General features: G+C 63.1%; 95 protein-coding genes and 1 other RNA gene (2 of these 96 cut by a window edge). 61 read left to right on the forward strand and 35 right to left on the reverse strand.

The window, feature by feature from the left end; genetic code table 11:
* From HBH1_RS07540 to HBH1_RS07565, 6 genes are all read left to right on the forward strand, one after another.
* Positions 1-340 carry the 3' end of a rhodanese homology domain-containing protein gene (locus HBH1_RS07540; RefSeq protein ID WP_102662223.1) on the forward strand. It extends 1,280 nt beyond the left edge of the window, so the window shows 340 of its 1,620 coding nt (coding positions 1,281-1,620); the start codon falls outside the window, past its left edge; it ends in the stop codon at positions 338-340.
* Positions 341-512: 172 nt separating this feature from the next.
* Entirely contained in the window at positions 513-1,196 is a 684-nt protein-coding gene (locus tag HBH1_RS07545; protein ID WP_102662224.1) for a hypothetical protein, read from the forward strand.
* 164 nt (positions 1,197-1,360) lie between these two features.
* The gene (locus HBH1_RS07550) at positions 1,361-2,641 is read left to right on the forward strand and encodes a SpoIIE family protein phosphatase (RefSeq protein WP_102662225.1); all 1,281 of its coding nucleotides are present in this window, start codon (positions 1,361-1,363) and stop codon (positions 2,639-2,641) included.
* On the forward strand, positions 2,638-3,201 hold the full coding sequence (locus HBH1_RS07555) for a SiaB family protein kinase (protein ID WP_006462073.1): 564 nt from the start codon (positions 2,638-2,640) through the stop codon (positions 3,199-3,201). The genes HBH1_RS07550 and HBH1_RS07555 overlap by 4 nt, the downstream gene beginning before the upstream one ends.
* Before the next feature lie 44 nt (positions 3,202-3,245).
* On the forward strand, positions 3,246-3,635 hold the full coding sequence (locus HBH1_RS07560; RefSeq protein WP_006462074.1) for a DUF1987 domain-containing protein: 390 nt from the start codon (positions 3,246-3,248) through the stop codon (positions 3,633-3,635).
* Positions 3,635-4,357, forward strand: a complete 723-nt coding sequence (locus tag HBH1_RS07565; RefSeq protein WP_102662226.1) for a GGDEF domain-containing protein — start codon at positions 3,635-3,637, stop codon at positions 4,355-4,357. Before HBH1_RS07560 ends, HBH1_RS07565 begins: the two co-directional genes overlap by 1 nt.
* Positions 4,358-4,389: 32 nt before the next feature.
* Here the strand turns inward: HBH1_RS07565 and HBH1_RS07570 are convergent, their stop codons facing one another.
* From HBH1_RS07570 to HBH1_RS07650, 17 genes are all read right to left on the reverse strand, one after another.
* Positions 4,390-5,019, reverse strand: coding sequence for a response regulator transcription factor (locus HBH1_RS07570; RefSeq protein WP_102662227.1), 630 nt, complete (start codon positions 5,017-5,019; stop codon positions 4,390-4,392).
* Positions 5,020-5,283: 264 nt separating this feature from the next.
* Entirely contained in the window at positions 5,284-6,246 is a 963-nt protein-coding gene (locus HBH1_RS07575; RefSeq protein WP_102662228.1) for a diguanylate cyclase domain-containing protein, read from the reverse strand.
* Complete coding sequence (locus HBH1_RS07580) at positions 6,243-10,754, reverse strand: CHASE domain-containing protein (RefSeq protein ID WP_233207555.1); 4,512 nt, start codon at positions 10,752-10,754, stop codon at positions 6,243-6,245. Before HBH1_RS07580 ends, HBH1_RS07575 begins: the two co-directional genes overlap by 4 nt.
* Positions 10,755-10,945: 191 nt before the next feature.
* Positions 10,946-12,292 carry a response regulator c-di-GMP phosphodiesterase, NosR family gene (locus HBH1_RS07585; protein ID WP_102662230.1) on the reverse strand — a complete coding sequence of 449 codons (1,347 nt, stop codon included), beginning with the start codon at positions 12,290-12,292 and terminating at the stop codon, positions 10,946-10,948.
* Positions 12,289-13,641 carry an ATP-binding protein gene (locus HBH1_RS07590; RefSeq protein WP_102662345.1) on the reverse strand — a complete coding sequence of 451 codons (1,353 nt, stop codon included), beginning with the start codon at positions 13,639-13,641 and terminating at the stop codon, positions 12,289-12,291. Before HBH1_RS07590 ends, HBH1_RS07585 begins: the two co-directional genes overlap by 4 nt.
* A 104-nt stretch (positions 13,642-13,745) precedes the next feature.
* On the reverse strand, positions 13,746-15,413 hold the full coding sequence (locus HBH1_RS07595) for a methyl-accepting chemotaxis protein (RefSeq protein WP_102662231.1): 1,668 nt from the start codon (positions 15,411-15,413) through the stop codon (positions 13,746-13,748).
* 455 nt (positions 15,414-15,868) lie between these two features.
* Complete coding sequence (locus HBH1_RS07600) at positions 15,869-16,306, reverse strand: bacteriohemerythrin (RefSeq protein ID WP_102662232.1); 438 nt, start codon at positions 16,304-16,306, stop codon at positions 15,869-15,871.
* Positions 16,307-16,619: 313 nt separating this feature from the next.
* Complete coding sequence (locus HBH1_RS07605) at positions 16,620-17,582, reverse strand: chemotaxis protein (protein ID WP_102662233.1); 963 nt, start codon at positions 17,580-17,582, stop codon at positions 16,620-16,622.
* 15 nt (positions 17,583-17,597) lie between these two features.
* Entirely contained in the window at positions 17,598-19,334 is a 1,737-nt protein-coding gene (locus HBH1_RS07610; protein ID WP_102662234.1) for a methyl-accepting chemotaxis protein, read from the reverse strand.
* Between the two features lie 131 nt (positions 19,335-19,465).
* Positions 19,466-21,781 carry a hybrid sensor histidine kinase/response regulator gene (locus tag HBH1_RS07615; protein ID WP_102662235.1) on the reverse strand — a complete coding sequence of 772 codons (2,316 nt, stop codon included), beginning with the start codon at positions 21,779-21,781 and terminating at the stop codon, positions 19,466-19,468.
* 49 nt (positions 21,782-21,830) lie between these two features.
* Complete coding sequence (locus HBH1_RS07620; protein WP_102662236.1) at positions 21,831-22,226, reverse strand: Hpt domain-containing protein; 396 nt, start codon at positions 22,224-22,226, stop codon at positions 21,831-21,833.
* Between the two features lie 15 nt (positions 22,227-22,241).
* The gene (locus tag HBH1_RS07625) at positions 22,242-23,912 is read right to left on the reverse strand and encodes a sensor histidine kinase (protein ID WP_199181542.1); all 1,671 of its coding nucleotides are present in this window, start codon (positions 23,910-23,912) and stop codon (positions 22,242-22,244) included.
* Between the two features lie 30 nt (positions 23,913-23,942).
* On the reverse strand, positions 23,943-24,578 hold the full coding sequence (locus tag HBH1_RS07630) for a response regulator (protein ID WP_102662237.1): 636 nt from the start codon (positions 24,576-24,578) through the stop codon (positions 23,943-23,945).
* A 238-nt stretch (positions 24,579-24,816) separates the two neighbouring features.
* Complete coding sequence (locus HBH1_RS07635; protein WP_102662238.1) at positions 24,817-26,379, reverse strand: cryptochrome/photolyase family protein; 1,563 nt, start codon at positions 26,377-26,379, stop codon at positions 24,817-24,819.
* A 9-nt stretch (positions 26,380-26,388) separates the two neighbouring features.
* A complete protein-coding gene (locus tag HBH1_RS07640) occupies positions 26,389-27,579 on the reverse strand; it encodes an MFS transporter (RefSeq protein WP_102662347.1) in 1,191 nt (396 codons plus the stop codon).
* A 50-nt stretch (positions 27,580-27,629) separates the two neighbouring features.
* Complete coding sequence (locus tag HBH1_RS07645) at positions 27,630-28,232, reverse strand: chalcone isomerase family protein (protein ID WP_102662239.1); 603 nt, start codon at positions 28,230-28,232, stop codon at positions 27,630-27,632.
* Positions 28,233-28,376: 144 nt separating this feature from the next.
* Entirely contained in the window at positions 28,377-29,294 is a 918-nt protein-coding gene (locus HBH1_RS07650) for a LysR family transcriptional regulator (RefSeq protein WP_102662240.1), read from the reverse strand.
* A gap of 128 nt (positions 29,295-29,422) precedes the next feature.
* Here HBH1_RS07650 and HBH1_RS07655 point away from each other — a divergent pair, with 128 nt between their 5' ends.
* The 3 genes from HBH1_RS07655 to HBH1_RS07665 are packed head-to-tail and all read left to right on the forward strand — an operon-like array spanning position 29,423 to position 31,679.
* Positions 29,423-30,289, forward strand: coding sequence for an intradiol ring-cleavage dioxygenase (locus HBH1_RS07655; protein ID WP_006462093.1), 867 nt, complete (start codon positions 29,423-29,425; stop codon positions 30,287-30,289).
* A 12-nt stretch (positions 30,290-30,301) separates the two neighbouring features.
* Positions 30,302-31,369 carry a maleylacetate reductase gene (locus HBH1_RS07660; RefSeq protein ID WP_102662241.1) on the forward strand — a complete coding sequence of 356 codons (1,068 nt, stop codon included), beginning with the start codon at positions 30,302-30,304 and terminating at the stop codon, positions 31,367-31,369.
* Position 31,370: 1 nt separating this feature from the next.
* Positions 31,371-31,679, forward strand: a complete 309-nt coding sequence (locus HBH1_RS07665) for a Dabb family protein (protein ID WP_039874383.1) — start codon at positions 31,371-31,373, stop codon at positions 31,677-31,679.
* 8 nt (positions 31,680-31,687) lie between these two features.
* On the opposite strand, the gene HBH1_RS07670 is transcribed toward HBH1_RS07665, so the two are convergent.
* Positions 31,688-32,461 carry an SDR family oxidoreductase gene (locus tag HBH1_RS07670; protein WP_077235486.1) on the reverse strand — a complete coding sequence of 258 codons (774 nt, stop codon included), beginning with the start codon at positions 32,459-32,461 and terminating at the stop codon, positions 31,688-31,690.
* A gap of 118 nt (positions 32,462-32,579) precedes the next feature.
* On the opposite strand from HBH1_RS07670, the gene HBH1_RS07675 reads away from it, so the two are divergent.
* Positions 32,580-33,494, forward strand: a complete 915-nt coding sequence (locus tag HBH1_RS07675) for a LysR family transcriptional regulator (protein ID WP_199181543.1) — start codon at positions 32,580-32,582, stop codon at positions 33,492-33,494.
* 46 nt (positions 33,495-33,540) lie between these two features.
* Here the strand turns inward: HBH1_RS07675 and HBH1_RS07680 are convergent, their stop codons facing one another.
* Complete coding sequence (locus HBH1_RS07680) at positions 33,541-33,849, reverse strand: YciI family protein (protein WP_102662243.1); 309 nt, start codon at positions 33,847-33,849, stop codon at positions 33,541-33,543.
* Between the two features lie 2 nt (positions 33,850-33,851).
* Positions 33,852-34,487: an FMN-dependent NADH-azoreductase gene (locus tag HBH1_RS07685; RefSeq protein WP_102662244.1), complete on the reverse strand. Its 636-nt coding sequence runs from the start codon at positions 34,485-34,487 to the stop codon at positions 33,852-33,854.
* A 154-nt stretch (positions 34,488-34,641) separates the two neighbouring features.
* Here HBH1_RS07685 and HBH1_RS07690 point away from each other — a divergent pair, with 154 nt between their 5' ends.
* From HBH1_RS07690 to HBH1_RS25605, 3 genes are all read left to right on the forward strand, one after another.
* A complete protein-coding gene (locus HBH1_RS07690) occupies positions 34,642-35,598 on the forward strand; it encodes a LysR substrate-binding domain-containing protein (protein WP_102662245.1) in 957 nt (318 codons plus the stop codon).
* 195 nt (positions 35,599-35,793) lie between these two features.
* Entirely contained in the window at positions 35,794-36,717 is a 924-nt protein-coding gene (locus HBH1_RS07695; protein ID WP_233207556.1) for a LysR family transcriptional regulator, read from the forward strand.
* A gap of 332 nt (positions 36,718-37,049) precedes the next feature.
* Positions 37,050-38,618, forward strand: coding sequence for a methyl-accepting chemotaxis protein (locus HBH1_RS25605; protein WP_102662246.1), 1,569 nt, complete (start codon positions 37,050-37,052; stop codon positions 38,616-38,618).
* A gap of 265 nt (positions 38,619-38,883) precedes the next feature.
* Here the strand turns inward: HBH1_RS25605 and ssrA are convergent.
* The 5 genes from ssrA to ompA all read right to left on the reverse strand — a co-directional run bounded on the left by ssrA (position 38,884) and on the right by ompA (position 45,319).
* Positions 38,884-39,264: a transfer-messenger RNA gene (ssrA, locus tag HBH1_RS07705) on the reverse strand.
* Positions 39,265-39,445: 181 nt separating this feature from the next.
* Entirely contained in the window at positions 39,446-42,898 is a 3,453-nt protein-coding gene (locus tag HBH1_RS07710; protein ID WP_102662247.1) for a DUF748 domain-containing protein, read from the reverse strand.
* A gap of 212 nt (positions 42,899-43,110) precedes the next feature.
* A complete protein-coding gene (locus HBH1_RS07715) occupies positions 43,111-43,767 on the reverse strand; it encodes an HAD family hydrolase (protein ID WP_102662248.1) in 657 nt (218 codons plus the stop codon).
* A 66-nt stretch (positions 43,768-43,833) separates the two neighbouring features.
* Complete coding sequence (gene ubiG, locus HBH1_RS07720) at positions 43,834-44,559, reverse strand: bifunctional 2-polyprenyl-6-hydroxyphenol methylase/3-demethylubiquinol 3-O-methyltransferase UbiG (RefSeq protein ID WP_006462110.1); 726 nt, start codon at positions 44,557-44,559, stop codon at positions 43,834-43,836.
* Positions 44,560-44,704: 145 nt separating this feature from the next.
* Positions 44,705-45,319: an outer membrane protein OmpA gene (ompA, locus tag HBH1_RS07725; protein WP_006462111.1), complete on the reverse strand. Its 615-nt coding sequence runs from the start codon at positions 45,317-45,319 to the stop codon at positions 44,705-44,707.
* Positions 45,320-46,094: 775 nt separating this feature from the next.
* Between ompA and gyrA the strand changes: the two genes are divergently transcribed.
* From gyrA to HBH1_RS07850, 26 genes are all read left to right on the forward strand, one after another.
* On the forward strand, positions 46,095-48,740 hold the full coding sequence (gyrA, locus tag HBH1_RS07730; RefSeq protein WP_077235494.1) for a DNA gyrase subunit A: 2,646 nt from the start codon (positions 46,095-46,097) through the stop codon (positions 48,738-48,740).
* Positions 48,741-48,798: 58 nt separating this feature from the next.
* Positions 48,799-49,911, forward strand: a complete 1,113-nt coding sequence (gene serC / locus HBH1_RS07735) for a 3-phosphoserine/phosphohydroxythreonine transaminase (RefSeq protein WP_006462113.1) — start codon at positions 48,799-48,801, stop codon at positions 49,909-49,911.
* A 129-nt stretch (positions 49,912-50,040) separates the two neighbouring features.
* Positions 50,041-51,114 carry a prephenate dehydratase gene (gene pheA / locus HBH1_RS07740; protein WP_102662249.1) on the forward strand — a complete coding sequence of 358 codons (1,074 nt, stop codon included), beginning with the start codon at positions 50,041-50,043 and terminating at the stop codon, positions 51,112-51,114.
* 39 nt (positions 51,115-51,153) lie between these two features.
* Positions 51,154-52,041 (forward strand): prephenate dehydrogenase, encoded by an 888-nt coding sequence (locus HBH1_RS07745; protein ID WP_102662250.1) that lies wholly within the window; start codon positions 51,154-51,156, stop codon positions 52,039-52,041.
* A 77-nt stretch (positions 52,042-52,118) separates the two neighbouring features.
* Positions 52,119-53,450 (forward strand): 3-phosphoshikimate 1-carboxyvinyltransferase, encoded by a 1,332-nt coding sequence (gene aroA, locus HBH1_RS07750; protein ID WP_102662251.1) that lies wholly within the window; start codon positions 52,119-52,121, stop codon positions 53,448-53,450.
* Between the two features lie 58 nt (positions 53,451-53,508).
* Entirely contained in the window at positions 53,509-54,177 is a 669-nt protein-coding gene (cmk, locus tag HBH1_RS07755; protein WP_102662252.1) for a (d)CMP kinase, read from the forward strand.
* Between the two features lie 215 nt (positions 54,178-54,392).
* A complete protein-coding gene (rpsA, locus tag HBH1_RS07760) occupies positions 54,393-56,108 on the forward strand; it encodes a 30S ribosomal protein S1 (protein ID WP_077235498.1) in 1,716 nt (571 codons plus the stop codon).
* A 13-nt stretch (positions 56,109-56,121) separates the two neighbouring features.
* Complete coding sequence (locus HBH1_RS07765; protein WP_006462119.1) at positions 56,122-56,427, forward strand: integration host factor subunit beta; 306 nt, start codon at positions 56,122-56,124, stop codon at positions 56,425-56,427.
* 318 nt (positions 56,428-56,745) lie between these two features.
* Positions 56,746-57,072 carry a LapA family protein gene (locus tag HBH1_RS07770; RefSeq protein ID WP_039874393.1) on the forward strand — a complete coding sequence of 109 codons (327 nt, stop codon included), beginning with the start codon at positions 56,746-56,748 and terminating at the stop codon, positions 57,070-57,072.
* 16 nt (positions 57,073-57,088) lie between these two features.
* Positions 57,089-58,264: a lipopolysaccharide assembly protein LapB gene (gene lapB, locus HBH1_RS07775; RefSeq protein WP_039874394.1), complete on the forward strand. Its 1,176-nt coding sequence runs from the start codon at positions 57,089-57,091 to the stop codon at positions 58,262-58,264.
* A 49-nt stretch (positions 58,265-58,313) separates the two neighbouring features.
* The gene (locus HBH1_RS07780; protein ID WP_102662253.1) at positions 58,314-59,693 is read left to right on the forward strand and encodes a UDP-glucose dehydrogenase family protein; all 1,380 of its coding nucleotides are present in this window, start codon (positions 58,314-58,316) and stop codon (positions 59,691-59,693) included.
* A gap of 1 nt (position 59,694) precedes the next feature.
* Positions 59,695-60,630 carry a D-glycero-beta-D-manno-heptose-7-phosphate kinase gene (gene rfaE1 / locus HBH1_RS07785; protein ID WP_077235501.1) on the forward strand — a complete coding sequence of 312 codons (936 nt, stop codon included), beginning with the start codon at positions 59,695-59,697 and terminating at the stop codon, positions 60,628-60,630.
* Positions 60,631-60,760: 130 nt separating this feature from the next.
* Positions 60,761-61,162, forward strand: coding sequence for a ComEA family DNA-binding protein (locus HBH1_RS07790; RefSeq protein ID WP_102662254.1), 402 nt, complete (start codon positions 60,761-60,763; stop codon positions 61,160-61,162).
* 263 nt (positions 61,163-61,425) lie between these two features.
* Entirely contained in the window at positions 61,426-62,397 is a 972-nt protein-coding gene (locus HBH1_RS07795; RefSeq protein ID WP_102662255.1) for a GGDEF domain-containing protein, read from the forward strand.
* A gap of 108 nt (positions 62,398-62,505) precedes the next feature.
* Positions 62,506-64,644: a DNA polymerase III subunit gamma/tau gene (locus tag HBH1_RS07800; RefSeq protein WP_102662256.1), complete on the forward strand. Its 2,139-nt coding sequence runs from the start codon at positions 62,506-62,508 to the stop codon at positions 64,642-64,644.
* 85 nt (positions 64,645-64,729) lie between these two features.
* On the forward strand, positions 64,730-65,056 hold the full coding sequence (locus HBH1_RS07805; protein WP_006465014.1) for a YbaB/EbfC family nucleoid-associated protein: 327 nt from the start codon (positions 64,730-64,732) through the stop codon (positions 65,054-65,056).
* Positions 65,057-65,159: 103 nt separating this feature from the next.
* Positions 65,160-65,462 (forward strand): YciI family protein, encoded by a 303-nt coding sequence (locus tag HBH1_RS07810; RefSeq protein ID WP_102662257.1) that lies wholly within the window; start codon positions 65,160-65,162, stop codon positions 65,460-65,462.
* Positions 65,459-66,055, forward strand: a complete 597-nt coding sequence (gene recR, locus HBH1_RS07815; RefSeq protein WP_006465016.1) for a recombination mediator RecR — start codon at positions 65,459-65,461, stop codon at positions 66,053-66,055. Before HBH1_RS07810 ends, recR begins: the two co-directional genes overlap by 4 nt.
* Before the next feature lie 90 nt (positions 66,056-66,145).
* Positions 66,146-66,349: a hypothetical protein gene (locus HBH1_RS24865; protein ID WP_146012828.1), complete on the forward strand. Its 204-nt coding sequence runs from the start codon at positions 66,146-66,148 to the stop codon at positions 66,347-66,349.
* Positions 66,346-67,593, forward strand: coding sequence for a CaiB/BaiF CoA transferase family protein (locus HBH1_RS07820; RefSeq protein WP_102662258.1), 1,248 nt, complete (start codon positions 66,346-66,348; stop codon positions 67,591-67,593). The genes HBH1_RS24865 and HBH1_RS07820 overlap by 4 nt, the downstream gene beginning before the upstream one ends.
* Positions 67,594-67,706: 113 nt before the next feature.
* Positions 67,707-68,744: an ABC transporter substrate-binding protein gene (locus HBH1_RS07825; protein WP_006465019.1), complete on the forward strand. Its 1,038-nt coding sequence runs from the start codon at positions 67,707-67,709 to the stop codon at positions 68,742-68,744.
* A gap of 192 nt (positions 68,745-68,936) precedes the next feature.
* Positions 68,937-69,746 (forward strand): ABC transporter ATP-binding protein, encoded by an 810-nt coding sequence (locus HBH1_RS07830; protein ID WP_006465020.1) that lies wholly within the window; start codon positions 68,937-68,939, stop codon positions 69,744-69,746.
* A gap of 38 nt (positions 69,747-69,784) precedes the next feature.
* A complete protein-coding gene (locus HBH1_RS07835; protein ID WP_102662259.1) occupies positions 69,785-70,636 on the forward strand; it encodes an ABC transporter permease in 852 nt (283 codons plus the stop codon).
* Between the two features lie 286 nt (positions 70,637-70,922).
* A complete protein-coding gene (locus HBH1_RS07840; RefSeq protein ID WP_102662260.1) occupies positions 70,923-72,485 on the forward strand; it encodes a methyl-accepting chemotaxis protein in 1,563 nt (520 codons plus the stop codon).
* 123 nt (positions 72,486-72,608) lie between these two features.
* Positions 72,609-74,321, forward strand: a complete 1,713-nt coding sequence (locus HBH1_RS07845) for a putative bifunctional diguanylate cyclase/phosphodiesterase (protein WP_102662261.1) — start codon at positions 72,609-72,611, stop codon at positions 74,319-74,321.
* A gap of 84 nt (positions 74,322-74,405) precedes the next feature.
* Positions 74,406-75,320: an NAD-dependent protein deacetylase gene (locus HBH1_RS07850; protein WP_233207557.1), complete on the forward strand. Its 915-nt coding sequence runs from the start codon at positions 74,406-74,408 to the stop codon at positions 75,318-75,320.
* On the opposite strand, the gene HBH1_RS07855 is transcribed toward HBH1_RS07850, so the two are convergent.
* Together HBH1_RS07855 and HBH1_RS07860 are read right to left on the reverse strand one after the other, a co-directional pair.
* On the reverse strand, positions 75,247-76,821 hold the full coding sequence (locus HBH1_RS07855; protein WP_102662262.1) for an MFS transporter: 1,575 nt from the start codon (positions 76,819-76,821) through the stop codon (positions 75,247-75,249). The genes HBH1_RS07850 and HBH1_RS07855 overlap by 74 nt on opposite strands.
* Before the next feature lie 29 nt (positions 76,822-76,850).
* Entirely contained in the window at positions 76,851-77,330 is a 480-nt protein-coding gene (locus tag HBH1_RS07860; protein WP_006465026.1) for a GlcG/HbpS family heme-binding protein, read from the reverse strand.
* 143 nt (positions 77,331-77,473) lie between these two features.
* On the opposite strand from HBH1_RS07860, the gene HBH1_RS07865 reads away from it, so the two are divergent.
* The gene (locus HBH1_RS07865; RefSeq protein WP_102662263.1) at positions 77,474-78,388 is read left to right on the forward strand and encodes a LysR substrate-binding domain-containing protein; all 915 of its coding nucleotides are present in this window, start codon (positions 77,474-77,476) and stop codon (positions 78,386-78,388) included.
* Positions 78,389-78,592: 204 nt separating this feature from the next.
* Positions 78,593-79,447 (forward strand): MetQ/NlpA family ABC transporter substrate-binding protein, encoded by an 855-nt coding sequence (locus HBH1_RS07870; RefSeq protein WP_102662264.1) that lies wholly within the window; start codon positions 78,593-78,595, stop codon positions 79,445-79,447.
* Between the two features lie 106 nt (positions 79,448-79,553).
* Here HBH1_RS07870 and HBH1_RS07875 read toward each other — a convergent pair whose 3' ends face one another.
* On the reverse strand, positions 79,554-80,894 hold the full coding sequence (locus tag HBH1_RS07875) for an LLM class flavin-dependent oxidoreductase (RefSeq protein ID WP_102662265.1): 1,341 nt from the start codon (positions 80,892-80,894) through the stop codon (positions 79,554-79,556).
* 248 nt (positions 80,895-81,142) lie between these two features.
* Here HBH1_RS07875 and HBH1_RS07880 point away from each other — a divergent pair, with 248 nt between their 5' ends.
* From HBH1_RS07880 to HBH1_RS07900, 5 genes are all read left to right on the forward strand, one after another.
* Entirely contained in the window at positions 81,143-82,171 is a 1,029-nt protein-coding gene (locus HBH1_RS07880) for an Lnb N-terminal periplasmic domain-containing protein (RefSeq protein ID WP_166758290.1), read from the forward strand.
* Between the two features lie 141 nt (positions 82,172-82,312).
* Positions 82,313-83,176, forward strand: a complete 864-nt coding sequence (locus HBH1_RS07885) for an ABC transporter permease subunit (protein WP_199181544.1) — start codon at positions 82,313-82,315, stop codon at positions 83,174-83,176.
* Positions 83,176-83,925 carry an ABC transporter ATP-binding protein gene (locus HBH1_RS07890; protein ID WP_102662266.1) on the forward strand — a complete coding sequence of 250 codons (750 nt, stop codon included), beginning with the start codon at positions 83,176-83,178 and terminating at the stop codon, positions 83,923-83,925. The genes HBH1_RS07885 and HBH1_RS07890 overlap by 1 nt, the downstream gene beginning before the upstream one ends.
* Before the next feature lie 48 nt (positions 83,926-83,973).
* Positions 83,974-84,990, forward strand: a complete 1,017-nt coding sequence (locus HBH1_RS07895) for an NrtA/SsuA/CpmA family ABC transporter substrate-binding protein (RefSeq protein ID WP_102662267.1) — start codon at positions 83,974-83,976, stop codon at positions 84,988-84,990.
* A 20-nt stretch (positions 84,991-85,010) separates the two neighbouring features.
* On the forward strand, positions 85,011-86,141 hold the full coding sequence (locus HBH1_RS07900) for an LLM class flavin-dependent oxidoreductase (RefSeq protein WP_102662268.1): 1,131 nt from the start codon (positions 85,011-85,013) through the stop codon (positions 86,139-86,141).
* A 73-nt stretch (positions 86,142-86,214) separates the two neighbouring features.
* On the opposite strand, the gene HBH1_RS07905 is transcribed toward HBH1_RS07900, so the two are convergent.
* Entirely contained in the window at positions 86,215-87,504 is a 1,290-nt protein-coding gene (locus HBH1_RS07905; RefSeq protein WP_102662269.1) for an O-acetylhomoserine aminocarboxypropyltransferase/cysteine synthase family protein, read from the reverse strand.
* Positions 87,505-87,772: 268 nt separating this feature from the next.
* Between HBH1_RS07905 and HBH1_RS07910 the strand changes: the two genes are divergently transcribed.
* Both HBH1_RS07910 and HBH1_RS07915 read left to right on the forward strand, forming a co-directional pair.
* A complete protein-coding gene (locus tag HBH1_RS07910; RefSeq protein ID WP_166758289.1) occupies positions 87,773-88,648 on the forward strand; it encodes a CmcJ/NvfI family oxidoreductase in 876 nt (291 codons plus the stop codon).
* On the forward strand, positions 88,645-89,265 hold the full coding sequence (locus HBH1_RS07915; RefSeq protein WP_102662270.1) for a 2-hydroxychromene-2-carboxylate isomerase: 621 nt from the start codon (positions 88,645-88,647) through the stop codon (positions 89,263-89,265). Before HBH1_RS07910 ends, HBH1_RS07915 begins: the two co-directional genes overlap by 4 nt.
* Here HBH1_RS07915 and HBH1_RS07920 read toward each other — a convergent pair.
* The gene (locus tag HBH1_RS07920) at positions 89,255-90,148 is read right to left on the reverse strand and encodes a LysR substrate-binding domain-containing protein (RefSeq protein WP_077235522.1); all 894 of its coding nucleotides are present in this window, start codon (positions 90,146-90,148) and stop codon (positions 89,255-89,257) included. The genes HBH1_RS07915 and HBH1_RS07920 overlap by 11 nt on opposite strands.
* 183 nt (positions 90,149-90,331) lie before the next feature.
* Between HBH1_RS07920 and HBH1_RS07925 the strand changes: the two genes are divergently transcribed.
* A complete protein-coding gene (locus HBH1_RS07925; protein ID WP_102662271.1) occupies positions 90,332-91,543 on the forward strand; it encodes an MFS transporter in 1,212 nt (403 codons plus the stop codon).
* Positions 91,544-91,554: 11 nt separating this feature from the next.
* Here HBH1_RS07925 and HBH1_RS07930 read toward each other — a convergent pair whose 3' ends face one another.
* Positions 91,555-92,913: a fimbrial protein gene (locus HBH1_RS07930; protein WP_233207558.1), complete on the reverse strand. Its 1,359-nt coding sequence runs from the start codon at positions 92,911-92,913 to the stop codon at positions 91,555-91,557.
* Between the two features lie 329 nt (positions 92,914-93,242).
* Here HBH1_RS07930 and HBH1_RS07935 point away from each other — a divergent pair, with 329 nt between their 5' ends.
* From HBH1_RS07935 to HBH1_RS07965, 7 genes are read left to right on the forward strand one after another with little or no spacing between them, the layout of a single operon-like run.
* Positions 93,243-93,770, forward strand: a complete 528-nt coding sequence (locus tag HBH1_RS07935) for a fimbrial protein (RefSeq protein ID WP_039876786.1) — start codon at positions 93,243-93,245, stop codon at positions 93,768-93,770.
* A 49-nt stretch (positions 93,771-93,819) separates the two neighbouring features.
* Positions 93,820-94,695, forward strand: a complete 876-nt coding sequence (locus tag HBH1_RS07940; protein ID WP_233207559.1) for a fimbrial biogenesis chaperone — start codon at positions 93,820-93,822, stop codon at positions 94,693-94,695.
* Between the two features lie 11 nt (positions 94,696-94,706).
* Positions 94,707-97,322, forward strand: coding sequence for a fimbria/pilus outer membrane usher protein (locus tag HBH1_RS07945; protein ID WP_166758288.1), 2,616 nt, complete (start codon positions 94,707-94,709; stop codon positions 97,320-97,322).
* Positions 97,319-98,110, forward strand: coding sequence for a fimbrial biogenesis chaperone (locus tag HBH1_RS07950; RefSeq protein ID WP_102662274.1), 792 nt, complete (start codon positions 97,319-97,321; stop codon positions 98,108-98,110). Before HBH1_RS07945 ends, HBH1_RS07950 begins: the two co-directional genes overlap by 4 nt.
* A 59-nt stretch (positions 98,111-98,169) precedes the next feature.
* Positions 98,170-99,003, forward strand: coding sequence for an EAL domain-containing protein (locus HBH1_RS07955; protein WP_233207560.1), 834 nt, complete (start codon positions 98,170-98,172; stop codon positions 99,001-99,003).
* A complete protein-coding gene (locus HBH1_RS07960; protein WP_051110952.1) occupies positions 98,993-99,652 on the forward strand; it encodes a response regulator in 660 nt (219 codons plus the stop codon). The genes HBH1_RS07955 and HBH1_RS07960 overlap by 11 nt, the downstream gene beginning before the upstream one ends.
* A 21-nt stretch (positions 99,653-99,673) precedes the next feature.
* On the forward strand, positions 99,674-102,940 hold the full coding sequence (locus HBH1_RS07965) for a hybrid sensor histidine kinase/response regulator (protein WP_102662275.1): 3,267 nt from the start codon (positions 99,674-99,676) through the stop codon (positions 102,938-102,940).
* A 10-nt stretch (positions 102,941-102,950) separates the two neighbouring features.
* Here the strand turns inward: HBH1_RS07965 and HBH1_RS07970 are convergent, their stop codons facing one another.
* A complete protein-coding gene (locus HBH1_RS07970) occupies positions 102,951-104,042 on the reverse strand; it encodes a porin (RefSeq protein ID WP_102662356.1) in 1,092 nt (363 codons plus the stop codon).
* Between the two features lie 678 nt (positions 104,043-104,720).
* On the opposite strand from HBH1_RS07970, the gene HBH1_RS25555 reads away from it, so the two are divergent.
* The 4 genes from HBH1_RS25555 to HBH1_RS07985 are packed head-to-tail and all read left to right on the forward strand — an operon-like array spanning position 104,721 to position 111,068.
* The gene (locus tag HBH1_RS25555) at positions 104,721-105,563 is read left to right on the forward strand and encodes a type VI secretion system Vgr family protein (protein ID WP_255411872.1); all 843 of its coding nucleotides are present in this window, start codon (positions 104,721-104,723) and stop codon (positions 105,561-105,563) included.
* Entirely contained in the window at positions 105,518-107,428 is a 1,911-nt protein-coding gene (locus HBH1_RS25560; RefSeq protein ID WP_255411873.1) for a type VI secretion system Vgr family protein, read from the forward strand. Before HBH1_RS25555 ends, HBH1_RS25560 begins: the two co-directional genes overlap by 46 nt.
* 45 nt (positions 107,429-107,473) lie before the next feature.
* On the forward strand, positions 107,474-109,432 hold the full coding sequence (locus HBH1_RS07980) for a phospholipase D-like domain-containing protein (RefSeq protein ID WP_102662276.1): 1,959 nt from the start codon (positions 107,474-107,476) through the stop codon (positions 109,430-109,432).
* A complete protein-coding gene (locus HBH1_RS07985) occupies positions 109,365-111,068 on the forward strand; it encodes an SEL1-like repeat protein (RefSeq protein WP_146012829.1) in 1,704 nt (567 codons plus the stop codon). The genes HBH1_RS07980 and HBH1_RS07985 overlap by 68 nt, the downstream gene beginning before the upstream one ends.
* Before the next feature lie 60 nt (positions 111,069-111,128).
* Here the strand turns inward: HBH1_RS07985 and HBH1_RS07990 are convergent, their stop codons facing one another.
* The gene (locus tag HBH1_RS07990) at positions 111,129-112,148 is read right to left on the reverse strand and encodes an AraC family transcriptional regulator (protein WP_102662277.1); all 1,020 of its coding nucleotides are present in this window, start codon (positions 112,146-112,148) and stop codon (positions 111,129-111,131) included.
* 443 nt (positions 112,149-112,591) lie between these two features.
* Between HBH1_RS07990 and HBH1_RS07995 the strand changes: the two genes are divergently transcribed.
* Positions 112,592-113,494: a LysR family transcriptional regulator gene (locus HBH1_RS07995; RefSeq protein ID WP_102662278.1), complete on the forward strand. Its 903-nt coding sequence runs from the start codon at positions 112,592-112,594 to the stop codon at positions 113,492-113,494.
* Positions 113,495-113,560: 66 nt separating this feature from the next.
* On the opposite strand, the gene catA is transcribed toward HBH1_RS07995, so the two are convergent.
* Entirely contained in the window at positions 113,561-114,472 is a 912-nt protein-coding gene (gene catA / locus HBH1_RS08000) for a catechol 1,2-dioxygenase (RefSeq protein ID WP_006464258.1), read from the reverse strand.
* Between the two features lie 63 nt (positions 114,473-114,535).
* Positions 114,536-115,343 carry the 3' portion of a muconate/chloromuconate family cycloisomerase gene (locus tag HBH1_RS08005; RefSeq protein WP_102662358.1) on the reverse strand. The gene runs 353 nt beyond the window's last position, so only the last 808 of its 1,161 coding nucleotides appear in the window; its start codon lies off the right edge, out of view — the gene reads right to left on this strand; the stop codon is at positions 114,536-114,538.

Here is a 115,343-nt window from a genome sequence, read left to right on the forward strand (position 1 = left end):
CTCGGAGATCGCTGCCGTGGCGCGTCGCTTCCCGGCGGCCACACGCTTCGTGCTCACCTGCGGTAGCGCCTTGCTGGCGCAGTTCGCCGTTGCCGATCTGCAGGCGCTGGTGTCGCAGCCGGTCTATCTGCTGGAGGGGGGCAACGCCGCCTGGACGCAGGCCGGCCTGCCTCTGGAGAGTGGCGAGCAGCATCTGCTGTCGCCCCGCATCGATCGCTATCGCCGTCCCTATGAGGGTACCGACAATGCCGCCACCGCCATGCAGGCCTACCTCGATTGGGAGTTCGGGCTGGTGGAGCAGTTGGGCAGGGATGGGACGCACGGGTTCTTTGTGATCTGATCCCGGAGTCCAGTGCAAAATAAATTTGATTGCTGACGCTGGAAATGAAAAACGGCCCACCGAGGTGGGCCGTGTTCCATATCATCTGTCCTGTGGGGGAGGCTGACGCCCGCGTGTCCACAAGCTCACCGAAAAATGGTAGCACACGCGCCAAAGGATAGGTAAGTGGAATATGAACAAAGGCCTGACGCTATCGCAGATCGACAACATCACCAGCGCGTTGTCGGCAGCACGCCTGATGACTTTTCAAACAGTTCCAGGATTTTCCCCCGACGCTCACCTTCTTGACAGATACAGCTGGCACGCTTTGATGTCGGCCGCGTTCTTCGCTTCACTGCATGTCTGCGAAGTCAGTGTGAGAAATGCCGTGGACAGTGCACTGGCGGCCACTTATGGTGGCGACTGGCCGTGGAATAGGAACTTCGAACGCAGCTTGCCCAATCCTCGCGGTTCTCATTTCCAACCTCAAGCCGAGTTGCTGCGCGCTCGTGACAAGATGCGGGTTGGTGCCACTGGTAAAGTCATCGCCGAACTCAAGTTTGCGTTCTGGTGCCACATGTTCACTGCCCGTTATCAGGAGCGTCTATGGCGCGGACAGATGCACCGATGCTTTCCCAATTTCCCCAATTCCGGTTTTCCTTCGGGACCCGCACAGGCGCGTCAGATCATTCATGCCGAGCTGGAGACCTTGCGACGGTTTCGCAACCGCATTGCGCATCATGAACCCGTCCTGACTGATCCACTGGCGCAGCTTCAGCAGAGCATCCAGTCGCTGATCCGTTGGTGCAGCCTGGATGTCGCAGACTGGCATGCGACCTGGGAAACGGTGACCTCCTGCCTACAGCGCAAGCCGTAAGGGCCAGTATTCGCCACTTATTCATCTGAGATCGCAATTCAAGTGAGACAAAGCGTCTCGCTTGGTCGGCTAGATGTCGCCCATAGGCGACGCAGTCACATTGTTGTCACAGGAATGAAATATGATCCGCGGTCAATCCAGAAATCACTACGCGGGCGTGTACGGTGGAAAGCCATTTCAGTCTGACTCCGGCCATGGGGAGCAAGTTGTTCCAACCGACAGCGGGAGCGCTGGCGGTACAGGTGCCGGTCGTCCAGTTCGATGAGAACAATGCAGCCGTGCTGGACATCTTCGGCCAGCACAAGGAGCTGGTGAGCCTGCCGGTGGTGGAGCAGCAGCGGCCGATCGGGCTCATCAGCCGTCATATCTTCATGTCCCAGATGTCCAAGCCGTATCACCGCGAGCTGTACGAGCGCAAGAGCTGCATCGCGTTCATGGACAAGGACCCCCTCATCGTCGAAGCCGATACGCCCATCGAAACCCTGGGCGCGCTGGCCGTGGCTTCGGGCGACAAGACCCTGGCCGATGGCTTCCTGATCGTCGATCAGGGCCGGCTGGCGGGGCTGGGTGCCGGTCTGGCGCTGATGCGCGAACTGGTGACCATGCAGGAAGAAAAGAACCGCCAGGTGATGCAGAGCATCGACTACGCCAGCGTGATCCAGCGTGCCATGCTCAGCGCCTCGCGTGCGGCCATGACCCAGGCACTGGACGACGCCTGCCTGGTGTGGGAACCACGCGATGTGGTCGGAGGTGACTTCTACCATTTCGAAAGCCATGCGGATGGCTGGTTTGCCGCCGTGGCCGATTGCACCGGGCATGGCGTGCCGGGCGCCTTCCTGACCCTGATCGCGTCCTCTTCGCTGAAACAGGCGCTGGAGCTGCATGGCCCGCACGACCCGGCGCGCCTGATGCGCGAGGTCAACCGCAGCATGAAACGCGTGCTGGGCCAGCATGGCGACTCCGGCAAGGCCTCGGAATCCGATGATGGCATGGATGCCTGCTTCTTCTGGTTCGACCGCGCCAGCCATACTCTCACCAGTGCCCACGCCAAGATGGCGCTGTTCGTGCTGTCCGCCGATGGCACCGACGTGGCCACGGTGGAGGGCAAGCGCGTCGGCCTGGGCTATGTCGATACCCCCGATGACATGCAGTGGGACAACCATAGTCTGCAGCTCGAACCGGGGGCGATGGTCTTCGTCTGCACCGACGGCGTGATCGACCAGATCGGTGGACCCAAACACATCGCCTTCGGCAAGCAGCGCCTGCGCCGCACGTTGCTGGAGCATGGCAGCGGTAGCCGGCGCATGCCGGAACTGGCGCGGGTGGTGATGGACATCCACGCCCATTACCAGGGAACGCAGCGCCGCCGCGACGATATCTGTTTCTTCGGCGCTCGCCTGGGCGCCTCCTTCACGCAAGACAGTCAACACGGAACACACGCATGAACGGTATCCAGCAGGAGTGGGCGGAGTTCCACAGCTATGTCGCGCGACGCGACATCGTCTTCTACTACGTCGGCTATTTTTCCCAGACCATCATCGCCGCCATGGCCGAGGCCGTGAAGCTGCGCGCCGAGCATACCGGCGCGCTGGCGCAGACACGCCGCAAGCTGTTCTCCTCCTTCATCGAGATGGCACAGAACATCGTGCACTACTCGGCTGATCTGCATGAAAAGGAAGGCAAGGTCACCGAGCCGCCGATGCGCCACGGCGCGGTCTTCATCACCCAGACCGATGGCCGCTATTTCCTGCATTGCGCCAATCCGGTCGATGCCGACATGGCAGGCAAGCTGCGCACGAAACTGGAGCATCTGCGCTCGCTGACCAATGACGAGATCAAGCTGGCCTACAAGGAAATGCTGCGTTCTGAAACACCGCCCGACAGCAAGGGTGCGGGTCTGGGTTTCCTGACGGTGGCGCGCGATGCCAGCGCGCCGCTGGACTTCGAATTCTCCGCGCCCGAAGAAAATGGCGACCAGACCTTCTACCTGAGGGCCACCATCTGAGGCGTGCCTGATCCAGGCCCGCCGGTATCCGGACACACGACATCATGGACAATCTATTCATTGCCGCCAGCGCCAGTTCTCCCGAAGTGGACTTCCGTTTCGACCAGCGCATGCTTTCGCTGAAGGGCGAATCCTATCCCGAGAATGCCGCCCAGTTCTGGGGCGAGATCATCACCACGCTGCGCCGCTTCCTCGCCGACGACCAGGACGGCGGCACCATCACCGTCAACGTGGCCCTGGCCTACTTCAACAGTTCCAGCACCAAGATGTTGTTTTCCCTGTTCGATGCCTTGAACGAGAAGGCCGAGGCCGGCACCGAGGTGGTCCTGAACTGGTACCACGATGAGGAAGACGACACCATCTTCGAGTTCGGCCAGGAATTGCAGGAAGACTTTTCTGCGCTGGTCTTCCACGATCACGCGGTTCAGAGCTGATGGACGAGGTCGATCTTTTTGAAGCGGAAGCGCTGGCCCTGCGCCGTGCCAATGCCGTGCTGGCCGATGCCGGCACCGAGCCGGCCGCCCATCGGGCGGCGCTGGAAGAGCTGGTGCAGCACTACGGTCAGCTGATGCGCCAGAGCCGTCGCCTGATCTCGCGCAGCGACCGCACCGAGCGCGAGCTCAACCAGCTCAATGCGCGCCTGAAGCAACTGAGCGATGAGCTCGACTACAAGGCCAGGCACGATAACCTGACCGGTGCGCTCAACCGGGGTGCGGTGTTCGAGCGGGCTCACCAGATCCTGGAGAAATCGGCGATGTCGCTGGTGGTGCTGGATATCGATTTCTTCAAGCGCATCAACGATGAATTCGGGCATCCGGCCGGCGATGCCGTGATCCGGGAGCTGGTCGGCCGCTTGCGCAGCACGCTGGCGGGCACCGGTGTGGTCGGACGGGTAGGCGGGGAGGAATTCACCATCCTGCTGGCCGGGATGGCGCTGGAGCAGGCGGTGATATTGGCCGGAAAGATCCGGCAGGCGATTGCGGGGGAACGCTTTCAGTGTCTGCCGGAACGGGCGGTGACGTCCAGTTTCGGTGTGGCCTGGGCTGCGGCCGGCAGCGATTTCGAGGAGGCCTATGCACGCGCCGATCAGGCCTTGTATCAAGCCAAGCGCGGCGGCCGCAACCGGGTGGAATCCGAGGATACCGTCACCGGCTGACGCTGCCGCCGTGCCAGGCGGCGCCAGGTAAATCAGTAGCGGGTCATCGCCGTCACCAGTTCGGCCAGCGAGCCGGCGTGCATCTTGCGCATCACCTGCTGCCGATGGGCCTTCACCGTCCGTTCCGAGGTGCCTAGTTCGGCGGCGATCTGCTTGTTCAGGCGACCCTTGACCAGGCGCTCCAGCACCTCGCGCTCGCGACGGGTGAGCGTCTTCAGGCGCTGGTGGTGTTCCTGCCGCTGCTGCATCTGCGGACCGGATTCATCGAAGGGCATCAGCGCACCGCGGAAGGCGGCTACCAGCTGCTGGTGCAGCATCGGCTGGCTGCGGTTATCCTCCTTTTGCAGCGTGCCTCGGGTGTCGCGAATCGCGGTGGGCCGCGGTTCATTTCCTTCTGTCGGACGCTGGGCCTGCGAGGTGATCACGATCAGCGGCATGCCAAGTTGCCGTTCACCCAGCAGCGAACGCAATTGCGGTGCGTCGACATCCTGCATGTGGACTTCCAGCACCGTGCCGCCAGGGGGCGCCGTCGGCTCCTGCAGGAATTCGTCTGCAGAGGGATGGTGGGCCACGTGGAAGCCGGCGGCCTCCAGCATGCGACCCAGCGGGCCACCGAGGGAATCGTCACCACCAACGATATGAGCGAGATTTGTATTTGCCATGTTTTTCTTCCTTGACCGATATGGACGCATCAAACGGGATAAAGGGCTTCACCGACTTCCTCGCCGCGGCACCGTTTGCGCCACTGAACGAGGACATGCGGGAAGAAAAACTGCAGTTTCACCGTGCCGTCGAATTTAGTCGATAGGATGGAAAATTTCTGGCGTAATACTTCGAATTTCTTCGAGAAGAATCTCAATTTTTTTCGACAAGAGACCACATAGCGTGGCATATAAGAGACTTGCCGGCGTGGCTAATTGACACTTTCAGGCGCTTGTCCCTTGTGCGATTTCGACCTCTGCGTAAACCTGTGCCCGCCCGTGCGCCTTGGCCTGGTAAAGGTTCTGGTCAGCCAGCGCAATCAGCCCCGCCGGCGAGCTGCCGGGATCGGGTGCCGTGATCGAGGCCACGCCGATACTGAGCGTGACATGCGGCCCCACCTCCGAACGCGCATGCGGCAACTTCAAGCGTGCCACCGCCTGGCAGACATTCTCGGCCAGCTTGATGGCCTGTTCGCTCCCCGCCATCGGCAGGATGCAGGCAAACTCTTCACCCCCATAGCGCGCCACGCAGTCATAGCTGCGATGGAAGTTGCTGCGGATGGCGTGCGCCACTTCGGCCAGGCATTGATCGCCGGCCTGGTGGCCGTAATGATCGTTGTAGCGCTTGAAGTAATCGATGTCGATCATCAGCAGAGAGATCGCCTGGCCGGAGCGTTTGCAGAGTTCCCATTTCTCGGCCAGTTCGCTATCGAACTTGCGACGATTGAACAAGCCCGTGAGCGAATCGGTCACCGCAATGTTGCGATAGAAATCGGATTGCAGCTTCAGGGTCAGATGCGTCAGAACACGTGCTTTCAATACCGTGCCGTGGATCGGCTTGCTGATGAAATCGACGCCACCGACATCGAAGCCACGGGCCTCGTCCTCCTCGCTGTTGAGGCCGGTCAGGAAGATCACCGGAATACCCAGCGTAGCGGTGTTCTGCTTGAGCCGTTCGCAGGTTTCGTAACCATTCAGGCCGGGCATGTTGACGTCCATCAGGATCAGGTCCGGCTGCACCTTTTCGCACTGTTCGATGGCCTGCACGCCGCTGGTGGCCATGTAGATGTCGTAGTCACCCTTGAGCAGCGCATTGGCCAGGCGGATGTTGATCGGCTGGTCGTCGCAGAGCAGCACGCGCGCCCGACTGCCACGCAGCGACGAGAGTTCTTCCAGGATGCGTTTCAACTTGCTTCTCCAAAATGTTGATCCAGATGGCTCAGCGCCGAGGCAAAGTCGAGTCGTTCGATCAGCTCCCACAACTGCTGATACTGAATATGCTGTGTCATTCCATGCCGCTTGCTGATGGACTCGGCCAGGTCGAGTGCCTCCAGGTTGCTCGACGATAACAAGTCCCGCAGGCGCTGCCTATCAGGAAAATCGGAAGGCTGTGGCGCCGGTGTCACCGCCGGCGCGGCTTGCGTGTCGCCCACGGGAGTTCCTTGTATTCCTTGCATGGCCTGCATGAGCAATTGCTGCAGGACCAGTTGGGCATCGCGCTGGCTGGGGGCGAACTCCTGGCGCCAGCGTTCCAGCAGCGCATCGGTCTCGACGGACGCCGCTTGTGCGCTGTGTGCTTCAACGGTGCCGAAATAGGCCGCCAGACCGCAGGCACCGATGGTGGCGCTCAGGCCCTTCATGGCGTGACTGGCAGCACCGATGGCGGGCAGCGCGCCTTCTTCCAGCGCCTCCCCGTATTGCGCCAGGAGACGCTCCAGCTCCGCTCCTGCGGCATCCAGCGTGAAGCGGTAGACGTCACTGGCCTGACGGAATCGCCGCATCACCGTCTGGTAGCTGTCCACACTCTGGCGCGAACAGGGGACATCGGTGATGGCATCGGTCGCCGTCACCGTCACCGTCATCGTCTCCGTTTCCGGGGGCGATCGCTCATGACCCAGGTGTGACAGCAGGGTCGGGATCAGCGTGGTGACGTCGATGGGCTTGGCGATATGCCCGGCCATGCCCGCCTGGATGCAGCGACGCTTGTCCTCCGGCGATGCATTGGCCGTCATGGCCAGGATGGGAATGCCGCGCAGCTCGTGCTGACGTCGGATGCGACGGGTGGCCTCCATGCCGTCGATGCCCGGCATCTGCAGGTCCATCAGGATCAGGTCGAAGTGGCGCGCCGGGTCGCTGGCGATGGCCACGCCCGTGCTGCCGTTGTCGGCGCAGGTGACCTGCGCGCCGGAGAGCGCCAACAAGCCGCTGGCGACCTGGCGATTGACGGCATTGTCTTCTACCAGCAGGATCTGCACGCCTTCCAGTTCGCGCGACGTGGCCGGTGCCGTGTCGCCGCTTTGCATCGTCGCGTCCGCACTGCGCAAGCGCGCCTCCGACAGCGGTGTTGCATCTTCCACCGGCAATTGCAGATCGAACCAGAAGCGGCTCCCCCGTCCCGGTTCGCTGCTGACCTGCAGCTGGCCGCCCATCAGTTGCACCAGATGGCGACTGATGGCCAGGCCCAGGCCCGTACCACCGTAGCGGCGGGTGGTCGAGGCCTCGGCCTGGGTGAAGGCATCGAAGATGTCATCCAGTCGCTCAGCGGCGATGCCGATGCCGGTGTCCCTGACTTCCACCCTCAGGCTCACATGCTGTGTGCCTGATCCAGCGAGCTGTTGCAGCCGCACGTCGATGCGACCCAGGTGCGTGAACTTGAGCGCATTGCCGATCAGATTGACCAGCACCTGATGCAGGCGGTAGGCATCGCCCACCACCCGCTGCGGTAATGCGGGATCGAGTTCGATATTCAGGCTGACCCCCTCCTGGGGCGGCGAACCGGCCAGCACCGCGACGAGGTCGTGGCGGAAATGATCGAGATCGAAGGCCTGCAGCTCCAGCTGCAATTGCTGCACATCCATCTTGGAAAAATCGAGCAGGTCGTTGAGCAGGTTCAACAGCGACTTGGCCGAGATCTCGGCCTTCTCCAGGTAGTCACGCTGGCCCGGTAGCGGCTGGGTCCGCTGCAGCAACTGGATCATCCCCAGGACCCCGTTCATGGGCGTGCGAATCTCGTGGCTCACGCTGGCCAGGAACAGACTCTTGGCGGAGTTGGCCTGTTCCGCCTTCAGTCGCGCATCGACCAGGTTGTTCTCGAATTCGATGCGCTGCGTGATGTCCAGGTTGATACCGATCATCCGCGCCGCCGCGCCCATGCCATTGCGGTCCACATGGGCGCGCGCTTGTACATAGCGGATGCCGCCATCCTCGCGCACCACGCGAAACACCGGTTCGAATTCCCCGCTGCCGGCCAGGGCTATCTGCAGCGCATTTTCAACATAGACCACGTCGTCCGGATGCACGCGGCGGCGCCAGGCTTCGTAGGTGGTGGTCTGGGTGCCGATACCGTCGCCGATGCCATAGATCTCGGCGATACGACGATTGAACTCGAAGGAGTCACTCTGCATGTCCCACACCCATACCCCCAGCTTCGCCACTTCCGCGGCCAGCATCAACTGGTCGCGGGCGGCTGCCAGTTCGGCCTCCTGCTCGCGTTGCAGGCGCATGTCCATGGCGATGTAGAGATAACCGAGATGACGCTGGCGGTGATCCAGCATCGCGGTCTGCTGGCGCGCCACCGGGAGCGTTGCGCCATCCTTGCGGCGGTAGGGCAGGTCGGCCACGGCCTGGTCGGTCTCTCCCTTCTGCGGCGAGGCGGGGGGCGCCACACGCTGGCCGGAGAAGGCCTCTTCCTTCAGCTGGCCGATCACTTCTTCGGCCCGATAGCCCAGCATCTGCTCGGCACCGCGGTTGAACAGGGTGATCATGCCATCTGGCGCGGTCGCGATGATCGCCACCCCGGTGGCCGACCCCAGCACGTTGTTGAGCAGGGCATTGGTTTCCTGCACCTGGTCCAGCAGGGACTGGTTCTGTTCCAGAGCCTCCCATAGCTGGTTGCGGTTATGGGTGATCTCGGTGACGTCGTGCGCCACTACATAGAAACCGATCACCTCGCCCTTCTCGGAGATATCGGGGATGTAGGTGGTCAGCACGTGCTTCATTCCCAGTGCGGGATCATCGAAGGTACGCTCGAAGGTCTGTTTTTCTCCGGCGAGCACCGCCTCGATATGGGGCAAGGCCTTTTCGAACAGGTCGTTGCCCAGCAGGTCGGGCATGTACATGCCATTGATCTCTCCGGGCGAGCGATGGAACACCCGTTCGTAGGAGGCATTGGCGAAACGGTTGATCAGATGCTTGTCCCAGTAGCCCACCAGCGAAGGCATGACATTGAGCACTGTCTGCAGCATGGTCTTGGCCTGGTGCAGTGCATGGGTGCGCTGCTGGACGGTCAGTTCCAGCTCTTCGTTGATGTGATGCAGCTGGCGTTCGATGCGTTTCTCGCGGGTGATATCGCGCAGCATGAAGGCCTTGCCGATCGGGCGTCCCGCGCGGTCGCGCAGCGCGAACAGTACGGCCGAGGCATAGCGGATCGGGTCGCCCGGCAGACTGATGACCTGCGCCGTCGGCATCTGGTCGGACATCGCAGCGGCTTCCGAAACTCCGCCGCGCTCATCCAGTTCGCGCAGGGCGGCATGCTCGGACAGGCAGCTCCCCAGGGCGCGGCTCTCCGACAGGTGCAGATAATCGGTGGCTCCCTTGTTCCAGGAACTGATCATGCCCCGGGCATCGGTGGTCACGATGGCATCGGGCGAACTGTCGACCACGGCCGCCAGCAGGGCGCGGGCTTCCTGCAGTTTCTGCTCGCGGCTGGAAAAGACCTGGTAGGCCAGGGCGATGGCCACGATCAGCGCCAGCAGCGTGCCGCAGGAGAGCAGCATGGCGCGGTCGCTGATGAACTGGTGCGTCTGGCTGTATTCGGGTGAAGCGCGGATCACCAGTCTCCAGGCGCGACCATAGAGCGGTACCGCCGTGTCGAGGCTGGCCATGCCGTCAAGCTGGGCGAAACCTGCGCTGCGGAACAGCTCTACGGGCGGTTGATCGCTGGCCACATCCTCGATCAGGATTTCCAGCGAATGCATGTTCCAGCGCCGGCTCAATTCGGACAGGATGTCCTGCACTGACAGCGGGGCATAGGCCCAGCCGACGATCTGCTCGCGCCGTTGTTCCATGGTCGCAGGCGTCACCGAACCGGCATAGATCGGCAGCAGGAACAGGTAGGCGTTGGCACCCGTACCCTGCTTCTGCACCAGCTGGATCGGCGTGGTCAGTTCGGCGCGACCGGTCAGCATGGCGTGGTCGGCCGCCGAGCGACGTTCCTGGGAGGAGGCGATGTCCAGGCCCAGCGCCTCGCGATTGGGGCCGATCGGCTCGATCTGTTCGATGACGTAGAGCTCGCCGGTGGTCTTGCTCAACTGGGTGATGGAGGAAAACAGCTGATGGTGCGCGGCGACCTTCTTTTCGTAGTCCCTGCGCTGCTCCAGTGGCACATACCGGATAAAGCCAAAGCCACCGGCCCAGGGGAATTCCTGGGCCAGGTCGCGGCTGTCCATATAGCGCAGCAGACGCTCGCGATTCAGTTCGCCCGGGCCGATGGCGAGGATGGCACCACGCGTGCCGCGCAGGCCGTGTTCATAGCGGCGCAGGAGGGACTCGATGTCGTCCCTGATCCAGCGGCTGTCCATGGCCAGACTGCTGCGTACCTCCTGATGATTCAGATGGGACAGGCCGGCCACCCCGGCCAGCAACAGGCCCAGGGCAATCAGCAGGAAAATCCAGGTATTGCGCGTGACTCTGGTCATTTTCGACAGGTCTTTCTTGTTGGAATGCATGATCATCAATGAAACAAGCCCACGTACCCCCACGCGAGCCGGCGCAGTGCGCCAGGATGTGCTGATTCCACCAGCAGGCAGTGCGGTGGACAATCAGGAAATTCCCGGTCTGACCATACAGGCCAGGCGGGATCAATCGGTTTGTGACTCAGGTGCGCGCCTCAGTGCAGCAGGATCCTCGCTTTCAGCGGCATCTCCTCGATTTGTTCGAAGCGCCGCAGCCGAGCCAGAATGGCTTCGTCCAGCACATGCTCCTTGTTCAGCAGCAATACCCCGGATCGGGTGCGCAGGTCCTCGGCCAGCTTCATGCCGACCCGCAGTTCCTGCGGCGCCAGCAGGCGGGTCTGCTGTTCGAGCAGCAGCCGTTGTTCTTCGATCATGGTGACGAAGGCCTCCACCACCAACGGGTCGTAACGATGGCCGGCATGTGTGCGCAGCATGGCCAGGGCCTTTTCCGGTGTCGTGTTCTGGCTGGTGATGCCGCCATTGCACAAGCCTTCGAAGTCGCGCACCACCGCCAGGATGCGCGAACCCAGGGGGATCGCGTCGCCCGACAGGCTTTCCGGTACGCCCCGGCCGTCATGGCGTTCGTGCTGGTGACGGATGATCTCGCCGGTCTCGGCCAGGCTGGGGATGGGCGTCAGCAGCATCTGTCCTTTCACCGGGTGCCAGAGGAAGCGCTGCAGCTCCTCGCTGCTCATCTTCTCGATCGGCTTGCGTACCAGATCTTCGGACAGACCCAGCTTGCCGATGCCATGCAACATGCCGGCCATCATGGTGTCCCGCGCGTGATGCGCCGTCATGCCCATGCGCAGCGCGAGCTGTTCGCACCAGCGCGCCACCCGGGCCGATTGACCGCTGGCCAGGCCAGCGCGCAGTTCGCTGATGTCGGAAAAGACATGCAGCATGGACAGGAAAGACTTGTGCTCTTCTTCCTGGGCGCTTTCCAGGAACATCACGGTCTGCCGCAATTCCTCGGTGCGTGCCTGCACCTGCCGCTCCAGCTGGCGGTTGAAGTCGGCCAGTTGCAGATTCTGTTCGTGGACCTTGCGTTCCAGCGCCATCTTCTGCTTGCGCAGTTGCTGCTCTTCCAGCGCGTGCGCCACGATCATCAGCAGTTCGCGATCGTCCCAGGGCTTGGCGAGGTAATGGTGGATGCCACCATCGTTGATGGCTGAAATGGTGCTGCCGATCTCGGAATAGCCGGTCAGCAGGATGCGCATGGTGGCCGGCCACTGGCGCCGCACCTGAGCCAGGAATTGAGCGCCGCTCATGCCCGGCATGCGCATGTCGGAGATGACCAGGTCAACGTCGGCGCTGGCCATCACTTCCAGTGCGGCCTCGGCGCTGGTGGCGGTGAGCAGTTGGTAACCCTGCGGACGGAAGCTGCGCTTCAAGGCCGAGAGGATGCTCTGCTCATCATCCACCAACAGGATGCTGGGTGGCGGCAGCGCAAAGGGATCGGCTTGCTGCACGGTCTGGATTTCCTGGCTGTGGATGGCGCTCATGATGCTTCTCCTCTTTTTGCGGTTGCTCCCGTTGTTTCTGCGATCCCTGCTGCTCCTGCCCTGTCCGTGAGGCCGGCGGGGTCGATCGGCATCTCGATCCGGAAGGTGGTACCTCTGCCCGGCGCGCTGCTCACGTGGATGTCACCGCCATGCTTCTTGATGATGCCGTAGGACAGCGACAAGCCCAGGCCGGTCCCGCTGCCGACCGGTTTGGTGGTGAAGAAGGGTTCGAAGATGCGGTTGATGTGTTCCGGTGCGATCCCGTGACCGGTGTCGCTGATGCTGATGGCGACGCGATCGCCGCAGCGCTCGGTGCGCAGCGTGACCACGCCCTTGTCGCTGATGGCCTGGGCCGCATTGACCAGCAGGTTCATGAAGACCTGGTTCAGCTCCGAGGCCAGGCACCTGACCATGGGCAGTTCACCGTATTGCTTGACGACCGTCACCTTGTACTTCAACTCGTTGTTGGCGATGTTGAGCGTGCTGTCCAGGCCGCGATGCAGGTCCGCCATCTGCCAGTTGCTCTCGCCGGTGCGCGAAAAATCCTTGAGCGATTGCACGATGTTCTTGACCCGCTGCAAGCCTTCATTGGATTCACTGAGCAGTTCGGTGACGTCCTGGCTGAGGTATTGCAGGTCGGCGCGCTGCTCAAATCCCTGCAATTCGGACTGCGCCACGCTGGCCGGCAGGGCGCCGCCGACCACGCACTGGTAGAGCTTGATGCCTTCCAGCAGGGTCGCCACGTAGTTGCCCAGGGTATTGAGATTGGCGGCCACGAAGCCGATCGGGTTGTTGATCTCGTGCGCCACGCCGGCAGCCAGCTGGCCGATGGAGGCCAGTTTTTCGGATTGCATCAGTTGCGCCTGGGCCATGCCCAGCTGGTCGATCAGCTTGCCTTGTTCCTCGGCCTGGCGTTGCAGGGTGTCTTCCATTTCCTTGCGGCCGCTGATGTCGGTCATCAGGCCGATCACTTCCAGCGGCGTGCCGGCCTGGTCGCGGATCAGGCGCAGCGTGTCGTGCATCCAGAGATAGCGGCCATCGCTGGCGCGGAAGCGGTATTCGTAGATCTTCTGGTCTTCCACGAACAGCATGGCCAGGCTGGAAAAGATGGCTGCCGTATCGTCGGGATGGATGTGGTTGAACCAGAAATTGGAATCGTCCAGCATCTCCTGCGGCTCGTAGCCCAGCACGCGGGAGGCGTTTTCGCTGACGAAGGTAAGCCGGAAGTCGCCCGAGGGAACGCTGCTGTAGATGATCGCCGGTGTATTGCCGATGATGTGGCGGTAACGAGCATTGGCCTTGAGCAGGGCGCGCATGTCGGGGGCTTCAGTGAGCATGCCGTCGTCCATGCGCGGACTGCTGTATTCCCTGGGCACCAGGGCATCGCAATGTCCCATGATGGCCTCCCTCATCGTAGCCTCCGCAGCAGGGGGCGGAGGTCTGCCCCGTATTGCTAGGTGGTGCGATGCATCGCCAGAGCCTTCGCTGTCCCGCGTGACGGCAGGCCCGGTTGTGCCCGCGTCATGCCGGAAGCAGCGCCCGGCGCACTTGCCACGGCAGCATCCAGATTGAACACGCTGATCGCCTGGATCATCTGTTGGGTCGATTCTTCCAGGCTGGTGGCGGCCGCCGCGGCTTCCTCCACCAGTGCGGCATTGCGCTGGGTGACTTCGTCCATCATCACCACCGCTTCATTGACTTGCTGGATGCCGGCCTGCTGTTCGCCGGAGGCGGCCGTGATCTCCGCCACTGCCGTGGCGGCCTGCGTCACCGACCGCATGATGCCGTCCATGGTGTCGCGCATCTCGTCGGCCAGCTTCACGCCGGCGCCGACGCGCTGCGACGATTCATCGATGAGGGCCTTGATTTCCTTGGTGGCCTGGGTCGACCGCTGCGCCAGGGTGCGCACCTCGCCGGCCACGACGGCGAAGCCGCGACCCTGTTCGCCGGCACGCGCGGCCTCCACGGCGGCGTTGAGTGCCAGGATATTGGTCTGGAAGGCGATGCCATCGATCAGCCCGGTGATCTGCTTGATCTGGTCGGCGCTCTTGTTGATCGCATCCATGGTTTCGTTGATGTGCCTGATCGAGGCTTCGCCGGTGCGTGTGGTGACCAGCGCTTCTTCCACCAGACGGTTGGCCTGGCGCGCGTTTTCGCTGTTCTGGGTGACGGTGGAGGCCAGTTCCTCCATGCTGGCGGCGGTCTCTTCCAGACTGCTGGCCTGCGATTCGGTGCGCGAGGACAGGTCCATGTTGCCACGCGCGATCTCGCTGGTGGCCTGGGCCATGTGCACGCCACTGCGACGCACGTCGCCGACCGATGCCACCAGGTTCACGCGCATCTGTTCCATGGCCTGCAGCAGGGCCCCCATTTCATCGCGGCGCGCCTGCAGGTCGCTGGCCGAGAGATCGCCCCCGGCGACCCGACGCGATTGCGCGACCGCCTGCCGCAGTGGCGTGAAGATGCGCGAGGCCAGTGTCATGCGCAGCAGCGCCAGGCTGGCCAGGGCGACGCCGGAGGCAGCCAGCGTCGGCAGGCTGCTGGCGTGACCCAGGCATTGCGCATTGAGGAAGGCCAGCGCGCCTACGCCGATGGCGGCCGTACCCAGGCCCAGGTCGAGCCGGGTCTTGAGCGATACCCGCGCCGCGCGTTGCACTGTGCCGCGCAATCCGGTCGGTACTACCTCGCCGCGATACACAGCGATGCGAGCACTTTCTTTCTTCAGTTCCTTGTAGGCCCCCTCGGCGGCATTGACTTCGGCTCGGCTGGGCTTGGTACGCACCGACATGTAGCCGCTGCAGACGCCGCGCTCCCAGATCGGAGTGACGTTGGCCTTGACCCAGTAGAAGTCGCCGTTCTTGCAGCGGTTCTTGACCAGGCCAGTCCAGGGCAGGCCGGCCTTGAGGGTGCTCCACAAGTCGGCGAAGGCCAGCTCCGGCATGTCCGGATGGCGCACGATGTTTTGCGGCGCGCCGATCAACTCTTCCTCGGTAAAGCCGCTGACGGCGAGGAAGGTCGGATTGACATAGGTGATGCGACCCTTGGTATCGGTCTTGGAAACGATCGATGCATGGGAGTCGATGTCGCGCTCCTGTTGGGTGACGGGCAGGTTCAGGCGCATGATCGATTCCAGGGAAGTTGGTTGATGGAATCATTAAAACACAAATTCATTTAAATCGTTTAAAAAACGATTTATTCGAGATATAAATAATGAATTCGTTGTGCGCGTCCAACGTAGTTGTTGGAAGGAAAAGACCTGATGAGCTTTGTCGAGGATTTTTCTAAGTATTTGAAATATATAGATAATATTGAAGGTGGTAGCGTTTTTCCGTGCGCTTTCCAAGCGGCCCGAGAAAAGTGCTGTCGAAATATAAATGATTAATTTGTTTTATTTGTTTATTGGTGCCAGATGATGGAAAGTGTGCCGTCTCCATCCTTCCGCCGTCTCTTGCTGGTGCGATCGATTTCCGACCCCAGATTGGCCGGGCAAGGCAGGGGTGCTTGCCGTCCATTGTCCGACCCCGGACGGAATTGAATTGCAGTGCAGACCAGACGAGTCCGCGCAGGCGTGTTGCTTCAGTGCTCCGCGCCTGCACCTGACGCATGCTGCCGCAAGGCCAGCGCCAACTCCTGGTCCAGGCTGGCCATGTGCCGTACCAGCATGGCCGGGATCATCGCCATCACGATATCGGCCAGCGGCGCATTGCCATCGTCCAGGTAGGGCCGCAAGCGGTGCATCAGCGCCAGCAGCTCGGCATGGTCGCGCCGGTGGGCGCGGATTTCGCGATAGCCGATGGCTTCCATCATGTTTTCTTCCTGACGAAAGCCGGCTTCGATCTCGGCGACCAGCGCCGCATAGGCACTGGCAAAGCGGTCGGCGGGCAAGGTCGCGAGGGCGGCAATGCCCTCCAGCACCTGGCGGTGCTCGGCGTCCATGTCGGTGAGCAAGGCAGGGATGGCCTGGCGATGCAAGCCGGCGTCGATGGTCGGGGTGGGATCGGCGGTATGGGGCATGACCAGCCTCCAGCAGGGTGCGACCGGTCGCGGGTCGGGGCGGAGGCGTCCGGGTTGCCGGCAATGGCGCGGTGCCGTTTGTTGCTGATCCGTGCTCGCTAGCCGGAAGAACGCTCACTTCTGATTCTAGAAGCTTGGTCTCGAATTATTTTGAGATAGCGCAAAGCTGCCGGGATTGCTGGCGCCGCCACGTGCATGGCACAAAGCCGGACGCCACCCGTGAAGGTGGCGTCCGGCTTGCTTCAGTCAGCCACTCCGGAGGGCGGCCGCGCGCTTGTAAAAAACGCCGTCACTGGCTCTGCAGTAGGTGCCGTCAGGGGGGCAGCACCTTGCGCAGCATTGCTGCCAGTTCCGGCGGGGAAAACTTGGCGACATAACCATCCGCGCCCACCGAACGCACATGGTCTTCGTTGGCTGAACCGGTCAGCGAGGAGTGGATCACCACCGGCAATTGCTTGTATCGGTCCGAGGCCTTGATCTTGCGGGTCAGGGTGAAGCCATCCATTTCCGGCATTTCAAGATCGGTCAGCACCATGGCGACCTTGTCGGTCAGCGGCTTGCCTTCCTGTTCAGCTGCTTGCGACAGTTCCTGAAGTTTCTTCCAGGCCTGGAGGCCGTCGGTGGTCATCACGTAAGGCAGGTTCAGGTCCTTCAGGCATTGCTCGATCAGGGCACGTGCCATGCGCGAATCGTCGGCGGCCAGGATCACCGAGCCGGGCTTGAGGCGGAACTCGTTGCCGCCCGGTGACGGGCTTTGCACCTGTTCCTTCACTGGCGACACCATGTTCAGGATATGTTCCACGTCCAGCACCTGGACCAGCCGGCCGCCATCGAGCGCCGAATCGAGGCGGGCGATGCTGGTCACCAGGCTGCCCGGCGAATGCGAATCGGCTGGCAATACCTGGCTCCAGTCCAGGCGCACGATCTCTTCCACCGATTCCACCGCAAAAGCCTGGGTATGGCGGGCGAATTCGGTGATCAGCAGGATGTTCATGCCATGACCAGCCTTGCAGCCGGCCACTGCCGGCAGGTCCACCACCGACATCACCTGGCCGCGGATGTTGACCATCCCCAGCATCGGCGAGCGCATGCCGGCCGCAGCGGTGATGTCCATCATGGGAACGATCTCGCGGATCTTGAAGACGTTGATGCCATACAGCTCACCCGGCTTGTCGGTGGAACCATCAGGGGTTCCCAGACGGAACAGCAGCAGTTCGAACTTGTTGCTGGAGGTCAGGTTGGTGCGTTCGTCGATTTCTTTTTGAAAGGCGTCCATTGTCGTCCTCGGGGATCAGAATTGTTCCCAGTCGCCGTTGTCGGCGGCATGGTCATGGCCGCTCTTGGTAGCGGCAGGACGGGTCGGTGCAGTCGGCTGGGCGATGCTGCGGGCGCGGGCCTGGGCCACCGCCGGGCGCGCCGGGGTGATGTCGCGCACCGCCGGTGCGGCTGTGGCCTGCATCAAGGGTGCCGGCACGTGGCTGCTGTCGAGGCGGAACACGCCAACGGTCTGGCTCAGTCGTGTCGCCTGTTCCTGCAGGGCCTTGGCGGCGGCGGCAGCCTGTTCCACCAGGGCGGCATTCTGCTGGGTGTTTTCGTCCATCTGCACCACGGCATTGTTGATCTGTTCGATGCCCTGCGACTGTTCGGCGCCGGCAGCGGTGATCTCGGCCACGATGTCGGAGACGCGCTTGACGCTGGCGACCACTTCGTTCATGGTCTGGCCGGCTTCATGGACCAGCTTGCTGCCGGTGTCCACCTTGGTCACGGAGTCGTCGATGAGACCCTTGATTTCATGGGCGGCGGCAGCGCTGCGCTGGGCCAGCGAACGCACTTCCGAGGCCACCACTGCGAAGCCGCGTCCCTGTTCACCGGCACGGGCAGCCTCCACGGCGGCGTTCAGGGCCAGGATGTTGGTCTGGAAGGCGATGCCGTCGATCACGCCGATGATGTCGACGATCTTGCGCGAGGATTCGTTGATGGCGCCCATGGTATCGACCACCTTGCCGACCACCTGGCCGCCACTCTGGGCGATCTCGGACGCGGACACGGCAAGCTGGTTGGCCTGGCGGGCATTGTCGGAGTTCTGGCGCACGGTGGAGGTCAGTTCTTCCATGGCCGAGGCGGTTTCTTCGAGCGCGCCGGCCTGTTGTTCGGTGCGGGAGGACAGGTCCATGTTGCCGGTCGCGATCTCGGCCGAGGCGGTGGAGATGGTGTCGGTACCCTGGCGCACTTCACGCACGATGTTCAGGAGGTTGCCGTTCATCTGCCTGAGCGCGTCCAGCAGCTGGCCGGTTTCATCGCGATGGGCGCTGGGGATGTCGGCGGTCAGGTCACCTTCGGCCACCCGGCGGGCAATGGCGACCGCATTGGTCAGCGGACGGGCTACCAGACGGGCGATCCACCACGAGAGAATCATCGACAAGGTGATGCATGCAACGACCAGGACGATGATGGCCAGACGTGCCTGTTCATAGACCTGGGTGGCAGTGGCATCGGAGACGGCAGCCCCCTTGCTGTTGACTTCGGAGAGTTCGCTGATCTGCTCCTGCAGCTTGCGATAGACCGGGGTGGAGGCGCTGTTGAGCAGGGCGTGTCCGGCCTGCTTCTGGTCGTCCTGGAACAGCGCGGAAATACGGTCATGCACCTGCTTGTATTCGGCGATGTTGCGCTGGATTTCCGGATACAGTTCCTTTTCACGGGGCTCGGAGACCAGCTTGCCGTATTCAGCCATTTCCTTGATCAGGATCTCAATCTGCTTGTCGGCGCGCTCGCGGGAGGCCTGTTCTTCCTTCTTGTCGTCGCTCAGCAATTGCTGCATGTCGAAGCTGCGCGAGCGGGCCAGTGCCAGGCTGATCTTGGACAGCGTGCTCATGCTGGGCAGCCAGTTGCGGGCGATGTCGGTGGAGCTCTGGTTGACTTGCCCCAGTTGCACAGTGGCCAGGGTGCCGAGCCCTACGATGAACACCAGCACCACCAGGAAGGCAGCGTTGAGCTTGTGGGCGATTTTCAGATCGTAGAACCATTTCATGATGACAACTCCTGATAGGTGCGCTATTCGGATGTGTGAGTGCGCTCAGGAACCATCATAGGGATTGCAAGCAAATAAATCAAATAAAACAAATTAAGCAGTTGTTTTATTTTCTTAGGGATTTTCCTGATTCAGACATTTTCCGGCGTCGGGTTTTGCTGCAGCCATTTTTCGACGGTATTCATCAAGCCCACCTGGGTGAAGGGCTTGCTGAGGTAATCGTCCATGCCGGCGTCCAGGCAGCGCTGGCGATCACCTTCGATGGCGCTGGCCGTGAGGGCGACGATGGGGGTGCGCGGGCGACCCTGAGCCTGTTCGATGGCGCGGATTTCGGCGGTGGCCTGGTAGCCATCCATGATGGGCATCATGCAGTCCATGAGCACCAGGTCGTAGCTGCCGTGACGCAGGGCGTCAACTGCCATCAGCCCGTTTTCCACTTCCTGCAGGACACAGCCACGACGCGCCAGCAGAATGCGCAGCAGTTGGCGGTTGATGTCGGTATCTTCGGCCACCAGGATGCGGGCGCCGTTCATCACCGTCGAGGGCAGGCTGGCAGGTGCGGCGGGCGCGGCAGGGGCGGGGGAGGGCGCCTCCTGCGCCGGGCTTTGCACACTGGGTGACGCGGCCGGCGCTTGATCCGCTGGCAGGGGAGAGGCCGTCAGTACCGGGCATGGCGACGTTGAGTTGGTGCCGGGCAGCGGCTGCGCGCCTTCGGCGCAGAGGATATCGAAGCTGAAGCGGGTCGACTGTCCCGGTACGCTCTGGCAGGCGATCTTGCCACCCATCAATTCCACCAGATTCTTGCTGATCGCCAGGCCCAGCCCGGTGCCGCCGAAGCGACGCGAGATCGTGTTGTCGGCCTGGGTGAATGGCTGGAACAGTTGCGCCAGGGCTTCCGGTGTGATGCCGATGCCGCTGTCGGCCACGGCGAAGAACAGCCGCCAGCGGTTGAGTCCCGATTCTTCCTTTCGTGCCGACATGCTCAGGCGCACATGTCCGGCCGGGGTGAACTTGATGGCATTGCTCAGCAGGTTGCCCAGCACCTGTTTCAGGCGCGAGGGGTCGCCCACCAGGCACAGGCTTTCATCGCAGTCGATGCGCAGGTCGAACTCCACCTCCCGGTTGTGGATCGAGGGGCGGTACAGCTCGACCACTTCGCGCGCCAGGCGGGCCGGACAGAAGGCGACTTCTTCCAGGTCCAGCTTGCCGGATTCGATCTTGGAAAAGTCCAGGATGTCGTTGATGATGCGCACCAGGCCGCCGCTGGCATTGTGGATGCTGTCGGCATAGTGACGTTGCTTGCTGGAGAGGCCCGATTCCATCAGCAGTTCGGACAGGCCCAGGATGCCGTTCATGGGCGTGCGGATTTCATGGCTGACCATGGCCAGGAAGCGTGACTTGGCCTCGTTGGCCTGATCAGCCTCTTCCTTCAACTGCATGGCCAGCAAGGCGTCCTGCTCGCGCCGCTGGGCCTGGCGCAAGGCCACGGCAAAACCACCGACCAGGCCCACCAGGCTGATGGCCGCCACCAGCATGAGCGGGTACATGGACTCCAGCCATTCACTGAAGTAGACCTTGTCGGTGACGCCGATCTCCAGGAACATCGGCGCGTTGCGCACTGGCCGGTGGATGCCCAGCCAGTGTGCCTGCATGAAATAGTAAGGGGTGCGGCCATCCTGATTGGCGGGGCGCTGCGGATGCAGTTCAGCCAGCGGCGTGATGTCGCGCTCGGCGTCGGTGTCATGGACCAGGGCGGTGCTGATCAGGGCTTTTTCATCCTGGCGCGAGAGCAGGATGGAAAACGGCTTGTCCTTGGTGACGGCACTGAAGAAGTCTTCAAAGAAGGCGCAGGGCAGGGCCACCACCACGATGGCCAGCATGCGGCCCTGGCGATCATTGATGCGCCGGCTCAGGTAGAAGGTCGGCACGCCGGCGGCGCGTGAATTGACGGTTTCTCCGAGAAAATCCTCGGTCGAGGCCGACTGGCTGTGGTGCAGGTAGTAGTCGCGGTCGGTCAGGTCCAGCATCGGTGCCGGATGGGCGCGTGAGAGCGCGATGATGCGCCCTTCGGCGTTGCTGATGCCGACGCCCGAGATGAAGGGCAGGCCGCGAATCTTCTCGCGCAGCGCCTGTGAAAAATCGGCACTGCCCACGTGCTGCCGGAGTTGCTGTTCGTCATCGATGTTGGCGGCTTCGATGTCGTACTGGATGCTGTCGATCACCAGGCGCGCCGAGGACATGGTCTGGGCGGTGCTCTCGGCCAGGACGGTGGAGAGGGTGGACAGATCGTTGCGCCAGTCATTGAGACTGGCCCGATACAGCAACGTACCGGAGACGATGACGGTGGTCATCAGCAGGCCCAGCAGCAGTACGCCGAGCGTGATTGCGGAGCGGCGGATACGAGGCCGGAGCGGCGCGGTGCTGGTGGCAGGCAGGGGCTGGGTCATGTCGTGCAGGCAGGTACGGCGTGGGTGCGGTCGTAGGCGCAGGCCCGATTCAGGTGGACATGGGTGCGTGGGCGTAGCGCCGGATCTCCTCCAGTACCAGCCCGAAGCTGACCTGCAGTTGCACCAGCTCTTCCGGTCGCGGCGTCTGGCCCTGACGCCCGGCCTGCTCGGTCTGCAGCAGCAGGGCGGTCAGCACGCGGGCATTGAACAGGGCGCACATGCCCTTGAGCGTGTGGCTTTCGTGGCGGGTGGCGTCGGCATTGCCGGCCAGGGTCGCCTGTTCCAGTCGCGAAAAGATGTCAGGTGCACTGTCCACGAAGGTACGTGCCAGCGCGGCGACAGTGCCCGCATCGCCGCCTACGGCCTCCAGCAGATCGCTGGGATCGATATGAAGATAGTCGCTCTCTGACTGGCCCGGATGCACGGTTCCCCCCTGTGTTTTCATTTCTTTGCCGCCGTTTTACTTCGGCTCTTGTAGTGGCAATGTGAAGCTGAAAGTCGATCCCTGATGTTGTTTGGACTGTAACACGAGTTTGCCGCCCATGAGCGTCACCAGACGCTGGGCAATGGTCAGTCCGAGACCGGCGCCATCCCTGGAACGGCGCACGCTGTCGTCGGCCTGGGTGAACGTCTCGAAGATGGTCTCCAGTTGCGCGGCGGGAATGCCGATGCCGGTGTCCTTGATATGGATGTCGAGCCGGTCGGCGGCACTGCGCTCGACCTCGACCATGATGCGGCCGGCGTCGGTATAGCGCACGGCGTTGCCGATCAGGTTTTCCAGCACGCGCAGCACCTTGCGCTGGTCGCATACCAGCAGCTGCGGCACGTCGTCGGCGATGCGACATTCCAGCAGCACTCCCTTGTCGCGGGCGGCCGCATAGTGGCGGGCAATGGCCTGCCCGACCAGTTCGCGCAGGTTTTCCGGCGCCATGTGAACGGTGACGCGGCGGTCTTCCAGTTCGGTCACCTCCAGGATGGCATTGACCAGGTCCAGCAGGCGGTTGCCGCTGTCGTGGATGGCCGTGGCGTATTGCGCCAGGGGCGACTCTGCCAGTTCCTCGCGCAAGGCGTCGGAATAGCCGAGCACGCCGTTGAGCGGGGTACGGAACTCATGCGACATGTTGGACAGGAAGCGCGACTTGGCCTGGTTGGCCTGCATGGCGTCCTGGCGGCTGCGTTGCAGCGAGCCGGCCATCCAGATCAGTACCGCATTGAATACCAGCACCGCCAGCGTGATCAGGGTCGCCAGCGTGAGGGTACGGTTGCGTTCGCGGTAGTAGGGGGCCAGGCGTTCTTCGATGTCGATGCCCACCGAGGCGTAGAGCGGGTAGTCACGCAACTTCTGGAAGGCGTAGATGCGTTCGCGCCCGTCGACCCGGCTGGCGGCTTCCACCACGCCGCTGCCCTGGGCCAGCATGGCAGCGTAGACCTTGCCACCGCGCACCTGCTCGCCCATGGCGTCCATGTCGCCGGTGCGGCGCACCCGTGCCACGCCATCGGCACCGACCAGGGTGATCACGCCGTGATGGCCGACATCGATCTGGTGGTACAGGCTGGTGAAGTATTGCGGGTCCATCGAGACCACCACCACGCCGCCGAAGCCGCCGTCGGGGCGGTTGATGCGTCGTGTGAGCTGCAGTGACCATTTCTTGGAGACGCGGCCCAGTACCGGGGTGCTGATGAAGAGCTTGTCTTCACCGCCATGCATGTGAACCTGGATGTGTTCGCGGTCGGACAGGTTCAGGGGCGTGAAGGGCTTGCTGGAGAGCACCACGTCACCGTTGCGGTCGACGATGGTGAAGAGGTTGTAGACGTTGCGTGCCACCAGGCCATTGTCGATCTCGTTGGCCAGGTCCAGGGCCGGGCCGCGTTCACCATAGCGGTAACGCAGGTAGACGGCAGCCTGGTCGGCTGCTTCGATGGTGCGGTAGGCATGTTCCAGGAACAGCCGCGAGAGCGACTGGGCATCGCGACGGGCGTCCTGCAGGTGGTTTTCGCGGCTGGTCTGCAGCTCCTTGAGCGCTCCAAGCCACAGACCACAGATCAGCAGCAGGGAAAACAGCCCCAGCGCCAGGCGCAGATCGATGCGCGCAAACCGGAGGGGCAGGGTCGAGTGTTTCCGGTCATCCATGGCGCTGCTGGCCTTTCCAGTGGTAGCCCCCTAGCGGGACTCGCGCTCCCTGCGTGCACAACAGGCCCGCATGTAGCCGCGTAATTCATCGAAATTGACCGGTTTGGGGAAGAACACCACCCCTGCCGGAATACCGCCACGCTGTGCCATCTCGTCCTGATCCAGGCTGCTGACGATGGCGATGCTCACATCGCGCAGCTGTGGATCGTTGAGGATGGTCTTGACCACTTCGTAGCCGTCCATGCCTTCCATCACGATATCGGCCAGCACCACGTCGGGTTTGCTGCGCGCGATCTCCAGCAACGCCTTGTAACCGTTGTCGCAATAGACCAGATCCAGCGGCAGCCCCCAGGAACCGAGCGCGCTTGCATACAGCTCGCGTTGCAGGCGGTTGTCCTCGATCACCAGCACGGCGGTGCGGCCGTTGCCGGGACGCGGTGCCGGGGCGTTGCGACCGTGCTCGGCGGCATCGCCGGAGGAACCCGGCGTGGCCTTGTAGGCATGCACGGCAGCCAGCGGAATGCGACGGTGACCGCCCTTGGTCTTCCAGGCTTCGATGATGCCGGCCTCGACCAGTTGCTGAACGGAGGACACCGAAATGCCCAGGATATGGGCCGCTTCCTGCGTGGTGCAGACCTCGGAGCTGATTGTCTTTGCGGTTTTCATAAATCCATTATCGGTATTTTACACAAATAAATCAAATTAGTTAGATAAAATTTGAATTCGGTATAATCGGTTTTCGACGAAAAGCAACAGTGATGCCGCGCAGTCAGCTTCGATGACCGCATCAGGCAGGGAATTTCGTGAGTTCGTCAGATTTTGTGTATTTTGCCTGCTTTTGGGCAATCCAGCACAAGTTATCGGCCGGCGGGAGTTTCCCCGAACGACACCGGGCCAGCAGGCTCTAGAGACTATCCAGGCGAGCGCGCAGGCTGGCGGCCTGTTCCTGCAGGCGGGTGAGATCGGCCGGGTCCATCTTCTTGAGTTGCTGGTAGGCCATGCCCATGCGCGGGTTATTGCCGAAGGTGGAACGGTGGCGCAGGAAGAAATCCCAGTACAAGGCATTGAAGGGGCAGGCGTCCTCGCCGGTCTTCTGCTTGGGGTCGTAGGCGCAGCCCTGGCAATAGTCGCTCATGCGCCCGATATAGGCGGCGCTGCTGACATAGGGCTTGGTGGCGATGATGCCGCCGTCGGCCCATTGGCTCATGCCCAGGGTGTTGGGCAGTTCCACCCATTCGAAGGCATCGATGTAGATGCCCAGGTACCAGTGGTGCAGTTCCTTGGGGTTCAGTCCGGCCAGCAGGGCGAAGTTGCCGATCACCATCAGGCGCTGGATGTGATGCGCGTGCGCCGTCTGCAACGACTGGCCGATGGCGTGCTGCAGACAGCGCATGCGGGTCTGGCCGGTCCAGAACCAGGCCGGCAGCGGCAGCCGGTGGGCCAGGGCATTGCGTTCGTCATAGCCGGGCATCTGCGACCAGTAGATGCCCCGCACATATTCGCGCCAGCCGATGATCTGGCGGATGAAGCCCTCCACCGCCGCCAGCGGCGCATCGCCATCGCGATAGGCCTGCTCGGCGCGACGGACCACCTCCAGCGGCTGCAGCATCTTGACGTTGAGCGCGAACGACAGCAGCGAGTGGAACAGGCGCTGGGCCCGGCTGCTCATCGCGTCTTCATAGTCGCCGAAGCAGGGCAGCACGCGGGTGATGAAATGCTCCAGGTGCTGCAGGGCTTCGTCGCGATCCAGTGGCCAGCGCAACTGCTTGGTCTGCGGCTCGCCGAAGCTGGCCACGCCCTGTTGCTGCAGCATCTGCCATAGCGCGTCGTGGTCGTGCGGCGCGCGCCGGTCTTCCGGTTCGGGCGGAGTGCCGGGCCAGCGCTTGCGATTGTCGTGGTCGAAATTCCATTGACCGCCCTCGGGCTGGCCGGACGCATCGAGCAGCAGTTCGAAGCGGCGGCGCATCTGCCGGTAGAAGTGTTCCATCAGCCATTGCTTGCGCCCGGCGAAGAGGCGCGGCAGTTCATGGCGGGCTGTAAGGAAGTGCTCGGTATCGACCACGGTCGCCGGCAGCGCCTGACCCTCTGCCCATTGTTGCAAGGTCTGGTCGACCCGCCATTCATCCGGCGCCTGCCATTGCACCTCCTGGGTCTGGTAATGGGTCACCAGGGCCGACAGGTTGGCCGGCAGCGACTGGCGGTTGCTGGCATCGTCCAGGCTGATGTAGCGCACCCGGTGGCCGTCGGCGCGCAGGCGCGCGGCAAAGGCGCGCATGGCGGCGAAGATGGCCAGGATCTTCTGCGCGTGGTGTAGCACGTAGTCGGTTTCCGAACGGACTTCCATGAGCACGTAGACCACCTCGGGATCGACGGCATCGAACCAGGAATGCAGCGGGTTGAGCTGGTCACCCAGGACCAGGCGCAGAGTGCGGGCCGGATGGGACGAGGACGTGTCTTTCTTCTTCATGCTGATGCGTCAAAAAGGATACCTGCGACCATAGCGGCCCAGTGCCACGAAGGCGCAGAGCTTGAGCAGGCAGGGCAGGGCGGCATAGACCAGGGGCAGGCTGGTGCCGGGGCCCTGGCCAGGGTGGTAATCCAGGGCCGACAGGATGGGGAGCGCGATGCCGGCCAGGGCCAGCGCCAGCTTGCCCAGCATGGTGAGGATGCCAAAGGCCGCGCCCACCGAGCCGCGCCCGGTGACGACCCGCGCCAGCAAGACCGGCGGCAGCAGCAGGTCGGCGCCCAGTGCGGCACCGGTGGCCAGGCACACGGCAAGGAAGGCGAGGCGATCGCCCGGCCCCAACCACGCCGCGCCGATGAAGCCGGCGGTCGACAGCAGCATGGCCAGGCGCCAGCAGGCCACCGCGCCGACCTTGCGCGCCAGCGCACTCCACAGCGGCAGACCCAGCGCGGCCGCGCCGAAATAGGCGGCCAGGAACAGGCCGGCCAAGGCCTTCTCCTGCAATTGATCTTCGATGAAGAACAGCGCCAGCGTGGCCGGAATGGCAGCCGACAGGGCATTGAGCAGATAGGGGGGCAACAGGGCGCGGAAGGCGCGATTGGCCCACAGGCTGGCCAGCGCCTGTCGCCACGGCTGCCCGGCCGCCACGCTGGGCGGTGCCGGCTGGCGCAGCAACAGCACTAGCGCCACGCCCAGCACGGCGGCAAAGAACAGGCAATACATAGTGAGACGGGCCGCTACCTGCGCCGGGTCGGCGGCCAGGATGCCCACCGGCACCACGCTGGCCACGATCACCCCGACCAGCCCGGCCGCCTCGCGCCAGGCCACGGCGCGCAGACCATCGTCAGGCAGGCGCGAGCCCCATGACAGGTAGGCGATGCTCAGCATGCTGTGCGCGCCATAGGCCAGCACCAGCATGCCGACCAGCCAGGGCATGGCGGCCTGGGGCGTGGCGGGAGGATTCCACAGGCAGACGAAAGCCAGTGCCAGCACCAGCGCGGCCAGGGCCATCCAGCGCTTCTGGCGTTGCGCCGAGTGATCCAGCAGATGACCGAAGAGCGGGTCCTGCAGCATGTCCAGCAGGCGTGCGGCGAACAGGACCCATCCCAGCGGAGCCAGCGCCACGCCGACATGGCTGGCGTAATACGCCGGCAGCTGTACGAACAGCGGCAGCGCCGCCATCGCCAGCGGAGCGCCCAGCATGCCGTAGGCCGCGTCGTGCCAGCGCCCGGGCAGGCGGGCGGCGCCTGCACTCAAGGCGTTTCCCCCAGCAGGCGGCGTCGCAGGCTGTCGTCACGGCTGGGCTGGCCGAGCCAGATATTGAAGAAGGCGCGTGCCAGTTCGGGATCGGCGATTTCGGCCAGCAGCTTGTTCCTGTCATAGAGCCGCATGCCGCGCCCGGGCAGATAGACGCCCACCAGTTCATCGCCATCGGCGACATCGACGAAGGCGCCGCTGAGCTCGCTCTTCCAGCGCGCCAGCGTGGAGTCGGGGATCGGCGCCGGACTCATGCGCTGGATTTCGTCGATGGAGGTATTGGCCAGCCGGTCGCGGCTGATGCCGACCTTGTAATCCAGTTGCAGCGCGAAAGGCTGGTTGTCGTCCAGCGGGCGCTGGGCTGCCCACAGGGTGGCGTCATAGATGCGCAGGCCCAGCCAGCGCATGGTGCCGCTGCCCACCGTCTGCGCCTGCGGCAGCACTTCGCGCCAGGGTGGGGTGGCTTGCGGAGCGGCCTGCGCGAAGGCGGTCCCGGCCAGGGAGAGTTGCAGGCCCAGCGCGATGCCTGTCATCAGGCGTCGCCGGTAAGACGAAGACAGGGAGGCAAACAGGGTGAACAGGGCGGTAGCGATGGACATGCGGGTCATTCCTCGGGGCGAAGGTCGGGTGCACCAATGCGCGGCGCGTCACATGGTCGCTAGATTACTACCAAAGAAAAGCGAACGCTACTAATTGGTATTTTTTATTTACCAATCGGTATTATGGTGTTCGAGCGAGACCGTTCAGCGCGTCCATTTGCGTTCGTAGTCCATCTCCTCGAAGTGCTGGACCAGGAAATCGATGAACACCCGGACCTTGGCCGGCAGGTGCTTGCGCCCCTGGTAGGCGATATTGATGGTCAGGCGCGGCAGGTCCCAGTCATCCAGCACCGGCACCAGTCGGCCGGCGACGACGTCGTCGTAGATGATGTAGTTGGGCTGGATCAGGATGCCCAGCCCCTCCAGCGCGGCGGCCCGGATGATCTGGCCGTCGTTGGATTGCATCAGGGCGCTGATCTCCAGCGTGCGTTCACCGGCCTGGCGGTGGTGAAAGCGCAGGCTGTTGGGCTGGTTGGCATGGCTGTAGACCAGCAGGTCGTGCGTGGCCAGGTCCTCCAGCGTGCGCGGTACGCCACTTGCGGCCAGGTAACCCGGAGCGGCGGCCAGGATGCGGCGGGTCGAGGCCAGGCGGCGCACGGCGATGTTGGAATCCGGTTCGAACTCGCGGGTGCGGATGGCCACATCGATGCCGCTGTCGAGCAGGTCGACGTAGCGATTGGCCGCCACCAGGTCCAGCGTGATGTCCGGATAGAGCCGGTGAAAGCGCGGCAGGATGGGGCTGATGTGCTTCATGCAGAACGACAGCGAGGAGGTCACCCGCAGCATGCCGCCGGGCGCCACGCTATTGGCGTTGACCAGTTCCTCGGCCTCCTTCATCTGCACCAGGGCCGCCTTGCATTGGCGGTAGAAGGCTTCGCCGGTCTGGCTCAGCCCCAGGCGGCGCGTGCTGCGCTCCACCAGGCGCGCGCCCAGGCGTTCTTCCAGCGCCGCCAGGCTGCGGCTGGCCGCGGCGTTGGACATGCCCAGCACCTCTGCCGCACGCGACAGGCTGCCCAGCTCGGCTACCTGCACGAAGAGTTCGAATTGGCTCCAGCGGTCCACCCGGGTCTCCCGTCATGGCCGGGTGGAAAACAGTTTTCCACTTCCGGCATATATCCCTCCAAAAAACCGGCCTATATTAACGCCCAGCGGAAAAATCCGGACGATCTAACCAAAAAAGCGAGGAGACCATGCTCAACCTGAACGAAGACACCATCACCCAGGCCGTGCTGGCCCGCCATGCAGGCATGCCCGACGAGCGCCTGCGGCAGATCATGACCAGCCTGGTGCAGCACCTGCACGCCTTCGCCCGCGAGGTCAAGCTGACCGAGGAAGAATGGTTCGAGGGCATCCGTTTTCTCACCGAGACCGGTCAGATGTGTTCCGACAAGCGCCAGGAATTCATCCTCCTCTCCGACACCCTGGGCCTGTCCACGCTGGTGATGGCGCAGCAGAACCACAAGCCCGCCGGTTGCACCGAGGCCACGGTGTTCGGTCCTTTCCACGTCGAGAATTCACCGCGCTACGAACTGGGTGCCGACATCGCCAACGGCGCACGGGGCGAGCCCTGCTTTGTCAGCGGCAGTGTGCGCGGACTGGATGGACAGCCGCTGGCCCATGCCACGCTGGAAGTCTGGCAGGCTGACGAAGACGGTTTCTATGATGTGCAGTATCCCGACCTGGACCAGCTGCAAGCCCGTGGCACCCTGCAGACCGACGCCCAGGGGCGCTTCCATTTCCGCAGCATCCTGGCCAACTCCTATCCGATCCCGCATGATGGCCCGGTAGGGCGGATGCTGGACAAGCTGGGCCGGCATCCGTGGCGTCCGGCCCACCTGCATTTCCGCATCCGGGCCGAGGGCTATGAAACATTGATCACCCACGTGTTCCGCCGTGGCGACCACTACCTGGACTCGGATGCGGTGTTCGGCGTGCGTTCCACGCTGATTGCCGACTGGCCGCGCCATGAAGCCGGCATCGCCCCCGATGGCAGCCATTGCGAGCAGCCCTTCTACACGCTGCACTATGATTTCATCCTCAATCCCCAGCGCAACTGAACCGGGACCGTCATGCAAGCCTTTACCTACACCAGCGCTGCCGCCCGTGTGATCTTCGGCGCCGGCAGCCTGCAACATCTGGTCCGCGAAACCGAGCAGCTGGGCGCCCGCCGCGCGCTGGTGCTGTGCACACCGGGCCAGCGTGCCGAGGCCGAACGTGTGGCCGCGCTGATCGGCGAGCGCTGCGCCGGCATCTTCGATCAGGCCGTCATGCATGTGCCCATCGAGACCGCGCGCCACGCCCGCGAAGTCGCCCGCGAACTGGAGGCCGACTGCGCCATCGCCATCGGCGGCGGTTCCACCATGGGCCTGGGCAAGGCCATCGCGCTGGAGTCCGAGCTGCCCATCCTGGCCATCCCGACTACCTATGCCGGCAGCGAGATGACGCCGATCTATGGCATCACCGAAGCCGGCCTCAAGAAGACCGGGCGCGATGTGCGCGTCTTGCCGCGCACCGTGATCTACGATCCCGAGTTGAGCCTGGGCCTGCCGCTGCCCTTGTCGGTTACCAGCGGCATCAATGCCATGGCGCATGCGGCCGAGGGTTTGTACGCGGCCGATGCCAATCCCATCATGTCGATGCTGGCCGAGGAGGGTATCCGCGCACTGGCCGAAGGGCTGCCGCAGATCGTCCTGCGCGCCGATGACCTGGATGCCCGCAGCCAATGCCTGTACGGCGCCTGGCTGTGCGGGACGGTGCTGGGCAATGTCGGCATGTCGCTGCATCACAAGCTGTGCCACACGCTGGGCGGCAGCTACAACCTGCCGCATGCCGAGACCCATACCGTGATCCTGCCGCATGCGCTGGCCTACAATGCGCCGGCCGCGCCGCAGGCCATGCAGCGCATCGCCCGCGCCCTCGGTAGCGAGGACGCGGCACAGGGCGTGCATGCGCTGGCGCGCGCGCTGCAGGCGCCGTTGTCGCTGCGCGAGCTGGGCATGCCCTATGAAGAGCTTGATCGCTGCACCGATATCGCCTTGCAGAATGCCTATGCCAATCCACGTCCGCTGGAGCGGGCCGCCTTGCGCGCCTTGCTGGAAAATGCCTGGCATGGCCATGCACCGGTTACGGGGAACTGAGATGGCAGTCCGGCACATCGTGATGTGGGACATCCAGGGCGAGCGCGGTAGCGCGCCGCATCTGGCCAATGTCGAACAGGTCAGGCAAGCCTTCGAAGGGCTGGCCGGCCGCATTCCCGGCCTGCGCCATCTGGAGGTCGGCACCGATGTCAGTGGCGTCGATTACGCCTGTGACGTGGTGCTGGTCACGGAATTCGACAGCGCCGAGGCCTTGCGTGCCTATGCCGATCATCCCGCCCACCTGGCCGTGCGCCAGCAACTGGGCAGCCTGCGCATCGCGCGGCATCAGGTGGATTATCCGGTGCGCTGAGCGTGGGCTCAGACCATGCCGCCATTGGCGCGGATGGTCTGGCCGTTGATCCAGCCGCCGGCCGGGCTGACCAGGAAGGCCACCACCTCGGCGATATCGTCCGGCTGCGCCAGGCGTTCCAGCGGCGGCAGCTTGGCCAGGTGTTCGATCTGGGCCTCGGTCTTGTCCTTGAGGAAGAGATCGGTGGCGGTCGGTCCCGGCGCCACGGCATTGACGGTGATGCCGCGTCCGCGCAGTTCCTTGGCGAAGATGTTGGTCATGGCTTCCACCGCCGCCTTGGTGCCGGCATAGACCGAATAACCGGGCAGCGCCAGGGCCTTCACGCTGCTGGAAAAGTTGACGATGCGGCCACCGTCGCGCAGCCGTTTGGCGGCGATGCGCATGGTGTTGAAGCTTCCCTTGAGGTTGATGGCGATCAGGCGGTCGAAGAGCTCGTCATCGGTATCGGCCAGCATGGTCAGGCCGGGCTGGATGATGCCGGCATTGTTGACCAGGAAGTCGACGCCACCGAAGAGCGTGCAAGCCTGATCGACCATGGCGGCCACCTGGGCCGGGACGGCGACATCGGCCTGGACGGCGGCAGCCCGTCCGCCGGCGGCTTCGATCCCGGCCACGACCGCGTCTGCGTCGGCCTTGCGTCCGGCATAGTTGATGATGACGGCGATGCCGTCGGCCGCCAGCCGCCTGGCGATGGCCGCACCGATGCCGCGTGATGCGCCGGTGACGATGGCGACCTTGTTGCTGGAACGGGAACCGGAAGCGGTATTGGCGATGCTGGTCATGGTTTTCTCCTGAATGGAAAGTCATTGGGGTGGAACGGCATGGAAGAATCATCTCACTGCCGCCGCTTCTGCTGTAGCCGTATAATCGACATATCGCTTATCCACTTATTGCATAGCCATGTTCGATGATCTGGTCCTGTTGCGCAGCTTCGTTGCCATCGTCGAATGCGGCAGTATCTCCGCCGCTGCGCGGGCGCTGCGGATGACCCAGCCGACCCTGAGCCGGCAGTTGAGCGCATTGGAACAGCAGTGCGGTGCCGAGCTGCTCAGGCGCGATACCCATCGCATGAGCCTGACCGAGACCGGCCAGCGCTTCCTGCATGATGCCCGTGCCATCATCGAACTGGCCGACGCAGCCCAGCAACGACTGAGGCTGGAACAGGGCGGACTGCAGGGCAACATCCGGGTGTTTTCCACCATCGACTTCGGGCAGACCGTGGTGAGTCGTCTCATCAGCAGTTTCATCCACGCACACCCCGGCGTGACGATGGAACTGGCCTATTCGAACCGTCCGCTGCACATGATCGAGGAGGGCTGTGACGTCGGCATCATCGCTGGCGCGTTGACCGACGACCGGGTGGTGGCGCGCTCCCTGGGACAGATCCGCCGTCATGTGGTGGCGTCACCCGGGCTGGTGGCGGCACACCGCCGCTGCCGTCGTCCGGAGGACCTGCAGGAATGGCCGTGGGTGATCCTGTCGTCCGCTACCTTTGGCGGCACGCGCGAGGTGACGCTGTATCGGGACGGGGAGGAAAGTCGCCTGCAGGTGCGACCGCTGCTGCAATCCGAAGGCGTGACCAGCCTGCGCGAAGCAGCGCGCATGGACCTCGGCGTGGCGGCGTTGCCGACCTGGCTGGTCGAGGAGGATCTGGTCTCCGGCCGACTGGTGCGACTGCTGCCGAAGTGGGAAGCCAGCACGCTGCCGGCGCACGTGGTCTATCCGGCGCGACGCAACCTGCCGCTGCGAGCCAGGACCTTCGTGGACTTTGCGCTGGAGTATATGTCCACGGTCCTGACCTCGCACAGGCGCTGAGGGATTGTGCCGATTTACTCTCCGAGACGGCAGCGCTGAGCCTGCCCTAGACGAACTTGGCCAGCGGCGCCCAATGTGGCGGCAATTGCAGCGATGCCAGCGCCGGCACGCAGGCATACACTTCATAGCTGGCAACGCCGCTCTCGATGAACGGGTCCTGCGCCATCATGGCGTCAAGTTCCTCGCGATCGGAACAGCTGGCCAGCAGCAGCCCGCCTGTCCGGTTTTCCATGGGGCCGGCAAGGATCACCTTGCCTTGCCTGACGTTGTCGATCAGCCACCTCTTGTGGGCGTCCAGATGCTGGTTGATGTCCTCGACCGGCCGCAGGTAGGTCAATGTCACGACATGGATCATGATCAGGCCCCTTCGCGCGTGAGCAATCCCGTAACTGCTGCCGGCACCGCATCCAGAGCCTGGCGCATCGAGGTGCTGCGCAATTCGGCGCCCTTGGTAAGCAATTCGGCACGCACGAAGCTCACCCGCTTGATACCGATGAAACCGAAGAACGCGCTCAGATACGACTCCTGATGATCCATGCTGCCCGCCGGACCGGAGGAATACATGCCGCCCCGCGTCGATGCCACCAGCACCGCCTTGTCACCCGCCAGGCCAACGGGACCGGTTTCGGTATAGCGGAAGGTACGCCCCGGTTGGGCAATGCGGTCCAGCCAGGCCTTGAGCTGGCTCGGAACCGAAAAGTTGTACATCGGCGCGCCCAGTACGATGACATCGCTCGCCAGCAGTTCACTGACCAGAGTGTCTGAGAGCGTATGTTCAGCGCGCAGGCCGGCGTCGCTGGTGACCGTGCCTGGCTGGCGGAAGCCGCCTGCGATGGGGCCGTCAAGATGCGCGATGGGAGCGGCGACCAGATCGCGGGCGGTGACTGTCGCGTCGGGATAGCGGCTGCGCAGTTCTTCAACCAGGGCAGCACTGAGCACGCGCGAGGCAGAAGCGTCGCCGAGGATGCTGGAGTCGAGATGGAGAATCTTCATGGTGAGGTCCTTTCAGGGATCGGTAATCAGAGCGACAGGAGCCACGATACCGGCCCGAAACCCTCTTCACTAGCCAGCGGAATTGGATCAGATTGTTCTGCATATAGGACAATCAGCTGTCTATAATCAGAATTTTCCATTCCGGGTTTGTCTCATGGAAGACCTCAACGATTTGGCCTTGTTTGCCGCTGTGGTCGTGCATGGCAGCTTTTCAGCCGCTGCGCGGGCGTTGAACACGCCCAAGTCGCGCATCAGCCGCCGCGTGGCCGAACTGGAGCAGCGACTGGGCGTGCGCCTGCTGCAGCGCTCCACGCGGGTGGTGCGGGTGACCGAGGTGGGCTCGGCGTTCTTCACCCACTGCGAGGCGATGACACATGCCGCACGCGCGGCGGTGGAGGTCACCGAACACGCCGGTGCACGCCCGACCGGTCGCCTGCGGGTCAGTTCGCCCATGGGCGTGTCGCATATCTTCCTGGCACCGCTGTTGGCCCGTTTTCTCACGGCTCATCCTGATGTGCGGCTGGAACTGGAGTTGAGCAATCGGCGCGTTGATGTGATTGGTGAAGGAATCGATGTCGCCATGCGGGTACGCAGTACGCTGGAGGATTCCAATCTGGTGGTGCGAAGCTTCGGCACCAGTCACCAGATCCTCACGGCCAGCCCCGGCTTCGTCGCTACCCATGGTCCCTTCAAGACGGTGCAATCCCTGCAGGGACAACGTGGACTGGGGCCGGGTGGCATGCCAGGCGAGGCGGCACGTTGGCGGCTGCAGGATGCGGACAAGGCGGTGGCAGAGATCGCTTACACGCCGGTGCTGGTGACCGATGACGTGCATCTGATGCAGGCTGCGGCCACTGGAGGAGCGGGATTGGCCGTACTTCCCTTCAATGTATGCCGCCAGGCAGTCGAGCGCGGTGAACTGGTGGTCGTGCTGCCACGCTATCACGCAGCGGCCCACCAGTTGCATGCCGTATTCCCTTCGCGTCGCGGGCTGGTCCCGGCGGTGCGCGCCTTTATCGAGTTCCTGGCCGTCGAGTTGTCCCGGACGATGCAGGTGGAGAACCAGGCGTTGCAGGCGCTGTTAGCGCGACAAGGGGCGGTCCAGGTGTAGGCAGATTGCTTCGGACAACCAGTGAAGGTTTGAATCGGGCAAGTAAAACGAGCGGCTGTCAGGACGGCAGGCTTCAATCCAGCTGTATTCCATGGTTCTTTTGAATACATCTGTTAATTTGCCACGCCTAATCAAGAACCTCGTTCTACTCTAAAGTCTCGCCGTATTCTGCCCAGCCACCCCCAGGAAACCCCAATGCAAAAAAACGACGTCATGGATTACCTGCCGCGCATGGTGATCTTTTCCCGGGTGGTTGAAATGGGCAGCTTTTCCGGAGCGGCCAGCGCTTTGGGATTGAGTTCGTCTTCCGTCAGTCAGCACATCAGCGCCCTGGAAGCCGCCATGGGGATGACCCTATTGCATCGGACAACCCGCAAGCTCAGCCTGACGGAAGCAGGCCAGACCTTCTATGCCAACTGCGCGCGCATCTTGATGCTGGCCGCCGAGGCCCGTCAGAATGCCGAGAATCTGCACAAGGACATGGTCGGTGAGGTGCGCATTTCGACGTCCAGTTTCATGGCTTCCGAATACCTCGTGCCAGCGCTCGAAGGCCTTCTGCACGACTATCCCAAGTTGCGTATCAATATCGACGTCAATGATCACAACGTCGATCTGATCGAGAAAAGCGTCGATATCGCCCTGCGCGCGGGGAAGGCCGCGGGGCCTGAGGATGTGTTTCTGGCGCGGCTGGATGCGGTACTTTGCGCGGCGCCCGCCTACCTGCAAGGACATTCGCCCATCCGTACACCCGAGGACTTGAGATCGCACGAATTCATCTTCTTTACGCCGCTTGGGACAACCATGGAACTCGGTATGCGCGACGGTGCCGGGAGGCTGGTGCAAATGCGCCTGACTCCTCGCATCTCGGTCAATCACACCCATTCATTGCACAAGCTGACTTTACAGGGACACGGCGTGGCGCGGCTGCTACAGAGCAAGGTGCAGTCCGATCTCGATAACGGTCGGTTGCAGCGGGTGCTGCCGGACTGGACGCTGGATGGCTACTGTGCCTTTTTGTCGACGAATTACCGGGGCCAGGTTCCACAAAAGGTGGTCGTTTGCGTAGAGCATATCCGGGCGTATTTCCGTCGCCGGCATCCGGTCATGCAGGAGGCATGATGGCCTGGCTCGCCAGGAGAATATTCGTCTCCATTCCACTTGTATTTTGAATAAACTGATCAATCACTTCAGGCTAATCAAAAGCCTGATTTTCAAATAAAGTACGCGGTTTGCCCCACCCTGCAAAGAAAAACCGAGGGGCACGCGCAAAACGCGAAATTCCCGGCTGCTTCCTTTAGCGCATCACAGTGGCTCTCCCAAAAAGACAGCCGAAGCCAAAAACGAAATCCATGTCTAGAACAGCGTAACAGGGCTCTTCTCTCGCCTTGAGAGAGCGCCGGTTTCCCTATGCCCGCTCGTCAGTTGGAGCAACTTTCTCTGGTGTAAATTTTATGAATTTGAAGCGCCTCACGGTTTTGTCCCGACTTACGCTGGGCTTTGGTTCTGTCCTCTTGTTGCTGTTAGTTATCCTGGTCAGTGCTTTATGGAAAATGGATCAGATCAAGCAACAGCTTACTTCCATTACCGACGTAAACAATGCCGAGATCTATCACTTGGCAGCGATGCGATCCGCGGTTTACGAACAATCGCTTTTGCTCCGCAATCTGGCGCTTTCTTCTTCGCAGGAAGAGTCCGGGAAAAACGTCGCCAGTCTTAAGCAATACATCGAAAAATACGCTAAGGCGGAAAGCGCTCTGGCAAAAATGTTTGCGGAAATAGAGGAGACTACCGAGACTGAAAGATCAGTCATACTCGTCATCAAGAAGCAGTCTTCAGAAGCGCTCCCTCTGCTAAAGCAGGTAATCAATCTTGTGCAGGAGGGGAGGGGCGACGAGATTCAGAAATTTAATGCCGCAGAATTATCCAAGAGGCAGGCAGATCGCCGACGCACATTAGCCGAACTTTCCCAGTTCGAAGATAAGCTCAACGACGACGCAAAAAATGAGGCGATGAGCGTGTATTCTGCAGCACGAAAACTGATCATCGCGCTAGGGGCGCTGGCGCTTTTGACAGGGCTGATCGCAGCCGTCGTCATCACCAGGAGCATCTTGCGTCAGCTGGGTGGCGAACCAGCCGATGCTGCCGCACTGGCAGCGCTGATTGCCAAAGGCGACCTGCGAGCGCAGATCAGCGTTGAGGAAAGCAATCCAAATAGCCTCATGATGTCGATGAAGAGTATGAATGACTCGCTCAGGGCAATTGTGACCGAGGTTCGCAAGGGTACTGATGCCATTACAACTGCCAGCGGCGAAATTGCTTCCGGCAATCTGGATCTTTCTTCGCGTACGGAGGAGCAAGCAAGCTCATTGGAAGAAACCGCGTCTGCGATGGAGCAACTGACGGCAACGGTCAAGCAGAATGCGGATAGAGCAAACGAAGTCAACTCCCTGGCCGCAGATGCTTCTGGCGTAGCATCGGAAAGCGGGAAACTGGTGCAAAGGGTTGTCACGACGATGGCCGCTATCGACGACTCTTCAAAGAAGATCGTGGATATCATCAGTGTCATTGACGGCATTGCTTTTCAAACCAACATTCTCGCCCTTAATGCTGCCGTGGAGGCCGCGCGGGCGGGCGAGCAAGGTCGGGGATTCGCGGTGGTGGCATCGGAAGTGCGAAGCCTGGCGCAGCGCAGTTCCACTGCGGCAAAGGAAATCAAGGAGCTTATCGATGATTCGGTAGATAAGGTCGCGGCTGGAAGTGCTCTGGTAAAACAGGCTGGCGAAACAATGAATGAGGTGGTGTCGAGCGTAGATCGAGTAGTCGCAGTGATCGGAGAAATTAGCGAGGCCAGTAGCGAGCAGAGCAAGGGCATTGATGAAATCAACAATGCCATTTCTCAGATGGACCAAGTGACCCAGCAAAACGCAGCTTTAGTCGAGGAGGCTGCGGCCGCCTCTCAAGCACTGCAAGAGCAAGCCAGGAAATTAGGCAGCATGGTTGAGGTTTTCGTGGTTGCCTGATTGTCCGGCCTACACCCTCCATCGAGTGCAGCTGGATTCCCGAAAACAAAGGATAGTCCGAACTTGCGTAAAGTCCTTCCTGAAGTATCCCTCGGTTACTGCTCGTTGGATGACTCTTGCAGAACTCAACAAGAGCGCAGTGGACCGTATTGTCTGCGTCATACCAGATCCGTATAGGTCGCAAGATTTCAGGGAGTAAAAAAAACGCCTAGAACAAAGGCTCTAGGCGGTTAGGGATATCCTAGGATTTTCTAGGAAATGTGTTTGGTGGAGCCGGCGGGAATCGAACCCGCGTCCAGAAGCACTCTACAGACAGTTCTACATGCGTAGTGCAGTCAATTGGTTTTGATCCTGGCGACGCGGACGCACACGCTTCGACAGGACGAGTTACCTTGGATTTAATGACGTATCAAGTAACCCGATACGCCACGATTCCCTGTAAATGACTCTACCGCTGTTGCCAGCACACCCCAGGGAAGAAGTGCTGTAGAGCTAGAAGTTTCTTAGGTTTCTAGGTGCGATTTACGCTGCGAGAGCGTAAGATTCGTCGTTTGCATTTAAGCAGTTCCGGATGGATTAACGAGGTAACCAGTCCTCGGCATGCCCTGTTCCGCTTTGCAACCCCTGTCGAAACCAAGTCGGCCCCGTGAGTGTTGAAGCTTCGCAAATCCAGCTGGGCGCTTGAACCTGCGTATTACGCTTGCCTCCCGCTAGAGAGGCGCCCGCTTTTCGGCGGGAGGCAAATTATAACCTACTCCTTGTTGTATGGGCGTGGCCGGGCTTTTCAAGGTCCGGCGTCCATTCCGTTCATCCGTTCATTCATCCAGTCACTGGATCGTCAGTTCCACCCGCGCCTTGGGCTCCTTGGCTGGAATGCCGGTGCCGTCCAGCCGTGGGGCGATCAGGAAGATGCGCGCCGGGTCGATCACACTTTGCTCCTGCAGGTAATTGCGCACCTGGTCGGCACGACGCTGGGCCAGATTGCGCAGATCATCCTGGGTGACCTCGGTGTGTTCCAGGATCATCTTTTCCATCTCTTCCGGCGGTAGGGACTTGGACAACCCGATCATGTTGCGCGGTTTGTCGAACTTGCTGTCCTTGTAGACGCGCTCCAGATACTTGCCGCGCTCGGCCGGGCTGATGCGCACCGGGCCGGAGGGCTGGCCTTCGCGGGCGATCAGGTCGGCGCGTTTCAGGCCGCGCATCTTGCGTTCCAGGGCTTCCTGGCGCAGGCCTTGGTCATCGACCTGCGGATCGACGCGGCCGGTGATGTCGAGCTTGATGCCGGGGCGTTCGTGCAGGACGTAGCCCAGCGCATCGAGCTTCTTGCGGACCTCGTCGGTGACTTCGGAAGAGCCCGGCGCGAACTCGATATAGCGCAGTTCGCCAATGTGCTCGTCGGCACGGAACATCGATCCGATGAGGGCAAAGGGCGAGGTGACGGCCTTGACGATCAGGTTCACGAAGACCCGCACGATGATGCCGCCGACCGAGAACTCGGGGTCGGAGAGCGAGCCTGAGATCGGCAGGTTGAGATTGATATTGCCGTCACGGTCCTTGAGCAGAGATACCGCCAGCATGACCGGCAGCTTGGTGGCGTCGGGGCTGTCCACGCGTTCGCCGAAGGTCAGCTGTTCGATGCGCAGGTCGTTCTGGGCGACCAGCTTGTCGTTCTCGATCTTGTATTGCACGTCCATGGACAGCTTGCCCTTGGTGATCGGATAGCCGGCATACTTGGCGGAGTAAGGCGTCAGGCGCGGCAGTTGCACGCCGTTGGCGCTGGCCTTGAGGTCCAGGTACATGGGCTTGAACAAGGGATTGAGCGAGCCGGAAATCTGCAGCGGTGCATCGTTGTCGATCTTGCCGCTGATGTTGACGGGAGCGGGCTGCGGTTTCTCCGACGAGATCTGGCCGATGGTGCCGGCCAGGCCGGTCATGTTGGCGGTGTAGTTGGGTTTGACGAAGTTGTCGGTGTAGTTGATGTTGCCGCCTTCCAGGACCACCTGACCGATGCGTACGATGGGGGCATCAGCGGAGGCGGCCGGCGTGGTCACGGGGGCGGTGGAGGTGGTCTTGCGGGAGCTGCCGGTGTTGCCCGCGTTGCCGGGCTTGGCGTCCTTGCTGTCCTTCTTGCTGTCGTCGGTGATCGAGCCCTGTTCCTGCGCGTCGGCCACGACGATGTCCTGCAGGTTCAGGCGGCCCTTGTCGGAAAGGATGGCGCGGGCGTAGAAGTTGGACAGGGTGATCTTTTCCAGCGCCACTTGCGTGCGTGCACCCAGTCTGGCCTGGATGCCACTCACGGCCAGGGTGCGCCAGCGCAGGAAGTCGGTGGAGGTGACCTTGTCCTGCATGCGCAGGTTGGTGACGGCAGCCTCACCCTTGTAATCCAGCGCGAGCTTTTGGTTCTCCAGCGGCGGCGTGACGGTCAGCTTGCCCTTGGCGCTGACCAGGCCGGTGCTGAGGGTCACGTTGAGGACATTGGTGAAGTAGTGCTGGAAGGGCGCGATGGGCAGGTCCTTGACGTCCAGGTCGAGGTCCAGCTGCTTCAGGCGGGGCGCAGCCTGGCCGCTCAGTTCGGCACTGCCGGCTTTGTCGAAGCGTGCCTGCAGCTTGAAGGGGATGGGCTGGTCCAGCGTGTCGCTGAGATTTTTCGCCTGCAATGACAGGGACTGCAGGCTGATCGGCTGGGCGCCCTTGCCGGGCGGCGTCAGGCGCAGGTCGGCCAGGTCCACGCTGGTGTCGTCGAGCTTGATGTGCCCATCGCGCAGTTGCAGGGTGGTGTTGCCGGAGAGCTTGCCGGCGATGTCGGTGACGGGGCTGCGCGCCAGGTAGTTGCGGTAGGCGGCAAGGTCGATGCGTTCCAGCTTGAGCTTGCCACCGACCTGCGCCTTGAGCGGTTGGACCTGGCCGTCAAAGGCCAGCGTGCCGTGACCGTTTTCCGTCACCGACAGGTTCAGTTGGGCGGGCTTGGCATCGACGGCGGTCGATAGGCCGGTGGCATTGATCTCCAGTTTGGAGAGCTTGATATCCTGCGCCGGGCTGGCGTTGGCCTGGTCACGCCAGCGGATGTCGCCGCCGTTTACTTTCAGTTGTTGCAGGACGATGGGGGCTGCTGGTGCGGGTGCCGCGGGTGTTGCTGGTACAGCCGGAGTCGCCGGTGCCGGCGTGCCGGCCTGCGCTGGCGTGGTGCCCGGTTTGGCCGGAGCCTTGCTGTTGCTGGTACCGCTGCCGAGGGCGCGTAACCAGTTGATTTCGCCGCGGGCATTCATGTCGACCCAGACTTGCGGCTGTTCCAGGCTGACCTGGCTGATCTCGCCGCTGGCGGCCAGCAGGTCGAATTGTCCGAGTTGCACGGCCAGTGACTTGGCCTTGAGCAGCGGGGCCTTGGCCTTGTCCTGCAAGGAAATGTCATCGATCCGGATATCACCGGCCAGGGTCACGGTGGGCTTGTCTTCCTTGCGACTGAAGCCCAGGTCCAGCCTGGTGGTGAGCTTGGCGCTCTGCACGGCCAGGGGCAGTTCGGCGGGGACAAAGGGCAGGTAGCTGACCAGGTCCAGCTGGTCGATGTCGATGGCGAATGCCGATTCCTGCGACGAGGTGAAGGGTTTGCTGCGCCCCTTCAGGTGCAGCGGCGTGCCGTTGATGGTGGCGGCCAGTTGCGGCTGCACGAAACTGTCGATGTTGCCGGGCAGGTTGGAGATGAAGGGCAAGCCGAGTTGCAGGGCGGCGATGTCGATGGTCTTGCCGCTGACCTTGTCTTCGAAGCGGATTGCGCCATCCTGCAATTGCACGTTGGCCAGCGAGAAGCGGGCCTGGCCTTCGCTCTTGGGTTGTGCCGCCAGACGGTCGAGGATGTCGGAGAAGTTGTAGTGGCCGCTGCCGTTGGCGTCCAGGCGGATGACATGCAGTTGCGGAGTGGTCAGCTTGATCTCATCCAGTACCGGTGCCATGCGTAGCAGTGAGGCCGAGGAGGCGTCCACCAGCAACGATTGGGCGCTGAAGAAGGCACTCTTGCCGTCGGCTTCGAAGAGCGTGATATCGGAGGCCCGCAGCGCCAGCCGGAAGGGATTGAAGCTGATCTCGCCGATGGAGAGCTTGCGGCCGATCTGGGCCTGGGTCTGATCGATGGCGATCTTGCGTACCAGGGCCGGCAGGGCGGCCCAGCTAAGGGCGGCCAACACCAGCAGGACGACCAGGATCCAGGCCAGCCATCGGAGGGGGCGGCGCAGACGCTGCCATGCGGGGTGCTGGGAGAAAGAGGCGGTGCCCGGCTTGGTCATTGCGGTTTTCCCTTGTCGGTGCCGGCCCGTCCGCTGCATTGGCTGCAATGGCTGCAATCCTTGCAAGGGAGGCCGGTTCTGATTGTGATGTGTCGGCGGTGAGCCTGCCTGCCGTCATTCTAATGCGAGGCGTCGTCACTGTGACACGTTAGGCTGGCGCAGGCTAGGAGGGGAAAGCGGCGCCAAAGTTTCCGCCGGGCGCCGCTGGCGGATCAGGAGAGGAGGGTGAGGATCTGCAGTGGGGCGTGCAGCAAGGCGTCGGCATCCCATCCGGTGGGCTCGCTGTGGCCGCAGTAGCCCCAGGCGGCGGCGATGGTGGGCATGCTGGCGGCCCGGCCGGCCTGGATGTCGCGCAGGTCGTCGCCGACGTACCAGCAATCCTCGGGCGCCAGTTGCAGGCGCCGTGCAGCTTCCAGCAACGGGGCGGGATGGGGCTTGGGATGCGGGGTGGTATCGCCGGAGACGATGCAGGCAGCGTGGCCTAGGCCGATCTGCGGGGCCAGCACGTCGGTGAAGCGCGCAGCCTTGTTGGTGACGATGCCCCAGGCGATCTGGCGCGATTCCAGCTGTGCCAGGAGTTCGGGGATGCCATCGAACAGGCGGCTGTGCCGGCTCATGTTGGCTTCGTAGCGATCCAGGAAGCGCACGCGCAGCGCTTCATATTCTTCGTGGTCGGGATGGATGCCGAGCGCTGCCCCGATCAGGCCGCGTGCACCGGCCGAGGCGACCGGGCGAAGCTGCTCATAGGGCGCATCGTCCAGGCCGCGCTCCTGGCGCAGGAAATTGGCGGCGGCCGCAAGGTCGGGCGCGGTATCGGCGAGGGTGCCGTCAAGGTCGAACAGGATTGCGCGCGGAGGGCGTAATGGCATGGGGTCTTGTCTGTGATGGCGGTGGAGAGGAGCGGCCGCAGCAGGGCGCTGCGGCGCGATGGCGGATCAGGCCAGCTTGGTACAGGCGACCAGGTAGTTGACGCTGGTGTCTTCGTTGAGGGAGTAGATCTTGGTCAAGGGGTTGTAGCCCATGCCCTTGAAGGCGTCGATCTGCAGGTCGGCCTCGCGGGTGTAACGGGCCAGTTCGGCCGGGGTGATGAACTTGGCGTAATCGTGCGTGCCCTTGGGCAGCAGGCGCAGGACGTATTCGGCGCCGATGATGGCCATCAGGTAGGACTTCATGTTGCGGTTGAGCGTGGAGAAGAACAGCTTGCCGCCCGGCTTGGCCAGGGTGGCGGCGGCGCGCACGATGGCGGCCGGATCGGGGACGTGTTCCAGCATTTCCATGCAGGTCACCACGTCGTACTGGCCGGCTTCGCGTGCGGCCATGTCTTCGGCGGCGATCTTCTCGTAGCGCACCTGTACGCCCGACTCCATGCTGTGCAGGTCGGCCACTTTCAGGGCCTTGTCGGAGAGGTCGATGCCGGTGACGTCGGCGCCCTTGATGGCCATGGATTCGGCCAGGATGCCACCGCCGCAGCCGATGTCGATGACTTTCTTGCCGGCCAGCGGAGCGCGGGCATTGATCCACTCCAGGCGCAGCGGGTTGATTTCGTGCAGGGGACGGAACTCGGAACCCGGGTCCCACCAGCGATGGGCCAGTTCACTGAATTTCTGGATCTCTTGGGGATCGGCGTTCATGGTCGCGTTGGTCGCATTGGTCGTGTTCATGGGGCCTAATGATAGCCCAAACGGACAGTCCCGGTTGGCGGCGGCAGATCAAGTGAGGCGGCAAAAAGCGGCTGACGCGCAAATGCCGCAGCAATAAAAAAACCCCGCCGAAGCGGGGTTCATTGAGCCTTGTAGCGTCAATCGATTACTTGCGGGTACCCACAACTTCGATTTCCACACGACGGTTCTTGGCGCGGCCAGCAGCGGTCTTGTTGTCAGCGACCGGTTGCGACTTGCCCTTACCTTCGGTGTAGACGCGGTTGGCTTCAACGCCCTTCGACACCAGGTAGGCCTTGACGGACTCAGCGCGGCGAACCGACAGCTTCTGGTTGTAGGCGACGGAGCCGATCGAGTCGGTGTGGCCGACGGCGATGATGACTTCCAGGTTGATGGCCTTCAGGTTACCAACCAGTTCGTCCAGCTTGGCCTTGCCAGCCGGCTTCAGGGTTGCCTTGTCGAAGTCGAAGAATGCGTCAGCAGCGTAGGTGACCTTTTCCGAGGTCGGAGCAGCGACAGGAGCCGGAGCCGGAGCAGGAGCAGCAGCGGCAACCGGAGCCGGTGCCGGCGGTTCTTCGCACGGACCGTTCACGTAAGCGGTTTGCCAGCACAGACCGTAACCGCTGCGGGTCACGACGTCACGGCCATCTTGCAGGTACAGGCTGCCGGGACGAACCTTGATGTCCTTGGTTTCCTGAGCGGTGGCAGACAGTGCGATGGCTGCGGACGCAGCAGCGAAGACGAGTTTTGCTAATTTGTTCATGTTTCTCCTCTCGGGTGAGATATCCGCAGATAAACTGCGCTACAAGATTACGACATCAAAAAATGAATAATATCATGTGTTCAGGTCGTCACAGGCCCTTGTTCCATGGGGCTAGTAATGAACTTAGCCGCCATTCTGCCACACGGATTGCCCTTGAGCGATGCTTGCCAATTGGTCCAGACAACGTTTTTGGGACTGTGTTGTTTCTTCGCAACGGGATATTTTTGAGCCGTTTTTGTTCCATCTGAGCCTGAAAAACCCCGATTTTTTCTAGAAAATCCTTATTTTTCATACAGTTCGCGCATTTTCGTCTCGGCAAGTAGTTGTCATTTTCTCCGGAGCATTGTCGACGACGATGTGGATCATTTTTCTGTGCCGGGGCACGGGAATGATCCCGAGAAAGTTTTTAGGCGCTTGTTATTTTGGCATCGGGTAGGCCAACGCAAGGAAAACGATGCCTTCTGGCAATGCTTCCGTTTCCATCTCGCCAACCTGATGCGTCAACGGCCTGGCTGCCGGATGCCGCCACTAATATATATAGCGAAAGCTTCCGCGAAGTCAGCCGCTCTCGCAGGCTGGGAGCGGCTGTGCAGCGGGCATCTGAATTTTGCGTCACTTTCCTGACGGGCGGTGAAGCACGCCGTTGGAGGCGTTTTGAGGGCGGTTGAAGGGCTTTTGACCCTCCTGGCGTGCTAGAATCCACTGTTCTGATCAGTCCAAGGGCCACGCCCGCCCGGCAGGATTTTCTGGCCGGGAAACATCTTTCGACTCTCCAATGGATCAATTCGCTAAAGAAACCATCCCCATTTCCCTCGAAGAAGAGATGCGCAAGAGTTACCTCGATTACGCCATGAGCGTGATCGTGGGTCGGGCACTGCCGGACGTGCGCGATGGCTTGAAGCCGGTGCACCGCCGCGTGCTGTACGCGATGCACGAGATGAACAACGTCTGGAACCGTCCCTTCGTGAAGTGCGCGCGCGTGGTCGGTGAAGTGATGGGCAAGTATCACCCGCACGGTGACGCGTCCATCTATGACACCCTGGTGCGCATGGCCCAGGACTTCTCGCTGCGCTATACCCTGGTCGACGGCCAGGGCAACTTCGGTTCCATCGACGGCGACGGCGCCGCGGCGATGCGTTACACCGAGTGCCGCCTGGACAAGATCTCCAACGAACTGCTGGCCGACATCGAGAAGGAAACCGTCGATTTCGTGCCCAACTACGACGGCAAGGAAAAGGAACCTTCGGTCCTGCCGACCCGTATCCCCAACCTGCTGGTGAACGGCTCCTCCGGCATCGCCGTGGGCATGGCCACCAACATCCCGCCGCACAACATCACCGAGGTGATCAACGGCGCGCTGCACCTGCTGGCCAACGAGCATTGCACCATCGATGAGCTGATCGAACTGGTGCCGGCACCGGACTTCCCGACTGGCGGCATCATCTATGGCGTCTCCGGCGTGCGCGACGGTTATCGTACCGGTCGCGGCCGTGTGGTCATGCGCGCCAAGACCCACTTCGAAGAGTATGGCCGCGAAGGTCGTATCGCCATCATCGTCGATGAGCTGCCCTACCAGGTCAACAAGAAGGCCCTGCTGGAACGCATCGCCGAGCTGGTGCGCGACAAGAAACTGGAAGGCATCTCCGACCTGCGCGACGAGTCCGACAAGTCGGGCATGCGCGTGGTCATCGAATTGAAGCGCGGTGAAGTGCCCGAGGTGGTGCTCAACAACCTCTACAAGCAGACCCAGCTGCAGGACACCTTCGGCATGAACATGGTCGCCCTGGTCGATGGCCAGCCCCGCCTGCTGAACCTGAAGCAGCTGCTGGAATGCTTCCTGTCGCACCGTCGCGAAGTGGTTACCCGTCGCACCGTGTTCGAACTGCGCAAGGCGCGCGAACGCGGTCACGTGCTGGAAGGTCTGGCCGTGGCACTGGCCAACATCGATGACTTTATCGCCATCATCCGCGCCGCACCGACGCCGCCGATCGCCAAGGCCGAACTGATGTCGCGCGCCTGGGATTCGTCCATGGTGCGCGAGATGCTGGCCCGCGCCGGCGAAGCCAACGAAGGCGGCATCGAAGCCTTCCGTCCGGAAAGCCTGCCGGCCCATTACGGCATCCAGTCCGATGGCATGTACAAGCTCTCCGACGATCAGGCCCAGGAAATCCTGCAGATGCGTCTGCAGCGCCTGACCGGCCTGGAGCAGGACAAGATCGTCAACGAATACAAGGAAGTCATGGCGCAGATCGCCGACCTGCTGGACATCCTGTCCAAGCCGGCCCGCGTGACCGCCATCATCACCGACGAACTCAACGCTGCCCGCAACGATTACGGCATCGGTGCCAAGGACGAGCGTCGCTCCACCATCGAGCACAACGCCACCGACCTGGCCACCGAAGACCTGATCACGCCGCAGGACATGGTGGTCACGCTTTCGCACACCGGCTACATGAAGTCGCAGCCGGTCTCCGAATACCGCGCGCAAAAGCGTGGCGGTCGCGGCAAGCAGGCCATGGCGACCAAGGATGACGACTGGATCGACCAGCTCTTCATCGCCAACACGCACGACTACATCCTGTGCTTCTCCAACCGTGGCCGCCTGTACTGGCTGAAGGTCTGGGAAGTGCCGCAAGGTTCGCGCAACTCGCGCGGCAAGCCCATCGTCAACATGTTCCCGCTGCAGGATGGCGAGAAGATCACGGTGATCCTGCCGGTGTCGGGCGCCAACCGCAGCTTCCCGGATGACCGCTACGTCTTCATGGCGACCAGCCTGGGCACGGTCAAGAAGACCCCGCTGTCGGACTTCTCCAACCCGCGCAAGGCCGGCATCATCGCCGTGGACCTCGATGAAGGCGACTTCCTGATCGGTGCCGCGCTGACCGACGGTGCGCATGACGTGATGCTGTTCTCGGATGCCGGCAAGGCCGTGCGTTTCGACGAGAACGACGTGCGTCCCATGGGCCGTACCGCCCGTGGCGTGCGCGGCATGAACCTGGAAGAAACGCAGCAGGTCATCGCCCTGCTGGTGGCAGAGAACGAGCAGCAGTCGGTGCTCACCGCCACCGAGAACGGCTTCGGCAAGCGTACCCCGATCACCGAGTACACCCGCCATGGCCGTGGCACCAAGGGCATGATCGCGATCCAGACCAGCGAGCGTAACGGCAAGGTAGTGGCAGCGACTCTGGTCGATTCCACCGACGAGATCATGCTGATCACCACCGGTGGCGTGCTCATTCGCACCCGCGTGTCGGAGATCCGCGAAATGGGCCGTGCCACCCAGGGTGTGACCCTGATCGCGGTAGAGGACGGCACCAAGCTGTCCGGCCTGCAACGCGTGGTCGAGTCCGATGTGGAAGACGTGATGGACGGCGAGAACGCCGAGGGTGCCGGCAGCGAAGCTCCTGCCGCTGGCGAGTAAAGCAAGTCCCGGGCGGCTGGCGAGATGCTGGCCGCCTTTTTTGATGGCGAACGCAGAAATGGTTTATAACTTTTCCGCCGGACCGGCGGTATTGCCCAAGGAAGTGCTGCAACAGGCGGCCGACGAGATGCTGGACTGGCATGGCAGCGGCATGTCGGTCATGGAGATGAGCCATCGCGGCAAGGAGTACATGTCCATCATCGAAGCCGCGCTGGCCGACGTGCGCGCGCTGATGAACATCCCAGCCAACTACAAGGTGCTGTTCCTGCAGGGCGGGGCGATTGCCGAAAACGCCATCATCCCCATGAACCTGGCGGCCCTGCGTTCACCGGCCGGCAAGCACGAAGTGGGCGTGGCCGACTACATCAACACCGGTTCCTGGTCGACCAAGTCGATCAAGGAGGCAGGGCGCTACTGTACCGTCAACGTGGCGGCTTCCTCGGCCGACCGCAAGTTCGCCAGCATTCCGGCGCGCGGTGACTGGAAGCTCTCGCGCAATGCGGCCTATGTGCACATCTGCAGCAACGAGACCATCGACGGCGTCGAATACCAATACACCCCCGAGGTTGCCGCCGATACCGACGGTGCGCCGCTGGTAGCCGACATGTCTTCGCACATCCTCTCGCGCGAGGTCGATGTCTCGAAGTACGGCGTCATCTATGGTGGCGCGCAGAAGAACATCGGCCCGGCCGGCGTGACCATCGTCATCGTGCGCGAAGACCTGCTGGGTCACGCGCTGCCGTTCTGCCCCTCGGCCTTCGACTGGAAGATCGTGGCCGACAACGACTCCATGTACAACACCCCGCCGACCTACGCGATCTACATCGCCGGCCTGGTGTTCCAGTGGATCAAGCGCCAGGGCGGCGTGGCTGCGCTGGAAGCGCGCAACATCGCCAAGGCCGGGCTGCTCTACGGCTACCTGGACAGTACCGATTTCTACAGCAACCGTATCGCAGCCGATTGCCGTTCCCGCATGAACGTGCCGTTCTTCCTGCGCGACGAGTCGCTCAATGACACTTTCCTGGCCGGCGCCAAAGAGCGCGGCCTGCTGCAGCTGAAAGGCCACAAGTCGGTCGGCGGCATGCGTGCATCGATCTACAACGCGATGCCGATCGAGGGCGTACAGGCCCTGGTCGATTATCTGAAAGACTTCGAAAAGCAGCACGGTTGAACCGCACCTGACCGGGCAGCTTGCCCGTGCAGTGCCGGCCTTCGGTCGTGCGCCATGCCAACGCCATGCCAAGAGCGCCGCAGGCCGGCCTTCGCGCCGGAGTGCGGCTGCAGACACTGAAAGAGCAAGATGAGTGACGACAAGTTGCTGCCCCTGCGCCAGAAGATCGATGCCATCGATGCGCAAATCCTCGACCTGCTGAACCAGCGCGCCCGCGTCGCGCAGGAAGTGGGTCACGTCAAGGCCGAGACCAATGCCCCCGTGTTTCGCCCCGAGCGCGAAGCCCAGGTGCTGCGCCGCGCCGCCGACCGCAATCCCGGCCCCTTGCTGGGAACCGATATCCAGACCATCTTCCGCGAAGTGATGTCGGCCTGCCGCGCGCTGGAAAAACGCGTGGTCGTGGCCTATCTCGGCCCCGAGGGCACCTTCAGCGAACAGGCCGTGTACCAGCAGTTCGGCCACGCCATCGAAGGACTGCCCTGCGTGTCCATCGATGAAGTGTTCCGCGACGCCGAAGCCGGCACCGCCGATTTCGGCGTGGTGCCCATCGAGAATTCCTCCGAAGGCGTCATCAACCGCACCCTGGATCTGCTGCTGCAGACCACGCTGACCATCAGCGGCGAAGTCTCCATCCCCGTGCATCACAGCCTCATGACCGCCGACGGCAAGATGGAGGGCATCACCCGCATCTGTGCACACTCGCAGGCCCTGGCCCAGTGCAATGCGTGGCTGAATATGAACTATCCTTCGATCGAACGCCAGGCGGTGGCCTCCAACGCCGAGGCGGCGCGCATGGCAGGTGAAGACAAGAGCGTGGCGGCCATCGCCGGCGAGATCGCCGGGCAGAAGTACAACCTGCAGACCGTCAACGCGCACATCCAGGACGACCCGCACAATCGCACCCGCTTCGCCATCATCGGCCGTCTGCGTACGGCGCCCTCCGGCCGTGACCAGACTTCCATCGTGCTGTCGGTGCCCAACAAGGCGGGGGCGGTCTACAACCTGCTGGCGCCACTGGCGCGTCATGGCGTGTCGATGACGCGCTTCGAGTCGCGACCGGCCCGCATGGGCGCGTGGGAATACTATTTCTACGTCGATCTGGAAGGTCACGAGCAGGACGAGAAGGTCGCCCAGGCGCTGGAGGAACTGCGCCAGAATGCCGCCTTCTTCAAGCTGCTGGGTTCCTATCCGCTGGGCCTGTAAGTGCCGGCCGTCCTGACACCTTTACCGTCCGAGTCCACCGTGTTCAAGAAAGTCGTCATCTTCGGCGTGGGCCTCATCGGCGGCTCGTTTGCCCTGGCGCTGCGCCGTGCCGGTCAGGCCGACCACATCGTCGGTGTCGGTCGCTCCCTGGTCAGCCTGGAGCGCGCCCGTGAACTGGGTCTCATCGATACCGTCGCCACCGACCCGGCGGCTGCGGTCGAGGGGGCCGACCTGATCCTGCTGGCCGCCCCGGTGGCCCAGACCGAAACCATCCTGGCCTCGATTGCCCCGTACCTGAACCCGCAGGCCATCGTCACCGACGCCGGCAGCACCAAGGGCGACGTGGTCGCCGCAGCCCGCAAGGCGCTGGGTGCGCGCATCGGCCAGTTCGTCCCGGCCCATCCGATCGCCGGGCGTGAACAGCATGGCCCGGAAGCCGCCCTGGCCGACCTCTACGAAGGCAAGAAGGTGGTCATCACCGCCTTGCCCGAGAACGCCGCACGGGACGTGGAAACGGTCGCCGCCGCCTGGCGCGCCTGTGGTGCCATCATCCACCGGCTTTCGCCGCAGGAGCATGACGCGGTGTTCGCCTCGGTCAGCCATCTGCCGCATGTGCTGGCCTTTGCGCTGGTGGACGACATCGCCGCCAAGCCGCATGCGGACACGCTGTTCCAGTATGCGGCCAGCGGTTTTCGCGATTTCACCCGCATCGCCGCTTCTTCGCCCGAGATGTGGCGCGACATCACGCTGGCCAACCGCGATGCCCTGTTGACCGAAGTCGATGCCTATCTGGTGCAATTGCAGGCCATCCGCGAGATGATTGCCAATAGCGATGGCCCCGCACTGGAACAGGTCTATGCCAGCGCCCGCGATGCGCGCCAGCAATGGGCCGCCGCCATCGAGGCGGCCGAGCGCAAGAATGGCTGAGCCCGCCTGGCCGGCAGAATACTGAAACTTTGCGTGCCGCTGCGGCGGCCCGATTCATCCACCGAAAACGAATCACGATGAAACAGCCTTCCTACCCCCGTCATATCGACCTGGCTCCGGTGCACCACGTGCAAGGCACGGTCAAGCTGCCAGGCTCCAAGAGCATCTCCAACCGCATCCTGCTGCTGGCGGCGCTGTCCGGCGGTACCACCCGTATCTTCGACCTGCTGGCCTCCGACGATACCCTGGTCATGCTGATGGCCTTGCAGACCCTGGGCGTGAAGTGGGAGCAGATCGAAGGCACCCAGGATTACATCGTGCATGGCGTCAACGGCGTGCTGCCGGTGCACCAGGCCGATCTCTTCATGGGCAATGCCGGCACTGCCATCCGCCCGCTCACCGCGGCGCTGGCCGTGCTGGGTGGCGACTACACGCTGCACGGCGTGCCGCGCATGCATGAGCGCCCCATCGGCGACCTGGTTGACGCCCTGAATGCGGTGGGCATGCGCATCGACTACACCGGCAACCCGGGTTATCCACCGCTGCATATCCGTCGTGGCCAGTTGACTTCCTCGCGCATGAAGGTGCGCGGCAATGTGTCCAGCCAGTTCCTGACCGCCTTGCTGATGGCCGCGCCCTTGATGGCGCGCGAAGAGGCGATGCAGATCGACGTGGTCGGCGAGCTCATTTCCAAGCCCTATATCGAGATCACGCTGAACCTGATGCGCCGCTTCGGCGTCGAGGTCGAGCGTGATGGCTGGCATCAGTTCATCATCCAGCCCGGCCAGCACTACCGCAGCCCGGGCAGCATCCACGTGGAGGGCGATGCGTCCTCGGCCTCCTACTTCCTGGCGGCCGGCGCCATCACCGGCGGCCCGATCCGGGTCGAAGGGGTGGGCCGCGACAGCATCCAGGGCGATGTGCGCTTCGTCGAGGCGCTGCAGCAGATGGGGGCCACCATTACCATGGGTGAGAACTGGATCGAGGCCTCGTCCAATGGCCCCTTGAAGGCCATCGAAGCCGATTTCAACCATATTCCCGACGCCGCCATGACCATCGCCGTGGCCGCGCTCTATGCCGACGGCCCCAGCACCTTGCGCAATATCGCCAGCTGGCGCGTCAAGGAAACCGACCGCCTGGCTGCCATGGCCACTGAGCTGCGCAAGCTCGGCGCCGAGGTGGAGGAGGGCGCCGACTACCTGAAGGTGACGCCGCCGGCCGAGATCGGCAGCGCCGCCATCGACACCTATGACGACCATCGCATGGCCATGTGTTTCTCCCTGGCATCGCTGGATGGTGCATTGCGGCGTGGCAACCGGGTGCGCATCAATGACCCCAAATGCGTGGCCAAGACCTTCCCGGATTACTTCGACGTCTTCAAAAAGATTGCCGAGCAAACCTTGATCTGATAAACCCTGTAGTAACGAGAAATTGCGCTAAATTATTCACTGATAAAGGGTTCAGGCCATGGAAAAAGCAAAGATACCGGTCATCGCCATTGATGGTCCCACCGCCTCGGGCAAGGGCACCGTGGCCCAGAAGGTGGCCCAGCAACTGGGTTTCCATTACCTGGATTCGGGCGCGCTGTACCGCCTGACGGCGCTGTCCGTGCTGCGGCGCGGCATCGCCCTGGACGACGAGCATGCGCTGGCCAAGGCGGCCGAGCACCTGCACTGCCATTTCGATGGTGCCCACATCTTCCTGGCCAATGAAGACGTGACCCAGGCCATCCGTGCCGAAGAGGTAGGCAATACCGCCTCCCGCATCGCCGCCCTGATCACCGTGCGCCAGGCCTTGTATGCCCTGCAGTTGTCATTCAGGAAATCCCCCGGCCTGGTGGCCGATGGTCGCGACATGGGTACTGTCATCTTCCCCAACGCCCGTCTGAAGGTGTTTTTGACCGCCAGTGTGGAAGCGCGCGCCACAAGACGCTATAAGCAATTGATTGACAAGGGTTTTTCTGCTAATATCGAAGACCTCTCCAGAGATTTGAAGGAACGTGACGAACGCGACATGAGTCGCTCGTCGGCCCCCTTGAAGCCTGCGGAGGGCGCATATCACCTGGATACATCCGACATGACCGCTGACGAAGCGGTGCAGCAGGTACTCAGCTGGTACGCTGCCCTGGGGCATTGAAAGCGCTTGAATCTGCTTGAAAAAGCGCTTTTCGCTGCCATCATGGGCAAGTCCTTGTTGTACCCGTAGTGCCATTGGTGCCCGGCAGATGCAAAGTCTGACGGGTGTTGATAAACCTAACCCAGTATCCATGCCATCGGCGGCAACGCAGGCGGCAGTGCAAGTCGGGACGATTGCATCGTACGGATACCGGCCAATCTTTCTTACTTTCTTTTATGTCTACCACTACCGTTATCGCTGCAGGTGTTGATACCTCCAGCGAATTTGCTGCTCTGTTTGAAGAATCGCTGTCGCGTCAGGACATGCGTTCGGGTGAAGTCATCTCGGCAGAAGTCGTGCGCCTGGATCACAACTTCGTGATCGTCAACGCCGGCCTGAAGTCGGAAGCATTCATCCCTGTTGAAGAATTCAAGAACGACAACGGCGAAGTCGAAGTCAACGTCGGCGACTTCATCTCCGTTGCGATCGAATCGCTGGAAAACGGCTTCGGCGACACCATCCTGTCGCGCGACAAGGCCAAGCGTCTGGCATCGTGGCTCTCGCTGGAAAAGGCGATGGAGTCCGGCGAGATCGTCACCGGTACCGTCAATGGCAAGGTCAAGGGCGGCCTGACCGTTCTGACCAACGGCATCCGTGCCTTCCTGCCGGGTTCGCTGGTCGACACCCGTCCGGTCAAGGACACCACCCCGTTCGAAGGCAAGACCCTGGAATTCAAGGTCATCAAGCTGGATCGCAAGCGCAACAACGTGGTTCTGTCGCGCCGTGCCGTGATCGAAGCCTCCATGGGCGAAGAGCGCGCCAAGCTGATGGAAACCCTGAAGGAAGGCACCGTCGTCACCGGTATCGTCAAGAACATCACCGACTACGGTGCGTTCGTTGACCTGGGTGGCATCGACGGCCTGCTGCACATCACCGACCTGGCATGGCGTCGCGTGCGTCACCCGTCGGAAGTGCTGTCGGTTGGCCAAGAGATCACCGCCAAGGTCCTCAAGTACGATCAAGAGAAGAACCGCGTCTCCCTGGGCGTGAAGCAACTGGGCGACGATCCGTGGACCGGTCTGTCGCGTCGCTACCCGCAAGGCACCCGCCTGTTCGGCAAGGTCACCAACCTGACCGACTACGGTGCATTCGTGGAAGTCGAACAAGGCATCGAAGGCCTGGTGCACGTCTCCGAAATGGACTGGACCAACAAGAACGTGGCCCCGAACAAGGTTGTCCAGCTGGGCGACGAAGTCGAAGTCATGGTTCTGGAAATCGACGAAGAGCGTCGTCGTATCTCCCTGGGCATGAAGCAGTGCAAGCCGAATCCTTGGGACGACTTCGCCATGAGCCACAAGAAGGGCGACAAGGTCAAGGGTTCCATCAAGTCGATCACCGACTTCGGCGTGTTCATCGGCCTGCCGGGCAACATCGACGGCCTGGTGCACTTGTCCGACCTGTCCTGGACCGAAGCTGGCGAAGAAGCCGTGCGCAAGTTCAAGAAGGGCGACGAGCTGGAAGCCGTTGTTCTGGCCATCGACGTGGAGCGCGAACGCGTCTCCCTGGGCGTGAAGCAACTGGAAGGCGACCCGTTCAACAACTTCGCCGCCCTGAACGACAAGGGTGCGTTGGTGACCGGTACCGTCAAGTCGGTTGAGCCCAAGGGCGCCGTGATCCAGCTGAACGACGAAGTCGAAGGCTACCTGCGTGCATCCGAAATCTCCCGCGACCGCGTGGAAGATGCCGGTACCCACCTGAAGGTTGGCGATTCCGTCGAAGCCCTGGTCATCAACATCGACCGCAAGGCCCGCAGCATCCAGCTGTCGATCAAGGCCAAGGACAACGCCGAGACCCAGGAAGCCATGCAGAAGATGTCGGCTGACTCCAACGCTGCTTCGGGCACCACCAGCCTGGGCGCGCTGCTGAAGGCCAAGCTCGACAACAAGAACTGATCTTCCGGTCACGATGACGAAGTCGGAGCTGATCGCCCGTCTGGCTGAGCGTTATCCGCAACTTGTCGCCAAGGATGCGGATTACGCGGTCAAGACCATCCTCGATGCCATGGTCGACGCACTTGCGACCGGCCAGCGCATCGAGATCCGTGGTTTTGGCAGCTTCGCGCTCAACCGCCGTCCGCCGCGTATCGGCCGCAATCCCAAGTCTGGCGACAAGGTGATGGTTCCCGAAAAACGGGTGCCGCACTTCAAGCCCGGCAAGGAATTGCGCGAACGCGTCGATGCGATGGTCGGCCAGCCAATCCGCGAGGATTGAACCGGCTTGGCCTGTGACCAGGCAGTTCTTGTCGCCAGCTTCATTGATGGCGATGTCAGGCTGCAGTAATCGTTGACGCCTTGCACCTGCCCAGCGCACGCTGAGCGGGTGTAAAGGCAGATCAACAAAATGAACGGCATCTTTGGATGCCGTTTTTTTTCACGTACAATCCGCATTTGACCTGGATTGACCTGGAAAGCGAGCGAAACAGGCCCGATTTTTCCGGCCAGCGCAATAATTGCGATCCGGCACGCCCCGCCGCGAGGTGCGCAGGCGGCCTTCCGGGCAGCACACTGACCCGCCAGAAAGGATTACGCCATGAAAATACTCTCCCGATTGATCGCGGCCATCCTGTTCGTGTTCTTCTTTTTCTTCGCCCTGCGCAACACCCAGGAAGTGACCATGCACTTCTTCCTCGGCTATGAGCGCAGCGACCCGCTGGTGCTGGTCCTGCTGGCCTTCTTCGTGGTCGGCGCGGTCCTGGGCGTGCTGGCCATGGTGCCGCTGGTCTTGCGCCATCGCCGTGAAGCCTCGCGCTACAAGAAGACCCTGGCCCAGATCCAGAAGGCCCAGGAAGACCTGGTCCAGGCACAGGCCCAGCCGCCACAGCCCGACAGCGTGATCACCGCGCAGCACATCCTCTAATTGCCCCTCTCTCTTTATGGAATTTGAATTTTGGTGGTTGCTCGGCATCCCGGTCTTCTTCGGACTCGGATGGATTGCCGCGCGGGTTGACATCAACCAGTTGCTGTCCGAATCGCGTACCCTGCCACGCGGCTATTTCAAGGGCCTCAACTTCCTGCTCAACGAGCAACCCGACAAGGCCATCGACGCCTTCATCGAAATCGTCAAGCTGGATCCGGAAACGGTAGAACTGCACTTTGCCCTGGGCAACCTGTTCCGCCGCCGTGGCGAGACCGAACGCGCCATCCGCGTGCACCAGAACCTGCTGGCGCGCCCGGACCTGCCGGCCGAGCACCACGGACATGCCCTGTATGAACTGGGCCAGGATTATCTGAAGGCCGGCCTGCTCGACCGCGCCGAGGAAACCTTCAACAAGCTCATCGACACCCCCTATAGTGCCCAGGCCGGTCGCGCCCTGCTGGAAATCTACCAGCGCGAGAAGGAGTGGACCCGCGCCATCGCCGCGGCCGAGATCCTGCAGGCTACCGGCGCCGGTGGGCGCCAGCGCGAGATCGCCCAGTTCTATTGCGAACTGGCTGCCGACGAACTGGTGCGCACCAATACCGACGCCGCCATGTCCCTGCTGGACAAGGCCCTGGCCGCTGACCGCAAGAGCGTACGCGCCACCATGCTGATGGGCGACGCGCTGCGCGCCCGTGGCGACATCGAGGGCGCGCTGGAAACCTGGCGCCGTGTGGAGCACCAGAGCGTGCCGCATACCGCCCTGGTGGCGCAGCGCCTGATGGATGGCTATATCGCCGTGGGCCGCCCGCAGGAGGGTATCAACCTGCTGCGCGCCTACCTGGCCGAAGCGCCGTCGATCGACTTGCTGGAAGTGGTCTTCAAGGCCGTCCTCGACGCCGATGGCATCGACGCCGCCAACGTCCTGGTCAGCGACGAGCTGCGTCGTACGCCCACGCTGCTGGGTCTGGACAAGTTCCTGGAAGCCCGCATGATGAGTGCGCCCCAGACCGTGCGTCCCGAGCTGGCGGTGGTCAAGACCCTGGTGCATGGCTATACCCAGAAGCTGGCACGCTACCAGTGCAGCCACTGCGGTTTCAAGGCCCGCCAGTTCTATTGGCAATGCCCGGGCTGCAGCCAGTGGGAGACCTATCCGCCGCGCCGCACCGAAGAACTGAACGTTATGAACTGAACGTGATGAATCAAGGCCGCATGGCCGTACCTGACACTCTGGATCTACCATGAAAATCACCATCATCGGCACCGGCTACGTTGGCCTGGTGACCGGCGCCTGCCTGGCCGAACTCGGCAACGATGTGTTCTGCCTGGACCTCGACCAGCGCAAGGTCGACATCCTCAACAACGGCGGCATCCCCATCCACGAACCGGGCCTGGAAGAAGTGGTGGCGCGCAACCGTGCTGCCGGCCGCCTGCAGTTTTCCACCGACGTGGCCGCCAGCGTGGCCCACGGGGATATCCAGTTCATCGCGGTGGGTACTCCGCCCGACGAAGACGGCTCGGCCGACCTGCAATACGTGCTGGCCGCTGCCCGCAACATCGGCCGTCACATGGAAGGCTTCAAGGTGGTGGTCGACAAGTCCACCGTGCCGGTGGGTACGGCTGACCGCGTCAAGGCCGCCATCGCCGAGGAACTGGCACAGCGCGGCAAGACCGATGCCAGCTTCTCGGTGGTCTCCAATCCGGAATTCCTCAAGGAAGGCGCAGCGGTAGAAGACTTCATGCGGCCCGACCGCATCGTGATCGGTCACGATCAGAGCGCCGATGGCCAGCGCGCACAGAAGCTGATGAAGAAGCTCTACGCGCCCTTCAACCGCAACCATGAGCGTACCTACTGGATGGACGTGCGCTCGGCCGAATTCACCAAATACGCCGCCAACGCCATGCTGGCCACGCGCATTTCCTTCATGAACGAGCTGGCCAACCTGGCCGATCGGGTAGGTGCCGACATCGAGTCCGTGCGTCACGGCATCGGTTCCGACCCGCGTATCGGTCACAGCTTCCTGTATGCCGGCTGCGGCTATGGCGGCTCCTGCTTCCCCAAGGATGTGCAGGCGCTGGAGCGCACCGCCCGCGACTACGACCAGGAACTGCTGATCCTGCAGGCCGTCGAGCGTGTCAACGATCGCCAGAAGCACGTGCTGGGCAAGAAGATCGTCACCCGCTTCGGCGAAGACCTGGCGGGCAAGCACTTCGCGATCTGGGGGCTGGCCTTCAAGCCCAATACCGACGACATGCGCGAAGCGTCATCGCGGGTGCTGATCGGCGAACTGGTACGACGCGGCGCCAGCGTGGCCGTCTACGATCCGGTGGCCATGAAGGAAGCCGGCCGCGTGCTGGAACTGGACTTCGCCGACGATACGCAGCTGCTGCAGAAGATCCGCTTCGCCGCCTCGCCCAACGACACCTTGCAAGGCGCCGACGCCCTGGCCATCGTCACCGAATGGAAGGCCTTCCGCAGCCCTGATTTCGAGCGCGTCAAGGCGGTACTGAAGACCCCGGTCATCTTCGATGGCCGCAACCTGTTCGATCCGCAGCTCATGGCCGACAGCGGCATCGAATACTACGGCATCGGCCGCACTCTTCAAGCGCGTGGACAATAACGTGAACAAGGACCTCTCTTCCGCCTGGGATTCCGCCCGCATCCTCATCGTGGGCGATGTCATGCTGGACCGCTACTGGTTCGGCGAAGTCAACCGCATCTCTCCCGAAGCCCCGGTTCCGGTGGTGCGCGTGGAACGCCGCGAGGAGCGCCTGGGTGGCGCCGCCAACGTGGCACGCAATACGGCCAGCCTGGGAGCCAGGACGGCGCTGCTGGGCGTCACCGGCGACGACGAACCGGCGCGCGTGATGGAGAACATGCTGCGCGAGATGGGCATCGACAGCCACCTGAACCGCGACCCCAGCATCGCCACCATCGTCAAGCTGCGCGTGATCGGCCGCCAGCAGCAGCTGGTGCGCATCGACTTCGAAGAGGCGCCTACCGATACCGTACTGCGCGACAAGCTGACCCAGTTCAACTCGCTGGTGGCCGATTACGACGTCATCGTCTTTTCCGATTACGCCAAGGGCGGGCTGGTCAACGTCGCCGAGATGATCGCCACCGCGAAGAAGTTGGGCAAGCGCATCCTGGTCGATCCCAAGGGCGACGATTTCACGCCCTATGCCGGTGCCTCCATCCTCACGCCCAACAAGTCGGAGATGGTGCGCATCGTCGGCCAGTGGAAGAACGAGGAAGACCTTACCGCACGCGCCCAGAAACTGCGTACCGAACTGGACCTCGAAGCCTTGCTGCTGACCCGTTCTGAAGAAGGCATGAGCTTGTACCGCGATGGCGAAGTCACTCACTTCCCCACCATGGCGCGTGAAGTGTTCGACGTCTCTGGCGCAGGCGATACCGTCATCGGCACCCTGGCCGTGATGCTGGGCGCAGGCGCTTCGCTGGTGGATGCCGTCACTATGGCCAATCGTGCCGGAGGCATCGTGGTCGGCAAGCTCGGTACCGCTACCGTGACCCGCGAGGAATTGCTGGCGGGGTGATTTGAGAGCGGTTTTCTAGCTGGATTACTGTCAACAGGCTGCTGTGACTTTCGTTGAGGATGGGCAGCGCATTTCCGGATGCGCTGCCCTTTGTTTTTTCCCTCAATCCAGAAAGTCGAAAGGACGCATCATGTTAAAGAAAACCCTGTTGTTCATACTGAGCTTTTTCGTCGCCACCGGTCTCGCGCTGGCCGAGGTGGACGTCAACAAGGCTGATCAGGCCGCCCTCGATGGCGTACGCGGAATCGGTCCCTCCATGTCCAGGCGCATCCTGGATGAACGCCAGAAGGGCGGCAGCTTCAAGGACTGGAGCGACCTGCAGGCGAGGGTCAAGGGCATCAAGGACAAGGCCGCCGCCAAGCTGTCCGCCAATGGCCTGACGGTGAACGGTCAGCCTAAGGCCGGAGCGTCCGGCGACGCGGTGGCCCGCTCGGGTAAAGCCGCCAAATCCCCGCGCGCTGAGAACAAGGGCAAGGAGCCCGCCGCCAAGGCTGACAAGATGGCCGAAGAGCCGGCGGCCGCCAAGAAGTGACGGCTGGAAGTTGCTGATCCGGGGAAAGCCTTCGTAGCAAGGGCATCCGCAGGATGGCACGACAGCGTCGATGGGTCTGGCGCCTGACGGCGGGCCGAGGTAGGGGAGGCCTGCTGTTCGATGTCAGGCAATGGGAAGCGGGCGAGGGCGATGTCCGCGCTTCTTGTGCATAACTAAATCTTGTTTCTCGAAAAATTTGGGGTTAAAGTGAGCCGCAGCCTGCCGTTAACCAGGGCAACCACGTCCATCTGCGTTGATGAATCATGATAATTGCCGAGCTCCCCGTCAATGAAGCTGCCCGCATCGACGCCCTGCATTCGCTGCGCATCCTCGATACGCCCAGGGAAGAGCGCTTCGACCGCCTGACCCGCCTGGCGCGGCGTCTGTTCGATGTACCGATGGCGGTGGTGACGCTGGTCGACGTCCATCGTCAGTGGTTCAAGTCCTGCGTGGGACTGGGCGATGCCACCGAGACCTCGCGTGACGTTTCCTTCTGCGCCCATGCCATCCTGAGCGAAGACCTGACCATCGTTCCCGACGCCCGGCTCGATGCGCGTTTCGCCACCAATCCGCAGGTCACCGGCGAACCCTTCATCCGGTTCTACGCCGGGTGTCCCATCAAGAGCGAAAGCGGCTTCACCCTCGGCACCCTGTGCCTGGTCGATACGGTCCCCCGCAGTTTCGATGTCGATGAGCAATTCCTGCTCAAGGACCTGGCTGCCATGGTCGAACAGGAACTGGCTGCCGTGAAACTGGCCACCATCGACGACCTCACCGGGGTCTCGAACCGGCGCGGCTTCGAGGCGCTGGCCCGGCACGCCCTGGCCAACGCCCGGCGCATCGGCCATGCCGCCTGCGTGCTCAATTTCGACCTGAACCATTTCAAGCAGATCAACGACCGCTTCGGGCATTCCGAAGGCGATCAGGCGCTGACCGATTTCGCCGGCCTGCTCATGGCCAACCTGCGCGAATCCGATGTCATCGGGCGCCTGGGCGGTGATGAATTCGCGGTTTTCCTGACCAATACTTCCCTGGACGATTCGGTCGTCGTCCTGCAGCATCTGCAGCAGGCGGTGCAAGCCTTCAACCAGAGTGGCCAGCGCCAGTATCAGCTGGACTACTGCGTCGGTGCGGTGCAGTACGATCCAGAGCAGCACCCTGACCTGGCTGCCCTGCAGCGCGACGCCGATGCAGCCATGTACGAGCGCAAGAAGGCGCGCCGCGCCGCGACCTGATCCGGCCGGCAGGGGCTGGCGGCGGCAGTGCATGCAGGCAAAGGCGATACGGGCGGCGAAATAGCTTAAAATGCCCCCCTGAGCCAAAAAGCCGACTGCAGCCACCTCATGTCCTATCAAGTTCTCGCCCGTAAATATCGTCCCCGCAGCTTCGACACCCTGGTAGGCCAGGAACACGTCGTGCGCGCGCTGACGCACGCGCTGGAACAGCAGCGGCTGCACCACGCCTATCTGTTCACCGGGACCCGTGGCGTAGGCAAGACCACGCTCTCGCGCATCCTGGCCAAATCGCTCAATTGCGTCGGCCCGGATGGCAACGGCGGCATCACCGCGGCTCCCTGTGGCGTGTGCGAAGCCTGCGTGGCCATCGATGCCGGCCGCTTCGTCGATTACATCGAGATGGACGCCGCCTCCAACCGCGGTGTGGACGAGATGGCGCAGTTGCTGGAACAGGCCATCTACGCGCCGTCCAACGCCCGCTTCAAGGTCTACATGATCGACGAAGTGCACATGCTCACCAACCACGCCTTCAACGCCATGCTGAAGACGCTGGAAGAGCCGCCCGAGCACATCAAGTTCATCCTCGCCACCACAGATCCACAAAAGATTCCCGTGACCGTGCTGTCGCGCTGCCTGCAGTTCAACCTGAAGCAGATGCCGCCCGGCCACATCATCAGCCATCTCGACAACATCCTGAACCAGGAAGGCATCGCGTTCGATCCCCCCGCGCTGCGCCTGCTGGCGCAAGGGGCGTCGGGCTCCATGCGCGATGCGCTGTCGCTGACCGACCAGGCCATCGCCTATGCCGCCGGCCGGGTCACCCTGGAAGCCGTGCAGGGCATGCTGGGCGCGCTGGACCAGTCCTACCTGATCCGCGTCCTCGACGCCCTGGCCGTGCAGGATGGCGCCGCCCTGCTGGGTGTGGCCGACGACATGGCGACCCGCAGCCTGTCCTACAATGCCGCACTGCAAGACCTGGGGACGCTGCTGCACCAGATCGCGCTGGCGCAGGCCGTACCCGCTGCACTGGCCGAGGACCTGCCCAACCGCGAAGATATCCTGCGCCTGGCGACCCAGTTCAGTCCCGAGCATGTGCAGCTGTTCTACCAGATCGCCGTGCACGGCCGCAATGAACTGGGCCTGGCCCCCGACGAATACGCCGGCTTCAGCATGACGCTCTTGCGCATGCTGGCTTTCCGCCCGGTCAGTGCCACTGGCTCCGGCCCGGTGCCTGGCGCTGCAGCACCGACTGCGGCCCGCCCGGCCGCACCGCGCCAGGCGGCCCCGCTGATGGCGCCGCAAGCGGCCGTGACCAGTGCCCCGGTCGCCCGCGTGCAGGCCCCGGCAGCAGCGCCAGCGCCGACCGTGCCGACTGCACCGATTGCGCCGGCCGCAGCAAACGCATCCGCAGCACCTGCAACAGCTTCAGCCGCATCTGCTACGCGTGCCGCCCCTGCAGCCCCGGCATCGGCCCGCGAGGCAGCGCTGATGGCAGCCCGCGTCGGCAAGAACGGCAAGGCTCCCGCTGCTCGTCCGACACCCGCGCCGACACCGGCGTCGGTGCCTGCAGAGGTCGCTGCGCAGGCGGCTTCCGCCCCGGCTGCTTCGGCTCCCCGTGCCGCCGCGCCGCTGGCGTCGGACGTGCCGGACATGCCCGAACCACCGCCCTTCGACGCCATCCCGCCCTGGGAAGAGGATGCACGCGTGGACACGATGCCACCCGCTGGCTTCGCGGCTGAAAAAAAAACTGAGCCCGCTGTCGCCGTCGTACCGGCTGCACCGGCCGCGCCCGCCGCACCCCAGCGCCCGGCCGCCACACCCGCACAGCAGCAGGAAACCGCCCGCATCGCCGCTGAACTGGGCTGGGACGGCCATTGGCCCAGCCTGGCCGCCAGCCTGGCACTGCGCGGCGTGGCCCATCAGATGGCGTTCCAGAGTGAACTGGTGCGCTGCGAAGCGCTCAATGGCGGCAATGTCTGCTTCCACCTGCGCATTCCCCTCGATACCCTGCGTTCCTCGGGCAGCGTGGAAAAACTGGTGGCCGCCCTGTCAGAACGCTTCGGCAAGGAAATCCGCGTGGAGACCGAACTCGGCGCCGTCGCCGACACGGCCAACGCAGTGGCCGAAGCCGAGCGCGCCGAGCGCCAGCGCAAGGCCGAACAGAAGATGACCAGCGACCCCTTCGTGATGACCATGATGCGCGAATTCGGCGCCACCATCGTGCCGGGGTCGATCCAGGCGTTGTGAAGCAGGAACGGAAGGGTCGACCGGATTGCCGGGCGCTTCCGCAAACGCGATAGAATCCCGTGAAATTGAAACAAGGAGCATGAGCATGATGAAAGGTCAACTCGCAGGTCTGATGAAGCAAGCACAGGCCATGCAGGACAACATGAAGAAGGCCCAGGAACAACTGGCCAATATCGAGGTGGAAGGCCAGTCCGGTGCCGGCCTGGTGAAGGTCGTGATGACCTGTAAGAACGACGTCAAGCGCGTCTCCATCGATCCGTCGCTGCTGGCTGACGACAAGGACATGCTGGAAGACCTGGTCGCCGCAGCCTTCAATGACGCCGTGCGCAAGGCTGAAGCCACCGCCCAGGAAAAGATGTCCGGCGTCACGGCCGGCATGCCGATGCCCCCGGGCTTCAAGATGCCGTTCTGAGGTCGGTGCGGCCCGCGCATGCATGCCGGGCCGCCACGATCACTGCGGTAAAGCAAGACATCCATGATGTTGACGGAATGCACGATTGTTTAGGGGATGCACCATGTTCATCGTCTCGATCACGTACACCAAGCCGGCAGGCGACATCGACTCCCTGCTGACCGCGCACAAGAAATTCCTCAACCAGCAATATGCCGACGGCGTGTTCCTGATGTCGGGCCGCAAGGTCCCGCGCACCGGCGGCATCATCATTGCCGACTGCGCCGATCGCGCCGAGATCGAAGCCATCATGGAATCCGATCCCTTCTTTATCGGGGGCGTGGCCGAATACGACATCATCGAATTCGTCCCCTCGATGACCGCCGAGGCGCTGGAAGCCTTCCGCTATTCCGTAGACCGCAATTGAAAACGCCCTCCAGTCTCACCGTCCTCACCGAATCGCTGCGCCGGCTCCCCGGCATCGGGCCCAAGACCGCGCAGCGCATGGCCTACCACCTGCTGCAGCACGATCGCGACGCCGCTGCCGAGCTCAGCAAATCGCTGGCGCAGGCGCTCGATACCATCCGTCATTGCGCGCTGTGCAACACCTTCACCGAGCAGGTCATCTGCGAGACCTGCCAGGACAGCCAGCGCGACCATACCCAGCTCTGCGTGGTGGAGTCGCCCTCCGACCAGGTCATGATCGAGCAGACGCTGACCTTCAAGGGCCTGTATTTCGTCCTCATGGGGCGCCTCTCGCCGCTGGACGGCATCGGCCCGCGTGACATCCATCTCGAAAAGCTGATCACCCGCGCCACTGATGGCGTGGTCACCGAAGTGGTGCTGGCCACCAACTTCACCAACGAAGGCGAAGCCACCGCCCACTACATCAGCGAGACCCTCAAGGCCCGTGGCCTCAAGGTCAGCCGCCTGGCACGGGGCGTCCCGGTCGGCGGCGAGCTGGAATACGTGGATGCCGGCACCATCGCCCGCGCCATGCTGGACCGCCGCACGACGTGAGGCCGGGCAGGTTTTCAGATGAAAAACTTGCAGGCATGAGGTCGACGATGAAGGTCAAAATGCGCGACATCCAGTCCATGCTGCAATAGAATGACGACTGCCAGCCGCCCGCTACCCCCGGAGGCTGCCGCAGGCGACAGCGCAGCAACCCTGCGCGCCGGACTGCACACCAACCCACGCATTTCAGGACACTGGCCACTACCCGACAAGAGCCAGGTCCGGCATCACGATCAGGAGGAGATCACCGGATCGGCCGCGCCGCAGCGCGTCAGCCATCCGGTGCAAGTACGATGAGCACTGGCACATCCAAGCCCGGCCCGCTGGCCGGCATCAAGGTACTGGAACTGGGGACGCTGATTGCAGGCCCGTTCTGCTCGCGCATGCTGGCCGAATTCGGCGCCGACGTGATCAAGGTCGAAGCCCCCGGCAATGGTGACCCGCTGCGCCAATGGCGCGTGCTCAAGGATGGCACCTCGCTGTGGTGGTCGGTCCAGGCCCGCAACAAGAAGAGCATCACCCTCAACATGAAGGACGAGCGGGCCCAGGAAATCGCCCGCAAGCTCGCCCTGGAGGCCGACGTCATCATCGAGAACTACCGTCCCGGCGTGCTGGAAAAGTGGAAGCTCGGCTATGAAGACCTCAGGCAGATCAACCCTGCCACCATCATGGTGCGCCTGTCCGGCTACGGCCAGACCGGCCCCTTGCGCGACCTGCCGGGCTTCGGCGCCATCGGCGAATCGATGGGCGGTATCCGCTACGTCTCCGGCCACCCGGATCGTCCACCGGTGCGCATCGGCATCTCCATCGGCGACTCCATCGCTGCCCTGCACGGCGTCATCGGCGCCATGATGGCGCTGCGCCACCGCGACGTCACAGGCGGCCGCTGGAACGGCAAGCAGGGTGACGACAGCGTCGCCGGCCAGGGGCAGATGGTGGATGTGGCGTTGTATGAGGCCGTCTTCAACATGATGGAATCGATGGTCCCCGAGTTCGACTTTGCCGGCGTGGTGCGCGAGCGCACCGGTGGCGCGCTGCCCGGCATCGTGCCCTCCAACACCTACACCACGGGCGACGGCATGAACATCGTCATCGCCGGCAATGGCGACGCCATCTTCAAGCGCCTGATGACTGCCATCGGTCGCGACGACATGGCCAGCGACCCCGGTCTGGCACGCAACGACGGTCGCGTCCCGCGTACCGCCGAGATCGACGCCGCCATCCAGCAGTGGTGCAGCACGCAGAGCATCGACAATGCCCTGACCACGCTGCAGGCGGCCGATGTCCCGGTCGGCAAGATCTACTCGGTCAAGGACATGATGAGCGACGCCCAGTTCCTGGCGCGTGACATGTTCGAGCAGCACCAGTTTGCCGACGGCACGCCGGTCAAGCTGCCCGGCATCACGCCCAAGATGTCCGAGACACCCGGCCAGACCAAGTGGCTCGGTCCCGAGCTGGGCGCCCATAGCGATGAAATCCTGCAATCGCTGGGGTATGATGAGGCCCACATCAAGATGCTGCGCGACCACGGCGTGGTCTGAGCGGCACGCGACGGTAGCGCAATCTGCACGGGATTGCGGACCAACACTGCACAGGCTGCAGACAATAAAGCAGCAAAAACGCAGCACCCCCATCCACACACGGAGGAGACATAATGAAATTGAGCTGGAAGCAATTGCTGATCGCCGCGGGCCTGTTCCTGGCCGGCTACTTTTCCTTCAACGGCAGTGCCGGTGCGCAGGCACTGGAAAAGCCCAAGGTGTCCATCGCCGTCGGTGGCAAGAACCTGTTCTACTACCTCCCGCTGACGGTGGCCGAACAGCTCGGTTATTTCAAGGATGAAGGCCTGCAGGTCGAGATTTCCGACTTCGCCGGCGGTGCCAAGGCCTTGCAGGCGATGGTGGGCGGCAGCGCCGACGTGGTCTCGGGCGCCTACGAGCACACCATCAACATGCAGGCCAAGGGCCAGGCCATCGTCGCCTTCGTGCTGCAGGGTCGTGCGCCGCAGATCGTGCTGGCCGCCAACAACAAGACCATGCCCAACTACAAGAGCGTGGCCGACCTCAAGGGCAAGAAGATCGGCGTGACCGCACCCGGTTCATCCACCAGCATCATGGCCAGCTATGTGCTGGCCAAGGCCGGCCTGAAGCCGACCGACGTCTCCTTCATCGGCGTGGGTGCCTCCGCCGGTGCGATCTCGGCCATCCGCTCCGGTCAGATCGATGCCATCGCCAACCTGGACCCGGTGATCTCCATGCTGGAACAGCACAACGAGATCAAGACCATCGCCGACACCCGCACCCTGAAGGACACCAACGACGTCTTCGGTGGCCCGATGCCGGCCGCCACCCTGTACGCCCCGGCGGCCTTCGTCCAGAAGTATCCCAACACCACGCAAGCCCTGACCAACGCCATGGTGCGCGCGCTGAAGTGGATCCAGAAGGCCGGCCCCTCGGACATCATCAAGGCCGTGCCGGAGAGCTACCTGCTGGGCGACCGTTCGCTCTACATCGATGCCTTCATGAAGGTGCGCCAGGCCATTTCGCCGGATGGATACTTCCCGCCAGGTGGCCCCGATACCGCCCTGCGCACGCTCAAGGCCTTCGAGCCCTCGCTGGCCGACAAACAGATCGACCTCTCCAAGACCTTCACCAATTCCTTCGTGCAGAAGGCCAACGCCAAGTACAAGTAAGAAGCAAGGCAAGCAAGACCAGCAAGACCAGCAAGACCAGCATGCAGGTGCTCCCACCCGATGCGAATGCACAGCAAATGCCCGGCAACGGGCATTTGCGCATCTGAGCGGGGCGCTTGCCTGTGTATCATCCAGCGCGGCCGTGCCGGCCCGTAATGCAGTGAAGTCCTGAATCCCTGAAGCCCAGACGCCATGACGCCAGCCCTCCAGTTCGACAACATCACCTGCACCTTCGTCTCCAAGGACGATCGTTCCCAGCGCTACACCGCCGTGGCCAATACCGACCTGTCCATCGCACCGGGCGAATTCGTCTCCGTGGTCGGCCCCACCGGCTGTGGCAAGTCCACCCTGCTCAACGTCGGTGCCGGCCTGCTGCAACCCTCCTCGGGCAGCGTCAAGGTATTCGGCGAAGAGCTCACCGGCATCAATCGCCGCGCCGGATACATGTTCCAGGCCGAGGCGCTGATGCCCTGGCGCAGTGCGCTGCAGAACGTGATCGCCGGCCTGCAGTATCGCGGCCAGGACGAGAAGGCCGCTGCCGAACTGGGCGAGCAATGGCTGGCCCGCGTGGGTCTGCAAGGCTTCGGCGACCGTTACCCGCACCAGCTCTCCGGCGGCATGCGCAAGCGCGTGGCCCTGGCGCAGACCCTGATCCTGGACCCCGACATCATCCTCATGGATGAACCCTTCTCGGCCCTCGATATCCAGACCCGCCAGCTGATGGAAAACGAAGTGCTGGACCTGTGGAACGCCAAGAAGAAGGCCGTGCTCTTCATCACCCACGACCTCGATGAAGCCATCGCCATGTCCGATCGCGTGATCGTGCTGGCCGCGGGCCCTGGCACCCACCCGATCGGCGAATTCAGGATCGACCTGCCGCGCCCGCGCGATGTCGCCGAAATCCGCATGCATCCCCGCTTCGTCGAACTGCACCAGCAGATCTGGGACGTGCTGCGCGACGAAGTGCTCAAGGGCTATCAACAACAGAAGCGCGCAGCGTAAGCCGTACCGGAAAAAGATCAGGGAAGAGAATCAGCACCATGTGGAAATTACTGAAACCGAATCACAAGAACATCCGCTTCTGGCAACTGATGGTATTGGCCATCGTCCTGCTGGTGTGGCATGTGGCCACCCGCAATCCGCAGACCGCCTTCTTCTTCGGCGAACCACTGAAGGTGGCGCAGCGCATCTGGGAGTGGTTCACGGTGGGCAGCGGCTCGCTGGAAGTGGGTATAGGCGACACCACCTTCTTCACGCTCACGTTCCCCGCCGAGATCTATTCGCACCTGCTCATCACGCTGACCGAGACCGTGCTGGCCTTCGTCATCGGCACCGTCTTCGGCCTGGGCATCGGCCTGTGGCTGGCGCTGTCGCCGACCGCCTCGGCCATTCTCGATCCCTACGTGAAGGCCGCCAATTCCATGCCCCGCGTGATCCTGGCCCCGATCTTCGCCATGTGGTTCGGCCTGGGCATCTGGTCCAAGGTGGCCCTGGCGGTCACGCTGGTGTTCTTCATCGTCTTCTTCAACGTCTACCAGGGCGTCAAGGAAGTCAGCCCGGTGGTGTTGGCCAATGCCCGCATGCTGGGCGCCAACGCGCGCCAGCTGCTGCGTACGGTCTACCTGCCCTCGGCCACCTCGTGGGTGTTCTCCAGCCTGCACACCTCCATCGGCCTGGCCTTCGTCGGCGCGGTGGTGGGTGAGTACCTGGGTTCGGCACGCGGCGTCGGTTACCTGATCCTGCAGGCCGAAGGGACCTTCGACATCAACACCGTCTTTGCCGGCATCGTCGTGCTGACCGTCTTCGCGCTGGTGCTGGACCTGGCCGTGGGCGTGATCGAGAAGCGGCTCATGAAGTGGCAGCCCAAGAGCGGGGAGACCGAAAAGCTCTGAAGGTCTGCTGCGCAGGGCACAGAAGAAGGTGAAAAAAACAGGTACAGCAAACTGAAGGGGTATCCGGGCCAGTCGACATCGAGACCGGATAGAGTAGAGGATAGAGGAAAGTACAGAGGCGCCAGTGGCAACACTGGCGCCTTTTTGTTGCCTGTCGCCCTGCAGTTCATCCGTATCGGGAAATGCCCTAGATCCCCCGACCCTACCTTTGTCTATAGTGAATCACTGCATGGATTGATTCACTCCGGATTGGTCGATGTCCAACAATCACATCCGAGGGGGAACAATGAGTGTGTTCAAGAATATGAAAATCGGCACCAAGCTATCGCTGGCGTTCGCCATGCTGCTGACCTTGACCGTCATCCTGGCGGCAGTCGCCCTGACCAGCATCCAGTCGCTGACCGCTTCCATCAAGGCGGCCGACGCCGTCCAGACCCGGCGCCTGGTGCCGCTCTATCTCGCGCGCGAGGCGCTGGACCAGACCGGCCTTGCGGCGCGCAATGCCTATGTATTCCGTAGCGACGCCGATGCCGCCAAGGAACTGGCCATCGTCGATGAACAGAAGAATATCTATCTCAAGGCCCTGGCCGAACTCGAACCGGAAATGGCCGGCAACAAGGGCTTCGACAAGGTGCGCACCGGGCTACTGCAGATGGCCGAGGAACTCAAGCGCCCGCGCCTCTATCGGGAAAGCGGGAAGAGCGAGGAGTTCCGCGACTTCCTGGTCAACGAGTGCAGTCCCCTGCGACGTCAGATCGTGCAAGACATCAACCAGGTCATCGGGGAAGTGGATGCCGAAAACAACAAGGCGCATCACTCCACGCTGGACTTGGCGACCCACGGCTCCATGGTGGTCGCCGCGCTCACCTTGCTGGTGACGTTCATCTCGATCATCGTGGCCGTACTGATCACCCGCAGCCTGCTCAGGCAACTTGGCGGTGAACCCGCCTATGCGGCCGACATCGCCCAGCAGATCGCTGCCGGTGACCTCACCTCCGAAGTGCTGACCCGGCCCGGTGACACCGCCAGTCTGCTGCTGGCCATCAAGAAGATGCGAGACAGCCTGGTCGCCATTGTCGGCAAGGTGCGTGAAGGCACTCAGACCATCGAACAGGCTTCCACCGAGATTGCCACCGGTAATCTGGACCTGTCCTCGCGCACGGAGCAACAAGCCGGTGCCCTGGAGCAGACGGCCTCCGCCATGGAAGAACTGATGTCCACCGTAAGACAGAACGCCGACAACGCCAGGCAGGCAAGCCAGCTTGCGGTCTCGGCCTCGGAAGTGGCCAGCCAGGGTGGTGCCGCAGTGGGCCAGGTGGTGAGCACCATGGAAGGCATCAATGCCTCTTCGCGCAAGATCGTCGACATCATCAGCGTCATCGACGGCATCGCGTTCCAGACCAATATCCTGGCCTTGAACGCGGCAGTGGAAGCGGCCCGGGCCGGCGAACAGGGCCGCGGCTTCGCGGTCGTGGCGTCCGAGGTGCGCAACCTGGCGCAACGCAGCGCCACCGCTGCCAAGGAAATCACCGAACTCATCAATGACTCGGTGGGCCAGATCGGCCAGGGCAGCAACCTGGTCCAGCAGGCGGGCGTCACGATGGAAAACGTCGTCACCAGCGTGAGGCGGGTGACCGATGTGGTTGCCGAGATATCGCATGCCAGCCAGGAACAGAGTCACGGCATCACCCAGGTCAACCTGGCCATCACCCACATGGATGAGGCCACGCAGCAGAACTCGGCGCTGGTCGAGGAGGCCGCTGCCGCCGCCAATTCGATGATGGAGCAGGCGGCCGCTCTGGCCAGCCTGGTCTCGACCTTCCGTCTTGATCCCCGCCAGCATGCGTAGCGCCAGCGCCACGGTGCTGGTAATGGGCCGGCGTACAATGACGGCTTGAACAGCGCGCCGCCTGCGGCCCATGAGGGTGATCCGGCAGGACGGCATGCAAATCGGGGAGTGGGGGCAAGGGCGATGAGCCAGCAGAATGACTTGATCGAATTCGGTTCGGAAAACGCCTATCGGCTGCTGGTGCAGCGGATCAAGGACTACGCCATCTACATGCTGCGTCCGGATGGTGTGGTCGCCAGCTGGAATGCTGGCGCCCAGCGCTTCAAGGGCTATACCGCCGACGAAATCATCGGCCAGCATTATTCGGTCTTCTATGAGGAGCCGGATCGTCTCGCTGGCCTGCCCGCCTCCAACCTGGCCCTGGCCCTGCGCGAGGGCAAGTTCGAGGACGAGGGCTGGCGCGTGCGCAAGGATGGTTCACGTTTCTGGGCGCACGTGGTGATCGATCCGATCTACCAGGAAAATGGACGCCTGCTGGGGTTCGCCAAGATCACCCGCGATCGCACCGAGCAACTGGAAACCAACGAAAAAATCCTCTTCATGGCCCGGCACGATGCCATGACCGGCCTGCCCAACCGTGTCCATTTCCTGGAACGCCTGGACGAAGCCATGTTCACCCTGCATGCCGGCGAGCAACAGGTGGCCGTGGTCAGCATCGACCTGGATGGTTTCAAGGAAATCAACGATGCCTTCGGTCATGGCGTGGGCGACCAACTGCTCTCCGAATTGGGGAAGCGTCTCAAGAACACCGTGGGCGAGGGCGAGACCGTGGCGCGCTTCGGCGGTGACGAATTCGTCGCCTTCAAGGTCTTCCGTCAGCAGCGCCATCTGGCCGACTTCATCAGCCGTCTGCAGCGCGCCCTGACCACCATGCTGCACCTAGCGCAGACCGACATCATCCCCGGCGCCAGCCTGGGGGTGGCGATGTTTCCAGGGGATGCCGCCGACCGCGCACAGCTGCTCAACAACGCCGACCTCGCCATGTATCGCGCCAAGAAGAGCATGGACGAAAAGATCTGCTTCTACGAAGCCAACATGGACGAGGCCTCGCGCGCCCGTCGCGCCATGGCACGCGATATCTGGACTGCCCTGGAACGCGGGGAGTTCTTCCTGAACTACCAGATACAGCGCGCCGTCAGCTGCGACGAGATCACCGGCTACGAAGTCCTCCTGCGCTGGCAGCATCCGGTACAGGGACTGATCCCGCCGGCCGTCTTCATCCCGGTGGCCGAAGAGTGCGGCGCCATCGGCGCCATTGGCGACTGGGTGCTGGAGCACGCCTGTCGCGAGGCGGCGCAATGGAATCTGCAGCCACGCATCGCCGTCAACCTGTCGGCCCTGCAATTGTCCAATGCCGGCCTGGTGGAAAAGGTACGTTCGGTGCTGGCCGCCACCGGCCTGCCGCCGCAGCGGCTGGAACTGGAGGTTACCGAAACTGCCATCATCGCCGATCGCGAACGCGCCCTCTACCTGCTGCAGCAGCTCAAGGCCATGGGCGTGACCATCGCCATGGACGATTTCGGCAGCGGTTATTCCTCGCTGGAGACGCTGCGTTCCTTCCCCTTCGACAAGATCAAGCTGGACCGCAGTTTCATCAGCGAGCTGGAAACCAGCCAGCAGGCCAAGGCCTTCGTGCGTGCCATCCTGGCGCTGGGCCATAGCCTGAATGTGGCGGTGCTGGCCGAAGGTGTGGAAACCGAAGCCCAGCGCGCCATCCTTGAGCAGGAGGGTTGCCAGGAAGGGCAGGGCTATCTGTTCGGCCGACCGGCGCTGCTGAGCGCCCTGGGTGAGCTGGCGCAGGCGGTGCCGCCCCATGAGGTGCCACGTCGGGCCTGATCGGAAATTTGAAATACCCAGGCGGCCGACGCGCCGGACCGATTTCGCGTACGCTGCCGCTTGTCATTGTCCAGCGAGTTTTCCATGAGCCAGAGTCTGAGCCTGCCCGGGGACGGGGGGGCCACCGTCACTGCTACCGTCACTGCTACCGTCGCTCCCCATGCCGACCCCTTGTCGGCGCTGGCGCAGTGGCTGCTGTCCCACCGCAAGGTATTGGTACTGACCGGCGCCGGTATCAGCACTGCCTCCGGCATTCCCGATTATCGCGATGACGCAGGCGTGCGACGTGGCCGCCTGCCCATCCAGGGCAGCGAATTCCGCCAGTCGGAAGCCGCCCGCAAGCGCTACTGGGCACGCAGCATGCTCGGCTGGCCACGCCTGGCCCAGGCCCTGCCCAATGCGGCCCACCAGGCACTGGCGCAATTGCAGGCAGCCGGCCACCTGGGCGCAATCCTGACCCAGAACGTCGATGGCCTGCATCAGCAGGCCGGCAGCCGCGATGTGCTGGAACTGCACGGCAGCATCCATGCGGTGCGCTGTCTGGCCTGTGGCACTTCCTATGGTCGTGCCGAAATCCAGGCGCAGCTGGAACGCAGCAACCCCGCCTTTGCCCAGCTGCAGGCAGAAGTCTTGCCCGATGGCGATGCCCAGCTGGAGCCCGATGCCGACGCCGCCTTCCACGTCCCCGCCTGTGCTGCCTGTGGCGGCATGCTGCAACCGGACGTGGTGTTCTTCGGCGATGGCGTGCCGGCTGCGCGCAGCGCCCAGGCCGAAGCACTCGCCCGTGACTGCGATGCCATGCTGGTAGTGGGTTCTTCGCTGATGGTGTTGTCGGGTTTTCGCTTTGCGCGCATGGCGGCCGCCGCAGGCAAGCCGGTTGCGGCCATCAATCGCGGTCGTACCCGTGCCGACGAACTGCTGGCCTTCAAGCTGCAGGAGGATGCCGAGTCGGTGTTGCCGCGTCTGGCGGCACGATTGCTGTCACAGTCGCCTTCCTGATCGACCACAGTACGATGGCCGCTGCCATCAGCGCCAGAAGTGCGGCCGCAGCAAAGGCATGCGCAAAACCCCGGGCATAGGCACCTCGCGCCAAGGCCAGCACCGCCGCCTGCCGTTCGCCATAGCCCTGCGCTGCCTGCACCATGTCGCCGGCCATCGCCCGCGCGACGAACTGGGCGGCCCGGTCAGGCGCCTCCTCGATGCCCGCCAGAGCCGACATCCCGCTCAGCATGCGGCCACGCGCCGCCTCGGCCAGTACCGCCCCCAGGCCCGCAAAGCCGGCCAGCACACCCGTGAAACGCGAGGTGGTACTGATGCCGGAGGCCATGCCCGCACGCTCGCGTGGCACATTGCCCATGATGGCCTTTTGCGTCTCGCCATTGAGCAGGCCACCGCCGCTTCCCAGCACTGCCATGCCGAGGATCACCAGCATCTGCGATCCCGACCCGGCCGCCCACATCATCAGCAGGTTGCCCAGCGCCGTCACGCCCAGTCCCAGCGCCAGCACCTGCGCCGAGGACAGGTAATGACCCAGTCGTCGCCCCAGCTGCGGCAACAGCAGCATCGCCAGCGCGAAGGGCAGCATGCCCAGTCCGGTCTGCAGCGCGTTCAGGCCGCGTGCATTTTGCAGGAACAGCGGCAGCAGCGACGCCATCACCTGGGCCGAGGCCGCATAGGCGAACATGGCTGCCACTGCCGCCACGAAACCGGCATGGCGGAACAGCGACAGCTCCAGCATCGGATGCGCGCAGCGGCGCTCCCAGGCGATGAAGAGCAGGAATAAAAATGCGCCGCCCAGACCGCGGGCGACGCAAACAACGCTGGTCCACCCCTGTTCCGGACCCGTGATCAGGGCCCAGGTCAGGAGGAAGACCGCGCTGGAGAAAGACAGGATGCCCAGCGGATCCAGTGGGCGCGGCAGCGGATTGCGAGACTCCGGTACCTGCCGTCCCACCGCCATGCCCAGCAACAGGCAGGCCGGCAGGTTGATCCCGAACGCCCAGCGCCAGCCCAGCAGGGTATTGATGACGGCTCCGATCAGCGGTGCCAGCACCATGGTCAGGCCCATGATGACGCCCCACACCGCCCAGGCGCGAGCGCGCTCGCTCTCGTCATGGAAGGCATGGCCAATCACCGCCAGCGAAGGCGCCAGCAAAAAGGCTGCACCCACCCCCTGCAGCGCGCGGGCCGCATACAGGGCCTGTGCCGTGGGAGCCAACGCACAAAGCAGCGAGGCCAGCGCGAACAGCGCCAGCCCGCCCCGCAGCACGCGCTTGCGGCCATAGCGGTCCGCCAGGGCACCGGCCGGCAGCAGCAGCGCGGCAAAGCACAGCACATAGCTGCTGACCACCCATTCCACCTCGCTGAAGGACGCCTGCAGCTCACGCGCCACCGTGGGCAGGATGATCCCGACCACGTTGGTGTCCAGCACCGTCATGGCACATCCCAGCGAACCGGTCAGCAGGATGCGGCCAGCGGTGGAGGAGAAGGGCGAACGCATGGCGGCGCGGGCGAGAGGGTGAGAGGGCCTTACTTCAACGCCGCCACGCCGGCCTTGGCGATGTCTTCATCATGCTGTGGGGTGTCGGCCGACACGCCGATGGCCCCCACCACCTGACCGTCGGCCACCAACGGCAGGCCGCCGCGCATCAGGACAAAGCCGCGTGCCGTGGCGGCCGCCGGGCGGTTGCCGTTGATCGCATCTTCCAGCGCGCCGCTGGGACGGCGAAAGAGTGCTGCAGTACGCGCCTTGCCCGGCGCGATCTCGACCCCGGCCGGTACGGCCGCGTTGTCCATGCGCACCAGCGCCACGGGCAGACCGGCGGCATCCACCACCGAGATCACGCAGGGCCAGTTTTCCGCCTGCGCCTTGGCCTGGGCAGCCTGCAGCACCTGTTGCGCAGCGGCCAGCGTCAGCACCGGCTGGGTCGGCAGGGTGGCGGCAGCCGCTACATTGGCCGCCAACAGGCTGGAGAGGGCCAGGGCGAGAAGTCGGGTCTTGATGATCATGGAATTCCTTTTCTGAAATGCGAGAGGGGAGAGGGTTCATTGAACCAGTCTCTATAATTCACTTCAATAATCATCAACCGCGACTTAATTAGTTTTAAACTAATTCAAGACATCGCCGCCATCCCTCATACCGGAGCAAGCCCGTGGACCTACGACACCTGCGTTACTTCCTGACCGTCGCCGAAGAACTGCACTTCGCCCGTGCTGCCGAACTGCTGGGCATTGCGCCACCCACGCTGTCGGTGCAGATCCAGGAGCTGGAACGCCAACTGCAGGTCCAGTTGTTCGCCCGCACCAAGCGCTCCGTATCGCTGACCTCGGCCGGTCGTGATTTCGTCGAGCAGGCACGCGCGGTACTGGCACGCTTCGACCAGGCCATCGACGTGGGTCGCCGTGCCGGGCGCGGCGAGCTGGGCCGGGTCGAAATCGGCTATGTGGGATCGGCGGTATTCGGCGGCATCCTGCAGCAGCAGATCAGCGCTTTCCGCCGTCAGTGGCCGCAAGCCACGGTACATGCCCGCGAGTGGCCGATGGCGCAACTTTCCGACGCGCTGGAGGAGGGCAAGGTCGACATCGCCTTCCTGCGCATGCCGGTGCCCCTGGGCGGCACCCTGCAGTCGCAAGTCCTGCTGCGCGACCGCTTCTGCCTGGCCCTGCCCGCTGATCACGCACTGGCAAGCCCGGGCGCTGCCGTGCGTTCACGGGCCCTGGCCGGAGAATCCTTCATCCTGCCCGAGCAGGAGCTGGGCAGTCGCGAGGTCTGGCGCCGCGGCGGTTTCGAGCCGCGCAGCATGAGTCGTCCTGGCGGACTGCTGGCCGTACTGGCCGAGGTATCGGTCGGTGCGGGCGTGGCGGTGGTGCCGGGCGTGCTCACCACGGTGGTGCAGCTGCCCAATGTCTGCTATCGGCCGCTGGCGGGCAGCGCTATCGTTTCCGAGGTGGCGGCCATCTTCCGGCGCCATGAACGTGCACCGGCGGTACGTAACATGATCGCTGCGATCCGTACCAGCAAGCCGCTGCAGGTACACGGGCCCTTGAACACATCTCGCAACTGGTGACGACATGGGTTCCGGCCAGGACACTGGCTCTGTATATTCTTATCCGTTTTCCTTCGTTCATTCGGACCGGTTCGCGGCCACATAATCCTTGGTCGGTTTCACCTCCCAAGGAAATCATCCGTATACGCCACCCGCCACATTTCCACGCCAATGTGATGCAAGTTGGCGGCGGGTATTTCAGCGATCCACTGAAGGAAGTCCATCATGCTCAAGCAACTTGCCGGCCTGCTGCTCATCGGCGCTGCCGTGATTGCCGGCGCCCACGCCGCGCCCCCTGCCACGCCCGAACGCGAACTGAAGATCGGCTTCGTCCCCGGCCCCTACATCGACGAATTCAAGCTGGGCGTGCAACCCGAGCTGCAGAAAAAGGGTTACAAGATCCGTTACTACGAATTTTCCACGGGGCTGGAAGCCAACAGTGCCGTCTTCAAGGGCGACATCGATGCCAACGTGATGCAGCACTCGGTATTTCTGGCTTCCTACAATGAGCGCAACAAGACCGACCTGGTGGGCATCGTGCAGGTGCCGACGCCCCCCATGGGCCTGTATTCGCGCAAGCACAAGGACCTGAACAACCTGAAGAAGGGCTTCACCGTCGCCGTGCCCAATGATCCGGTCAATCTGCAGCGTGCCCTGTGGATACTGCAAAGGCTGGGCTGGATCCGCATCCGCGAGAACAAGCCGGTCGACGTCACCGAACTGGACGTGGTGGAAAACAAGGTCGGCCTGAAACTGGTACTGCTGGAGAATGCCCAGGGTCCACGCGCGCTGGATGACGCCGATTTCGCCGCCGTCCAGGGCAACTTCGCCATCTTCGCCAAACTCAAGCTGTCCGAGGCCTTCATCCTGGAAGACATGAAGCCGCCCTACATCAACGTGGTGGCCGTCAAGAAGACCCGTCAGGACGAGACCTATGCCCGCGATATCGCCCAGGCCTACCGTTCCGACTATTTCCAGAAGGCCATCCGCAGCGACCGCTTCTATGACGGCTTCACCCTGCCGGATTATTTCAGCAGCAAGGACCAGGACGACAAGAACCTCAAATTGGGCAAGAACTGATCGACGTATTGTCCGGCCCGTTGCCACCCCGCTACCATCAAGCAAAAGGCCCGCTCCCGGTCGTTCCGGGGGCGAGCCTTTGGTCTATTGTGCTTGATCCGGAGGCTTAGGCCGCCCTGGCCTGGCCACCGGTGCTGGCAGGATGTACGAGTCCGAAATGGGAACGCAGGGTCTTGCCCTCGTAGTCGCGACGGAACAGACCGCGTTGTTGCAGCAGCGGCACCACGCCATCGACGAAGTGCTGCAGGCCATCCGGCAGGGCATCGGGCATCAGGTTGAAACCATCGGCGGCGCCGGCCTTGAACCACCGTTCGATGTCATCGGCAATCTGCTCGGGCGTGCCGACCAGTACCCGGTGACCGCCGCCACCGCACAGGGCACGGATGACATCGCGCACCGTGTGTGGCCGCCCCTTCACCAGCGACAGCGTGGCATGGAAGAAGGTGTGGTTGCCATTGCCGCCACCGGGCAGGGCCAGCTTGTCCGGCAGGGGGCGATCCGGGTCCAGGCTATCCACCGGCACCCCGAGGATGCCGGCCAGGCGCTTCTGGCTATAGCTCCAGGGAATGTTATCGATCAGTTCGTCGCGTCGGCGCAGTGCCTCGGCTTCGGTGGCGCCGATGATGGTGGCCAGCCCCGGCAGGATCTTGACCGCATGGGGGCCGCGTCCGAGTTGTGCGGCGCGGGTATTGATGGCGCGGCTGTAGGCCAGCGATTCTTCCACGGTATGGGCCGCCGAGAAGACCGCCTCCGCGTGACGTGCGGCCAGCTCCTGGCCATCTCCCGATCCGCCGGCCTGTACCAGTACCGGCTGGCCTTGCGGCGTGCGCGGCAGGTTCAGCGGGCCGTGCACCTGGAAGTGGCTGCCGCGATGGGCGATGGGATGCACCCGGCTATCATCGATGAAACGACCGCTGACCTTGTCGGCCACCAGCGCCTCGTCTTCCCAGCTGTTCCATAGCGACTTCACCACCTGGGTGAATTCGTCTGCACGCGCGTAACGCGCTGCATGGTCGGGAACCTTGTCCAGCCCGAAATTGCGGGCCGATGCGACATCGGCGGTGGTGACGATGTTCCAGCCGGCACGGCCGCCACTGACATGGTCCAGCGTCGCGAAGCGGCGTGCGATGTTGTACGGCTCGTTATAGCTGGTGGAGGCCGTACCGATGACGCCGATATGGGTGGTCGCGGCCGCCACCGTGGCCAGCAGCATCGTAGGCTCCAGCGCCGTGACGGGACGGAAATCGATCTGCTCGATGATGGCCGCATTGTCGGCCAGGAACACCGCATCGAATTTGGCCGCCTCGGCGATGCGCGCCACCTTGACGTAATGCGCGGCATCGATGAAGGCCAGCGGATCGGCGTGCGGCAGGCGCCACGCCGACGGGATGAAGCCGGAATGCAGGATATTGACGTTCAGATGCAATTGCCTGGGGGGCTGGCTCATGGGGGGCTCCGGGGAGGGGAACGACTCGTGGCACGTGAACAGGCTCAGGCCGTACGCAAGTAAGACCGACCGGTCGCGCTCCATGCAGGCATTCCTGATGATGGGAAACCCGACGATTCTGTGCCGGCCACCCCGGCGGCAGCCACGAATATATCCGCATAAACATATGCGCGCGGGACGGCTACAATGCCCGGGAGCGAGGGGGAGGGACCCCGACGCCAGACCAATAACAAGCGTGCGTGACGTCAATGAGCCTTCTTTTTATCGTATTGCTGATCTTGCTGGCCTGCCTGGTGCTGGGGCTGGCGGCCTGGGGTGGGTTTGCGCTCTGGTACCAGTGCCCTGGGCCACGCTGGGCGCGTCTGCTGGTGATGACGGCATGGAGTCTGCCTGCGCTGGCCACCCTGGCAAGCCTGGGAGCATTGGCCGGGGCAGGGGGCGCATCGGCCTGGGGGCCGCTGGCCTTCGTGCTGGCACTGGTGGTGTTGCTGTGCTGGTGGCGTGGCATCCGTGCTTCCCATGATCGGGTCTGGGCCGACGATGTGGCCTGCATGCTGGTCTCGCAGGTCACGGGTGATCGCGTCAGACTGGACAATGTACGCAACTTCGAATGGCGCAGCGAGACCGATTACGACGTGCGCTGGGAGTCGCGTGACTACGATCTGTCGCAACTGGTCTCGGCCGACCTGCTGCTGTCCTACTGGATGGGGCCGGCGATTGCGCACACCCTGGTTTCCTTCGGGTTTACCGATGGCCGGCGCCTGGTATTTTCGCTGGAGATCCGGCGCGAACGCGGCGAATCCTTCTCGGCCCTGGGTGGCTTCTTCCGCAAGTTCGAGACCGTGATCGTCGCCGCCGACGAGCGCGACATCGTCCGTACCCGCACCAACGCCCGTGGCGAAGACGTCTACCTGTATCGCCTGCAACTGCGCCCCGACCAGTTGCGCAAGGTCTTCCTCGGATACCTGGAACGCGCCGCGCAGGTGCGCGCCACACCGCGCTTCTACAATACCCTCACCAGCAACTGCACCACCATCGTCTTCGAGTTGGCGCGCCGTCTTTCTCCCACGTTGCCGCTGGACTATCGCCTGCTGCTCTCCGGTTATTTCGCCCGGTACGTGTACGACCACGGGGTAATGACGCCCGGCTACCGCTTCGAGCAACTGCGCGAGGCCGGCCGCATCACCGGACGGGCTTTGCAAAGCGGCCCGGGGGACGACTACAGCAAAGTGATCCGGCGTGGCGTGCCGGGGGTGGGCGAAGACGAGCTCCGCTGAAACTGCGCGACGAAGTCCAAATCCGTTTACCAACTATCCAAGCATAAAATCATTCGTATTCGCTCACCGCGAAGCTGATTAGCATTTCCTTCCTGCGCCACTGTGGTTGCGCATCCTGAAACGTCAGAGAAGGAAATCCCCATGTCCGAAGCGGTGAATCATTTCCCCCTGCCGGCAGCCGCCGAGTCCTCCCCCGTGCGTCGATCGAGGCGACTGCGTCCCTTGCAAGAACTCGGCAACCGCAGCCTGTTCCTGCTCTCCTGGGCCGCACCGCTGCTCCTGATACTGCTCTGGGAAGCCTTCGCCCGTGCCGGTGTGCTCTCGCCGCAAGTGCTGCCGGCGCCCAGCAAGGTATTGCAGACCGCCTGGAACCTGATCGGTCAGGGCCGCCTGCTCTCCGACCTCGGCGCCAGTCTTCTGCGCGCTGCCGCCGGCTTCGTCATCGGTGGTAGCCTCGGCTTCGTGCTGGGCACCCTCGTCGGCTTCTCGCGGCTGGCCGAAGCCCTGTTCGACCGTAGCGTGCAGATGGTGCGCGCCGTCCCCTTCCTGGCGGCGTTGCCGCTGGTGATCGTGTGGTTCGGTGTGGGCGAGGGCGGCAAGGTGTTCCTGGTGTCGCTGGGCGTGCTGTTCCCGATCTATATCAATACCGTGCTGGGCATCCGCCAGGTCGATCCCAAGCTGCTCGAACTGGGCCGCGTGACCGGGCTCTCCAACTGGACCCTGATCCGTCGCATCGTGCTGCCCGGTGCCTTGCCCTCGATCCTGGCCGGGGTGCGCTATGCGCTGGCAGTGGCCTGGCTGGCACTGGTGATCGCCGAAACCATTGCCGCCAATACCGGCATCGGCTCACTGGCCATGGATGCGCGGGAATTCCTGCAGACCGACGTGATCGTGCTGACCATCGTCATCTATGCCGGCATCGGCGTGGTCTCGGATGCCATTGCCCGCCTGCTGGAGCGCCGTCTGCTGGCCTGGCATCCCAACTACGCCGCCAAGGGGAAATGATGAGCACCACCACCCAACCCATGCATCCGGCCGGCATCGATGAGATTGCCGTGCAGGTCGCCGGTCTCAAGCGCCGCTACGGCCAGCGCACCGTCATCCAGGGATTGAACCTGCGCATCCATCGCGGCGAGTTCGTGGCCCTGCTGGGTGAGAGCGGTTGCGGCAAGACCACCCTGCTGCGCGCCCTGGCGGGGCTGGACGCCATCGATGGCGGCCGCATCGACGGTCCGGCGCAACCGGCCGTAGTGTTCCAGGAACCGCGCCTGATCCCGTGGGACCCCTTGTGGCGCAACGTTTCCCTGGGGCTCGATGACAAGAGCGGCAAGCCGCTCGCACAGGCTGCGCTGGAAGAAGTCGGCCTGGGTGGCCGCAGTGAGGATTGGCCCCGCAATCTCTCCGGCGGCCAGGCCCAGCGCGTGGCGCTGGCACGCGCCCTGGTGCGGGAGCCTCGTCTGCTGCTGCTGGATGAACCTTTTGCCGCCCTGGACGCCCTGACCCGCATCCGCATGCATGCCCTGGTGCGCCAACTGCTGGCGCGCCATCGACCCGGCGTGCTGCTGGTCACGCACGATGTCGATGAAGCCATCGTCCTGGCCGACCGCATCCTGGTCATGCGCGATGGTGCCATTGCCAGCGATCACCGCGTCGCGCCCGAAGCCGCCCACCATCGCGCCCACCCGGCGGCCGAGGCCCTGCGCACGCAATTGCTGGCCGAGCTGGGCGTGGCAAGCGCTGATGCCCTGCATTAATCCAGATTCAATGCCGATCTGATTTCCCTTCACCATCACTGAATGCTCATGACCCAAGACGCCAAGTCCGCCCATCTCCATCGTCGCCATCGTCGTCTGCTGTTGCAGGCCGCCGCAGGCGCCGCCGCCCTGGGTGCCGTCGGTGCACCCACCGTGGCGCTGGCCGCCGGTTCCTCTCGCAATACCGATACCGTGCGCCTGGCCTGGGGCAAGGGCGGTCTGCCCGGCATCGCCCGCACCCGTGGCGAATTCGAAAAGACCCTGGCTCGCGATGGCATCAAGGTGCAATGGGTGGGACCTTTCCCCAATCACGCGCCTTCGCTGCAGGCGGTCACCGGCGGTAGCGCCGACTTTGGTTTCGGCGGCAGCACCACGCCGGCGCTGGCGGCCATGATCGCCGGCTCGCCGCTGGTATTCACCCAGTTTGCCGTGGTCGAGCCACGCAGCACCGCCATCATCGCCAAGGATGGTTCGGGCATCACCAAGGTCAGCGACCTGGTCGGCAAGACCGTGGCAGTGAACCGCTCTGGCCTGGGCGAGTTCCTGCTGGTGGCGGCGCTGGAAAAGCACGGCATCGCCCGCGACAAGGTGCAGTTCGTCTATCTCAATCCGCCGGATGCCGGTCCGGCCTTTTCCCAGGGCAAGGTCGATGCCTGGTCGATGTGGAGCCCGGGTGTGGACATTGCGCGGGTCGAATACAAGGCGCATGACGTCTTCTTCGAAGGCCGCGATCTGGATTTCCTGATCGACTTCAACTCCTACGTCACCCATCGCAAGTTCGCCCAGGAAAACGCCGACATCGTGCGCGCCGTCAATGCCGCCTATCGCGCCGAGGGCGAGTGGATCAGCAGGAATCCGCGCGAGGCCGAGATCCTGGTGCAGAAGGATGCCGGTTATTCGGATGCGGTACGCGATTCGCTCATCAAGCTGGCGCGGCGCTGGGAATTCCATGGCGCCGATGACGCGAAGTTCATCGCCACCTTCCAGGGAGCGGCCGATTGGTTGGCCGCACGCAAGATCCTGCCGCAGAAGGTGCAGGTGAGCGATTACATCGTCAAGGTCTGATTCATTTCAAGGAGAGAAGCATGAGCGTCAACTTCATCGGCATGGTCACCACCAACAAGAATTCGGAGATCCATCCCGCCGTCGGACCAGCCATCGATACCGATTACCTGCTGCGCTTTGCGCGGGCGCACGAGGAAGCCGGCTTCGACCGGGTGCTGGTGCCGTATCACTCCAACGGGCCGGACGCCATTCTCACCATCGCCCAGGTGGCCGCCGCCACGCGACACATCAAACTGATGCTGGCACACCGGCCCGGGTTCGTGGCGCCCACGCTGGCGGCCCGCCAGTTGGCCACGCTGGACCAGTTCAGCGGTGGGCGGCTGGGGGTGCACATCATCTCCGGCGGTTCCGACGTCGAGCAGCGACGTGACGGTGACTTCCTCGATCACGACCGGCGTTATGCCCGTACCGATGAATACCTGGAAGTCCTGCGCAAGGTTTGGACTGCCGGCGAGCCCTTCGATCATCACGGCGAGTTCTATCGCGTCGAGCAAGCCTTTTCCGAGGTCAAGCCGGTGCAGCAGCCGCATATCCCGATCTTCTTCGGTGGCGCCTCCGAGGCCGCCATTCCGGTCGCGGGTCGGCATGCCGACATCTATGCCTTGTGGGGTGAGTCACTGGACCAGGTGCGCGAGCTGACCGGGCGTGTGCGAACCGAAGCGGCTCGGCATGGGAGGGAGATCAGTTTCTCGGTTTCCTTCCGTCCCATCCTGGCGGCCACTGAAGACGCTGCCTGGGAGCGTGCCGAACGTATCCTGGCCGAGACACGCCGCCTGCGCTCCGGCAATGGCAGCCGTCATCCGGCCCAGACCGGGCCCCAGGAAAGCGTGGGCGCACGCCGCCTGCTGGCCGCCGCAGAAAAGGGGGACCGGGTCGATCGTCGCCTGTGGACCGCCATCGCCCGCGAAACCGGTGCCCGCTACAACTCCACGGCCCTGGTCGGTACGCCCGAGCAGGTGGCCGAGGCGCTGCTGGATTACTACGACCTGGGCGTGACGACCTTCCTGATCCGCGGCTTCGACCCGCTGGAAGATGCCCTCGACTACGGTCGCGAACTGATCCCGCGCACGCGCGAACTGGTGGCAGAACGCGTGCGCCAGAAACTGGAGAAACAGCAAAAGCAGCAAAAGCAGCAAAAGCAGGCCGCCTGATTTTCCCGTCGCAACGTGACAGTGGCTCCGCATTGCGGAGCCACTTTTTTTTCGTGGAGATGAATGCCCGGTGTCAGGCCGACTGCAAAGCCTGTTCCAGATCGGCCAGCAGGTCATCGATATGCTCGATACCGATGGACAGGCGCACCGTATCCACGGTTACGCCGGCCTTGTCCAGTTCCTCCGGCGACAGCTGGCGGTGCGTGGTGGACGCCGGATGCGTGGCCAGCGATTTGGCGTCGCCGATGTTGACCAGCCGCGTGAAGAGCTGCAGCGCATCCTGGAAGCGTGCGCCACCTTCGCGCCCGTTGGCCACGCCGAAGGTCAGCACGCCCGAGGCGCGACCCTTGAAGTATTTCTGCGCCAGTTGATGATCGGGATGGCCTTCCAGCCCGGCATAGTTGACCCAGCGCACCTTGGGGTGGCGTTTCAGGTATTGCGCCACCGCCAGGGTGTTGGCGGTGATGCGGTCCAGGCGCAGGGCCAGGGTCTCGATGCCTTGCAGGATCTGGAAGGCATTGAACGGCGACAGCGCCGCTCCGGTATTGCGCAGCGGCACCACGCGTGCGCGACCGATGTAGGCGGCCTCGCCCAGTGCTTCGGTATAGACCACGCCGTGATAGCTGACATCGGGCTCGTTGAGCCGTTTGAAGCGTTCCTTGTGCTGCGCCCAGGGGAACTTGCCGGAATCCACGATGGCACCGCCCAGCGTGGTGCCGTGGCCGCCGAGGTATTTGGTCAGGGAGTGCACCACGATGTCGGCGCCGTGTTCGAAGGGACGCAGCAGGTAGGGCGTGGCCACCGTGTTATCCACGATCAGCGGGACGCCATGCCGATGCGCGATGGCGGCCACGGCCGCGATGTCGGTGATGTTGCCCAGCGGATTGCCGATGGATTCGATGAAGATGGCCTTGGTGCGGTCATCGATCAGTGGTTCGAACGAGGCTGGCTGGCGTGGATCGGCAAAGCGCGTGGTGATGCCGAACTGCGGCAGGGTATGGGCGAACAGGTTGTAGGTGCCACCGTAGAGCGTGGAGGCCGAGACGATGTTGTCGCCCGCCTCGGCGATGGTCTGGATCGCATAGGTCACGGCCGCCTGGCCGGAGGCCAGTGCCAGCGCGGCGATACCACCTTCCAGTGCCGCCAGGCGCTTTTCCAGCACGTCCTGGGTGGGGTTCATGATGCGCGAATAGATATTGCCCTGGACCTTGAGGTCGAACAGGTCGGCGCCATGCTGGGTATCATCGAAGGCGAAGGCCACCGTCTGGTAGATCGGCACGGCCACGGCACGCGTGGTCGGATCAGGGTCGTAGCCACCGTGTACCGATACGGTCTCGAATTTCCATTGCGGATTGTCTGCCATGTTGTCTCTCTCTTATCGTTGAACGGGGATGCAGGAAGGCGATACCACACCGAGACCGTAGCGCGACGGCGGGCAGGGCGCCAAGAAATGATTCGTCATATGCATATGCGGCGACGGATGATGCCGGTCGCAAAGGCGTGCGACCCTGGCCATCATGCCGTTTCGCATTCCCATCGCGCATGCGTAAGATCAAATTAGTCGTTTGAACAGGTTTTGCTGCACTGCTTCAATGGCGTTACCAACAGCCATTCTTGAATCAGGAGCCAGTATGGAAACGACGACTTCCCACTTGCCCGCCGACATGAGTCACGCTGATGTCAGGCGCGGCGTGCGGGCGCGCCTGAGCTATCTCGCCAGTCATGCCCGTGACCCGGTCAGCTATGCCTATACGCCACCCCCTGGTGTTCCCTGGGAGAGTGCCGACTACACCGTGCACGACACCTTCATCGCCGATGCCGGCGCCTGGCGCGACCTGGATATCGATACCAACGGGTTCGAATTGCGTGACGCCCCCACGGCCTTGCGCAATCCGGGCGATGCCGACGAGATCGAGGCGATCTGTTATGCCGAGGCGGTGGAGCTGGCATTGGAGGTGACCGGTGGCACCCATGCCTATGTCTTCGATCACCTGGTGCGCGAGCGCGATCCTGCACGCGCGACGCTGGATTTCGGGCGCGCCGCCCGTGGTGCCACGCCGGCAGCCAACGGTCGTATCCACAACGATTACACCGAGGTATCGGGGCGCAGGCGCCTGTCCATGGTCTTGCATGATTCGGACCTGATTCCCTTTGCCCGGCACTTTTCCCTCATCAACATCTGGCGCAGCCTGCGCGGCGTGATCGAGGACACGCCGTTGGCCGTGGTCGACGCGCGCAGCGTGGCACGCGAGGACCTGGTGCGGGGCGAGGTGCGCTATCCCCGTCGCACCGGAGAAATCTATCTGATGCGCCACAACCCCGCGCATCGCTGGTGTTATTTTCCGCAGATGGATCGTCATCATGCGCTGGTGTTCAAGCAGTTCGATTCGCGCACCGGCGGCGTGGCACGCTTCACCCCGCATACCGCTTTCGACCTGCCCGACATCCGGCCCGGGGCCCCCTTGCGTCAGAGCCTGGAAATCCGCTGTCTGGTGGTGCATGCATGAGCGCACCGCATCCCGTGATCGAATACTGGTTCGACTTCGGCAGCAACTACAGTTACCTGAGCACGCTGCGCATCGAGCAGGCGGCGCAACTGGCCGGTGTATCCGTACGGTGGCGGCCCTTCCTGCTGGGGCCGGTGTTTCGCGAACTGGGCTGGAGCACGTCTCCCTTCGTGTTGCAGAAGGAGAAGGGGGAGTACACCTGGCAGGACATGGCCCGCCAGTGTCGCAAGTATGGCCTGCCGTGGCGGCGTCCCAGCCGCTTTCCGCGCCCGGCCGTGCTGCCCACGCTGGTCGCCCTGGCGGGATCCGGGACGCACTGGGTGGGTGGCTTTTGCCGTCTGATGATGCATCTGAACTTCGCCGAGGACCGCGACATCGACAGCGCCGGGACGGTCGCTGAAGTCTTGACGGCGATGGACCTGCCCGTAGCCTCCCTCCTGGAGGATGCGCAGTCCGCAGACAATCGCGCCCGCCTGCGCGAGCAGACCGTGCTGGCCCGTGCGCGAGGCATCTTCGGCGCGCCTACCTTCTTCGTCGGCAAGGAGATGTTCTGGGGCAACGACCGGCTGGACGACGCATTGGCCGCCTGCAGGGAACCAGCCAGCTTCAGCCCGTGAGGCTGGTCCCGGCCTCGTTGCGTATCCAGGCGGCGACCTGCTGTACTTCGCGGCGGGCTGCAGGGGTGGCCTGGATCATCCAGTAGGCGTAGCCATCCTCGTCCTGCGCCCGTGCTTCGCCCAGCAGCACCAGCTGGCCGCTGGCCAGTTGCGGTCCGATCAGTTCGATGCGGCCCAGCGCCACGCCCTGTCCGGCCAGTGCCGCCTGGATCACCATGTCGTACTGGTTGAAGCGCAGCATGCGGTGCTTCTTCTTCCATTCGCCATGGTCCAGCCAATCCTTCCAGCGCAGGCGTGGGTTGGCTTGTTCGAATTCGATCAGGGTGGTATCGGCCGGCAGCTTGCCTTGCTTGAGCAGCAGGGGATGCGCCACCGGTGCCACCGATTCCCCGAACAGGCGGATCGCTTCCGGCGGTGTCTGGGCACGCGTGGTGTAGCGCAGGGCCAGATCGATGCCTTCGTGGCGCAGGTCGATCACGCTGTCACTGGCCGCCACCCGTACGTCTATCCCCGGCACCTGCTGCTGCAGTCGCGACAGGCGCGGCAACAGCCATAGCCCGGTCATGCCGATGCTGGCGGTGATGGTCACCGGACGGCTTGCCTGGGCGGCGCGCAGTTCGCCGATGCTGTCCTGCAGTTGCAGCAGCATCGCATCACAGCTGCGGAACAGCCGCTCACCGGCGGTCGTGAAGGAGATTGCGCGGTGGTGGCGGTGCAGCAGGGCGGTTCCCATGAATTCTTCCAGCAGATGGACCTGACGGCTCACCGCCGACTGGGTCAGGAACAGGTCTTGTGCCGCCAGCGTGAAGCTCATGCGGCGACCCACGGCGACAAAGCCACGGATCAGGTCCAGCGGCGGCAGCTTGGCGAGAGGGAGTGTCATGGCGGTCGGCAAGGGGAGCAGGTCGGATGCGCTATTGAAGCATAGTCGCACATCCTCGTGGGCATCCGGTGTCCATCATTTCGCATTCCATTTTGGAATGGGTGGCGGTGCCGAAGTCATTTGAATGCGCTCTCTTTTCAGAGTCAAATTGCATCATTCATCTATCCAGGATCGCCTCTTGCCATGAGCCATGCTTCTGTGAACCACAAACGTCTCTGGGCCGTGCTGGCTGGTGCCGCCATCATGAGCATGGCGCTCGGATCGCGCCAGACCTTCGGCCTGTTCATCAGTCCCTTGTCCTACGATCATGGCCTGCCGGTGACCTTGGTCGCCTTTGCCATCGCCCTGCACAACCTGGTATGGGGAGCGGCGCAGCCGCTGGCCGGGGCCATGACCGATCGTCATGGCCCAGCGCCCGTGGTGGCATTCGGCGCGGTCTGCTATGCCATCGGCCTGGCGTTGACGGCACTCGCCCCCAACGGCGCCTTGCTGGTCTTGGGCATGGGGGTCTTCATCGGCGTGGGTATCAGTTGCACCAGCTTCGGCGTGGTGCTACCGGCGGTGGGACGCAGCGTACCGCCGGAACGGCGCAGCAGCGCCATGGGGCTGGTCAGTGCCGGTGGCTCGCTGGGCCAGGTGCTGATGTTGCCACTGGTGCAGGCTTTGCGCGCTGCCTCGGGGATCAGCCTGGCGCTGCTGGTGCTGGCCGCGCTGGTCCTGATGGTGGCGCCGCTGGGGCTGGTGTTGCGCTCCCCAGCGATCCGTACGCCGGTCATGCCGCGCCAGGAGGGCGGTTTGCGGCGGGTGATGGTGCAGTCACTGCGGCACCGTGGCTTCCAGTTGCTGACCCTGGGATTCTTCGCCTGTGGATTCCAGCTGGCCTTCATCGCCACCCACCTGCCGGGCTATCTGGAACTGTGCCACATGCCCACCGGCCTGGCGGCGACGGCGCTGGCGCTGATCGGCCTGTTCAACATGGCCGGCAGCTGGACCTGCGGCTGGCTGGGCGGTCGCTATCGTCCGCAGCAGGTGCTGGGCTGGCTGTACCTGGTGCGCAGCACCGCGATCGGATTGTTCTTCATCGCCCCCAAGAGCAGTCTGTCGGTGACCCTGTTTGCCGCGGTCATGGGGCTGACCTGGTTGGGCACGGTCCCGCTGACCACGGCGCTGGTGGCACGCCTGTTCGGTCCGACCCACATGGGCAGCTTGTTCGGCGTGTGCTTCCTGAGCCACCAGATCGGTTCCTTCCTCGGCGCCTGGCTGGGGGGCTGGATGCTGGAACTGAGCGGATCGTATTCCTTGCTGTGGATGGCTACCTTCGTGGTGGGAATCGTCGCGGCACTGCTGCATTTTCCCATCGATGATGGCCAGCCCGGGCGACTGAAGGCCGCTTAGGACCGAGACCTTCACTGCACCTTCACGATGACATAGGCGGTCGAGAACACTCTTCCCGGTGTGACGGTCTGTCCCGGCAGCTTTAGCAGGGTCGCCGTCAGGCGCTTGTTGATCGTAAATTGTTCGACGGCTGCAGCGGGCGACGACGGGCTGGGAGGACATCGTTCCTCGGTTGCCCTCAGCCGATACCAGCCGGCATTGCGGCCGGACGGGAAGGACTGCGACAGCCACTGGCCGGTCACCGATGAACTCAGGAACTGCATCTCCTGTTGGTTGCCTGCATCGCTCAGGCCTATCCCCACTCCCGTGGCCAGCGACGGGTCGGTGCCGTAGTTGTCCGAAAGCAGATAGCGTACTCCCTGACTCTGATTCACATAGCCCAGCAAGCGGGCAGCCGCCAGCGCCCCCGGTGAAACCTGGAGGCCGAAGGCGGTCTGGTTGTCATCGGTGCCGGCGGCGAAAGGCGGCTTGCTGCCGATGCCCTCGTCGCAGCGGAATGAGAGCGTGAATTCCACCTGGCGCGTCTGCCCCAGATTGAGCTCGGTTTCCGAGATCGGCGGGAACACCACTTCCGGTGTCACATTCTGGACCACGCAAGAGGGCAGCACGCTCAGTGTTGCGCCCATGCGCATGCCGAATGCAATGCCATTGGCCGCGCCAAAGAACAGGTAGCGATAGGCATGGTCTTCACCATCATCATCCATGTCGCCGCTGGCACGGTTATAGCCGGGGCCGCGCAGCATCAGGTAGCCATTGGGCTGGGTGCACTCATACGCGACGGCGGCCCAGCGCGTGTTGTCCGGTGCGCCACTGCACCAGTTGCTGGTTCCGGTGCCCGGTGTCAGGTCCGATACCCTCGCCACCTCGGCCTTGATCGGACTGAGGTGACGGGCGCGGATCAGGATCTTCCTGGTGGCCTGGTCGACATCATAGGTATCGAGCTTGCTGGACTGGTAATAGCGGGAAAGGATCTTGCCCGAGCGCAGATGCGTGAGGCGGATCGCAACCCCGGGAAACCATGTGCGATAGAAACCATGGAGGCCATCCTTGATACCTATTTCGGCATAGCCACCGACCCTGTCATCACCGTTGGTGGAAAAGACTTCATAGATCTGGTCGGCATCGGCCAGGTCGCAGGTCCAGAGCAGCGTATCGCCGTTGATGCCGGCGGCTTCAGCGGCGCTGGCCACCGCGCTGCCCAGTATGCTGCCTGGTGGCTGGATCGCCGTACTGGCCAGATTGATGCGGCCGAACCAGAACTGGGCAGAGCCGCCGTCACTGAGCGGCGCGAACGGATAGGCGGCGCGGTTGTTGCGCTTGCAGATGGCTTCTGCCGTCGGTGCCAGCAGCAGCCACAGAGAAAGCGTCATCAGCAAAAGCAGCATCGTGCGCGCGCGATGGGGATAGTGAGGAAAGAGGGACATGAGCGATGGGGCGGGAAAGGGAGGGGAAGGAGACACCAGCCATCATCGCTCCCCGCGCTGCGCCGGTGAATGGGCCTGACCCGCAATGCGCATGGGCCGATGCCTAGCACTACATATGGGATTTCGCCCATGCCGCAATCAGACTTCGCCAGCCCGTCGATGGGCGTGCGCCGATCCTCCGGATGCCCGCTCTTGCCTAAGATGCGATCGGTGCAGGGCGCTTCGGTCGGCGTCTGCATTTTCTTTCTGTCGGCCGAATCCTTTTGGGGGTAAACATGAAAAAGTATCTTGCAATCCTGATGTTGGTCTCGCCATCCCTGGTGCTGGCGGCCGGCAATACCATCAGCTTCCGTGGCCAGGTCAGCAAGCAGACCTGCCAGGTGATGGTCGATGGCGCCACCAATCCGGTGGTGCTGCTGCCCACGGTCGCCGCGGGCGATCTGGTGGCCGCTGGCAGCGCCGCCGGTGAGACTCCCTTCGTGGTCAGCGTGAGCGGTTGTACGGCATCGGCTTCGGATTCACTGAAGATCAAGACCCAGTTCCTGGCCAGTTCCGCCACCGGTGGTAACAACATCCCCAACCTCGGCAGTGCCAAGAACGTGGCGCTGCAATTGCGTGCGGGCATGGGCGGAGAAGCCATCAAGCTGGTCGGCGGAAGTGCCGTCTCGGTTGATGGCCTGGAGATCGCCACGGGCGCCACCAGTGCGTCGCATACCTTCTCCGTGCGCTACATCTCAGAGGCTGGCTCGGCGGGAGCCGGTTCGGTCATCGGCTCGGTGCAGTACGCGCTGGACTACCTCTGACCTGCGGGCCGGGCCGCCCTCCGGGGCGGCTGCCTTGCAGCGTCGCCGCTTGTTGATCATCTCCTTCGCTACCTTCAGGCCCGGTGCACATTCAATCCACGCGTCTCGCAGATTGAATGCGCGCCGGCGCCAGCTTTGTCGCTTCACCTTCGCCGCCGCTGGATTGCCGCCGCGGTGCCTTTCCGTTTTGAACATGAAAAAAGCAAGCTTGCTCGCAGGGCTCATCATGGTGTTGGTATTCATCGCAAGCGCCCAGGCCAGCGTGACCATGCTTGGTACGCGCATCATCTATCCGGCCGATGCCAGCGAACAGGCGCTGCGTTTCAGTAATCCGGACGATCACCCCAATCTGGTCCAGGTGTGGCTCGACGATGGTCGCAGCGGCGATGCCCATGCCTTGTCCTCGCCGTTCCTGGTGATTCCGCCGGTGTTTCGGGTAGAGCCGCATGGGGGCCAGATGGTGCGATTGTCGTATGTGGGTGCAGCGTTGCCACAGGATCGGGAGTCCCTGTTCTTCCTCAATTTTCTCCAGGTTCCGGCCCTGAAGGCTGATTCCGTCGGGGAAAACCAGCTGGTGCTCACCGTACGCAGCCGCATGAAACTGTTTTACCGACCGGCGGCACTGGCCAGCGAGGCCGATGCCGCGCGGGCGCCGGATGGCCTGGCATTTTCCATCGATAGTACGGGCAGTGCTGCCACCGTCGTTGTCGATAATTCCAGTGCCTACCACGTCGTGGTGCAGCAGGCGACGCTGCTGCAGGGAGAGCAGCAACAAGCGCTGGCGCGGGCCACGGTGATCAGTCCGTTCCAGCAGTTGCGCTGGCCGCTGACACGTGTGCCGGTGGAACGCTCGGACCTGCGCATGCAACTGCGCATCGTCAATGATTTCGGGGCGGAAGTCGTGCGCGACTACCCACTGCACTGACGAGACCGGTAGTGAAACCATGCAGATCAACGCTACGGGCGGGAGCCGGCTGGACAGCGCTGTCGTTGGGCGCCAGTCTGTTGGTCATGGCCCCGCCGGTGGCCGGGCAACCGGAGCAGAGCTATCGCTTCCTGGAGGCGCTGGAGATGGCCTCCCCTGTCAACAAGGGTAGCCTGTCGCGCTTCAACCGGGTAGGGAATGTGGAGCCCGGCACCTACAGCGTGGATGTGTTCGTCAATGGCAGTTTCAGTCACCGGCGGTCGCTGCGTTTCGACTTGTTCGAAGGGCAGGGCGTCGCAGCCTGCTTCAAGGCGCAGGATGCTGCCATGTTGAACCTGCGTCCAGATCTGCTGGCGCAACTGGGGCAGCGCGAGTGTGCGCGCATCGAAGAACTTGCGCCAGGCGCAAACGCGGTGTTCGATCTGGCCAATCTGCGCCTGAACCTCACCTTGCCACAGGCACAGCTCAAGCACGTGGCGCGGGGCTATGTCGACCCCGAACACTACGACGCCGGCGAAAGTATCGGCTTCGTCAACTACAGCATCAGCCAGTACTACGTTCGCACGGCACAGGTCAGCCATAGCGCGACCTACGGCTTTACCGACAGTGGCGTCAATCTCGGTCTGTGGCGCCTGCGCCAGCAGGGCAGTCTGGGCTATGACAACCATGCCGGGCTGGCCTGGAATCCGGTACGTACCTACGCCAGGCGCGCCTTGCCAGGCTGGACCAGCGAACTGACGGTGGGCCAGAGCTTCACTTCCGGAAAGCTGCTCTCCGGTCTGGCCTACCAGGGCCTGGAACTCAGTTCGGATGACCGCATGCTGCCTGACTCGCAGCGCGGCTACGCGCCGGTCATTCGCGGCAGTGCCCGCAGCAACGCCCAGGTCATCGTCAGCCAGAAGGGGCGCGAGATCTATCGCACCACGGTGGCGCCAGGCAGCTTTGTCATTGACGATCTGTATCCGACCAGTTACAACGGCGACCTCGACGTCACCGTGATCGAGGCTGACGGCACGCGTTCCAGCTTCAGCGTGCCATTCTCCGCGCTGCCGGAATCGATGCGCCGGGGGCGCTCGCGCTACAGCCTGACCGCCGGGCGCACGCGTGATACCGACACGCCGGCGCTGTTCATGGACGCGCTTTATCAACGTGGTCTGAGCAATGCCTTGACCGGCAACGTCGGGATGCGACTGGCCCGGGCTTACCGTTCGGTGCTGATCGGAACTACCTTGGCAGGGCCGGCAGGGTCGGTCGGACTGGCGCTGAATCATTCTTACGCAGATACCGGGCGTGGGGCGCGCGCTGGCTGGATGCTGGGCCTGTCGTATTCGCACGCCTTCGAGGCCACCGGCACCAATTTTTCCATTGCCAGCTATCGCTATTCGACGGCCGGCTACCGTGAGCTGGCCGATGTGCTCAGCGAACGCCATGCCGGGCGCGGCAACCAGTGGGCGCTGGCCAATTCCAGCAGCTATCAGCAGCATTCGCGGTTCGACGTCTCGCTCAGTCAGCAACTGGGCAGCGTGGGGTCACTCTACCTCTCCGGGCTGACCCAGACCTTCTATCACAACCGCAGCCGCATCACCCAGTTGCAGTTCGGTTATTCAACCATGTGGAGCAATGGCATGAGCATCAATCTGGCATTCCAGCGGCAGCAGGTCAGTGCCGCCTCCAGCGTACAGTCGGGCCTGGACCCTCGCCTGCCGCAAGCGGGTCGACCAGGTTCCTCGGTCATGCTGTCGCTTTCCATTCCATTGGGGCAAGCCGGCGCTGATCGGCCGGTCCTGAGCAGCTCGGTGGTCAAGGCGGCTGGACAGGATCTGTACCAGTCGCAGCTCTCCGCCATGGTGCCTGGCGAGCGCCACATCAGCTACAGCCTGGGTGCCAGCCACGCACCGGGCGGAGGACAGGACAGTCTCAATGGCAATGTCGGCATGCGCCTGCCGAAGGTCAACCTCAATCTCAACCTGGCCCGTGGCCATGACTACTGGCAGGCTGCAGCCAATGCCCGTGGCGCGCTGGCCTTGCATGGTGGCGGCATTACCTTTGGCCCCTATCTGGGAGATACCTTTGCCCTGGTCGAAGCCAAGGGGGCCGAGGGAGCCCGGCTCTTCAATGGTCAAGGTGCGGTGATCGACAGCAACGGCTTTGCGCTGCTGCCGTCCTTGTCACCCTACCAGCGCAACGTCGTGGAACTGGCGGACGCCGGGATGAGCAGCAAGAGCGAGATCCTTGAGAGCCAGCGCACCGTGATCCCCTATGCCGGCGCCACCCTGAAGCTGAACTTCCGGACCCGCTCCGGCCATGCCCTGTTGATCCGGCTGCGGCGCGACGATGGTCAGCCCCTGCCCATGGGCGCCGATGTGCTGGATCCGCAGGGCGAGCTGGTGGGCATGGTGGGGCAGGGTAGCCAGGCCTATCTGCGCATCGCCCCGTTGCGCGGCAACCTGCTGGTACGCTGGGGGGATGGCCAGCAGGAGCGCTGTGCGGTCCGCTACGACTTGCACGGCCAGGACCTCAAGGCAGCCCTCCTGCGCCTGGATGCCGCTTGCATCGCCGCGCCCCGGCGGGAAGCCTTCCTCCCCGCCGACGCCGGCCCGCCCGCAGCAAGTGGAGCTACGCAATGAGGCAGTGGTTCATGTGGCGCTGTGCCTTCCTGTGGCTGAGCCTGACAGTGTGCAGCGTCGGAGAGGCCGGGATCATGCCGGAACGCACGCGTCTGATCTTCAGCCAGGGCGTTGGCGAGATCAGCCTGCGCCTGGCCAATACCAACGATTACCCGGTGATGATGCAGAGCTGGGTCGATCAGGGGGAAGGCAGCCAGGCGCCGGACACGGTGCTGTCTTCGATGTTCGTCATGCCGGCGGTACAACGACTGCAGCCGCACGCCGTCAGCCAGGTGCGGGTGTTGTACACCGGCGATCCCCTGCCGGCCGGGCGCGAGTCGGTGTTCTGGCTCAATCTCTATGAGATAGCGCTGTTGTCGGCCAAGGCCCCGCAGCAGGATGCATCACGACTACTGCTGGGGATCAACACGCAGATCAAGCTGTTTTACCGCCCACCAGGCCTGCCTGCCCCCGGTCCGCAGTGGCACCACGCACTGCACTTCCATCTGGCGCGGGACCCCGGGGAAGAAGGCGCATGGGTGCTGGTATGTCGCAACGACAGCCCCTACTTCGTCTCCTTCGCCGCCTTGCAGCTTGGCGATGGCGCACAAGGGTTCTCGCCGCGCCTGGCGCCCGACCAGATGGTCCCACCCTATGGCCAGCAGCGCTATGTGCTGCAGCAGGATGGAACTGCCCGGACCGGGATGCCCGCCGCCTGGCAAGCACCGTACCTGCGGTACCAGACCATCAATGACGACGGCCGCCTCAGCGAACACGAAGTTGCGCTGACACCGCCCTCCCACCCCTGAACGGAGTTCTTATGCTTGGCCTCACTTATCACAGCACCAGGAGTGACAGGATGCCCGCGATGACGCGCGCGCAGCTGTTGCAGGCGCTGCGTCGACGGCAGTTCCTTCCCTTCCTGCAAGCCATCGTCGGTACCGATGGCCAATGGCTGGGTGCCGAGATCCTGATGCGATGGCAGCATCCGCAAGCCGGGATGCTGCCGCCGGGCAGTTTTTTGCTCAGGCTGGAGGAGGAGGGACTGTTGGCGGCGGCCACGCGGCAGATGCTCAGACAACTGAGCATCGCCTGGAAGCGGGCGCAGGTGCGTCTGTTGCAACCCTTCTTTCTCTCCTTCAACGCATGTGGCCAGCAATTGCACGACGATACCCTGGTGGCGCAATGTCAGGCCCTGTTGCAAGACTTGCAGGAGGGGCAGCTACGCTTGATGATCGAGATGCCCGAACGCGGCGGCGATCTCGGGCCGGTGCATTGCCGTCGCCTGTTCGCCCAGTGCGAACATGCCGATATCGCCATAGCGCTCGATGATTTCGGCGTCGGCGACGCTCGCCTGCACCAACTGGCCTGTGGCCGCATCAGTTGCCTCAAGCTCGACCGTTCATTTGTTGCTGCCATGCACGGAAATTCCATGTACAGTCGCCTGATCGAAAAGATCGTGGCACTGGCCGCGGTATTCGGTGCCTCCGTCACCGCCGAAGGTGTCGAGACCCTGGCGCAGTGGCAGGGCCTGCGCCGCATCGGGGTGAGACGCTTCCAGGGATATTACTTTGCCAGGCCGATGGCGCTGCCGGATTTTTTTGCCAGGTTGAATCACGTCAGGAGGCCGGTAGGCGGTCACGCCACACAAGCATCGACGATGAAGCCAGTTTCGGAAAGGGGGTGTTGCCGTGACGACTAGAGGGGTAACGATACGGGTCGGCATTGCCGATGATTTTCCGGTGGTTCTGCGCGGGATAGAGGCGATCCTGGCGCCCTGCACGGACATCGCACTGCATTTTTCCGCCGAGAGCATCGCCCAGCTCATGGCAGCGCTGGCGCAGACACCGGTCGATGTACTGCTGTGCGACTACGCTTTCGACGACGACCCGCACGCTGACGGCCTGGACCTGCTCAAGCGGCTGCGCCGCCACCATCCGGCAATGAAGGTGATTTTCCTCAGCGCCCACGCCCAGCCGCAGATCATCTCCAGCGCCCTGGAACTGGGCGCTGCCGGGTTCATTGGCAAGAATCGCAGTGATTTCGTCAACCTGCCACAGGCCATCTACAGCGTGCAGGGCGGGCAGGTCTACCTGCCGCAGTCCCTGTCGTCGGCCCTGCTGGGCAGCCTGTTCAGCGTCAACCCGCGCCAAAGCGGCCTGGGCCAGTTGTCCGAGCGCGAGCTGGTGGTGGCGCGCATGATCTGCCAGGGCATGTCCATCACCGCAATCGCCGAACGACTTCACCGCAGCCCCAAGACCATCAGCAACCAGAAGGTGGCGGCGATGAAGAAGCTGGGAGTGAGCAATGACGTCGAACTGAGTCGCGTCTTCCAGAGCCTGGGCGACTGATCCAGCGCACCACCGGAACCCATGCCACGCCAGCTCCTCGCCCTTTCCGAGCGCTACTATCGGCGCCTGCTCTACTGCTGCGCCTGCCTGTTGTCGGCGGCCATCGTTTGCGCCATCCTGTTCCTTGGATACAGCGCCTTTTCCCAGTTCCGTGAACGCCAGATCGGCACCTTCACCAGCAAGCGCGAGCAGATCAAGTCCGAGGTCGACCGGTTGACAGCGCGTGTGGTCCAGTTCGCCGAAATGTACGCACGCCTGCAACATCTTTACAAGAGGGAATTGCTGACGCTGGAGGGTTATACCGGCAACGTCGGTGGCGGGCAGATCACCCGCAGTCCGGAAAACTTGACGGTGGTACCGTTCTCGCTCCTGGTCCGCAGCGATACGGCCGCCGACCGTCTGCGCTTGGCCAGCCTGCTGCTCCTCTTGCGTCAGGCGTCGGCCCTACCGATGTTCAATCCTGCCGAGCCGGGGGTGACGCTGGACGGTTTCATTTATACGGCCGATGCCGGTTTCCTGGCGGTCTCGCCACCGCTGGAGGGGGCTGAGCTCGCTCTGGTGAGGCAACAGGGTATCGCGCGCTACATCAGCGCCCTGGGGGCACCGGTCAACGCCGCCTTCGCCGCCGAACGAGAGCGTGCCGCCCGCGCCCAGGGCAGCACCGGACAGCGCGTGCTATGGATGAGTCCGGCCTTGAGCGCGCCGCTGGTGCGTAATGCGGTGACCAGGCTGGCCGTGCGTATCCAGCTGGACAAGGGCGATGAGGCCACGGCCGTCTTCTCGGTCCCGGCCAGCCAGTTCCGCCAGTTCTTCATGAAGAACGAAGATACCCCTGGACTGTTCGTCTTCGAAGGACAGGGTAGCGTCCAGCTGTTGAGCCAGCCCGACAGCCAGGTCGATCCGGGCCTGATGCAGCACATCCAGGAGCATGTGCGACGCGAGATGGATCCGCATGATCACGTCGGCCATTTCCATGACGATGGCAGCTTCTTCATCGCCCAGACCATCGAGGGGCCGGATTGGGTGGTGGTCTATACCTTCACCTGGCGCGATGTGCTGGCCGGCCTTCAGGGCAACTTCATCACCGGCGCGTTCTGGGGGCTGTTCTCCTTGCTTTTCGTGTGGGCAGCCACCTTGTACTTCGACCGTTGCGTGATCGGCCCGCTACAGAAGAAGGCACTGGCAATGGTGGAAAGTCGCCAGTTCAGCCAGACCATCATTGACACCCTGCCGGTGGGTATCGCCGTCTATGCGCCGGGCTCCGGCGAGGTGGTGCTGCGTAACGCAGTGGCGGCACAGATGCTGGAGCAATCTGCACTGCCCAGCGCCGGCTTCTACGCCCAGATCCTCACGGCGGTGCGGGTGGGTGACGATCTGCGCCAGGCCATGATCGAAGCCGAACTGCCTTTGCGCGACGGCGGCGTGAGCCACCTGGGGGCAGTGTGGTCGCGCACCCGCTTTTCGGGTCAGGATGTGCTACTGCTGGGCATGATCGACCTCAACATGCAGAAGGCGCATGAAGCCCTGATGCGCGACGCCAGGAGCATGGCGGACCGTGCCAACCAGGCCAAGTCCATGTTCCTGGCCCAGGTCAGCCACGAAATCCGCACCCCCTTGCACGGGGCCATCGGTCACCTGGAGTTGCTGACGCGAGAAGACCTGTCGGCGCCGCAGCGCCAGCGTATCGAGCTGATCCGGCATGCTTTCGACATGCTCATGAGCCTGGTCAACGACATTCTCGACATCACCAAGATCGAGTCGCAGAGCATCACGCTGGCTTCCGAGCAGTTGCAGGTCAACGAGCTGCTCGAAGAATGCGCCCAGCTGTTCGCGCCGCTGGCGCTGGACAAGGGACTGCAGTTCCGCTGTCTGCCGGATGTCGCGCTGGAACGTCCGCTGCGCGGCGATCCACGTCGGCTGATGCAGATCCTGCAGAACCTGGTTGGCAATGCGGTCAAGTTCACCAGCAGCGGCAGCATCACGTTGTCCACACGCCTGCTGCGCAGTGCCGAGGGGGTGAGCGTGGTGCGTTTCGAGGTGGCCGATACCGGCATCGGTGTTTCGTCCGGGGCGCGCCAGCGCATCTTCAAGTCCCTGCAACAGGCCGACGACAGTATCAGCCAGCGCTTCGGCGGTACCGGACTCGGTCTGTCGCTGTGCCGGCGCCTGGCCGAGTTGATGGGTGGCGATATCACCCTCACCAGCGAGCCGGGGAAGGGCAGCGTGTTCGGCGCCGAGATTGTGCTGCAGACCCTGCCGCAGGCGGATTCGCTGCATGCCGCCCCCCTGCGTGGACGCCAGGTGGCGTTGCATGCCGGTGAGGCGAGCACCGCAGCCATGCTGCGCGCATACCTCAAACATTGGGGGGGCGAGCCGGTCGAGCCGGAGTCGGCGGGCCTGACCACCATTCATCTGGTGGCGCCGGATAGCGTAGAAGCCTTCGTGGCTGCGCCTGCGAGTGCATCGAAGACGGCCGTGCTGATCCGCGCCGATGTGGTTCGCCACAGCAGCAGCGTGACGCACTGGCGCCAGGTCAGTGCCTTCGACCGCCATGCCTGGCGGATGGCCCTGAGCCAGCAGGATGGGACGATCGTACCGCCATGGCGATGCCAGCCGCAGGCCGTGCAGCTGCCCGCCGCACCGGACATGCTGGACGTGCTGGTGGTGGAGGATGACTACGTGAACCTGACCCTGATCCAGCAACAGCTGCAGGCGTTGGGTTGTCAACGCCTGCGGCTGGCACGCGATGGCCTGGACGCCCTGGCGCAATGGCAGGCGCAGCGCGCCGACCTGCTCATCACCGATCTGGACATGCCGGGGTTGGACGGCGTCGCGCTGGCCCGACGCGTGCGTCAGGAACATGCGCAGGCATGCATCATCGCCACCACCGCCGCCGGCCCGGACAGCCTGGCGCACTTGCCCAGCGGACTGTTCGATGCCCTGCTCTACAAACCAGGGTCGCTGCAGCAGATGCAGGAACTGCTATCCCGTTTCGGCCGCCCGGCAGCGCCGGTACAGGACCAGGGCGACCCGCTGCAAAAGGTACTGCTGGATGCCTTCCGGCACAGCTGGCCGCAGGAGCGGGACAAGTTGCAGCAGGTCCTGCAGTGCGGCGATGGCGAACGCGCCGCACGCATCCTGCATCGCCTGCAGGGTGGTCTGCTGGCCATGGGCCGTGAGCATCTGGCTGAACGCAGCCAGATACTACAGACGGCATTGGCCGACGGCGATCCGGATGCAATGCAGGCCATCCTGCAATGGATCGCCGTGGTCGATGCCGAGACCTGAGGGATCAAGCTCAGAAGGTATGACGTACACCCGTCATCACGCCGAACTGGTTCATGCCGACCCCGACCGTCCCGCCCACGTCTAGCGGGATCGCGGCGCTGCCGCCGTTCTTCATGTATCCCACCGAGCTGTACAGCGCAGTGCGCTTGGAGAGGTTGTAGGTCAGGCGCGCCACCGACAGTGTGGAGTTGTTGGATGTGCCCTTGACCTTGAGTCGTGCCACCTGCGCGTCCAGCACCAGCGCGACCGACAGCGGCGTGGAGAAGCCCAGGTAGTACAGGTCCGAATCGGTATTGGCGGTGGCCGCGCGGGTCTTGCGGTCGATCACGCCGCCGCCGATCTTGCTCTGGCCCAGCATCACGTAGCCATTCAGGGTGACGCGTTGATCGTGATTGTTGCTGCTGGTGAGGCCATTGGCGGCTCCGGTGTTGCCGTACAGGATGTCGTAGGAGCTGGAGATGCCGTAGCTGCTGCCGTCATAGGCCAGCATACCGGTGATCTGGCGACAGGCCTTGGCATTGCCGGCCACTTCGCCGGCACAGTTGGTGGCGCTGGCACCGCCGGCGCTGGAGGTATCGCGGCCGAAGCTGTAGGTGGCGCCGACGGTCAGACCGTTGAAGCTGCCCAGGTAGCCGATGGCATTGTCGCTGCGGGCGTTGGGGATGTACGAATCGATGCTGCTGATGGAAAAGATGTTGGGACCCATCACATCCGACTTGGCCGTGACCAGGTAGGTCATGTTGACCTGCCGACCCAGCATCAGGCTGCCCCAGCCATTCTTCAGGCCGACGTAGGACTGGCGACCGAACAGGCGATTGCCCTGGCCCATGGCACCGGTATCGACGGCGAAGCCGGACTCCAGCACGAACATGGCCTGCAGTCCGCCACCGAGGTCTTCGCTACCCTTGAAGCCCAGGCGTGACGGGAACGAGGCCGTCAGCGACGGCATCTTCAGGACCGAGTTGCCGGCGGCGTTGGCGTGGGTGGTATAGACCACGCCGGTATCGATGATGCCGTAGATGCTGACCTGGCTTTGCGCCAGCGCCTGCTGTGCACAAGTCATTGCCGTGAGCGCCATGGCGCCTGCGACCAGTTTTTTCATGCTCTTCCCCATGTTGATTGAATTGAGTGGACCGGATGTGGAGGTGGCAAGCGCGCAGGCCGACCTGCCGTGACGCCGTGCGCGTGGACGCACGACCTCATCGCTTGCTGCGGCGATCATAGGGAATCGGAACGATGAAAAATATCCGGCGCTTGCATCTTGCGGGCGCGCGACTATCCACTTTTTACGTAGAACTCATTTCATCAATAGTCGCGAGATGCGTTCTGCCCAGAAAGGGCGCTGGCAAGGCGCGCGACGCGTCGTGTGGTGGTGCCACACGCAAGGAGCGCAACGCGGCCAGCGCCCTTTCTGGGCAGAACCCGGAGGGAGCGGCCCGTTTGGGCGAATTGCTGCGTTACGAATTTGGGTCAAGACGCCCAGTCTTGACCCAAATTAGCGCCTTGCACTTCATCCCAAACGGGACTCGCTCGCACTCGCGCCTATTGATGAAATGAGTTCTAGGTAGGCGAACCGTGGATTTCCCCGGAGCCTGATAGCGAAGCTATCGGTGCGAATTGAGTTGCCCCATTTTGATGAATGACCGAATCAGTTTGGTGCAGCGAAAAACTGCGTCGAAAATTTTCGGAAGCAGCCAACTAGTTCAACAAGGTGCAAGAGCAAGAGCGCGCGCTGAGCCGATACTGCCTCCCTGGTCCGGCTCATCCTTCCCTTGCTGCCATGAATATTCTAAAAATGCTGCATCAGCGGCACCACCACCATCGTCTGTTGCGTCTTTCCTTTCCTCACGACGACGCCCCCTCGGCCCCGCTGATGATCCACCGTTTCAGTGGTCACGAATCGATGTCGAGAGACTTCTGCTTCACGCTGGAATTGCTCAGCGACGACGCCACCATTGCACTGGAAAGCATGCAGGGTAAGCTGCTCTGCGTGTCGCTGGTGCTGGCCGATGGCCGGTTGCGCTCCTTTACCGGTTACGTCTCGCGCTTTGCCTTCGTCAAGACCGACGGCGCGATCGCCTTCTATGAGGCCATTCTGGTTCCCTGGCTGCACTACGCACGGCTACGCCGCAACAGCCGTCTCTTTCATCAGCAGACGATAGAGCAGCAGACCCACGCGATCCTCAAGGCCTACAGTGGGCTGCCACACTGGCGCTGGTCGGTCGTACGCAAGCAGCCGCAATACACCATGTGCACGCAGTGGGACGAGAGCGACCACAACTATCTGTCGCGGCGTTGGGCGGCCGAGGGATACGCCTACTGGTACGAGCATGCCGAGGATGGCCACACCCTGGTCGTCAGTGACGACACCTGCGGCGCCCGCCCTCTCGACGAGGACGGTGCGGAAATCCGCTTCCACAGCAAGGGCGGGGCGCAGGACGAAGACGCCATCGCGCAGTGGCGCGCGACCAGGCAGTCGGTACCGGCCCGTTCGGTGGTCACCGGATTTGATTTCAAGCAGCCTATCCGCGTGAGACGGAAATCCGCACGATCGTCCAGCAGGGGGCCACCGCCCGCGTGGAGGAGCATCGCTACCTGGGCCACTATGGTTTTCGCAACCTGACCGATGCGGAGCGGCTGGTGCGGTTGCGGATGGAGGAACTCGAGGCCCGCGCCCTGCAGTTCGAGGCCAGCGGGAACAACCGTCACGTGGCACCCGGCAGGTCGTTCCGCCTGCGCGAGCATTTTCGCCACGGCAAGGAGGATGGACAATTCCTGATCCTGGAAGTCCATCACGAGGCCTGCAACAACTATCTGCAAGGCGCCGATATGGAGGCGCATTACAGCAACCGCTTCGTCTGCCAGCCACTGGACATCCCCTGGCGCCCCGGCCCTGGTTTCGACAGTGTCGATACCCGGATTGCTACCTTGCAGACGGCCACTGTGGTCGGGCCTAAGGGCAAGGGCAGCCTCAACGTGGACCGCTACGGCCGCATCGAGGTGCGCTTCCATTGGGATCGGGAGCAGACCAGCAGTTGCTGGGTGCGCGTGGCGACCAACTGGGCTGGCTCCCGGAGTGGGCTGACCACTCATCCACGGGTGGATTCCGAGGTGGTGGTGCAGTGGCTGGATGGCAATCCTGATCATCCCCTGATCACGGCCTGTGTCCATAACGAGGCCAACATGCCGCCCTGGGACCTGCCGCAGCAGCGAGCACTGACCGGCCTGCGCAGTCGCGAGCTCACCCCCGAGGGCGGCAACCGTGCCTTGGGGAGAAGCAATCATCTGGTCCTGGACGATACCTGGAAGCAGATCCAGGTCCAGCTCAAAAGCGATCATCAGTCCAGCCAACTCAGCCTGGGTCACATTACCCGTATCGATGACCACGCCGGTCGCAAGGATGGCCGGGGACAAGGCTTTGAACTGCGTACCGACGGTCACGGTGCGGTGCGTGCGCAGCGCGGCCTGCTGCTTACGACCGAAGCCCGGCCTGGCGCCGAGGGCCATATCACCGACATGACCGAGACGGTGGCGCGCATGGAGCAGGGCGCCGATCTGCATGACAGCTTGTCTCAGACCGCGCTGCAGTCCGGGGCGCAGCAGGACGGTGACCAGCGCCAGGTGGTGGCGGCACTGCATCAGCAGAATGATGCCGTCAAGGGCCGCGTCATTGGCGACGAAAACGGCTTCCCCGAATTCCAGCAACCCCATCTCACCCTCTCCAGCCCCGCCGGCATCCAGAGCAGCAGTGCCGGTTCGACGCATCTGCTCAGCCACCAGCACACGGCCTTGACCAGCGGCGCCCATGCCAGCATCAGCGCCGGCAAGAGCCTGTTGGCCAGCGCCAGGGAAGCGGTACGCCTGTTCGCCTGCAAAGCCGGCATGAAACTGGTGGCCGCCGCCGCCGATATCGACATCACCGCGCTCAGGGACAGCATCAACATCCTGGCGAAACTGAACATCACCCACACCGCCAATCGCATCAGCATCACCGCCAAGGAAGAAGTCCTCATCAATGGCGGGGGCAGTTACATGCGCTTCAATGCGGGCGGCATCGAACAAGGCACCAGCGGCAATTGGCAGGCGCATGCAGCGCAGTACAACCTGGATGGCCCTGCCAACGGCCCTCAGGTGAGCTTGCCGGAGCCGGTCAAGTTGGATGAACTCAAGCACAAGCAAAGCCTGGCCTTCCTGCTGCGTTCGCACTCGATGCCGGGTCGGATCTTCGCGCACGAACCGTATGCGCTCTACAAGGACGGCGCCAAAGTGGCCGACGGCATGACCGACGGACATGGACAGCTGGTCGTCAAGGATCACGCGCCAGGTACCACCGATTACGTCGTCAAGTTGAGCAACGGCCATGAGTTCGAATTGCCGGTCAAGGCCGCGCTGGATTCGGAGGACGACAGCCTGGCCGCGCGTGGTTATCGCGCCGCTGACGAGGACGTACAAGACCGCCAGCGCAACCGAGAGTTCAGGGAAGGCTGATCCAGCCCGCCTTTTTGATCCACCCCTTATTCATCCAGGCGCATCATGCCCACCACCCACCGCAAATCCCGCGTCCCCCTCAGTGAAGCCTCGCCCATCAGTTGGGGCAGCGTGCAATGGCTGCTCGAAAGCGAGCACGACCGGCACAGCCGCATCCACCGCTGCAACAAGCTGACCATGCTCTACTGCGGCGAGGAAGGATTTCGCAGCATCCTCAACGACATCAAGCAAGCCCGCGCCAGTGTGGAGATCATCTGCTGGGGCTTCGACCCGGCCATGGAGCTGGAGCGTGAAGGAGGTCAATGGCCACGTGGCGAGAGCTGGGGCACTCTACTGCGCAATGTTGCCGCAGGCCGCTACAACGGCGGCAAGCCGGTGCAGGTGCGGCTGTTGTCGTGGTACGGCTTCATCGGCAGCTCGCTGGCCAGGAACATGCCGGGGTTCCGGCAGCCCGGCCCCTATGAACCCAACGTGAGCAACCTGTACCGCATGGGCAGGCAAGAAAAGTTGCCCCCGTCGGCCGACGATCCCCAGGGCATGCGCGAAGCCTTCAATGCCCAGTGGTACCACGAAGCCGAACAGGGTCTGATCGAGAATCTGAGTCTGCGCACTCGCGATGGCGACGTCAGCGCGGTGCTCGGCAGCCTGTCCGAGGAGCCCGGCAAGCGCGGCCTGCTGGAGACCGTCGGCATGGCCGTGGTCGCCACGGATCACCAGAAGACCATTCTCATTGATTACGAACACGAAGGCGGTGTGCATGCAGTCGGGTATGTGATGGGCCTGAACTCGGTGACCGACTACTGGGATACCGAAGAACATCTGTTCCACGATCCACGTCGCGGCGAGTCATGGGAAGGCGGCACCAAGGATGGCCAACCTGGCCTCAAGCCCTATCAGGACTATGCTTGCCGCATCCAGGGCGAAGCGCTGGTGGGCATCAGCAAGAACTTCACCGATGCCTGGAACCGCGCCAAGGGACGAGGTTCCCCGCTCAAGCGTGAGCACGACGTGCATCGCCCGCCTCCTGGCCTGTGGGAACCCCTGAGAGGCCAGGCCACGGTCAATGCCCAGATCGTACGCACCCAGCCGGAAGAAGGCGACAAGACCATCAAGCGCCTGTATCGCCAGGCCAGCAGCTTTGCGCGCAGTTACCTGTATGTGGAAAACCAGTATTTCCAGTACACCGAGTGGGCACAGGAACTCAAGGAAAACCGCAACAACTTCGTCCAGGGATGCCAGCGCGCCGGCCTGAGCCTGGACGACGTACCGGTACTGCATGTGATGGCGGTGATTCCGGCCCCGGAACTGGCGCAGATGGTGCCACGCACCTACGACACGGTACGCGCCCTGGGCCATGGAGAGTCCATGCCCAATCAGGACAAGCTGATCGAAGACGAACTCCAGAAGCAGCGTGACTGGGAGCGCTATGCCAGCGAGAAGCGCGCCAAGGGTGAAGTGCCGAACCCCATGCTCAAACCGGCCGAGCCCTCGACCCTGGCCCAAAGCTCTGCATCGACCGGTACCAGCAAGGAGAACGTCAGCGAGCAACTGAAGACATTGGGCATGCGCACGCTCATCGGCACCTTGTGGACCTACGACCATGCGTGGCGCTCACGAACGCCCTTGAAGGACGGTGAGTCAGCCAGGCTGGGCGAGCGCTATCGTGAAATCTATATCCACAGCAAATTGATGGTGATCGACGACTCCATGTTTACGGTGGGCAGCGCCAACCTGAATCTGCGCTCGATGGCGGTGGATGCGGAGATCAATGTGGCTTGCGATGATCCTGCGATGAGTGCGCAGATCAGGAAGCATGTGTGGGGGAGGCATACGGGTGGGACGCAGGATGGGGGTGGGGGAAGTAATGTGGAAATTGCCAATACTTTCAACGATTGGCGAGACTTGCTCGCCGCCAACGCTGACAAGCGAGAGAAAGGTGAGCCACCTACTGGTTTCATCTTCCCCTTTAACGATGAACGAAAAAGTAAGTTCCGACTGGCATAGCTACCCAATGAAAGCTTTTTCAAAACTACTAATCCTTCATTTCGTCATTCTCGCTCAACTCTCCTGTGCCATGAAAAATCCATCACGAAACATGCCACTTAAGGCATTTGATCCTCACCGCAAAGATTTTGTCTGCAAGTATGAAAGTGATGTCGTTCCGAAAATCGACGAACAAGCGGAACAATGGTTTCAGGAAGGGCTCGCCCTGACGAGTCATACCTTATGGCCAAACCAAAGAGACTACGTCAAGGCCGTACAGCTTTGGCAACAGGCGGCCGAGAAAAACCACTGGAAAGCGCTGCTCAATCTCGCCAACGCCTTTGCACACGGAGAAGGTGTGGCAAGAGATACTGAACACGCGGTGTTGATAGTGGAGAGCGCCATGAAGCTCGGAATCCCCGCCGCGTTTGATTTGATGGGAATCTATCATATGCACGGTATAGGGGTGAAGCAGGATGTCAGTCGGGCCTACGCGTTCTGGGAATTGGCTGTTGAGATGGGGAGCCCGAGTGCAATGGCTTTTCTTGGGAAGAAAATGGAGGCCCTCTACGATAGCCCGCCTGCATTTTGGGCGAATCGGAAGATCGCGCTTAAATTGCTGGAATGTGGTTTTCGGCAAGGTAGCGGGGATTCCGCATTCAACCTTGGCGCAACTATTAGAGGCGAGAATCCGGAACTGAATGAGGATAACCAATTAGCATTACATATCCTTCAGGAGGGAGTTCGATTGGGTAACACCATGTCTGCCATTTCTCTATCGAGCGCATTTGGTAACGGCAAGCCCTTAGTAGGTGGCGGCAAAGATAATTCTCGTAGAGAACGGTATTCTCTTCTTTCCGATGCATTGCAACGCAATCCCGACCTCCGCTTCCCCAACCTGGACAAGATTCTTCCACTTCCCCCCGCCAAGCTCCCCATGTGGAACGGCGACCGCAACACCCTGCTCGACGCGGCCAAGCCAATTCTTCCCCGACCCGCCGCACCACCTCCACCCGAACCGAACCCAGCCTGGCTGCTTACCGGCCGTGCCCATATCGAACCGGGCCGGCAACTCCCCGAGCAACCGCAACGCCAGATAGTGCCGCAGTATGAAAGCACGGCCGCCCCCGAAACGGGCTACTGGATCGCCCGCCTGATGCATCCGGTGAGCGAGCGTCATCGTGCGTGGGATGCGCAGCAGCTACCGATGCGCTATCTGAAGGGGGAGCTCTTCGATCGCAGCCGGACCGGCCTGCAAGATGAAGATGGGCGCATCCGCTTCCATTATCTAGGCGAGGCCATCGACCAATTGCCACCGGCGCCAATCAAGGACGATCCCCGTGTGGCCCGCCGCGCAGCGCGCTATAGCGATATCCCGAAAACGGAGCGCTACTACAGAAGCCATTCACCTTGCCCGCGCACAGGCATATGGCGTCCTTATCTACCAGATACACATCCCTTGCATGCGTCCTTCAATCGCTGGGATCGGCAGGCCTATGTGAGAAAGGGCATGCCGTTTCCTGCCGTGGTCGCTGATCGACCGGGTATCGAAGAGAAGGACATCCTCTGGCAGTGGCTGGCCAATGCCAACGAGGTACGCAACGGCCTGGAGCACGTGACGCTGACTACCGGTGAAGATGACGGAGCGCATGATTAAACCTTTCTGATGATCAAGGTTTAATCGAATAGAAGCCGTCTGGATCGGGCTAGGGCTTCTCTAACGCATCCCGCCCCGCGTCTGCTTGGGCAGTTCCCCAAACCGCTCCCGATAGTACGCAGAGAAACGTCCGAGGTGACCAAAGCCGAATTCGAAGGCGGTGTCGGTGATGTTGGCGCCGGGATGGGTCAACAGGCGTTCGCGTACCGCGTCCAGGCGGATGTTGCGCAGCAGGTCCATCGGCGCCACGCCATATTGCTGGTGACACAGCGCATTGAGCGCGCGTACGCTCACGCCGGCGGCACTGGCCAGGTCGGCCAGCGCCAGCGGGGCGCACAGGCGGGTGCGGATGTAACGCTCCAGCATGTCCAACCGCTGCAGCTTGCCGGCGCCTACCAGGCTGTCGCCGGATTCGCTGGCCGCGACCTGCGCGCTGCCGGAAACGCCCAGCACCGGCTGCACCGTGCTGGTCAGTTGCGACAGCAGGAATTGCGCGGCACTGCGTTCGAAATGGCGAATCCACTCGCCATGCCCCTCGCTCTGGCCGGGCAGGGCCAGTACGCGCAGCAGCGACTGGATCAGCAGGTCCCAATGCGGCGCAGCCTGCTGCGGCAGCAGGAACAGGGAGGGCATATTGGATGGCCCGGGCTGGCCCATCGCGCTCAGTTCCTCGAACAGCGCCAGCGGTACCTTCAGGATCAGTTGCTCGGAACCCGCCTGCCACCACAGGCGCAGATTCCGTTTTGGTGCGATCAGCGCGGTCTTGCCCTGCGGAATGCACACTTTCTGGCCGTCCGATTCGATCTCGGCCGTGCCGGAGAGCGTCATGTGAACCAGGGCGAAGCCATTGAACAGGCGTGGCCGCACGATGACCTCGGCGCCGTACTTCAGCATGAAGATCTGCAACTGCTGGATGGCGGCCTTGAAGAGCACGGTGTCGACGTCGTCACCCTTCCAGAACAGATCGTGTTCCGACAGTTCGTTGGCGACCTGGGCGTGGCAGTCGACCTTGCGGGTGGACTGGAATACGCGGCGACGATACAGCGGCTCCAGACTGAGCGCATGGACAGTGTTGAGCATGTTAACCTCTTAACGGTCCCGCCCGCGCAGTGCCGGTTGCGGAGGAGACGTTGGTACCGGGTGGTGATGCAGCACGGGCGCACCGGCCGGTGGCCGGAAGTGCGCCGCACCTTCATGGATTGCAGGACCGGGAGGCGCGCTGTCTGCTTTCCCTTCAGTCAGCGAGGCTCGCGGTCAATGCAATGAGGTTGCAAGTTTCATGCCCGCCAGGAAGGCGGGCAGGGGCAAAGATGGGGCAGGGTGCTGCGGTTCATGTCGGTCTCCTCTACGGTCTTCTGGTCGGGCCTGCGCTGGCGTGGGCGCTGGCCTCGCTGTTGGCGGTGCGCATGGCACGCATGTACGCGTCGTGCGCTCGGCTCTGCGGCCGCTGGCCTTGGATTCTATGCCCAGGGCCGGAGAACGTACAATATCAAATCAGCATCATGGTATGCCCCGGAGGTATAGTGGAACTTCGCCATCTCAAGTATTTCAACGCCGTCGCCAGCACCCTCAGCTTCAGCCGTGCGGCCGAATTGCTGCACATCGCCCAGCCGCCCCTGAGCCGGCAGATCCGCCAGCTGGAAGACTTGCTGGGGGCCGAACTGATCGACCGTGCCTCGCGTCCCATCGCCCTGACCATGGCCGGCAAGTTCTTCTACGAGCAGACCCTGCAGGTATTGGCCCGGCTGGAGCAGATCGAGGAAGGTACCCGTCTCATCGCCAAGGGACAGCAGCACTGGTTCAACATCGGCTTCGTGCCGTCGGCGCTGTATGGTCTGCTGCCGGAAATGATCAAGCGTTTCCGGACCGAACTGCCGGATATCGAGATCGGCTTTTCCGAGATCGTCACCATGGAACAGATCGAGGCACTCAAGTCCGGCCGCATCGACGTCGGCTTCGGCCGGCTGCCCATCACCGATCCCGACATCGTCTGCGAGACCATCGTGGAAGAGCCGCTGGTGGCGGTGTTTCCGCTGGGTCACGCGCTGCTGGCGCGCAACAAGGTGACGCTGGCGCAACTGGCCGAGGAGCGCTTCATCCTCTATCCGGCGCGTCCGCGTCCCAGCTATGCGGACCAGGTGCTGGAAATCTTTTCCAGTCGCGGTCTGCGGCCCACCATCGTCAAGGAAGCCAACGAAATGCAGACCGCCATCGGCCTGGTCGCGGCCGGAGTCGGCGTGACCCTGGTGCCGCGTTCGGTGCAGGGGCTGCACCGGTCGGACGTGGTCTATCGGGCCTTGTCCAACAAGGGTGTGCATTCGCCGGTGATCATGAATTTCCGGGCCAACGACCGCTCCGTGCTGCTGGAGAAATTGCGCGCCACGGCATCAGGCATCGCGCAGATGCATGCAGAGGAATACTCCTGAGCTTCGCGCGAAAGACAACGGGCCATGCACAAGGCATGGCCCGTCCCATCATGACGCGCTGCCTGCTCAGGCGGCCAGGCGCGGACGGTTGATGTCGGCCTTGGGCAGATCGCCCTGTTCCGGCAGCAGGCTGAAGTTGAACTCGATGGCATAGAAGGGCGCATCGACTTCGTGCTTGCGCAGTTCGGCCGGGTCGGTCACATGCGTCATCTCCGGCACCAGGCCCTCGCGGGTGGCGAAGGCGAAGTCATCCCACAGGTACGGATCGCCGGCGATGTTGATCTGCGTGGTCAGCTTGCGGTAGCCCGGCACGGTGACGAAGAAGTGGATGTGCGCAGGACGGCTGCCGTGGCGCCCCAGCTTGTTGAGCAGGCGGTCGGTGGCGCCGCCCGGGGGCACGCTGTAGCCGACCGGTACGCGGCTGCGGAAGCGATAACGGCCCTGCTCGTCGGTGCGGATGGAGCAGCGCAGGTTGAACGGGGTCTGGTCCGGATCGAAGAAGGAATAACGGCCCAGGTGGTTGGCGTGCCAGACTTCCACCAGCGCATTGGCCAGCGGCTTGCCGTGCTCGTCGCAGACCTGGCCTTGCATGAAGAGGGTGTCGCCCGGTTGCTCGTCCTTGTCCATGCGCGCAAAGCCCTTCTGTTCGGGCGCGCCCGAGACGTACAACGGACCTTCGATGGTGCGCGGGGTGCCGCCCTGCACGCCACGACGCGCTTCGGCTTCGTCCATGCGCAGGTCGAGAAAGTGCTCGAAGCCCAGGCCGGCGGCGATCAGGCCATATTCGCCGGACTTGCCGGCCGAGGTCAGATAATCCACGGCAGCCCAAAATTCTTCCGGCTGCACATCCAGGTCTTCAATCGTGTAAAACATGTCGCGCACGATGCGGTTGACGATGGTCTTGACACGCTGGTTCCCTTCCGCGAGCTCGGTGCTCTCGATTTTCTGCAATACCGCGTCGATGGCTTTCTTGTCCACGTTGTCTCTCCTGTCTCTGGTTGGATGTGGTTGGCTTGCTCTGGTGTCGCTGGCCGGTGAATGTCAGGCCAGCGAGACCAGCGGGGTCTTGCGGTCGCGGCGCAGTGCGTTGACGCGATCCTGGTCGAGTTCGATGCCCAGGCCAGGGCCGGTGGGCAATTCGAGGGCGAAGTCGCGATAGCGCAGCGGCGTGGCGAGGATTTCTTCGGTCAGCAGCAGCGGGCCGAACAGTTCGGTGCCCCAGGCCAGGGCACCGAAGGTGGCGAACAGCTGGGCCGAGGCCATGGTGCCGATGGCACCTTCCAGCATGGTGCCGCCATACAGATCGACCTGTGCCGCACCGGCGATGGCGGCGACCTGCTGGGCGCCGGCCAGGCCGCCGGACTGGTTGATCTTCACGGCAAACACGTCGGCCGCGCCCACGCGTGCCAGCTGGTAGGCGTCCTGCGGTCCGTGCAGGCTTTCATCGGCCATGATGGCGATGCGGTTCTTCTGGCGCAGGCGGCACAGTCCGTCGTGGTTACTGGCGGCAATGGGCTGTTCCACCAGATCGACGCCGGCATCGGCCAGCAACTGCATGCCCAGCATGGCATCGGTCTCGGTCCAGGCCTGGTTGACGTCGACCCGCACGCTGCCGCGCTCGCCGATGGCGCGCTTGATCGCCGCTACGTGGGCGCAATCCTGCTGCACGGTGCGGGCGCCGATCTTGAGCTTGAAGATGTTGTGACGGCGCTGGGCCAGCATCTTCTCGGCTTCCTCGATATCGCGGGTGGTGTCGCCGCTGGCCAGGGTCCAGGCGATGGGCAGGGTCTCGCGTACGCGGCCGCCGAAGAGGGTGGACAAGGGCACGCCCAGGCGGCGCGCCAGCGCA

The organism is Herbaspirillum sp. BH-1 (genome assembly GCF_002870055.1).
Lineage (GTDB): Bacteria > Pseudomonadota > Gammaproteobacteria > Burkholderiales > Burkholderiaceae_D > Herbaspirillum > Herbaspirillum frisingense.

What these genes read in the sequence shown, in the direction of transcription:
- HBH1_RS07545 (WP_102662224.1), top strand. Translation starts at nt 513, where the DNA reads ATGAACAAAGGCCTGACGCTATCGCAGATCGACAACATCACCAGCGCG.
- HBH1_RS07555 (WP_006462073.1), top strand. Translation starts at nt 2,638, where the DNA reads ATGAACGGTATCCAGCAGGAGTGGGCGGAGTTCCACAGCTATGTCGCG.
- HBH1_RS07560 (WP_006462074.1), top strand. Translation starts at nt 3,246, where the DNA reads ATGGACAATCTATTCATTGCCGCCAGCGCCAGTTCTCCCGAAGTGGAC.
- HBH1_RS07565 (WP_102662226.1), top strand. Translation starts at nt 3,635, where the DNA reads ATGGACGAGGTCGATCTTTTTGAAGCGGAAGCGCTGGCCCTGCGCCGT.
- HBH1_RS07570 (WP_102662227.1), bottom strand. Translation starts at nt 5,019, where the DNA reads ATGGCAAATACAAATCTCGCTCATATCGTTGGTGGTGACGATTCCCTC.
- HBH1_RS07580 (WP_233207555.1), bottom strand. Translation starts at nt 10,754, where the DNA reads ATGACCAGAGTCACGCGCAATACCTGGATTTTCCTGCTGATTGCCCTG.
- HBH1_RS07585 (WP_102662230.1), bottom strand. Translation starts at nt 12,292, where the DNA reads ATGAGCGCCATCCACAGCCAGGAAATCCAGACCGTGCAGCAAGCCGAT.
- HBH1_RS07590 (WP_102662345.1), bottom strand. Translation starts at nt 13,641, where the DNA reads ATGGACGACGGCATGCTCACTGAAGCCCCCGACATGCGCGCCCTGCTC.
- HBH1_RS07595 (WP_102662231.1), bottom strand. Translation starts at nt 15,413, where the DNA reads ATGCGCCTGAACCTGCCCGTCACCCAACAGGAGCGCGACATCGACTCC.
- HBH1_RS07600 (WP_102662232.1), bottom strand. Translation starts at nt 16,306, where the DNA reads ATGCCCCATACCGCCGATCCCACCCCGACCATCGACGCCGGCTTGCAT.
- HBH1_RS07605 (WP_102662233.1), bottom strand. Translation starts at nt 17,582, where the DNA reads ATGGACGCCTTTCAAAAAGAAATCGACGAACGCACCAACCTGACCTCC.
- HBH1_RS07610 (WP_102662234.1), bottom strand. Translation starts at nt 19,334, where the DNA reads ATGAAATGGTTCTACGATCTGAAAATCGCCCACAAGCTCAACGCTGCC.
- HBH1_RS07615 (WP_102662235.1), bottom strand. Translation starts at nt 21,781, where the DNA reads ATGACCCAGCCCCTGCCTGCCACCAGCACCGCGCCGCTCCGGCCTCGT.
- HBH1_RS07620 (WP_102662236.1), bottom strand. Translation starts at nt 22,226, where the DNA reads ATGAAAACACAGGGGGGAACCGTGCATCCGGGCCAGTCAGAGAGCGAC.
- HBH1_RS07625 (WP_199181542.1), bottom strand. Translation starts at nt 23,912, where the DNA reads ATGGATGACCGGAAACACTCGACCCTGCCCCTCCGGTTTGCGCGCATC.
- HBH1_RS07630 (WP_102662237.1), bottom strand. Translation starts at nt 24,578, where the DNA reads ATGAAAACCGCAAAGACAATCAGCTCCGAGGTCTGCACCACGCAGGAA.
- HBH1_RS07635 (WP_102662238.1), bottom strand. Translation starts at nt 26,379, where the DNA reads ATGAAGAAGAAAGACACGTCCTCGTCCCATCCGGCCCGCACTCTGCGC.
- HBH1_RS07640 (WP_102662347.1), bottom strand. Translation starts at nt 27,579, where the DNA reads ATGCTGGGCGCTCCGCTGGCGATGGCGGCGCTGCCGCTGTTCGTACAG.
- HBH1_RS07645 (WP_102662239.1), bottom strand. Translation starts at nt 28,232, where the DNA reads ATGTCCATCGCTACCGCCCTGTTCACCCTGTTTGCCTCCCTGTCTTCG.
- HBH1_RS07655 (WP_006462093.1), top strand. Translation starts at nt 29,423, where the DNA reads ATGCTCAACCTGAACGAAGACACCATCACCCAGGCCGTGCTGGCCCGC.
- HBH1_RS07660 (WP_102662241.1), top strand. Translation starts at nt 30,302, where the DNA reads ATGCAAGCCTTTACCTACACCAGCGCTGCCGCCCGTGTGATCTTCGGC.
- HBH1_RS07665 (WP_039874383.1), top strand. Translation starts at nt 31,371, where the DNA reads ATGGCAGTCCGGCACATCGTGATGTGGGACATCCAGGGCGAGCGCGGT.
- HBH1_RS07670 (WP_077235486.1), bottom strand. Translation starts at nt 32,461, where the DNA reads ATGACCAGCATCGCCAATACCGCTTCCGGTTCCCGTTCCAGCAACAAG.
- HBH1_RS07675 (WP_199181543.1), top strand. Translation starts at nt 32,580, where the DNA reads ATGTTCGATGATCTGGTCCTGTTGCGCAGCTTCGTTGCCATCGTCGAA.
- HBH1_RS07680 (WP_102662243.1), bottom strand. Translation starts at nt 33,849, where the DNA reads ATGATCCATGTCGTGACATTGACCTACCTGCGGCCGGTCGAGGACATC.
- HBH1_RS07685 (WP_102662244.1), bottom strand. Translation starts at nt 34,487, where the DNA reads ATGAAGATTCTCCATCTCGACTCCAGCATCCTCGGCGACGCTTCTGCC.
- HBH1_RS07690 (WP_102662245.1), top strand. Translation starts at nt 34,642, where the DNA reads ATGGAAGACCTCAACGATTTGGCCTTGTTTGCCGCTGTGGTCGTGCAT.
- HBH1_RS07695 (WP_233207556.1), top strand. Translation starts at nt 35,794, where the DNA reads ATGCAAAAAAACGACGTCATGGATTACCTGCCGCGCATGGTGATCTTT.
- HBH1_RS25605 (WP_102662246.1), top strand. Translation starts at nt 37,050, where the DNA reads ATGAATTTGAAGCGCCTCACGGTTTTGTCCCGACTTACGCTGGGCTTT.
- HBH1_RS07710 (WP_102662247.1), bottom strand. Translation starts at nt 42,898, where the DNA reads ATGACCAAGCCGGGCACCGCCTCTTTCTCCCAGCACCCCGCATGGCAG.
- HBH1_RS07715 (WP_102662248.1), bottom strand. Translation starts at nt 43,767, where the DNA reads ATGCCATTACGCCCTCCGCGCGCAATCCTGTTCGACCTTGACGGCACC.
- ubiG (WP_006462110.1), bottom strand. Translation starts at nt 44,559, where the DNA reads ATGAACACGACCAATGCGACCAACGCGACCATGAACGCCGATCCCCAA.
- ompA (WP_006462111.1), bottom strand. Translation starts at nt 45,319, where the DNA reads ATGAACAAATTAGCAAAACTCGTCTTCGCTGCTGCGTCCGCAGCCATC.
- gyrA (WP_077235494.1), top strand. Translation starts at nt 46,095, where the DNA reads ATGGATCAATTCGCTAAAGAAACCATCCCCATTTCCCTCGAAGAAGAG.
- serC (WP_006462113.1), top strand. Translation starts at nt 48,799, where the DNA reads ATGGTTTATAACTTTTCCGCCGGACCGGCGGTATTGCCCAAGGAAGTG.
- pheA (WP_102662249.1), top strand. Translation starts at nt 50,041, where the DNA reads ATGAGTGACGACAAGTTGCTGCCCCTGCGCCAGAAGATCGATGCCATC.
- aroA (WP_102662251.1), top strand. Translation starts at nt 52,119, where the DNA reads ATGAAACAGCCTTCCTACCCCCGTCATATCGACCTGGCTCCGGTGCAC.
- cmk (WP_102662252.1), top strand. Translation starts at nt 53,509, where the DNA reads ATGGAAAAAGCAAAGATACCGGTCATCGCCATTGATGGTCCCACCGCC.
- rpsA (WP_077235498.1), top strand. Translation starts at nt 54,393, where the DNA reads ATGTCTACCACTACCGTTATCGCTGCAGGTGTTGATACCTCCAGCGAA.
- HBH1_RS07765 (WP_006462119.1), top strand. Translation starts at nt 56,122, where the DNA reads ATGACGAAGTCGGAGCTGATCGCCCGTCTGGCTGAGCGTTATCCGCAA.
- HBH1_RS07770 (WP_039874393.1), top strand. Translation starts at nt 56,746, where the DNA reads ATGAAAATACTCTCCCGATTGATCGCGGCCATCCTGTTCGTGTTCTTC.
- lapB (WP_039874394.1), top strand. Translation starts at nt 57,089, where the DNA reads ATGGAATTTGAATTTTGGTGGTTGCTCGGCATCCCGGTCTTCTTCGGA.
- HBH1_RS07780 (WP_102662253.1), top strand. Translation starts at nt 58,314, where the DNA reads ATGAAAATCACCATCATCGGCACCGGCTACGTTGGCCTGGTGACCGGC.
- HBH1_RS07790 (WP_102662254.1), top strand. Translation starts at nt 60,761, where the DNA reads ATGTTAAAGAAAACCCTGTTGTTCATACTGAGCTTTTTCGTCGCCACC.
- HBH1_RS07795 (WP_102662255.1), top strand. Translation starts at nt 61,426, where the DNA reads ATGATAATTGCCGAGCTCCCCGTCAATGAAGCTGCCCGCATCGACGCC.
- HBH1_RS07800 (WP_102662256.1), top strand. Translation starts at nt 62,506, where the DNA reads ATGTCCTATCAAGTTCTCGCCCGTAAATATCGTCCCCGCAGCTTCGAC.
- HBH1_RS07805 (WP_006465014.1), top strand. Translation starts at nt 64,730, where the DNA reads ATGATGAAAGGTCAACTCGCAGGTCTGATGAAGCAAGCACAGGCCATG.
- HBH1_RS07810 (WP_102662257.1), top strand. Translation starts at nt 65,160, where the DNA reads ATGTTCATCGTCTCGATCACGTACACCAAGCCGGCAGGCGACATCGAC.
- HBH1_RS24865 (WP_146012828.1), top strand. Translation starts at nt 66,146, where the DNA reads ATGACGACTGCCAGCCGCCCGCTACCCCCGGAGGCTGCCGCAGGCGAC.
- HBH1_RS07820 (WP_102662258.1), top strand. Translation starts at nt 66,346, where the DNA reads ATGAGCACTGGCACATCCAAGCCCGGCCCGCTGGCCGGCATCAAGGTA.
- HBH1_RS07825 (WP_006465019.1), top strand. Translation starts at nt 67,707, where the DNA reads ATGAAATTGAGCTGGAAGCAATTGCTGATCGCCGCGGGCCTGTTCCTG.
- HBH1_RS07830 (WP_006465020.1), top strand. Translation starts at nt 68,937, where the DNA reads ATGACGCCAGCCCTCCAGTTCGACAACATCACCTGCACCTTCGTCTCC.
- HBH1_RS07835 (WP_102662259.1), top strand. Translation starts at nt 69,785, where the DNA reads ATGTGGAAATTACTGAAACCGAATCACAAGAACATCCGCTTCTGGCAA.
- HBH1_RS07840 (WP_102662260.1), top strand. Translation starts at nt 70,923, where the DNA reads ATGAGTGTGTTCAAGAATATGAAAATCGGCACCAAGCTATCGCTGGCG.
- HBH1_RS07845 (WP_102662261.1), top strand. Translation starts at nt 72,609, where the DNA reads ATGAGCCAGCAGAATGACTTGATCGAATTCGGTTCGGAAAACGCCTAT.
- HBH1_RS07850 (WP_233207557.1), top strand. Translation starts at nt 74,406, where the DNA reads ATGAGCCAGAGTCTGAGCCTGCCCGGGGACGGGGGGGCCACCGTCACT.
- HBH1_RS07855 (WP_102662262.1), bottom strand. Translation starts at nt 76,821, where the DNA reads ATGCGTTCGCCCTTCTCCTCCACCGCTGGCCGCATCCTGCTGACCGGT.
- HBH1_RS07860 (WP_006465026.1), bottom strand. Translation starts at nt 77,330, where the DNA reads ATGATCATCAAGACCCGACTTCTCGCCCTGGCCCTCTCCAGCCTGTTG.
- HBH1_RS07870 (WP_102662264.1), top strand. Translation starts at nt 78,593, where the DNA reads ATGCTCAAGCAACTTGCCGGCCTGCTGCTCATCGGCGCTGCCGTGATT.
- HBH1_RS07875 (WP_102662265.1), bottom strand. Translation starts at nt 80,894, where the DNA reads ATGAGCCAGCCCCCCAGGCAATTGCATCTGAACGTCAATATCCTGCAT.
- HBH1_RS07880 (WP_166758290.1), top strand. Translation starts at nt 81,143, where the DNA reads ATGAGCCTTCTTTTTATCGTATTGCTGATCTTGCTGGCCTGCCTGGTG.
- HBH1_RS07885 (WP_199181544.1), top strand. Translation starts at nt 82,313, where the DNA reads ATGTCCGAAGCGGTGAATCATTTCCCCCTGCCGGCAGCCGCCGAGTCC.
- HBH1_RS07890 (WP_102662266.1), top strand. Translation starts at nt 83,176, where the DNA reads ATGAGCACCACCACCCAACCCATGCATCCGGCCGGCATCGATGAGATT.
- HBH1_RS07895 (WP_102662267.1), top strand. Translation starts at nt 83,974, where the DNA reads ATGACCCAAGACGCCAAGTCCGCCCATCTCCATCGTCGCCATCGTCGT.
- HBH1_RS07900 (WP_102662268.1), top strand. Translation starts at nt 85,011, where the DNA reads ATGAGCGTCAACTTCATCGGCATGGTCACCACCAACAAGAATTCGGAG.
- HBH1_RS07905 (WP_102662269.1), bottom strand. Translation starts at nt 87,504, where the DNA reads ATGGCAGACAATCCGCAATGGAAATTCGAGACCGTATCGGTACACGGT.
- HBH1_RS07910 (WP_166758289.1), top strand. Translation starts at nt 87,773, where the DNA reads ATGGAAACGACGACTTCCCACTTGCCCGCCGACATGAGTCACGCTGAT.
- HBH1_RS07915 (WP_102662270.1), top strand. Translation starts at nt 88,645, where the DNA reads ATGAGCGCACCGCATCCCGTGATCGAATACTGGTTCGACTTCGGCAGC.
- HBH1_RS07920 (WP_077235522.1), bottom strand. Translation starts at nt 90,148, where the DNA reads ATGACACTCCCTCTCGCCAAGCTGCCGCCGCTGGACCTGATCCGTGGC.
- HBH1_RS07925 (WP_102662271.1), top strand. Translation starts at nt 90,332, where the DNA reads ATGAGCCATGCTTCTGTGAACCACAAACGTCTCTGGGCCGTGCTGGCT.
- HBH1_RS07930 (WP_233207558.1), bottom strand. Translation starts at nt 92,913, where the DNA reads ATGACGCTTTCTCTGTGGCTGCTGCTGGCACCGACGGCAGAAGCCATC.
- HBH1_RS07935 (WP_039876786.1), top strand. Translation starts at nt 93,243, where the DNA reads ATGAAAAAGTATCTTGCAATCCTGATGTTGGTCTCGCCATCCCTGGTG.
- HBH1_RS07950 (WP_102662274.1), top strand. Translation starts at nt 97,319, where the DNA reads ATGAGGCAGTGGTTCATGTGGCGCTGTGCCTTCCTGTGGCTGAGCCTG.
- HBH1_RS07955 (WP_233207560.1), top strand. Translation starts at nt 98,170, where the DNA reads ATGACGCGCGCGCAGCTGTTGCAGGCGCTGCGTCGACGGCAGTTCCTT.
- HBH1_RS07965 (WP_102662275.1), top strand. Translation starts at nt 99,674, where the DNA reads ATGCCACGCCAGCTCCTCGCCCTTTCCGAGCGCTACTATCGGCGCCTG.
- HBH1_RS07970 (WP_102662356.1), bottom strand. Translation starts at nt 104,042, where the DNA reads ATGAAAAAACTGGTCGCAGGCGCCATGGCGCTCACGGCAATGACTTGT.
- HBH1_RS25555 (WP_255411872.1), top strand. Translation starts at nt 104,721, where the DNA reads ATGAATATTCTAAAAATGCTGCATCAGCGGCACCACCACCATCGTCTG.
- HBH1_RS07980 (WP_102662276.1), top strand. Translation starts at nt 107,474, where the DNA reads ATGCCCACCACCCACCGCAAATCCCGCGTCCCCCTCAGTGAAGCCTCG.
- HBH1_RS07990 (WP_102662277.1), bottom strand. Translation starts at nt 112,148, where the DNA reads ATGCTCAACACTGTCCATGCGCTCAGTCTGGAGCCGCTGTATCGTCGC.